Origin of the sequence: Arenimonas composti TR7-09 = DSM 18010 (assembly GCF_000426365.1) — a bacterium.
GTDB lineage: Bacteria > Pseudomonadota > Gammaproteobacteria > Xanthomonadales > Xanthomonadaceae > Arenimonas > Arenimonas composti.
Window position 1 is genome coordinate 224,887 of record NZ_AUFF01000003.1, and the last position, 114,672, is coordinate 339,558.

The following is a 114,672-nucleotide window of genomic DNA, read 5'->3' on the forward strand; positions in this document are numbered from 1 at the left end:
CCGAGCTGCTGCGCGACCGCGGCGCCGCCGGCGCGCAGGCTGGCCATCCGGTACAGCGATCCGACCGCGATGATGCCGACGGTCACCACCGTCGCGGCGACCAGGCCGAGCACCAGCTCGGCCGGCTGCACGTCCTCGCCGAGGGCGCCGAAGGCCAGCAGCAGCACGAGGTCGATCGCGGCGACGATCGCCAGCACCGCGAGCGCGAACAGCAGCACGAGGCGCTTCGACGACCGCCGTGCGTGGTCCTGCCGCTGGAAGAAGTTCATGCGCCGGAGCTGTCGCGGTGACGCCGGTCCGGTCGCCGACCGGACCCGGCCGCGTTCAGAACGCCACCTTCGGCGGTTCGCGCCGGCCCGGCTCGCTGATCTCGAGCAGCGAGGCCGGCTGGAAGCCGAAGGAACCGGCGACCAGGTTGCCGGGGAACATCTCGCGGCGGTTGTTGTAGGCCATCACGCTGTCGTTGTAGGCCTGGCGCGCGAAGGCGATCTTGTTCTCGGTGGAGCTCAGCTCCTCGCTGAGCTGCATCATGTTCTGGTTGCCCTTGAGGTCCGGATAGGCCTCGGCGACCACCATCAGCCGCGACAGCGCGCCGGCGAGGCCGCCCTCGGCGGCACCCAGCTTCGCCATCGCCTCGGCACTGCCGGGCTGCGCCTTCGCGGCGGCGAGGCCGCTGACCGCGGCGGCACGCGCCTGGATCACCGCCTCGAGCGTCTCGCGTTCGTGCTTGAGGTAGGTCTTCGCGACCTCGACCAGGTTCGGGATCAGGTCGTAGCGGCGCGTCAGCTGCACGTCGATCTGGGCGAAGGCGTTGCGGAAGGCGTTCCGCGCGGCGACCAGGCCGTTGTAGATGCCGACGCCCCAGAACACGATCACCGCCGCGATCACGGCCAACACGATCAGCGTCATCATCATCCGCAGTCCTCCCCCGGGAATTCACGGATGCGCCGGACTCGCGGCGCTAGAATCATCTTGTCTCGCCAGCATACGTCGGTCATGTCCGCCAAGAAAGCCGGCCCGTCCCGGGCCGTTCCGCAGTTCCTCCGCACCCTCGCCTGCTGCCTGCTGCTGACGCCGGCGCTGTTGTCCGCGGCGGCGAAGCCGACCGACGACTACCGCGACGAGGCGCGCGAGATGGAGCGGCTCGCCGAACAGGTCGTGCAGAGCGGTCGCCTGCCCGGCCTGGCGATGGCGATCGTCGAGCGCGGCGAGGTGCTGTCGCTGCGCGGCTACGGGGTCGTCGACAGCAAGGGCAGCGACCCCGTCGGTCCCGACACCGTGTTCCGCCTGGCCTCGCTGTCGAAGGCCTTCGCCGGCACGCTGGCGGCGATGCTGGTGCAGGAAGGCGCGATGTCCTGGGAACAGCCGATCACCAACCAGTTGCCCGGCTTCCGCCTGCAGGACATGGACGGCGCCCAGCGCGTCACCCTGCGCGACATCCTCAGCCACCGGATCGGCATCGGCTACAACTTCGGCGACCGCCTGCTCGAGGCCGACGAGCCCTACCCGCTGCTCGCGGAAAAACTCGGCGACGCACCGATGTACTGCGCGCCCGGCGACTGCTACGCCTACCAGAACATCGCCTTCAGCCTGGTCGGCGACCTGGTGTTCGCAGCGACCGGCGACTTCTACGCGCACCAGGTCGAGAAGCGCATCTTCCATCCGCTCGGCATGTTCAACGCGACCTATGGCCGCGAGGGCCTGGAGGCGAGCGCGAGCTGGGCCCGCCCGCACGTGCGCAGCGGCGGCCGCTGGATCTCGGTGCGGCCGAAGGAAACCTATTACCGGGTGCCGCCGGCCGCCGGCGTCAACGCCAGCATCCGCGACATGGCGACCTGGCTGATCGCGCAGATGGGCCACCGCCCCGAAGTGCTGCCTGAATCGATCCTGGAAACGGTGCAGTCACCGCAGGTGGAAACGCCGGGCGAGCTCACCTCGTCGCCGTGGCGGCGCGAACGCCTGCAGGCCGCGCATTACGGGCTCGGCTGGCGCATCTTCGACTACGCCGGCCACACCCTCGTGTACCACGCCGGTGCGGTGCAGGGTTATCGCGGAATGATCGCCTTCCTGCCCGAACGCCAGGTCGGCATCGTGATCCTGTGGAACAGCGAGAGTGCGGTGCCGTCCGGGCTGATGCCGACGGCGATGGACAAGGCGCTGGGCCTGCCGGCACGCGACTGGGTCACCACGCCGGCACCGCAGCCGCGTCGCCGACGCTGAAACGACGAAAGCGCCCGAGGGCGCTTTCCGGAAAGTCTCCCTCCCCGCCTGGGCAACACGGGGAGAGAGTCCATTACTTCTTGAGCGGCCGGATTACAGCGTCGGCACGGCCGGGGCGGCCGGGATCGGCGCCGCCTTCTTGGCGGCCGGCTTGCGCGCAGCCTTCTTGGCGGCCTTCTTGGCCGGCTTCTTCGCAGCCGCCTTCTTCGCGGTCTTCTTCGCCGGCTTCTTCGCAGCGGCCTTCTTGGTCGCCTTGCGCGCGGTCTTCTTCGCGGCCTTCTTGGTCGCCTTCTTGGCTGCCGGACGCTTCGCGGCCTTCTTGGTCGCCTTCTTCGCGGCCTTCTTGGCCGGACGCTTCGCGACCTTCCTGGTCGCCTTCTTCGCCGTCTTCTTGGCGGCCTTCTTGGCGGCCGGGCGCTTGGCGGCGGCCTTCTTCACGGTTTTCTTCGCGGCTTTCTTGGCCGGCTTCTTCGCAGCTTTCTTCGTAGCCATGGTCAACTCCTCGTCAGTTGGCTTTTGGACTGCCCAGTCACAAAGGCACCGCCACGGGGCGATTCCCGTGGCGCACCGCCGCCGCGATCGACGCGACGGACGGATGGGGTCGGCGCTTGCAAACGCCGGAAATGGAAACGCCCGGACCGTGACCGGCCCGGGCGTCGTCGAAGCGGGTGGGGGACTGCGGCATCGATTTCGTGGAGGGATGTTCGCCCTGATCCACCGTTGGGAATTTCCGGGTGGAGTTCGGTGAGCTGACCCGCGCTGTCGAATCGATCCTGATCACTCTCTTCCGCAGTTGACTTCTGCTGGGCGAAAGCTAATCACGCAATTTTGCGATGTCAACAACTTCGACGGCGGAAACGCGCCGGCATCGATGCGTCTTCGTCGCCGAACGTCGCACGTCGCCGTCGCGATGCCATCGGCACGAACGACACGGCGAAGTTGCCGTCGCGAAAAAACATCGGGAAAACGGCTGCGCCCTTCGCGCGTCGCCGGCGACGCGAGGTGTTCGCCGGGGCGTGCGCGATGCCGGCGCGGGGTGGTCGGAGGCGGCGAAAATTTTTCCGCGCGGGTGTCGCCGAACGGCGCATTTGCGCACTGCAAAAAACGCCGACTGCGCGAAACCGCGCGATCGCCGCCGCCGAAAAACAAACCGGCCGCACATCGGCGGCCGGTCGGAAGCGGAAGCGATGCGCCGACTCAGGCTTCGTCTTCGAGCAGCTGGGCGTAGTCGTCCGGCGACAGCAGCTCGGCGAGCTGCTCGGTGTCGGACGGCTCGAGCACGAACAGCCAGCCCTCGCCGTAGGCGTCCTCGTTGATCGTTTCCGGCTTGTCGGCGAGCGCCGCGTTGACCTCGACGATCGTGCCCGACACCGGCGAATAGACATCCGACGCCGCCTTGACCGATTCGACCACGGCGACCGCCGCACCGGCCTCGATGCTGTCGCCGACGTTCGGCAGTTCGACGTAGACCAGGTCGCCGAGCAGGCCCTGGGCGTGGTCGGAGATGCCCACGGTCACGCGGCCGCTGTCCTCGACGCGGGCCCATTCGTGGGACTTGAGGAATTTAAGATCGCCGGGGATCTCGCTCATGACAGGCCTCGCGGTTGGGAATCAGGAGTGGGGGGGATGCCGCGACAGTCTAGCGACCGCCGCGGACGCCGGCATCAGGACAGCACGCCCGGCTGGGCGGCGCCGTCGCGGACGAACGGATACTTCACGACGCGCACCGGCAGGCGCCGGCCGCGGATGTCGACCTCGACCTCGCCGACCACGCCGGCCGGCACCCGCGCCAGCGCGATCGCCTTGCCGAGCGTCGGCGAGAACGTGCCGGAGGTGATTTCGCCCTCGCCGGCGGCGGTGAACACCTTCTGGCCGTGGCGCAGCACACCTTTCTCGTCGAGCACCAGGCCGATCATCTGGCGGGCGGCGCCGCTGGCCTTCTGTTCCTCGAGCCGGGCGCGGCCGTTGAACTCGCGGCCCTCGTCGAGCGCGACCGTCCAGCCGAGACCGGCCTCGAACGGCGTCACCGACTCGTCCATGTCCTGGCCGTACAGCGCCATGCCGGCCTCGAGGCGCAGCGTGTCGCGCGCACCGAGTCCGCAGGGCGCGACGCCGGCGGCGTGCAGGCGGTTCCAGAAATCGACGGCGCGGTCTTCCGGCACCATCACCTCGTAACCGTCCTCGCCGGTGTAGCCGGTGCGGGCGACGAACAGGCCGTCGAGTTCGGCCGCGGCGAACTTGCCGAGCTTGCCGGCAGCCGCGGCCGCGTCGGCGCCGAGCAGCGCCTGCACCTGCGCCCGCGCCTGCGGGCCCTGCACCGCGACGATCGCCAGGTCGCGGCGCTCGCGGATCTGCACGCCGAACGGCGCCGCCTGCGCCTGGATCCAGGCCAGGTCCTTGTCGCGGGTCGCGGCGTTGACGACCAGGCGGAACCAGTCCTCTCGCAGGTAATAGATGATGAGGTCGTCGACGACGCCGCCGTTCGCATCGAGCATGCAGGCGTACAGCGCCTTGCCCTGCACCTTCAGCTTGTCGACCGAGTTGGCGACAAGCTTGCGCAGGAAGGGCCGCACCTGCGCGCCGTCCAGGTCGAGGATCGTCATGTGCGAGACGTCGAACATGCCGGCCGCGCGGCGCACCGCGTGGTGCTCCTCGATCTGCGAACCGTAGCTGATCGGCATGTCCCAGCCGCCGAAGTCGACCATCTTCGCGCCGAGCGCGCGGTGGGTGGCGTTGAGGATCGTCTGCTTGGTCATGGCGGGCTGCGGTGGTCGGAAACGGGCGCCGATTATCGCACTCCAGTTCCCGGTTCGTACGAGGCACGAGGTAGTCGCCGTGCAGCGCCACTACCTCGTACCTCGTACCTCGTACGAACTACGAACTACGAACTAGTCCTGCGCCCGCACGAGCCACCACACCGGCACCAGGCCCACCACCACCAGCCACAGCGCCGGCCAGGCGGCCTGTTCCCACAGGCCTTCGGTGGTGTGCGAATAGACGCGCACCGCGAGCGTGTCCCAGCCGAAGGGACGCAGCATCAGGGTCGCCGGCAGTTCCTTCACCGCCTCGACCAGCACCAGCAGCAGGCCCGCGACCAGACCCGGACGCAGCAACGGCAGAACGACGCGGCGCAACCGCGACAGCGGCGGCACCGCGAGCAGGCGCGCGGACTCCAGCAGCGAAGGACGCAGCGCGAGGAAGGCGGTTTCGGTCGCCTCGTGGCCGACGCGCAGGAAACGCGCCGACAGCGCCAGCAGCACCGCGACCAGGCTCGAGCTCAGCGCCAGCGAGCCCAGCCACGACGACGTCTGTTCGAGCGAAACGAGCAGCCACATCGCCCCGACCGCCAGCACCGTGCCCGGCACCGCGTAGCCCAGGCCGGCGACGAAACCGGCCGCACGCACGCCGCGGTCGCCGCCGCTGCGCCGCGCCAGCACCGAGAAGACCAGGGCCAGCACCAGCACCAGCAGCGCGGTCGCGGCGGCGATCAGCGCCGTGTTGATCGCCGCCTCGCCGACTTCCGGCAGCGCCGCGCGCGCACGCCACGACCACCACAGCAGGCGCGCGAGCGGCAGCACGAAACCGAGCACGAGGGTCAGCGCCGCCGCCGCCGTCACCGCCCAGCCACGCCAGCCGCGCAGGCGGCGCCGCGGCGGCGGCATCAGCTGCGGCCCCGAGCGCGCACCGCGGCCACGGCCCCAGCGCTCCAGCGCGAGCACCAGCCCGACCAGCACGACCATCGAGAACGCCAGCTGCGCCGCCGCCGGCAGCGAGAAGAGCGCGTACCAGGTCTTGTAGACCGAGGTCGTCAGGGTATCGACGCCGAGGATACTGACCGCGCCGAAGTCGGCCAGCGCTTCCAGCAGCACCAGGCTCAGGCCGGCGACCAGCGCCGGCCGCGCCATCGGCAGCACCGCGCGGAAGAACGACCGCAGCGGACCGTGTCCGAGCATGCGCGCGGCATCCATCGCCGCGCTGCCCTGGCGCAGGAAGGCGGCCCGCACCAGCAGGAAGACGTACGGGTACATCACCAGCGCCAGCACGAAGGCCGCACCGGGCACGCTGCGCAGTTCCGGGAAACCCGCGGGTGCGCCACCGAGCGCGCGCCAGGTCGTCTGCAGCACGCTCGCATAGTCGGTCAGGCCGACGTAGACGAAGGCGACGACGTAGCCCGGCAGCGCCAGCGGCAGCACCAGCGCCCAGTCGAAGAAGCGCCGGCCCGGCCATTCGTAGCGCGCACTGGCCCAGGCGAAACCGACGCCGGGCAGCAGCGCGAACACCGCCAGCAGCCCGAGCAGCGCGAGCGTGTTGCGCAGCGCCAGCGGCAGCACTTCCGCGAACAGGTGCGGCCAGACCTCGGGCGCCGGCGTCGCGAAGGCGCTGGCCAGCCACAGCGTCGGCGCCAGCAGCAGCGCCGCCAGCAGCCACGCGCCGCCGCGCGCCGGCCACGGCACCGGCCGCGCCACTGCCGACGCCGGTGTCATCGGATCAGCGCCAGCCGGCGCGGTCCATCAGCCGCACCGCCTCGGCCTGGCGATGGCCGGCGACGGCGATGTTCACCGGGTCGGGCTTGAACTCGCCCCAGGCGGCGACGACCGGGTCGACGTGGGCGCCGGCCAGCACCGGGAACTCGAAGTTGGCGCTGGCGAATTCGCCCTGGGCCTCGGCCGACGCCAGCCACTCGAGGAAGTGCTGCGCCTGCGCCTTGTGCTTCGAGGCGGCGACGACACCGGCGCCGGAGATGTTCACGTGCACGCCGGCGTCGGCCTGGTTCGGCCAGAACACGGTGACCGGCAGCTTCGGGTCGTCGTGCTGCAGGCGCCCGAGGTAATAGGTGTTGATGATGCCGACGTCGCACTGGCCGGCGGCGATCGCGTTCGCCAGCAGGGTGTCGTCGGCGAACGGCGCGGTCGCGAGGTTGGCGACCCAGCCGCGCACGATCTGCTCGGTACGCTCGGCGCCGAGGCGCTCGATCATCGTCGCGACCAGTGACTGGTTGTAGACCTTCTTCGCCGAGCGCAGGCACAGCCGGCCCTTCCACATCGGGTCGGCGAGCTGCTCGTAGGTCGACAGCTGCGATGGCTGCACGCGCTCGGTCGAATAGACGATGGTGCGCGCGCGCTGGCTCAGCGCGAACCAGCGGCCCTGCGGATCGCGCAGGTTCGCCGGCACGTTGGCGCTCAGCACCGGCGACTGCAGCGGCGCCAGCAGGCCGCGTTCGGCCGCCTGCCAGAGGTTGCCGGCATCGACCGACATGAACACGTCGGCGCGGGTGTTGGCGCCTTCGGCCGCCAGCCGCGCGATCAGCACCGGGGCGCCGTCGGACAGGATCCGCACCTGCACGCCGGTCTCGGCGGTGTAACGGTCGAAGATCGGCCGCACCAGCGGTTCCTTGCGCTCGGTATAGACGACCAGCTCGTCCGCGCGCGCCACGGAGGCGGCGACGACGGCGAGCAGCAACACGATCAGCACACGCATGGCGGACTCCGACGGGGGACCGCCAAATGATAACGACTCTCAAGACCGGGAGGTAGCGCCCAAGCTGCCGGGATCAGGTTTTCGACACGGATTCACACGGATGAACGCAGATCAAAGCGGCTGAAGCCATCAACGATGGCGCGATGTCCGGGCGGCGGCCAGGACCCGGCGGTCGCGATGCGCCGAATCCACGACGTGCGGCGGCCACGGACGGCCGACAGCAAAAGAACCGCTTGATCCGCTGTTATCCGCGCTTATCCGAGTGAATCCGTGTCGAAAAATGAACCTCATGGAGGAGGCTACTCCGCCGGGACGACCTGCAGGGCCATGTCGCGGACGCCGGTGATGCGGACGCGGACGCCCTGGGGGAGGTCGGGGCCTTCGGCGATCCAGAAGGCATCGCCGATCTTCAGCCGGCCGCGGCCGTCGACGATCGCCTGTTCGAGCACGTGCACCTGGCCGACCAGCTGCTCGCCGCGGCGATTGAGCAACGGCTGCTCGCTGGGGCGGCCGCGGCCACGCAGGAACTTCAGGTAGACCGGCACCAGCACCGCCGCGAACACGCAGAACACCACCGCCTGCCAGACCAGCGGAAGTCCGGGCACCGCCAGCAGCACCAGGAACACGCCGCCGGCAGCGATGCCGGCCCAGACCAGGAACACGCCGGGCGCGACGGTCTCGCCGGCGATCAGCAGCAGGGCGACCGCGGCCCAGGCGATCTGCGTGCCGGTCATCAGGCCCCCGCGCGCGGCGGCTGCGGCGCTTCGACGCGCCCGGCCAGGCCCTGCTTCGCCAGCTCGGCGATGCCCGCCAGCGAACCGATCACGCCGCTCGCCTCCATCGGCATCAGCACGAACTTCTGGTTCGGCGCCTCGGCCAGCGACTTGAAGGCCTCGATGTACTTCTGCGCGACGAAATAGTTGATCGCCTGCACGTTGCCGGCGGCGATCGCGTCGGAAACCATCTGCGTCGCCTTGGCCTCGGCCTCGGCGAGGCGCTCGCGGGCCTCGGCGTCGCGGAAGGCGGCCTCGCGCTTGCCCTCGGCTTCCAGGATCGCGCCCTGCTTCTCGCCCTCGGCGCGCAGGATTTCCGAGGCACGGTGGCCCTCGGCCTCGAGGATGTTCGCGCGCTTCTCGCGCTCGGCCTTCATCTGCCGCGCCATCGCGTCGACCAGGTCGCGCGGCGGCTGGATGTCCTTGAGCTCGATGCGGTTGACCTTGATGCCCCACGGATGCGTGGCCTGGTCGACGACGCCGAGCAGCTTGGCGTTGATCTCGTCGCGCTTGGACAGCGACTCGTCGAGGTCCATCGAACCGATCGCGGTGCGGATGTTGGTCATGACCAGCGCGATCGTCGCCTGCTCGAGGTTCGAGACCTCGTAGGCCGCCTTCGCGGCGTCGAGCACCTGGAAGAACACCACGCCGTCGACCTTCACCACCGCGTTGTCGCGGGTGATCACGTCCTGCGAGGGGATGTCGAGCACCTGCTCCATCATGTTCACCTTGCGGCCGATGCCCTGGACGATCGGGAACAGCAGGTTCAGGCCCGGGGTCAGCGTGTGCGTGTAGCGGCCGAAGCGCTCGACCGTCCACTCGTAGCCCTGCGGCACCATCCGCACCGCCTTGAACAGGAAGACCAGCGCGGCGAACAGCAGGATGAAGGCGAAGAAGGTGGCGGCGGTCACGGCGGTGCTCCCCTGGAATCCGGACCCAGTCTAGCGGTCCGGCGCGGCGGCCGGCGACTGCCGCCGGCGTGCGGGCGAATCGCGGATAATCGCCGCCATGCTCGTCCACATCCCCGACCTGATCGACGCCGCCACCCTGGCCGGATTCCGCCGCGACCTCGCCGCCGCGTCCTGGGTCGACGGCCGCGGCACCGCCGGCCACCTCGCCGTGCACGCCAAGCTCAACCAGCAGCTGGCGGCCGACGATCCGCTGGCGAAGCGGCTCGGCGACATCGTGCTGCAGGCGCTGTCCGGCAACCGCCTGTTCATGGCCGCGGCACTGCCGTTGCGGGTGCTGCCGCCGAAGTTCAACCGCTATGCCGACGGCGGCACCTACGGCTTCCACGTCGACGGCGCGGTGATGAACGCGCCGGGCCTGCCGCAGCGCGTGCGCACCGACCTGTCGGCGACGCTGTTCCTCAGCGATCCCGACGAATACGAAGGCGGCGAGCTGGTGATCCAGGACGTGTTCGGCGACCGCCGGGTGAAGCTGCCCGCGGGGCATCTCGTTCTCTATCCGGGCACCAGCGTGCACCAGGTGACGCCGGTGACCCGCGGCGCCCGTGTCGCCGCCTTCTTCTGGATCCAGAGCCTGGTCCGCGAGGATGCCCAGCGCGCGCTGCTGCTCGAACTCGACCTGGCGATCCAGAAACTGGCGCTCGACGTTCCCGGCAATCCCGAAATCGCCCGCCTGACCGGCGTCTACCACAACCTGCTGCGGCGCTGGTCGGACACGTGAGCGGCGCCGCGGCGAGCCCGATCCCGGCCGGCGTGCGCTGCGCCGATGACTGGATCACGCATGCCCGCGCCCGCCTGGATCCCGATGTCTACGCCTGGCTCGCCGGCGGCGCTGCCCGTACCTTTCTCGACAACCGCATGGCCTTCGACCGCCGCCGCCTGCTGCCGCGGATGCTCGCGGACGTCGCCGGCGGCGACACCCGCGTCGAGCTGTTCGGCGACCTGCTCGCGCATCCCTTCCTGCTCGCGCCGGTCGGCCACCAGACCCTGCTGCACCCCGAGGGCGAGCTCGCCAGCGCCCGCGGCGCCGCGGCGATGGGTGCCGGCATGGTCGCGGCGACGCTGTCCGGCTTCCGGCTAGAGGACATCGCCGCCTGCGGCGTGGCGCCGCTGTGGTTCCAGCTCTACTGGCAGCCGCGGCGCGAGGACACCCTGGCGCTGGTGCGGCGCGCCGAAGCCGTCGGCTGCCGCGCCCTCGTGCTCACCGTCGACCTGCCGATCGCGCCGCCGCAGCTGAGCGAACGGATCGCCGGCCGCTTGCCGCGGATACCGGCGAACCTCGCCGGCATGGCGCCGTCGCCCTCGTTCACCGCGATGCCCGGCGGCCCCGGCCCACTGCAGAGCCCGCTGCTGGCGGCGGCGCCGCGCTGGGACGACGTCGCCTGGCTGGAGGCGCAGACCCGGCTGCCGCTGCTGCTCAAGGGCGTGCTGCATCCGGACGATGCCCGCCGCGCGCTCGCACTCGGCCTCGACGGCCTGATCGTTTCCAACCACGGCGCCCGCACCGTCGACCGCACGGTCGCCAGCCTCGACGCCCTGCCGGCGGTCGCCGCCGCGGTCGCCGGCAGGGTGCCGGTGCTGTTCGACGGCGGCATCCACGACGGCAGTGAAGCCCTGATCGCCCGCGCCCTCGGCGCCGACGCCGTGCTGATCGGCCGCGCCGCGATGTACGCCCTGGCCGTCGCCGGCGCGCCAGGCGTCGCCCATGTCCTGCATCTGCTGCGGACGGAGCTGGAGATGGCGATGGCGCTGGTGGGGTGTGGGCGGTGGCTCGAGGCCGGGCCCGGCATCCTGTTCAGCGACTGAGAAACGAGGAACGAGGAACGAGAAACGAGTGGTAGGAGCGGCTTCAGCCGCGATCACTCCCCCCTCGCGCAAAGCGCGCGCCGTCACTCGTTCCTCGTTCCTCGTTTCTCGTTTCTCGCTCCTCGCCTCCCAGTGCGACGCTTTCGCCGCCAGGCGCATCCTACCCCCCGTGACCAGCCCTTCCGCCTTCGCGATCGACGTCCCCGAGAGCCTCGTGGCCCGTGCCCGTGGCGGCGAGGCGAGCGCCTTCGAGCAACTGTACCGGCGCTTCGAGCGGCCGGTGTTCACGCTGGCGCTGCGCCTGCTCGGCGACCGCGAGGAAGCGCAGGACGCGCTGCAGGACACGATGCTGAAGCTGTTCGACCGCATCGGTGAATTCCGCGCCGAGTCGCCGTTCTGGGGCTGGCTGCGGCAGATCGCGGTCAACGAGGCGCTGATGCGCCTGCGCAAGCGCAGCCGCCAACCCTTCGCCGACGACGCCGACGAGGTCGAGCTGGAGGCGCACGAAACCCTGCTGCCGCCGGCCGCCGCCGACGCCGCCCTGCTGTCGAAAGCGTTGCAGGCGATGCCCGACGCCACCCGCAGCGTGCTCTGGCTGTACCACGCCGAGGGCTACACCCACGACGAGATCGCCGCCCTGATGGGCCGCACCGCGTCCTTCTCGAAATCGCAGCTCGCGCGCGGCACCCGCCGCCTGCGCGAGCAGCTGCAGATCACCCCGGAGTTGAGCCATGCCTGACGATGTCCTGGTCCGCGAAGAGCGGCCGCCGTTGGAGATCGGCGCCGCGCTGATGGCCCTGCCGCTGGAGACGCCGGACCGCAGCGCCTGGCCGCGGCTGGCCGAACGCATCGCCGCCGCCGAACGCGCGCGGGCGCCGCGCCGGCGCTGGCCGTTCGCGCTCGCCGCCGCCGCGGTGCTGGCGCTGGTTGCGCTGATGCCGCGCTGGCAGGCGGGCACCCTGCCGTCGCCGGCGCCGTCCTCGCCGGTGGCGACCGCGCCGGCTTCCGGCGTCGCCGGCGAAGACGCCAGCCTCGCCGAACTGATGTCCGAGTCGGCGCGCCTGGAACACCTGCTCGCGGCGATGGGCGGCAGCGACGCGCTGTCGGCCAGCGCGACCCTGGTGAGCCTGGAATTCGACGACCGTCTGGCGCGCCTCGACACCGCGCTCGCCGACCCGAGCCTCGACGCCGAGGACCGCCGCCTGCTGTGGCGCCACCGCGTCGCGCTGCTGCGCGACTACGCCGGCCTGCAGGGCACCGCGCAGTGGCTCGCCGCCGAAGGCCGCGGCGGTGACGGCGAACTCGTCGCCGTGTTCTGACCCTCCCCGCACGACCCCCACCGTTACCGAGGTTCCCGATGAAATCCCGCCTGCTTCCCCTCGCCCTCACGGTCGCGCTCGCGGTCCCGGTGGTCGCCGTCGCCGCCGAGCCGGCACCGCGCGCACCGACCGCCGCCGACCGCGCCGCGATCGCCGCCGCCCGCGCCGAACTCGACCGCGCCCGCGCCGAACTCGAGCGTGCCGCCGCGCGCGTCGCCGAACTCGACAGCACCGACCTCGAACGCCTGCGCTTCCAGGTGATCGAGGCCGCCGAAGCCGCCGCCGCCCGCCCCGGCATCGGCATCGTCATGGCATCCAACCCGGAAGGCGGCGTACGCATCGCCGCGGTCACACCCGACGGCCCCGCCGACAAGGCCGGCCTGCGCGCCGGCGACGTGCTGGTCAGCGTCGACGGCCGCCGCATCAGCGGCGGCGGCGGTGCCGGCGACGACAGCGCCATCGCCAGCGCCCGCACGCAGCTGCACGACCTGCGCAAGGGCCAGCAGCTGCGGATCGGCTATCGCCGCGACGGCCGCGACGGCGAGGCGCTGGTGACCGTCGACGACATCTCGCGCGTGATGGTGTTCACGCGCGACGCCGGGAACCACGCGCGCGAGGCCCGCCGGCATGCCGAATTCGCCCGCGGCGAGGCCGCCCGTGCGCTCGAGCTGATCGCCCCCGGTGTACGCGTTGACCTCGAGCGCATCGCCGCCGCCCCCTGCGCCGCCGGCGACGCCGACTGCCGCGTTCCGGTGCTCAGCGAGGCCTTCCGCTGGAACGGCCTGAACCTGGCCGCGCTCGAGCCGAAACTCGGCCGCTACTTCGGCACCGACCGCGGCGTCCTGGTGATCAGCGGCGGCGACACCGTCGGCGGCCTCGAGCCGGGCGACGTGATCCGCCGCATCGGTGGTGAGGCGGTGGCGACGCCGCGCGACGCGATGCGCCTGCTGCGCGACCGCGGCGAAGGCGAGAAGGTGCGCGTCGACGTGCTGCGCGAGCGCGCCGAACGCAGCGTCGAGGTCACCGTGCCGGAAGCGCCGCCGCTGCGCTGGTTCGCGCCGCCGCCGCCGACCCCGCCGACGCCGCCGACGCCGCCGGCACCGCCTGCTGCCCCGACGCCGCCGGCAGCGCCGCGCATCACCGCGCCGGCGCCGCCGGCCCCGCCGGCACCGCCGCGGCCGCCGGAAACCGCCTGGTTCGATGCCGACGGCGAGGTGATCCGCATCGTCCGCGGCGACGTGGCCGTCAGCGACGGCGACGACGGGAAGGCGACGGTCGTGCTCGTGCGCTGAGTGGACCCCCTATCGGCGCCGCGGCTTGCCAGCGCCGCGGCGCCGCTGCTGTACTGGCGCGCCTCTCGCCACCGTTGTGACCGATGCCGCGCCCGCACCGATACGCCATTCCCGTCGGCGTCGCCGCGCTCCTGCTTTCCGCAGCCGCCTGGTGGCTGTCGCCGCCGCAGGCAGCGCCGGCAGTCGATGCCTCGCCGGTTGCGCATCCGGAATCGATCGCGGACCCCGCGACGCCCGTCCCGACCGCCGCCGGTACGGCAGCGCTGCCGGCACTGCCCTCGCCGTCCCTGCCGCTGGCCGAACAGCTCGGCCCGCTGCAGCAACGCGCTGCCGCCGGTGACGGCAAGGCCGCCTGCCGGCTGGCGATGCAACTGCTCCGCTGCGATGTCGCCAACCGCCTCACTGCGGGGATGCATGCGCAGTCGGCGGCACTCGAGCAGGCGCTCGACACGATGCCCGCGGACCAGCTCGAGCAGCTGCAGCTGTTGCTGGAACGTCACGGTGCCGTCGTCGACGACTGCGCCGCCGTGCCCGCGGGCCTCGCGGCGCAGCGCGGCACCCTGCTTCGCCAGGCCGCGCTCGCCGGGGAGATCGACGCGATCCTGCTCTATGCGTACGGCGCTCATCTGGACTTCGGCCATGACGCACCGATCGACGGCGGCCGACCGCGCCCGCGCGATCCGACCGGCCAGCCACGCGACTATTCCTGGCTACGCGACCCGGCGTTCGATGCGTGGAAGCGCGAGGCACCGGCCCTGCTGCACGCCGCCTTCGCTGCCGGCAGCGTCGACGCACTGAGCGCGCTGAGCAGCGGCTACGCGGGATCCGTCGACCAGGCATCGCCGGTACGCGCCTTGCTGCCGCACGACATGGTGATGCACAACGCGCTGCTGATGCTCGCAAGCCGGATCCGCTGGTGGGCCGACGGCAAGCCCCCGCGCTTCCTCACGGCCGAGGGCCGCACCGCAGCGAACGAACTCGTTGACCGCTGGCACCGCGAGTACTTCGCCCGCGCCATCGAACGGCCCGGCCTCCGGGTTCACCCCGGCGCTCCGCCTTACGAGCTGATCAAGCTCGATCCCCATGCGCGTGCGCGCATCGATTGCGCGCATCGGGGAGGCGCCGCGCGATGAATCGCCGCTCGTTGCTCCTGGCGACCGTGCTGCTCGCCGTGGCGGCGGCGACCTGGCTGTGGTCACGCGCCGACACCACTCGCCCGGCGGAGGCCCCGGCCGAAGTCGCCGCACCGGCGCTCCCGCCGCCGTCGCGGCCGCTGCCGACGATCGCGCTGCCGGTCGTGCCGCCGCCGCCGGCGATTCCGACGCGCGAGACCGCCGGCGCGCCGCGCCATGCCGTCGCAGCGTTCTACAAGTCGAACCGGATGCTCGACCGCCTCGACGCGCTGCGGGACCTCGCCGACGCCGGCGAGCCCCGCGCCGCCTGCCGCATCGCCCGTCTGCTGCTGGCCTGCGGGCCGATCCGGAACCACGTGGCGTCCCTGCGTCCGCCGGGTGCTGTCGGCGAAACCCGGGGCGTGTCCACCGCGGCGACGGAACTGCGCGGCCTCGCGATCGAGTGCAGCATGTTCGCGAGCGATGCGCCGACGCTGCTCTCGCACTACCTGCGCCAGGCCGCGCTCGCCGGCGATCCCGAATCGATGCTGCGCTACGCCGATGGGCAACACTGGCCCGAGGACTTCGCGCACGTCTTCGCCGACCCGGTGTTCGACGCCTGGCGCGCCGAAGCACTGCCGATGCTCGAACGCGCGCGCGCCGCCGGCATCGTCGAGGCGGTCGAACTGCTCGAGGCCGCCTATGCCCATGATGCGACGCCGCTCGCCGGCCTCGTCGAGAACGATGCCGAAACCGCGATGTCTTATGCGCTGCTGCGCGCCCGTTTCGGCGGCCCGACGCCCGAGCAGCTTGCCGACGCCGCGGCGCAGCAACGCGCGGCGACCCGCGCCGAGGCGATGTACCGCCGCGATTTCGCCGGTGGCGGCACCCATGTCGACGCGCAGTCGCCGGTACCAGGCGCGCTCGATCCCGACAAGGAATCGGAAGCCTGCGGAGGCTTTCAGTGAAGCGTCGTCAGCTTCGGCGAGGACACCGCGCCGGGCAGCCTCGACGCGGCCAGTCGCGCGCCGATCAACGCCGAGGCGGCGCGCCTGCACGCGCAATGGTTCGACAACCGCGTCCACACCGACGACGAGGCGCGGCGGCGCCTGTCCTGGCCTTCGCCGCTGGACGATTCGCCCACCGCCCGCGCGCCCTGCAGCGACTGATCCGCTACAATCCGCGGGCTTTCCCTGACTTCGGGGAGTAGCCCGGGCCGCCGCCAGGCGGCCACCGCGCGTCAACACACTTGGCAGCAGCCATGGTGCGCGGGCCCTGCCGTCACGGCAGACGTGGGCAAGACCGGAGGCAGGCGGTGCGCGATCCCGGCCGGGGCGTGCGTCGCCGGCCTTCGCGTTTCCCTGTCCCCGGCCCCGGAGTTCCCGCTTGAACGCACTGCTCGTTTCCACCCTCGCCGTGGCGATCGCCGAGATCGGCGACAAGACCCAGCTGCTCGCCCTGTTGCTCGCGGCCCGCTACCGCAAGCCCTGGCCGGTGGTCGCCGGCATCCTGGTCGCGACCCTGCTCAACCATGCGCTGGCCGGCTGGGTCGGCAATCTCGTCGCCGGCTGGATCGACCCGCAGTGGCTGCGCTGGGGCGTCGTCGTGGCCTTCGCCGCGGTCGCCGCCTGGACCCTGGTCCCCGACAAGATGGACGAGGAGGGCGCGCCGAAGCCGCCCCGCTTCGGACCGTTCGTCGCGACCACGATCGCCTTCTTCCTGGTCGAGATGGGCGACAAGACCCAGGTCGCCACCGTCGTGCTCGCGGCGCAGTACGCGCCGCTGTGGCAGGTCGTCGCCGGCACGACGCTAGGGATGCTGCTCGCGAACGCGCCGGTGGTGCTGTTGGGCGCCCGCTTCGCCGACCGGCTGCCGCTGAAAGCCGCGCGCTGGACCGCGGCCGCGCTGTTCGCGGCGCTCGCGGTGTGGGTGGCGTGGAAGGGCGTGCCTGGCGCGCTCTGAGCCCGGCACGGCGCGGCGCGCGCCGCCGCGACCACGTAGTCTTCCCGTATGCGCCTGCGCCCCGCTCTACTCTTCATCGTCGGCATCCTGGTCTTCGCCGCGTGGTTCCTTCACGCGCAGGCGCCGCCGGACCCCGCGCGACCCGACCCGTCCACGACCGTCGACGTCCGGGCACGGTCCGACGTAACGGCGCGGACGTCCCCGGATCAGGTTGCGGGCGCCGCCGCGAAGGCTTTCGGGCCGCTGCCGCCGGTCGACGCGCCGCTATCCGGCTTCGCCGACGCGCTGGAGGAACGGGCCGATGCCGGCGATTCCGCTGCGGCCTGCCGCCTCGGCGCGGAGCTCGCGCGCTGCCGCGCGCTGCTGCAGTTCGCGAGTCCCGAGGGCATCTTTCTGCACGGCCAGGTCCGCATCGCCGAACTCGAGGCGCTCGGCGAGACGGAGGAAGCCGGACGCCTCCGGCCCTGGGCCGATGCGGAAGCCGCCGCCGCGCTCGAATGCGCGAAGCTGCCCGAACCGCTTCGCCGGCGCGGGCCGGAACTGCTGCGGCAGGCCGCGCTCGCCGGTGAACCCGAAGCGATGCTGCGCTATGCGGAAGGTCTCGGCATGTTCGGCGCCACGACCGGCTTCCTGCGTGATCCGGTGTTCGACCACTGGCGGCGCGAGGCGCTGCCCACCCTGCAGCGCGCCCTCGCTTCCGGCATGCCGGAGGCAGCGCTGCTCCTTGCCGCCGGTCATGGCGGCGGCGAGGGCATGGTCGAGGCACTGATCCCCGACGACGCGGTCGACGCCGAGGCCGCGCGCCAGCTGGCGGTGCGACTGCTGGGCGAAGAAGTGACCGTGGCGTGGCTGGGGTCGCGGCAGTACATGCCGACCCCCGCGCCAGAAGACGAGCGCGCCCAGGCGGCGGCGAACGCAGAACGCATGCACGCGGCGTTCTTCGCGGCCCACGATCCCGGCGCGCGCGATCTTCTGGTCCTGCGCCCGCAGGCGTACTACGGGGGCCATGCCGAACCACTCCCGCCGCCGCGCATCGGCACCGGATGCGGGACACTGGAATGAAGGGTCGGCGCGCATGGCTCGCACTTGGGGCCGCCGCCGCGCTGCTGGTGGCCTGGGGCATCCGCACCGCGCTGCCGCCGGATGCGCGCGCGGACGACGCACGGACCGGCCCGCCCATCGCGGCGGAAAGCGCCGGTGGATCCGCCGCGCGCACCGCCCCGGATGAAGCCGGTGCCGCTCCGCCGATGGCGGGCCACGCGATCGGTCTGCCTCCGCAGTCGACCGCCCCGGACGTCGTCGTCGCGCTGCTGCACGACCGCGCCGAAGCCGGCGATGTCCATGCGGCCTGCCGCGTCTGGATCGCACTGCTGGGCTGCCGTGTCGCCGCCGAATACACGAGGGCGCTGGCGACCCGGGAATCCTTCGTACCACCGGACGTCCCGGACGAGTACCTGGAACAACAGGACCGTAGCGAGCTCGCGACGCTCGCCTATCACGAGGCGTGCATGGCGATTCCGCCCGCGATCCACGCGCGCGCCGACGACTACCTGACGCGCGCGGCCCGTGCCGGTGTCACCGAAGCGATGCTGCATTATGTCGACGGACGCCACCTGCACCGGCAGAAGACGTACGACTGGCTGAACCATCCCGGCCTCGACGCGTGGCGACGCGATGCGCCGGCGATGCTGCAGCGCCTGCTGGAATCGGGTACGCCCGAGGCCGTCTTCCTCTATCTCGTCACGAGCGACGGCCCCGATTTCGGCCTGCTGGCCGGCATCATCCCGAACGACCCCGAGCGCGCGCTCGCGTATCGCCTCCTGCTCCGTCGCCTCTCCGGCCGCCGCGACGATCCACCGGGCGTGTCGAACTCACCGCCCGACCGCCTCGTGCGCGCCCGTGCCTTGGCGGCCAGCATGCACGCGCGCCATTTCGGCGATCGCGTCTACTCGCCGGACGAAATCACCACCCGTCTCGCGAGTGGCCTGGTTCCGTGGCCCGACACTGCCGCGACCCGCACCCCCTGCCAGGACGAACCCGTCCCGCTCCCCAGCCGGTAGACTTCGGGCCCGGCTCCCACCCCCCTCCGGATCCCCGCGTGAGCACGCTGCGCGACACCTTCGACGACCTGGCCGCGGCCCTGCGCGAACGCCCCGACGAGATCCTGCTGGAGGTCGGCGCCGGCGGCGAACTGCTGGTCGCGCGGCTGCGCCTGCTGGTCGCGGCGCTGCTGCTGCTCCTGCCGCTGACGAACCTGCTCGGCGGCGGCACCGCGTGGGAGACCGGTGCCGGGCTGGCCGGCACGCTGACGGTGCTCGCGCTCAGCCGCGCGTGGCTGACGCTCGCGCAGCGCAAGCGCCGGCATCGCTGGCTGCCGACCGTGTCGTCGGTGTTCGACGTCAGCGTCGTCACGCTCGTCCTGCTCCTGCTCGGCGTCGACGACCCGGCCGCGGCGCTCAACAGCGTCGTCGTCTGGTGCTGCTACCCGCTCGCGATCTTCGCCACCGCGCTGCGCCACGACCTGCGCGTGACCCTCGTCGCCGGCGGCGCCGCGATGGCGCAGTTCGCGCTGCTGTGGCTCGGCTTCGTGCTCGCGGCCGACGCGCCGCTGGTGTCGGCCGCGTACGGCACGGTCAGCGCGTCGTCGCAGCTGCAGCGCGAAGTGCTGCTGGTCGCGGTGACGCTGGTGACGGCGATCGTCGTGTTCCGCGCCCAGCGCCTCACCCAGCTCAGCGGCACCGACGGGCTCACCGGCCTGCCCAACCGCAGCTACCTCACCCATCGCGTGCCCGGACTCGTCGCCGAGGCGCGCATCGAAGGCCAGACGATGAGCCTGGCGCTGATCGACCTGGACAGCTTCCGGCTGATCAATGCCGAACTCGGCCACCTCGCCGGCGACCGCGCGCTGCGCCACGCGGTGAAGGTGCTGCGCATGGAACTGGGCCGCGAGGAGCCGATGATCCGCGTCGGCGGCGAGGAATTCGTGCTGGTGCTGCGGCTGCCGATCGGCGCCGCGTGGGAGCGCGTCGAAGCCCTGCGTCGCAAGCTCGAATCGCAGCCGTTCCTGCCCGACCCCGACGAGGCGCCGCGCCGCCTGACCCTCAGCGCCGGCCTGTCGAGCTGCCCGCAGGACGCCAACGACCTCTCCGGGCTGATGAAGCGCGCCGACCAGCGCCTGCGCGTGGCGAAGGCGCTGGGGAGGAACCGGGTGGTGGCGCGGGATGATGGCTGAAGCGTAGTTCGTAGTTCGTACGAGGTACGAGGTAGGCGTGGGGGCGGGGAGGTTCGTCGCTGCACCGGTCGTCCACTACCTCCCACTGCCTTCTCGCGCGAAGCGCGGGCCTCGCGACCGGTGACGACCCGCGAAACCGGGGATCTTCGGCGGCCCGCCCGCCGCGTCGCCTACCTCGTACCTCGTACGAACTACGAACTCGGCCCGAATCCTTGCCCCCGCCCGGGCCCAGCCACTACCCTGCCCCATCCTCTCCAAGGCGCCACGCGATGTTCACGTCGATCCTGTTCGGGCTTTTCGGTCTCGCCGTGCTGGTCGGCATCGCGTGGGTGTTCTCGAACAACAAGGCGGCGGTGAACTGGCGGCTGGTCGGCATCGGCGTCAGCCTGCAGATCGCGTTCGCGGCGCTGGTGCTGCTGGTGCCGGGCGGCAAGGACGTCTTCCAGGCGCTCGGCGACGGCTTCGTGCGGATCCTCGAGTTCGTGAACGCGGGCTCGCAGTTCATCTTCGGCAGCCTGATGAACACCGAGACGTACGGGTTCATCTTCGCGTTCCAGGTGCTGCCGACGATCATCTTCTTCGCCGCGCTGATGGGCGTGCTCTACCACCTGGGCGTGATGCAGTGGATCGTGCGCTGGATGGCCTGGGGCATCACCAAGCTGATGCCGGTGTCCGGCGCCGAAACCACCAGCGTCTGCGCCAGCGTCTTCATCGGCCAGACCGAGGCGCCGCTGACGGTGCGCCCCTACATCGCCCGCATGACCGAGTCCGAGCTGATCACGATGATGATCGGCGGCATGGCGCACATCGCCGGCGGCGTGCTCGCAGCCTACGTCGGCATGCTCGGCGCCGGCGATCCGGTGCAGGGCGCCTTCTACGCCAAGCACCTGCTGGCCGCGTCGATCATGGCGGCGCCGGCGACGCTGGTGATCGCCAAGATCCTGATCCCGGAAACCGGCAACCCGCTGACCCGCGGCACCGTGAAGATGGAGGTCGAGAAGACCACCTCGAACGTGATCGACGCCGCCGCCGCCGGCGCCGCCGACGGCCTGCGCCTGGCGCTGAACATCGGCGCGATGCTGCTGGCCTTCATCGCGCTGATCGCGATGATCAACGCGCCGCTGACCTGGCTCGGCGAAGTCAGCGGCCTGTCGGCCTGGCTGGGCAAGCCGACCGACCTCGCGAACCTGTTCGGCTACCTGCTGGCGCCGATCGCCTGGGTGATCGGCGTGCCGTGGCAGGACGCGAACGTCGTCGGTTCGCTGATCGGCCAGAAGGTGGTGATCAACGAATTCGTCGCCTACCTGCAGCTGGCCGACATCGTCAACGGCCGCGTCGAGGGCGTCGAGCTGAGCGAGAAGGGCCGGCTGATCGCCACCTACGCGCTCTGCGGCTTCGCCAACTTCAGCTCGATCGCGATCCAGATCGGCGGCATCGGCGGCCTCGCCCCGGAACGCCGCCAGGACCTCGCCCGCTTCGGCCTGCGCGCCGTCCTCGGCGGCACCATCGCCACGCTGATGACGGCGACGATCGCCGGTGTGCTGACCAGCCTCGGCGGCTGACATGGGCGCGGGACGTCGCCAGGTCGTCGTCGTCGGTTCCTACAACCACGACCACGTCTGGACGACCGACGTGCTGCCGGTGCCGGGCGCGACCCGCCTGGCGACCTACGCCGGCGGCCCCGGCGGCAAGGGCTTCAACCAGGCGGTGGCGGCGGCGCGTGCCGGCGCGCCGACGGTGTTCGTCGCCGCGCTCGGCGCCGACGCGGCGGCGGCGAACGCACGCGTGCTGGCGACCGCCGAGGGCATCGACCTGCGCGACGAAGTGATCGCCGACGTCCCGTCCGGCGCCGCCGGCATCTTCGTCGACGCCGATGGCCGCAACGTGATCGCGATCGCGCCGGGCGCCAACGCCTGCCTGAGTCTGGGCTTCGTCGCCGCCCAACAGGTGCCGCTGGCGGGCGCGGCGGTGGTGCTGGCGCAGCTGGAATCGCCGCCCGACGTGGTGTTCGCCGCGCTCGCGGCCGCCCGCGACGGCGGCGCCCTGACCCTGCTCAACCCGGCGCCGGCGAACGCGCCGACGCGCCGCGAGCTGATCGACGTCGCCGACGTGCTGACGCCCAACGAGACCGAATTCGCCGCTCTGCTCGGCCGGCACGCCCAGCGCGCGGTGTCGCCCGACGACCTGCCGCGCCTGCGCGGGCCGACGCTGCACGGCCTGTGCCGCGAGCTGGCGCCGCGGTCGACGGTCGTGGTGACGCTGGGCGCCGCCGGCTGCTTCGTCTCGCACCCGGAGGCGAGGCGCCGCGGCGATGCCGAGGCCTGCTACGCGGTCGATGCCGACAAGGTCGCCACCGTCGACACCACCGGCGCCGGTGACGCCTTCAGCGGCGCCCTCGCCGCCCGCCTCGCCGCGGACCCGGCGGCGCCATTCGCCGCCGCGGTGCGCTTCGCCGGCCGTTTCGCCGCGTTGTCGACCACCCGCCGCGGCGCGGCGCTGGCGATGCCGCGGGCGGATGAAGTGAGGGGTAGTTCGTAGTTCGTTTGATGTAGTTCGTAGTCGTCGCCCGCGTCGTTTCGACCTCTGGCGACCGGCCGGCGAGAAACGCGTGATCCGGTGTGGCCGCGGACCCACTACCCACTACATCATGAGAACTACCAACTCACGGTCCCGCGGATGAAGCGCCGCACGCTACTGAAGGGAATCGCCACCGGAACCGCCGCCGGGCTCGCCGGCGGAGCGTGGTGGCTGGCGGGCGATCCGGCGGCGGTCGCGGGTATCGCCGACCTCGGCGCGGCGCGGGCCTGGGTGCAGCGGATCGCCGCCTCCCCGGGCGCGCGCTCGCTGACGGCATGGCCGCTGGCGCAGGTGCTCGAGCATTGCGCGCAGAGCATCGAGTTCTCGCTCGACGGCTTCCCCGAGATGAAGCCGGCCTGGTTCCAGGCCAGCGCCGGCACCCTGGCCTTCCGCGCGTTCGCCCGCGCCGGGGCGATGCGGCATGGCACCACCGAACCGATTCCCGGGGCGCCGGCGCTGGCCGCGACCGATGTCACCGCGGCGTCGGACCGGCTGCTGGCGGCGCTCGACCGCTTCGCCGCGCATGCCGGACCGCTGCAGCCGCATTTCGCCTATGGCGCGCTCGACAGGGCGCAGTACACCCGCGCACACCTTCTGCATCTGGCCGAGCACGCCGGCGAGATCGACGGGCTGGCGTGATGGACGCGGAAGGCGGCTCGACGCGCTGGAGTCTCGTGCTTGCCGCTGGCAGCGCCGACGCCGGCGCCGGCGACGCCCTGCAGGCCCTGCTGGCCGCCTATCGGCCGGTGATCCTCGCCTGGTTCCGTCGCCACGCCGGCAGCGACGCCGCCGACGACGCCACCCAGGCCTTCCTGCTGCACTTCGTCGAACACCGGCTGGCGGCGCGCGCCGACCGCGAACGCGGTTCCTTCCGCGCCTTCCTGCACGCGGCGATGCAGAACCACCACCGCCAGGCCTGGCGCGACGCCCATGCGGCACGCCGCGACGCCGGCCTCCCCGCCGGCGAGGCCGCGCTGGCAGCGCTCGCCGACCCGGCCCCGGATGTCGCCGCGGCGTTCGACCGCGACTGGGCCCTGCAGGTCGTCGCCCGCGCCGCCGAACGACTGCGCACGGAAGCCACGCGCGCCGGCAAGGCGCGGCTGTTTGCGGCGCTGCAGCCCTTCCTGGTCGAGCCGCCGGCCGCTGCCGATTACGCGCGCATCGGCGGCGAACTCGGGATGAGCGCGAACCACGTCGCGGTCGCGGTGCGGCGGCTGCGCGAACGCCTGCGCGACCACGTCCGCCGGGAACTCGCCGACACCCTGGCGGCCGGTGCCGACGTCGACGCCGAACTGGCCTGGCTGCGGCGGGCGCTGCGCGGCGACTGACGCGGCTGGGCCCGCGCGGCGACGCATGCGGCGTCGCAGCGAAGGAGGCGCTGGCCCCGGCGCCCGCCGGCTGTCATCGCCGCCGCGGTTCCGCTTAGACGGTGTATCGGAACCGGGGAAACGCGATGCGCGAGAGACGATCCTGCAATCCGCCTGCGGAAGCGCCCGACGCGCCCGCGCGCCGCCGCCGGCTGCTGGAAACCGCGTTCGCCGGCAATCGGCCGGAGGTGCCGGTGACCGCACTGCCGGCGCCGGCCGAGGCCCTGCTCGAGGGCTGGGGGCGCAGCGGCGGCCCGCCGCCGGACCTCGCCGCCATCGCCGCGAGCCTGCGCGGCAACGGCGACCGGGCCGATCTGCCTGCCACTTTCGCCCGCGCGGTGCTCGCGGCGGCGCTGGCCGACGTCGGCCTGGAAGCGACGCGTGCCGGCCACGACGCCGTGTTCGCCGCCCTGCGTCCCTGGATCGATCACGATCCGGACCCGGCCGAGCTCGGCGCATCGGCGAAGCAACTGGGGCTGTCCGCGAGCAGACTGGTCGCCGCCCTGCGCCGCCTGCGCCGACGCTTCCGCCAGCGCATCGACGCGACGCTCGGGCTGTGGGCGCCGACGCCGGAACAGCGGCGGGTGCTGCGGCGGCAACTGCACGAAGCGCTTGCTCGAGAGGACATGCGATGAACCATCCCACGCCCGGCGACGTCACCCGCGCCCTCGCCGACTTCGCCTTCGCCTCGCAGTCGCGACCGGCCGGCGGCTCGCGGCCGCTGGCCTGGCTGTCGGCCGACGAACTGGCGATCGACCTCGACGACCCGGCACAGCGCCGCTTCGGCGACTACGAACTGGTCGCGAAGCTCGGCGCCGGCGGCATGGGCGTGGTCTACCGGGCCCGCCAGCACGGACTGGAGCGCGACGTCGCGATCAAGCTGCTCGCGGCCGGACCGTGGGCGTCGGATGAATTCATCGCCCGCTTCCGCCGCGAGGCGCGCAGCGCCGCCCGCATGCAGCACCCGAACATCGTCGAGATCCACGAGTTCGGTGAGCGCGACGGCCTGCACTGGTTCTCGATGCGCCTGGTCGCCGGCGAATCGCTCGCCGAGCGCCTGCACCGCGACGGCCCGATGCCGCCTCATGAGGCGGCGCGGCTGCTGCGCAAGGTCGCCGAGGCGATCGACTACGCGCACCGGCTGGGCGTGCTGCACCTGGACCTGAAGCCGGCGAACATCCTGCTGACCACGGACGGCGAGCCGCTGGTCGCCGACTTCGGCCTCGCCCGGCGCATCGACGCCGGCCACGACGGCGGCGACGAGATTTCCGGCACGCCGGCCTACATGGCCCCCGAGCAGGCGACCCTGCGGACGCAGCCGCTCGGCGCCGCCACCGACATCCACGGTCTCGGCGCGACGCTGTACCGGATGCTCGCCGGGCGGGCGCCGTTCGCGGGCGAGGACTCGCAGGCGACGCTGCACGCGGTGGTCGCGTTGACGCCGCCGCGGCCGTCGTCGCTGCGCCGCGCCATCCCCGCCGACCTCGACGCGATCTGCCTGCGCTGCCTGGAGAAGGAGCCGGCGCAGCGCTACGCCAGCGCGCGTGAACTCGCCGACGACCTCGGCCGCTTCCTCGACGGCCGCCCGGTCGGCGCGCGCCCGCTGTCGCCGCCGCAGCGCTTCGTGCGTTGGCTGCGTCGCGAGCCGAAGCTCGCGTTCGCATCCTCGGCGGCGTTCGCGGCGCTGGCGATCGGCTTCGCGGTCGCGGCGGTGCAGTGGCGGGAAGCGGAATCCGCGCGGTCGATCTCCGAAGTGCAGCGTCTGCGCGCGGAGATGCATGCGCAGGCGCAGGAAAAGGCGGTCGAACTCGCGGTGCACCTGTTCACCGGCGACATCGCGGGCGAACGCGCCGGTCCGGAGCACCACGGCGACGTCGCCCCGGAAGAGACACGTGCGGAGGACACGGTCGCCTGGCTGCAGGAGGCGACCGCCGGCGACGAAGCCCTGCTCGCCCGCATCCTCGGCGCGTTCACGGCAGCGCTCGCCCGGCAGCGGGGTGCCGAAGGCGCGCAAACGATCCTGGCACCGGTGGTGGAGAACATCGGTGCCCCGTACCGGGCACAGGTCGCCGCGCGCTGGGAAGCCCGCGGCGGCAGCGACGACCTCGTGATCGCGGCACTGTGGTCGCGTCCGGGCAACGCGGACCTGCCCGCCTACTGGCGCGGCGACGGACCGCGGGTGCTGCCGATGGGCGACTTCGCACGGCGCATCGCCGCGGCGCATGCACGCGATCGCGACGCGGTCATGCCCTTGTTCGTCGCCGCGCTCTACTGCGATCCGCGCCAGGCGCCCTGTGCGATCGCCGACGCCGCCCGCAGGCTGACGGCGGTCGACCCGGACAACGCCGCCAGCTGGGCCCTCGCCGCGGCGCGTGATGCCGCGACCGCGGAAGAACGGCGTGCAATGCTCGCGCGCGCCGCCGGTGCGTCACGCTTCGACGACCGTTTCGCCGATCTGTTCGCGCTGTTGCGTCGCGGCCTCGACGACTCCGGAGTGCCTTGGCCGGAAGCACTGCTGCAACCTCTCGCCGCCGCATCGGGCTCGGACCGGCCGGCGATGCTGCCGGTGTACTGGGAGTTCCAGTTGCGGCCGGTCTTCCCGCAGCCGTTCGTCGAACTCTGCAACCCGGTGAACGGCCGAATGGCGGACGACCTGCGCGCCGACTGCATCGCCTATGCCGATCTGTTGTCGGGATCGCGTGGGGGAATGCTGCACAACCATGTCGGCGAGCTGATGTTGCGCCGCCTCCTGCCCGACGGTCCGCGCACCGCCGAACTGGTGGAAGCACGTCGCCGCTATCTGTGGCTGATGTCCACCCCCGCAGTGCTGGCAGTCACCGCCGAAGTCGGCGGCGGCTGGGAGCAATTGATGGACGATGCCGCGCGCGTCGGTGAGCGCGAGGCCTTCTTCCTGCGCATGGAGCGCCTCGGTCATCGCCGGGAGCCGCCGGCCGGCTGGCTTCCGGCGGACCCGGACACCCTGCTGCTGCCCGAACAACGACGCTCCGGTCCCTCGGCTTCCAACTAGAATGCTGCGGTGACTCCGCCCGCCCTGCCCGCCCTCCACCTCGGCCCGCACACGATCGCCCCCGCGCTCGTGCTCGCGCCGATGGCCGGCGTCACCGACAAGCCGTTCCGGATGCTGTGCAAGCAGCTCGGCGCCGGGCTGTGCGTGTCGGAGATGACGACCTCGGACCCGCGCTTCTGGAACACCGCCAAGTCCCTGAACCGCATGGACCACGCCGGCGAGCCGGCGCCGGTCAGCGTGCAGATCGCCGGCACGGTGCCGGAGGTGATGGCGGCGGCGGCGCGCCACAACGTCGAGCACGGCGCCCAGCTCATCGACATCAACATGGGCTGCCCGGCGAAGAAGGTCTGCAATGCCTGGGCCGGCAGCGCGCTGATGCGCGACGAGGCGCTAGTCGCGCGCATCCTGTCGGCCGTCGTGCAGGCCGTCGACGTGCCGGTGACGCTGAAGATCCGCACCGGCTGGGACGCCGCGCACCGCAACGCGCCGGTGATCGCCCGCATCGCCGAGGACTGCGGCATCGCCGCGCTGGCGGTGCACGGGCGCACCCGCGACCAGCACTACACCGGCCACGCCGAGTACGACACGATCGCCGCGGTGAAGCAGGCGCTGTCGATCCCGGTGCTCGCCAACGGCGACATCGATTCACCGCGCAAGGCGGCCTTCGTGCTGCGCCACACCGGCGCCGACGGTCTGCTGATCGGCCGCGCGGCGCAGGGCCGGCCGTGGATCTTCCGCGAGATCGCGTACCACCTCGCCACCGGCGAGACCCTGCCCGAACCCGGGGTCGCCCAGGTGCGCGACATCCTGCTCGCCCACCTGCGCCACCTGCACGCCTTCTACGGCGAAACCAGTGGCGTGCGCATCGCCCGCAAGCACCTCGGCTGGTACGCGAAGGACCGCCCCGAGAACGCCGCCTTCCGGGCGGTGGTGAACCGGGCGGAGTCGGCGGCGGAGCAGCTGGCGCTGACCGCGGACTATTTCGACGGACTCGTGCTGGCCGAAGCGGCTTGAGGCGAGTAACGAGTGGAGAGTAACGAGTAAACGAGTCGCGCCTTCGGCGCGTCGCGCGCAGCCCGAGCTCCCACTCGTTACTCGTTACTCTCCACTCGTTACTCGCTCTATCTGAAGAGCAAGGCCCCGATCGCCGCGACGAAGACCGCGACCACCAGCCACCGACCCGAACCCGGCGCATCGCCCGGCCGGATCGTCTCGTTGAAGTGGCCGCGCGGGGCGCGACGTCCACGCGCGAGCAGCTGCTGGCCGAGGCGCTTGAGGTCGTCGACCGGCACGTTCGCGGCGGCGGCGCGCGCGCCCGCGGTGGCGTTGCCGGCGCCGGCGCCGAGGCGCTGCAGCAGCTGCGGCAGCCCGTTGCCCATGAAATGGGCGCGCATCTCCGGTGACATGCGCGCCATCTGCTGCTCGAGCTTGCCGCGGATCTCCGGCGGCAACTGCGACAGGTCCAGCCGGCTGACGTCGTTCATTCGCCTTCCTCCCCCACCGGCTCGGTCCAGATGCGCGCCCACAGGTCGGGCAGGCGACGGCGCGCTTCCCACGGCCAGGACAGCGCCTCGGGCGGCACCTCGCGCCAGCCGTCGCCGTCGGCGCGCGCGACCACGAAGCGGAAACTGTAATCGGGTTCGGCGCCCATCCGCAGGTCGGTGAGCACGAGCCGGCCGTCGCGCTGCTGCGCCTTCATGAAGCCGTGGTTGAACCACGCCAGCCGGCGCACCGCCGGATACCCGGCGACCGCCGCCAGGTCCGCGGTGTCGGACCGGTAGGCGCGCAGCCGCAGCGGCCCGCGGTCGGCGACCAGCGAACGCTCGCCCTCGAGGAAACCGTCGGGCGTCATCGCCACCACCCGCCAGGCGAAGGTCGTGAACGGCATCGGCACCGTGAAGCGCGGCGCGTCGGCGAGCCCGCGCGCCGCCAGCGCCCGCGCCGCCTCGCGCTCGACGGCCAGCTTGGCGACCGCGGCCCAGCCGAGGTAACCCAGGTTCAGCGCCAGCGCCGCGACCAGCCACGGCCGCGCCTGCCGGCGCATGCCCAGCCATGCCGCGACGGGGACGGCCAGCAACAGCGGAAGCGACAGCAGCGGATCGATGATGAACAGCGTCGCCCACATCGCCGGCGGCACCGGCAGCGGCCACAGCAGCTGGGTGCCGTAGACGGTGCAGGCGTCGAGCAGCGGATGCACCAGCAGGCAGGCCAGGATGATCGCCAGCCAGCGCCCGGGCGCCGCCGCGACCCGGCCGCCGCGCCGGCGCAGCCAGGCCCAGAGCAGGAAGCCGAACGGCACCAGCAACAGCAGCGAATGCGTCGGCCCGCGGTGCCAGGTCATCTCCGCCACCGGGTCGGCGAACAGCAGCGGCAGGACGTCGATGTCCGGCAGCGACTGCAGGCCGGCGCCGGCGAGCATCGCCGCGCGGCGGTGCGCGGGCGGGGCGATGGCGCCGGCGAGGGCGGCGCCGAGGAAGAGGTGGGTGACCGAATCCATCTGCCGATTGTAGGAGCCCGTTGTAGGAGCGGCTTCAGCCGCGATGCCTTTCCCGGAGTGGCGGGGAGGAAAGAGCATCGCGGCTGAGTTGGAGCATCGCGGCAGGAGCATCGCGGCTGAAGCCGCTCCTACAGGAGAGAGAGAAGGAGGCAGGGGGTCTTAACGCGGCGCTACCGCGTTCGCCGGCACACTCCCCCGAAACCAGATGCACCCACCGGGCCCGGGATGTATCATGCGCGCCCGCCCCACCTCATCCCTTCATCGCAATAGAAGGATATAACCTCGATGTCCAGCTACCTCTTCACCTCCGAGTCGGTCTCCGAAGGCCATCCGGACAAGCTCGCCGACCAGATCTCGGATGCCGTGCTCGACGCGATCCTCGCCCAGGACAAGCGCGCGCGCGTGGCCTGCGAGACGCTGGTGAAGACCGGCGCGGCGATCGTCGCCGGCGAGGTCACGACCTCGGCGTGGGTCGACATCGAAGCGCTGGCGCGCAAGGTCATCAACGGCATCGGCTACGACAACAGCCACGTCGGCTTCGACGGCCACACCTGCGCGATCATCAACATGCTCGGCAAGCAGTCGCCGGACATCAACCAGGGCGTCGACCGCAAGAAGCCCGAGGAACAGGGCGCCGGCGACCAGGGCCTGATGTTCGGCTACGCCTGCGACGAGGCCCCGGAATTCATGCCGGCGCCGATCTACTACTCGCACCGCCTGGTCGAGCAGCAGGCCAAGGTTCGCAAGAGCGGCAAGCTCAAGTGGCTGCGCCCGGACGCGAAGTCGCAGGTCACCCTGCGCTACGCCGAGGACGGCAACAGCATCCTCGGCCTCGACGCCGTGGTGCTGTCGACCCAGCACGACCCCGAGGTCAAGCAGAAGGACCTCGTCGAGGCCGTGCGCGAGCAGATCCTGAAGCCGGTGCTGCCGAAGAAGTGGTTCGAGTCGCTGCCGAAGAACAAGGTGCACATCAACCCGACCGGCAAGTTCGTGATCGGCGGCCCGGTCGGCGACTGCGGCCTGACCGGCCGCAAGATCATCGTCGACACCTACGGCGGCATGGCCCGCCACGGTGGCGGCGCGTTCTCCGGCAAGGATCCGTCGAAGGTCGACCGTTCGGCCGCCTACGCCGCGCGCTACGTCGCCAAGAACATCGTCGCCGCGGGCCTGGCGCGCCGCTGCGAGGTGCAGGTCTCGTACGCCATCGGCGTCGCCGACCCGACCTCGATCTCGGTGACCACCTTCGGCACCGGTGCGATCCCGGACGCGCAGATCGAGAAGCTGATCCGCGCCCACTTCGACCTGCGTCCGTACGGCATCACGAAGATGCTCGACCTCGAGCACCCGATCTACCAGGCCACCGCCGCCTATGGTCACTTCGGCCGCAAGCCGAAGGAGATCAGCTACACCGGCGCCGACGGCAAGAAGACCACGGCCACCGCCTTCTCCTGGGAAAAGACCGACCGCGCCGAGGCCCTGAAGAAAGCCGCCAAGAAATAACCCCTCCCCCACCCCGTAGGAGCGCCTTCAGGCGCGATCCCCAAAGGTAGGAGCGCCTTCAGGCGCGATAGACGGGCCGCGAAAGCGGCCCGTCTTCTTTCCAGCCCCCCACCACCGCCGCGGAGCAGCCCCGCCGCCCCCCGAATCTGGCATCGTTCCGCCATGCCCGAAGCCGCCGGAAAGAACCGCCGCCCGCTCGCCAGCCGCGACACCGGCTGGGCGCGCCGCATGGCCGCCGCCCTGGTGCGCGCCAAGGCCAGCCCGGACCTGATCTCCTTCGCCAGCGTGCCGGTGGCCCTGGTCGGCGCCGGCGCCCTGCTCGCGCTCGAGGCCCCCTGGGGCCCACTGCTCTGCGCGGTGATGGTGCAGCTGCGGCTGCTGTGCAACCTGCTCGACGGTATGGTCGCGGTCGAGGGCGGCCGCGGCGGCCCGACCGGCGCGCTGTGGAACGAACTGCCCGACCGCGTCGCCGACAGCGTGCTGGTCATCGCGCTCGGCTACGCCGCGGGTTCGCCGGCACTGGGCTGGGCCGGCGCGCTGTTCGCGGCGCTGACCGCCTACGTACGCGCGACCGGCGGCGCCCTCGGTTTCGAGCAGGACTTCTCCGGCATGTTCGCGAAGCCGCGGCGGATGTTCGTGCTGACCGTCGCCTGCCTCATCGCCAGCTTCCAGCCCTTCTGGCGCGACAGCGTGTTCGCGCTCGACGCCGGCGCCTGGATCATCGCCGTCGGTTCGCTGCTGACCTGCATCGGCCGCACGCAGCGGCTGGCCGCGAAGCTGCGCGCGCGCGCCGACGGCGCGGAAGCGACGGCCGCCACGGAGGCGCCGGCACGGGACATGGCGCCGTGAGCCTCGCCGGTCGCCTGGTCGGTACGCCGCTGGTGCTGGGCCTGCGCGGCCTCGTCGGCGCCTCGCCGCGCTGGCTCGGCTGCGCACCGGCGGCGAGCACACGCATCTACTTCGCCAACCACACCTCGCACCTGGACACCCTGGCGCTGTGGTCGGCCCTGCCCGGCTGGCTGCGGCGCACGACGCGGCCGGTCGCGGCGCGCGATTACTGGGGCAAGCCGGGGCTGCGGAAATGGTTCGGCGCCAGCGTGTTCAACGCGCTGCTGATCGACCGCGAACGCAGCGATCCCGCCGCCGACCCGCTGGCGCCGCTCGCCGAGGCGTTGGCCGGCGGGCAGTCGCTGATCCTGTTCCCCGAAGGCACCCGCGGGCGCGAGCGCGAGCCGGCGCCGTTCAAGTCGGGCCTGTTCCACCTGGCGACGCGCTTCCCGCAGGTCGAACTGGTGCCGGTGTATCTCGAGAACCTCTACCGCTCGATGCCCAAGGGCGCGCACATCCCGGTGCCGCTGACCTGCGCGGTGCGCTTCGGGGCACCGCTGCAGCGCATCGACGGCGAGGACAAGGCGGCCTTCCTGCAGCGCGCCCGCGCCGCGGTGGTCGCGCTGATGAATGCCGGACCGGCGGCGGGCTGAGGAGACGACGATGGGACTGTTCGGATTCGGCGATAAACCCGGCGCGCGCTTCGATCTCGCGGCGATCGGCGAGCAGTGGCGGACGCGCGCACTGTCGGCCGACCGCACCGCCTCGGTGTCGATCCGGGTGATCGACGACGACTTCGACCGCGGGCCGTTCCCGTTCGTGGCGCTGATCCAGCCGCTGGCGGTCGTGCTGCCCGACCAGTTCGACCGCTGGACCGCCGCGACCCATTTCGCGCTCGAACGCGACGGCGATGCGCTGCTGGTGCTCGTGCATCGCGAGCCGCGCCTGATCACCTGGTATGCGCACGCGGCGACGAAGGGGCAGCTCGAGCGCTGCCTGAAGGCGCTGAAGAAGACCAACCCGGTGCGCTGGGGCATCCACCACGACCGCGAGTGGGCCGACTACGACCGCGCCCGCCTGCACGGAGCCGAATAACGGTGTCAGAGACAGTTATTCCCCTGTTTGCTTCGGTGCCCGGCCTCCCTGCGGGAATAGCTGTCTCCGACACCGTTATTCTGTTCGCCGGCGTCGTCGGGCTGCTCGTGCTCGCCTCGCTGATCGGCGGCGTGCTCGCCTGGCGCGCGCGCGGCGCGCCGAACCCGACCGTCAGCAACCTCAACCAGCGCATCGTCGCGTGGTGGTGGATGGTGGCGGTGCTCGGCATCTGCTTCTGGCTCGGCGCCGGCGCGACGGTGCTGCTGTTCGCCTTCGCCTCGCTGATCGCGCTGCGCGAGTTCGTCACTTTGACGCCGACGCGCTGGAGCGACCACTGGGCGCTCGTCGCCGCCTTCTACGTCGTGCTGCCGGTGCAGTACTGGCTGATCTGGAGCGACTGGTACGGGCTGTTCGCGATCTTCATCCCGGTCTACGCGATGCTCGCGCTGCCGGTGCTCGCGGCCTTCCAGGGCGATACCGACCAGTTCCTCGAGCGCACCACCAAGATCCAGTGGGGCGTGCTGATCTGCGTCTACTTCATCAGCTACGCGCCGGCGCTGCTGCTGATCGACCTCGCCGCGCCCGGCGCCGCGACGCCCGGCCACGGCAGCGAGCGCAACCTGATGCTGCTGTTCTACCTGCTGCTCGTCGTGCAGATCAGCGACGTGCTGCAGTACGTCTGCGGCAAGCTGTTCGGGCGCACGAAGCTGGCGCCGAAGGTGAGCCCGAGCAAGACCGTCGAAGGCCTGGTCGGCGGCGGGCTGCTGGCGATCGGCGTCGGCACCGCGCTGCACGGCTTCACCCCGTTCACGCCGCTGCAGGCAGCCGGGATGAGCGCGGTGATCGTGCTCGCCGGCTTCCTCGGCGGGCTGGCGCTGAGCGCGGTGAAACGCAGCCTCGGCGCCAAGGACTGGGGGCAGATGATCGAGGGCCACGGCGGCATGCTCGACCGCCTCGACTCCGTGTGCTTCGCGGCGCCGGTGTTCTTCCACCTCTGCCGCTACTTCTTCTCCGCCCCCGCCGCGGCCGGCCTGTAGGAGCGCCTTCAGGCGCGAAGCCTTTGCCGGGAAACGAGAATCCGCCGCATCGCGAACCAGAACAGGAACGCGGCGACGACGCCGGCGGCCACGCCCCACCACACCTCCGGCATGCCCAGCCGCCGCGACGCGAGCAGCTCGATCGCGCCGTCGCGGGCGCGGTAGCGCACGACGTGGGTCTCGAGGCCGCGCTTGCGTTCGAGCTCCACGATCGGCGCGTCCGCATCGCCGCCGATCCGCCGCCAGAACAGGCGGCCGCCGCCGGGCGCGGCGACATTGCCGCTGGCCGGCACCACCGGCGTCAGCGACGGCCAGCGTTCGAGCGCGGCGGACAGTTCGGCCGCATCGAGCGCGACCGCGGCGCGCGGATCCTCGCGGGCGACGACGGGGACGTGCAGCGGCGTCGCGTGCAGTGCATCGCCGGCGGCGAGGTCACGCGCGCGCAGATGCGACAGCGCGTGCGCGACCAGCAGCATCGACGCGGTGCCGACCACCGGCGCGAAGTAGGGCGAGGCGGCGAGGCGCAGGGGCCAGCGCGGCGGGTGGCGCGGTCTCGGGCTGGCGGCGGGCATGGGTGGACTGTCGAATGCGCGGGGACGGATGTCGAGGGGAACGTTCGCCCCCGTCCGCGACCCGCGCGGAGCCGCGTCGACGAAGTGCCCCTGACCGCAGGCGTCACGCGGCGTCGCGACGGGCGAGGTGGACGATGGCGAGGACCGCGAGGGCGAGGCCGAGCACGAGCCCGACGGTCACCGCGCGCACCGGATCGGCGTTTTCGGGGCTGGCGAGGGCCTGGATCGGCATCGTCCACGGATAGCGCGGCGCCCAGTCGGACGACTGCACGATCAGGAAGCCGCCGACGGTCGCGCTCATGCCGGCCGCGACCGCGATGGTGAAGCTGCGGAAACGCAGCGCGATCCAGCCCTGCAGCGCGAGCATCGGCAGTGAGGCGACGAATCCGATGGCGCCGGTCTTCGCCAGGTAGGCCCACGGCGGCGCGCCGGCCAGGCCGAACACCGGCTTGGCCACCATCAGCACGCCGCCGCCGAGCGCCGTCAGCAGCACCAGCAGCGCGAACGCCGCCGCGGTCATCGCCACCAGCACGAGCCACTTCGCGGCGTAATGCGCCGGGCGCGGCAGCGGCAGCGCGAGCAGGTGCTTCCACTGCTGGTTGCCGTGCTCGAGCCCGGCGAGCAGCGCCGACTGCAGCGTCACGAACAGCGGCAGCATCAGCACGATCCACAGCCCGTAGACGTTCGCGCCGAAGGCCTGCCACACCTGTTCGCCGCTCATCGGCGACGGTTTCAGCTCGCGCGCGACCAGCTGCAGCACCATCATCCCGGCGACCACCGCCGGCGCGATCGCGCACATCCACAGCGCCAGCGTGCGGCGCAGCTTCAGCGCCTCCGCCGACAGCGCGCGTGCGAGCGCGCTCACGCCGCCACCGCCTGCGCGGGTTCGCCGGTGAGGTCGAAGAACAGCGACTCCAGCGAGCGCGCCTCCAGCGCCAGGTGCGACACCGCGAGGCCGGCGCCGACCAGGCGCGTGTTGATCGCTTCCGCCGGCCGGTCGCCGAGCGGCACGACCAGCGCGTCGCCGTCGCGCTCCACCGTCTCGCCGAAGCCTGCCAGCAGCGCCGCCGCCCGCACCGGATCGTCGACGACGATGCGCAGCCGCGGCCGCGACCGCGCCCGCAGCGCGGCGATGTCGCCCTCGAAACGCAGCCGGCCGCCGTGCAGCACGCCGACATGCGTCGCGGTCTGCTCGACCTCGGCCAGCAGATGGCTCGACACGAAGACGGTGACGCCCTCGCCCGCCAGCCCGCGCAGCAGCGCGCGCAGGTCGACGATGCCGGCCGGGTCGAGCCCGTTCGACGGCTCGTCGAGGACCAGCAACCGCGGCTCGCCCAGCAGCGCCAGCGCGATCGCCAGTCGCTGCCGCATGCCGAGCGAGTAGTCGCGCACGCGGCGGTCGGCGGCGTCGGCCAGCCCGGTGCGCGCCAGCACCGCGGCGACGCGCGCGCGCGGCACGTCGAGCAGCCGGCGCGTGACCTCGAGGTTCTCGCGGCCGGTCAGGTGCGGATACAGCGACGGCGATTCGACCAGCGCGCCGACGTGCCGCAGCGGCGCGCGGTGCGCCCGCGTCAGCCGTTCGCCGAAGAGCTCGACGGTGCCGGCGTCGGGCCGCAGCAGGTCGAGCAGCAGCCGCACCGTCGTCGTCTTGCCGGCCCCGTTCGGGCCGAGGAAGCCGTAGATCGCGCCTTCCGGCACGCACAGCGCGAGGTCGTGGACGCCGAAGCCGCCGGCGAAGCGCAGGCTCAGGGCGTGGGTGGCGATGGCGCGGGTCATGGGGGGACTTTGCCCGCGCCGGCATGCAGCCGGGTGGTGCTGGAGGTCACGAAAGGCGTCGCGGCCTCAGTCCGGGTCCGCGACCCGTGCGATGGCGCGCCGCGCCCACTCCCAGCCCACGCGTTCCGGGAAATCCTGCGTGAGGTGAACTTGCACCAGTTCATCCACAAGCCTATTCTCCTCACCATGCGCGAGGAAAAGGCTGCCTCTCTCAAACGCCTTCTGGCGGACTTCCCGCCAGGCGCCCTCCTGCCCACGCGCTGGCTGACCTCCAACGGGTACGCGGACAACCGGCTGCCGCGCTATGTCGCCGGAGGGTGGCTGGCGCGGGCCGGCTACGGGCTCTATCGCCGCACCGGCGCCGAAGCGGACTGGACCGACGCCGTCCACGCACTGCAGAAACTACTCGCCCTGCCGCTGCACGTCGGCGGGCTCTCCGCGCTCGATTGGGGCGGCTTCGCGCACTACCTGCGCCCGGGTCCGAAGACGATCCACCTGTACGGTCCGGCGAAGCCACCCCGCTGGGCGGCGACCGCCATTCCCGGCTACCCGCTGCAGTGGCATTCCGACCGCCTGTTCGCCTTCCCGCCCGGCAGCGGCGACACCGCGCGGGCCCTGGTCGAACTGAGACCGGACGGCGCGCGGCACGTATTGCGCTTCGCCAGCGAGGAGCGCGCCTTCCTTGAACTGCTGGACGAGGTCCCGCAGCGCGCGAGCGCGCACGAAGCCGACGCGATCCTCGCCGGCCTGGTGCGGCTGCGCCCGGCCCGCGTGCAGGCGCTGCTGACCTGTTGCACGAGCTTCAAGGTCAAGCGCCTCTTCCTGGCGCTGGCGCACCGGCACGGGCATCCGTGGCTGAAGCATCTCGATCTGGACGCGGTGGATCTCGGGCGCGGCAAGCGCTCGCTGCAGCCGGGCGGCCGGTTCGACGCGCGCTTCCAGATCAGCCTGCCGGCGGACCTCGATGGCAAGCTTCGATAACGCCTACGCGCGACAGCTCGCGCTGCTCGTCGACGTGCTGCCGATCGTCGCCCGCGAGCGCGACTTCGCGCTCAAGGGCGGCACCGCGATCAACCTGTTCTTCCGCGACTTGCCCCGGCTGTCGGTGGACATCGATCTCGCCTGGCTGCCGCTCGCGGAGCGTGAACCCTCGCTCGCGGGTATCGCCGCCGGATTGGTCCGGATTCGCGCGGCATTGCGCGCGGAGCTGGGATGCCGGGTGCGGGACAGGCAGACAAAAGAGGGCGACCCGGTCGGGTTGCTCATCGAGCGGGAGCGCACTGCGATCAAGATCGACGTGACGCCGGTACTTCGTGGCACGGTGTTCGCTCCGGAGCTGCGTCGGCTGCAGCCGGCCGCGGAAGACCGGTTCGGCCTGATCGAGGTGCAGACACTGGGATTCGCCGACCTGTTCGCCGGCAAAATGGTCGCGGCTCTGGATCGCCAGCATCCGCGCGACCTGTTCGACATCATCCACCTGTTCGCCAACGAAGGCCTGACCGACGAACTGTGGGCGGCCTTCCTCGTCTACCTGGTGGCGGCGACCCGCCCGGCGGCGGAACTGCTCGACCCGCATCGTCTCCCGCTCGACGCCGCTTTCGTCGACGAGTTCGCGGGCATGACCGAAGAGGCGGTCGATGTCGCGGCACTGACGGAGGCGCGCGAGACCCTGGTGGCCGCCATCCATGCCCGGCTCGACGCGAACGCATGTGCTTTCCTGCTTTCGGTCGAAACCGAAACGCCGGAGTGGCATCGTCTCGCGGTGCCGGCGCATGTCCCCGACCTGCCGGCGATCCGCTGGAAGATGTTCAACCTGGGGCGACGCGGCGCCGCGAAACGAGCGGCCGACCATCGGCAACTGGTCGATATGCTCTCGCGGATCCGACAGGCCCTGGTGTAGTTCGACTGCACTCGACAACCGCCGCTCGCGAGTCGTGCAGCTGTGGATGCTGCGGATGCTGGTGCGCTGCACGCCGGCAACGCCGACGACGCGCGCGGCACCGGCTTCGTCATCGACACCCTGTGGTCGGCGATCCACGCCGTCGAGTCGACCGACGGCTACGAGGCCTGCGTGCGGCGGGCGATCGGGTTTGGGCACGACACCGACACGACCGCGTGCGTGGCGGGCGGGATCGCGGGGATGCGGTATGGGGTGCAGGGGATTCCGGGGAGGTGGCGGGAGGGGTTGCGGGGGCGGGAGATGGTCGAGCCGCTGCGGGAACGCCTGCTCGCGCGATATACGGAACGCTGAAGCCGCCGCGGGCTTCGCCCCGCCGGGCGACGCGCCTTGCGCGGGGGCGGCGCCCGGCGAGGCGGGCCCGGTCGCGATGCCTGCGTCAGTCCAGCGCGGCGACGGCGTCACGCAGCCGGCGCGTCGCTTCCAGCAGGTCGACAAGGAACTGGTCGTCGGGATCGATATGCCCCTCGTACTCGGCAAGGTTCCGTCGGTCGTGCGCCGCCGAGAGAATGCGCCAGATTTCAGGTGGCGAAGCGGCCGTGCGCGGCAGCAACTGGAACACCAGATAGCGATGGTCGGAACGGTAGCCTGTCCGGCGCAGCGCATACAACGCGATCGCGTGCGCCGCGTTGCAGGCGAGATCGAACCGGCTGTCGAAGCTGAGGGTCTCGTTCGCGGCGTCGGCCAATCGCGCGTCGGCCGAGCCAAGCAGGCCGGCCTGCTCGCGTGCGGTCGGCGGCTCGCGCTTGAGCTGGCCGTTGCGCACCAGGTTCTCGAGTTCAGCCGAGGTCATCGTCCGAGCCGATCACGAACAGCCTGGGCTGGTCCGCGATGCGGGAGATGAAGTTGTCGGCCTCGTGGCGTCGGTGTTGCCATTCGTCGGGCTTCATCACCTTGGGGTTGACCGGCCGCGCGAGCACGCTTTCGACGCCGGTCAGTGCAGCGTACAGATCGGCGTAGGACACGCCGTCGGAAATCACCATCAGGTCGACGTCGCTTCCGGCGCGCTCGCCGCCCTTCGCGATCGATCCGAATACGAAAGCCGCACGAATGCGGTCGTCGAGCGGCGCGAGTGCCGCCCGCAGTGGCTGCGCGAGGCCGACCGTCTTCGTGATCAATCCGACCAGCTCCGGATAGATCGGTGACTTCTCGTTCGCGCGATAGAACTTCTGGTTGCCGACCCGCTCTACGGCGACGAGCCCGGCACCTTCGAGGCGCATCAGCAGGCGGTGCGCGGCGCCCGTACCTGCGCCTGCGAGGCGGATAAGTTCCGCGCTCTGGAAACGGCGATCGGGCTGGCCGAACACCAGGCCGAGGACGCGCTGCTGGACCGGGGTGAACAGGACGTCCGCGGTGGACAAAGGCGCGGCGTCCGAAGGCACTGGCGTTCCCATATCGGGAATCCTCGTTCCGATTATGGGAACGATCGTACCCGCCGAGGGAACGCGCTGCACCTGCGGCAGCTTCCCGCCTGAGCCGCCGGCCGGCGCGGGATACTGCGGCGAGTCATCGTCAGCGGAGACTTCCTATGCCTTGCTTCAGCAGTGTGCCGGACGAGAACTGGATCGCGGCGCGGGTACGTGCGCTGTACGCCGAACCCTTTCGCACGATGCTCCTCGCGACGATCACCGCGTTGGAGAACCAAGGATTGGTGCCGGCCCCCGTCCTGATGCGGTGGCAATCCGATGCGTCAGCAGCGCAAGCATCGCCACTGCGCGAGCGCGAGGAAATCGACTGGCTCGTCTCGCAGCCCCGTTATCAACGCGGCTACAGCAACGGCAACCTCGCCGCGACGCTGCTTTGCGCATCGCTCTGGCGATTGCTGGAGGCAGGCGGAGCGGTGCCTTCCGTCTGCAGTTCCTGGTGGGACGCGCACCTCGAGCGGGACCGCTTGCTCAATGACGACGAGGAGCCGAAACCCGCCCGCCTGCCGGACGACATCGAAGTGATGTACAGCAGGGAGAAGCAGCTCTTCGAGGAAATCTGGCTGAAACCGAACGGATGACCCCGTTGGTGCCGGAGTCGCCATACGACACATGACGTCCTGACGGTCCGGACACTCGTCTCCACCCACCGGAGACGACCCATGCGCCACCGCCACCGCAGCACCCTCACCACCCGCCTCTCGCCGCTCGTGCGGCTGTGGATGCTGCGGATGCTGGTGCCGCTCGGCGCCCATCGCGCCTTTCTCCGCGACGGCATCGAGGACGAGGCCGTGGCCCTTTCGCTTGGCCTGCTCGAGGCGGGCGAGCGCGAGATCGCGGCCGGCTACGACGACGAGGACGCCGGCTCGCCGCCGAAGCACGTCCTGCTCGCCCGCCTGCGCCGCGCGCACGCCGCCGCCGAGGATGCGGCGGCGCGCGGCAAGGTGCAGCCGCCGGCGACCCTGGCGAAGAACCTGGCGCGGCTGGCGGGGCTGCTGGAACTGGACGACGACGACCGCGCGGTGCTCGGCTTCACCGTGATGCTGCACGAGGAGCCGCTGCTCGAAACGGTCTCGGAGTGGCTGGCGCTGCTGAACACCACGCAGCTGCTGCGGGTGCTGTCGGGGGTGCTGGACATTCCGCAGCGGCGGCTCGCGGCCACCCTCGGCCGCAAAGGCCTGCTCGCCCGTGCCGGGCTCGTGACCCTGGACCGCGGCGGCTACAGCACGCTGCGGCACAAGCTCGACCTGCTGTCGCCGGCCTTCGCCGACCACGTGCTCCGGACGCCGGCCGAACCGCTGGACCTGTTGCGCGGCACCGTCGGCAGTGCGCCGGCGCCGGAACTGGGCTTCGCCGATTACGAACACCTGCAGGACGACCTCGCGGTGCTGCGCCCCTACCTGCGCCATGCGCTCGCCACCGGCCGCACCGGCGTCAACGTGTTCCTGCACGGGCCGCCGGGCACCGGCAAGACCCAGCTGGCGCGGCTGCTGGCGCATGACCTGGGCGCGCCACTGTTCGAGGTGAGCACCGAGGACGACGACGGCGATCCGATCGGCGGCGACAAGCGCCTGCGCGCGTTCAGCTGCGCCCAGACCCTGCTGTCGAAGCGACGCGCGCTGCTGCTGTTCGACGAGGTCGAGGACGTGTTCGCCGAAAGTGGCGAGCGGCGCAGCGCGGCGCAAGCGCGCAAGGGCTGGATGAACCGCACGCTCGAGGGCGGCACCGTGCCGACCCTGTGGCTGGCGAACACGCTGGCCGGTGTCGACCGCGCCTTCCTGCGCCGCTTCGACCTGGTCCTGGAACTGCCGATTCCGCCGCAGCGGCAGCGCCGACGCATCGCCGAACACGCCTGCGGCGACCTCGCGGGCGAAACGAGCCTGGCGCGCCTCGCCGCCGCAGAGGCCCTGTCGCCGGCGACTCTGGTGCGCGCGGCCTCGGTGGTACGCGCGGTGGCCGGCGAACTTCCGGATCCGGACGCCGCCCTGCAGCGGGTGGTCGGTCGCGCCCTCGAAGCGATCGACGCGCAGTTGCCGGACGCCGACCCGCTGCTGGCGCCGGGCGCCTACGACCTGGCCTTCCTCAACACGGAAGTCGACATGGCGGCGCTGGCGCAGGGCCTGGAACGCCGGCGTGCCGGCCGCCTCTGCCTGTACGGCCCGCCGGGCACCGGCAAGACCGCGTTCGCGCGCTGGCTGGCCGACCGCCTCGGCATGCCGCTGCACGTCAAGCGCGGCTCCGACCTGCTGGGATGTTTCGTAGGCGAAACCGAGAAGGCCATCGCCGCCGCCTTCCGCGAGGCGGAGGCCGAGGGCGCCCTGCTGCTGATCGACGAGGTCGACGGCTTCCTGCGCGACCGCCGCGGCGCGCACCGCTCCTGGGAGGTGACGCTGGTGAACGAGATGCTGACCCGGATGGAGCGCTTCCCCGGCCTGTTCATCGCCTCCACCAACCTGGTCGACGGGCTGGACCAGGCGGCGCTGCGCCGCTTCGACGCCAAGCTGCACTTCGACTTCCTGCGCCCCGACCAGACCGTCGTCATGCTGCGCCGGCATTGTGCCGCGCTGGAACTGGCGCCGCCGCGGCCCGCCGACGAGGCAGCGGCCGCGCGGATGGACGCGCTGACCCCGGGAGACTTCGCGGCGGTGCTGCGGCATCATCGGATCGCTCCGCTCGCGGACGCCGCCGACCTGGTCGCGCGGCTGCAGGCCGACTGCGGATTGAAGGAGCAGGGGAAACGGCGGATCGGCTTCGTGCACTGAAGCCGGCACAGGGGCGCCCGGGGGACCATGCGAGGCAAGCGGGAAGGAACGCAGGAAACGGCGCGGCTCGTGCTCGAGCTGCTCAAGCGCATCCCGCGGACGGGCTGGACGAGCGCGCCCGAGCTGCGGAAACATCTCGAGGCCGCCGGCATGAAGCGCGACGTGCGCTCGATCCAGCGCACCCTCGACCAGCTGCAGGATCTGCTCCAGCTGGAGCGCGACACCCGCAGCCGGCCCCACGGCTACCGCTTCAAGCGCGATGCCGACTTCTTCGCCGCGCCCAAGCTAGGCGCGCAGGAATCCCTGCTGCTGCACCTGGCCTGGCGGCAGCTGCATCCGCTGCTGCCGCCGTCGCTGAAGGACTCGCTGTCCGCATTGTTCGAGCAGGCGCGCATCAACCTGGGCGCGAAGCCCGGTTCGCGCGAACGCGAGTGGCTCAGCAAGGTGCGCGTCGTAAGCCGCGCCCAGCACCTGCTGCCGCCGCCGGTCGACCCGGAGGTGTTCGAAGCGGTCTGCCATGCGCTCTACGACAACAAACTGCTCGAGGTCGACTACCGCAACGCCGTCGGCGAGCAGTGGCAGGCGCAGGTGATGCCGCTCGGTCTGGTCCAGCTCGAGCCGGCGCTTTACCTGGTCTGCCGGTTCGACGGCCACGATGACGAACGCCTCCTCGCACTGCACCGGATGCGCGTGGCACGCCCTACCACGCTTGGCTTCCAGCGGCCGGCCGGATTCGATCTCGATCGCTGCCACGACGAGGGCCTGTTCGCCTTCGGCCGCGGACGGATGGTTCGGCTTTCCTTCACCATCGACAAGGAGGCCGGGGCGCATCTGCTGGAGATGCGACTGTCGGACGATCAGACGGTCAAAGATCTTGGGGATTCGTACCGGATCGCGGCGACGGTGGTAGATACCTGGGTACTGCAGTGGTGGTTGCATGGGTTCGGCAAGCGAATAACGTCCGTCATTCGCCGGCCGATCAGCAAAGTCATCGACGAGTCCGATAGTCCATGACGAACCCGTAGTTCTGGACGAGCCCTGCGCAATTTTTCTGCAGCCACTCTTCTGCGCGGGCCGGGCGGTCGTGGTAAAGCAGCCGAGTCAGAACCATTAGGTCGAAGGCGCTTCCCTCCACGAAATCAGGGCTTTTGGTGTAGCCACTCACCGATCGCGCCTTTGAGACTACTCGGAGTTCCGCCAACTCTTCTTTAGTCACCTTAAGAGTTTGACAGCACGAGAGCAGGATGTGGCGACCTTCGCATTTCCCGGAAAGCAGGTCGGCCAATTCATTCAGCGACACGACGTCCCTGCCTAGCTCAATTTTACCCTTGGTTCCGTGGAAGGTGAGAAAGCCGATGTCGTAGTGCGTCGTCTCCAACCACCTACCCAAGTACCATATAAATGCGTCGGCACTGGCCGCCCGACGGTATATCGCAGGACGCAGATCGTCCCCAGCAGTTAGAAACTCCACGAGTGGGCGCACAGAATCTTGGTGACTGAAACTCTTGGACCACTCGCCCTCGATGCAAAACACGCCCTTCTTTGCCATGTTTCAACCCCCCAGATTCGTCGTGCCGTTATCGGTCGTCTGCCTGCCGGAGCGTATCAAGGCGTTCTTCCGGCGCCAATTCCTTCAATGTCTTTCCCTATCGAGCCACTGCGTCCCTTCTTCATCGCCGCCGAGATTAAGGGTTCTATCGGGGCGACAACTATCCTGTTGACCTGCCCCCGTTCTTAGGGCCAGTCCTTACTTCGTAGAGTCCTGGATTGCGAGCTTACCGCCCGCGGGTTTGTTGACAAGGATGCCGTCCTGTCGCAGCGCGGCAGAGAACTCGGCAGGTGTGCGATTCCCGATTGCGCTGTGTGGCCGCTCCTCGTTGTAATCCCGGCGCCAAGCCGAGATCGAAGCTTTTGGCATGGTCGATCGAAGTGAACCAGGTTTCGTTGAGGTGTTAGCGCCGATGGAAAACTGACCCACCCCGCCGATCGAAAACTGACCCACTCCGGGCGAGGATGGCGGCCTTCTGGAGGCCGCCTGGATGTTGACCTAGGAGGAAGCGGTGGAGATCAAGGTTCTGGCCCGGCAGGGCAAGGGTGTGCGGGAGATCGCAAGGGAGCTGGGGCTGTCGCGCAACACGGTGCGGCGCTACCTGCGCGGGGCGGAGTCGCGTTATCCCGAACGGGCGAAGGGCACGACGAAGCTGTCGCCGCATGAGGACTACGTGCGCTCGCGTCTGGCGGCCGCCAGCCCGGACGTCATTCCTGCGACGGTGCTGTTGCGTGAGCTCGCCAAGCGCGGTTACGACGGCGGCATCAGCCAGTTGAAGGCGTTCATGGCGCCGCTGCGGCGCGGGCCCGCGGAGCCGGTGCTCCGCTTCGAGACGGCACCGGGCGAACAGATGCAGGCGGACTTCACGACGATCCGGCGCGGACGCGACCGGCTCGTGGCCTTCGTCGCGACGCTCGGCTTCAGCCGCTCGACGTTCGTGCGCTTCGGCGACGACGAAAGCTATCCGGCCTGGGAGGCGGGGCTGGTCGGCGCCTTCGACAACTTCGGCGGCGTGCCGCGGAACGTGCTGTTCGACAACGCCAAGCCGGTCCTGCTGGAGCGTGACGTGTACGGCCCGGGACGGCACCGCTGGAACCCGCAGATGGTGCAGCTGGCGGAACGCTGGGCTTTCGTTCCGCGGGTCTGCCGGCCGTACCGGGCACGCACCAAGGGCAAGGTCGAACGCTTCAACGGCTACCTGAAAGGCAGCTTCGTGGTACCGCTGTCGGCGACGCTGCGTAGTGGCGGCCTGGTGCTCGACATCCAGACCGCCAATCGCGAGGTCCGTCGCTGGCTCGACGACGTCGCGAACGAACGGATCCACGCCGGAACCCGCGAACGTCCGCGCGATCGGCTGCTGCTCGAGCGGCAACACCTGCAGCCGCTGCCGGTGTTGAAGCCGGACCCGCAAGCGGCCGCCCCTTGCCCGATCGCGTACCGCCATTCGTGTCGCTGCAGCACCCGCTGTCGGTGTACGGCGAGCTGCTGGGAGCCCACGCATGAACCTGCACCACGAGCGGGTGCAGGCGCTGTGCGAGCAACTGCGACTGCCGGCGATCGCGAGCCAGTGGCCGGCCTTGGCGCAGCGGGCCGTCGCGACGGAAACGAGTTACGGCGAGTTCCTGGAACAGGTCCTGCAGGCCGAGGCGGCCGCGCGTGTCGAGCGCACACGCCAGACCCTGCAGAAGCTGGCGACACTGCCGGCGCCGAAGACGGTGGAAGCGTTCGACTTCGGTTCGCGGCGGGCGTCTCCAAGCCGCAGATCACCGAACTGGCATCGCTGGCGTTCATCGAACGGGCCGAGAACGTCGTGCTGCTCGGCCCGTCGGGTGTAGGCAAGACGCACCTGGCCATCGCCCTGGCGATGCGCGCGATCCAGGCCGGCATCAAGGTCCGCTTCCTGTCTGCCGCGGATCTGATGCTGCAACTGGCATCGGCGCACGGACAGGGCCGTCTGCGCGATTACTTCAACCGCGCCGTGATCGGTCCGCGGCTACTGGTGATCGACGAACTGGGCTACTTGCCGTTCGGGCGCGAGCAGGCCAGCCTGTTCTTCAACGTCGTCGCCAAACGCTACGAGCGCGGAAGCATGATCCTGACCAGCAACCTGCCGTTCCCGCAGTGGGCAACCGCGCTGGCGGACGACGCGACGCTGACGGCCGCACTGCTGGACCGCCTTCTGCACCACGCCCACATCGTGCAGATCACCGGCGACAGCTATCGGCTCAAGGACAAGCGCAAGGCGGGGACGGTGCGAGCGGCAAACGGAGCATGAGCGCCGGGGTGGGTCAGATTTGAATCGGTGGCAGCGGGGCTAAGTGGGTCAGATTTGGATCGGCGTTGACACCGGTCGACGAACCCATTAGCAAAAGCGCGAAATCCAGGCAACTAACAAACCCGGAGCTCGAATGGATCAGCCAGCCCAATCCAGGTTAAGCGGCTCGTACACGGCCAACCTCCTTGGCAACATCCGAAGCCACCTCGCCGGGCTGCAGGGCTACGACGTGATGGCGCTGGAGCTCATCCAGAATGCGGATGACGCGAAAGCCGAGGAAATCGTATTCGACATCACGGACAGTGGTTTGCTGGTGCGCAACAGCGGCCAGTTCACTTACTGCGGCGACTTGGACAAGCCGTGCGCATTTCTCTCCGAGGGCAACTACAAGTGCGACTACCACCGCATCACGGATGTCGGCAGCGGCGGGAAGCTATCGCGCGGCGAGAATATCGGTCGCTTTGGTATCGGCTTCGTGTCCACCTATCAGGTGACGGACCATCCTGAGATCCGCTCTTCCGGCATCAAGCTGGCGCTTTACCCCGAGCGGGGGCAATGGTTCATCGAGGCATTCGAAGAGCCAGATGGAACGTCTTTCTTTCTGCCCTGGGCGAGCGATCCCAACACTGAGGCGCGCCTCGCGCTTGGAATCTCCCACGTCAGCCCCACCCACATCGATCAGCTGGCCGAGGATTTCCAGACCGTTCTTCGCAAGAGCCTGCTGTTTCTTCGCCACGTTCGGAAGGCTGAGATACGCCGGAATGGCCAACTCCTGCTGGCCTGCGATCTGGACAGAAGCGAAGGCTCGGACCTCATAGTCAGTTTCAGGCCCAGTGGTGACATTGAGCAATGGCACATTCTTCGCGCCGACGCAGCGGAGGCTGCCCAGCGCCTCTATGCGACACACCCTCGGCTGGAGACGCTTCATCGAAGCACCAATATCAGCATTGGTCTGCGAATTGATCCCGAACCACTGACAGAGGGGCTGCTCTACGCGTTCTTACCCACCGAACAGTCCACCGGGCTTCCTCTACACCTCAACGCGGACTTTTTCCCCGAGTCTGATCGCAAAGCGGTGATCTTTGCCGGGCATCAACACGAGCAGGCGTGGAATGAGATGCTCATCGACGCCGCCGCCACCGAGCTGGCCAGGGACCCCGAAGGCCTCCTGCAAATGCTCGGTCCCGTCCAGTTGTGGCAGATCCTCGGTCGAGCATACGACCTCTCCTCCAAGCCGGTGGGACACCCCGCTTGCTTCAAGCGGTTCTGGGAGCGCCTGAAGGTAACTGCGACACAAGCACAGATTGCGGAGGCACAGGACGGCAGCCTTCAGCAACCCAGCAGCGTATTTATTCCCCGCACTAACCTGAATGAACATCAGGCTAAGGCATTGCTCGAGGTGGGCGGCAGGCTCGTTGCTGAGGAGCTGCGCCCATTCCAAACGGCGATGAACCAGTTAGGCGCGCCGATTCTGACGCTTGAACGGCTCGTTGTGCTGATGGAATCAGCAATGGCAAAACAGGTGGCGGGAGCAACGGAAGTCGACCAGGAAAGACTGGAACATTTTCACCGCCCTCTCTGGAGCATCATCAACGACCTTCTTCCAGATGCGGGAGCGAGCAACCCCAGCACGAATCCAGCGGTGCAACGACTGTTGGCATTGCCCTTTGTCGTCACCGAGGATCTTTTCGCGGTAACAATCAACCAGTCCTACACGGCGCCTGCCGGGCTGGACGCAGGTCGTATTGCGGCATTGCTGCCGAGACTCGCGATTGCCTCCAGCCTTCTCGAAGGATTTCCGAGAATCACCCGACTGATAAAGCAGCTCCATCTCGGCGCAGTGGCTTCTCACATCAGCGAGATGTGCAAAACCGAACCAGTTGAAGATGTCATCGCCATTGCCCCGAAGGAGCTGCGCGAGCTCTACTCGTTGTTTGCTGCTTTGGACCACCAAAGCGCCGTCGAGAAGACAGTTTATGAGCAACTGCGCGACCTCCCCATATGGCACTCAAGCCGCGGCCTCGTCAAAGCCACCCAAGCGCTTTTGCCGGGCAACTTCACAGATCCCACCGGTCAGGCCGACTTGCTCGACGACTCTGTCCTTACAGAATCAGCCAGAGTTCTCCTGACGAGCAAACTGGGCGTGCAGACACAAACGATCCAGGCGTTTGTACAGACCGTGTTGCCAACGTTTTTTGATAACGACGGCCCTCTGGATGCAAGCAAGTACAAACGGCTGATTAGCGAGCTCGCCAATCACCCGCATTTGGTGGACGAGGATGACATACGTCGGTTGCTGGGATCGCTTCCGATCGTGCCTACGCAGGATGGAGGCTGGTCGCGCCCAGTCAACACGTACCGCCGCACTGAAGAGCTCGTCAGGGTTCTCGGAGACGCGCCCCAGCACTGGCTGGATGCCGGCCGCATTCCGAATACGCGATCAGTGCATACATTCATCGACAGCCTTGGCATCCGACGATCACCGATTGCCAGACACCTGGTCGATCGGATGCTGTTCATCGCCGAGAAATACCTGCCAAGCGAAGATACGAAGCGTGCAAGCAGCGAGGCCTTTTACGTCCTCTGCGACAACTACGATGAGTGGAAAGAGAGAAGAGCCTTTCAGGATGCCCTGGATGACCTTCGAGAGGCGGCGTGTTTCCCTGCCGACGGGGACACGGAAGAGTGGCACTCAGCCGACTCCTTGTACGCACCTTACCGTGCCGACGCATTCCGCTCACAGGCCAATATTCTGGACTTCAGGAACACGGTACGCCTGAAAACAGAGCTACTGGAAGAACTGGGTATTTCCATCAACCCGGAAACTCGGCTGGTCATCGACCATTTGCAGCATTGCATCGCATCGGGCGTGCAGCCCCATGTCTCGACGTATCAGGTGTTGAACGAGCGCGCACAACGATCAGATCCGCTCATTGCGACTCTCGCTGGCTCGCGATGCATTTATGTCGAAAGCCAGAAGGCATTCGTCCGTCCCAACCAGCTGTACTGGGTGCCACAGCAACTTGGGCGCTACGCGTACACCATTCCGGGCAACTACGAGTCGTTTAGGCCGCTTTTTGATGCCATTGGAGTGAAGAATGCGCCGGAAGGTCGGGATTTCGTCGACATTCTGCTCGATATCGTTGGCGAATACTTCGAGCAGTCCAAGCCGCTGACAGGTCCAGACCGCGCGGTCTATGACGTCTGCCTGACCAGCGTTGCTACCGCCCATGAAAATGAGGAGCTGACACCATCGGACCTGCAGCGTCTGCAGCAGGCTCCAGCGATCTTGAACCTACGGGCCCAGCTCACTCATCCGGACGAAGTCCTGCTCCAGGATAGCGAGTGGCATGCCGGATTCTTTGGCGGGGAACTCGACCAAGCCTTGTGCAAGCCCGTTCCTGAACTTTGGCCATTCGTGGAAGAAGTCGGTGTCAGAAGGCTGAGTGAGAGTGCGCAGGTTGCACTTGAATTCGTCGATGGCCCGCAGGTCGACGAAACCCAGCTCGCCGAAAAGCTGATGGACAGGATGGACATCCTCGCCCGTTTGCTTCATGACAAACCGACAACTGTTAGAAAGAAGATTCGGAGCGCTCTTTCGACGTTGACGGCCGTCAGCCACGACATTGTCCGTATCCATGCGTCTGTCCATGTTGGAGGGGATCAGGCATTCGCGCCTCCAACACCGGCGCAGGCGTTCTACGACATCGAGAATGGGCGCTTGATTCTCGCCCGCCCAGTGGGCGATCGGAGTTGGGCACACGTCCTCAATGCGTTGTTCCACCAACTGATGCCAGAGGAATCAGGCAGCGAAATCTCAAAGCTGACGCTAAGCGTTCGTCCTCTCATGGGGATGGCGGTGGAATACGCTCATCGCGAATTGAGTGATGCTGGTATTCCCTATTTAGATGTAGAGACTGGGAACGGGAACACGGAAGACCTGACGTCGCCGGACCTCGATGAGATGGGCGGCACAGCGGAGCCAGACGACCACGAGGAAACCGGGGCAGCATCTACCTCCGTCGACGATTCTGGCGAACAGACCGACGGCGCTCCTGGCACTCCCCATGGAAAGCTGCAACGCGATACGTCAGAGCCCTCAACGGGAGGAGAGGCAACAGAGCAACCTGGGCGTGAGGGGGAATCTGGCGGCCCACGCCGTGGTGTTACTGGACGCGATGGCTCGGAAACTGGCGGCGGCAGCAACAAGGGCTCCGGTGCAGGCGAGCGACGCGCGAAGAAACCCCGCCCCAAGCACAAGGAACAATGGGACCGACGCCTGCTTTCCTATGTTCGGCAAAGGCAAGAGGAGTCTTCGGACACTTGCGATCAGGACGACCCCTCCGCGCACAACTTGGCGGTCGAGGTTGTGGCTCGCGAGGCGGTATGTGCCTATGAAAAGGAGCGCGGTCGCGTGCCGGAACAGATGGCGCAAACCCACCCTGGATACGACATCATCAGCCGCAACCCCGTTACTGGCGAAGACCGGTTTATCGAAGTGAAGGGCGTCAATGGAGAGTGGAACCAAACCGGGGTCGGTCTATCACGGCTCCAGTTCAGCAATGCTCAAGACTACGGAGACCGCTACTGGTTGTATGTCGTCGAATTCGTTTCTGACCCAGAGCACATTCGCGTGCATCCCATTCGAAGCCCGGCAACCCAAGTTACTGCCTTCATGTTCGACGGCAACTGGCGGGACGCGGTAACAGAAGAGCGAGCAGACCCTTCTGCACTATTCATCCCCGGCGCACGGATACAGCATCAGGACATGGGATGTGGAGAAATTCGAGATGTGGTCACTCGTGGCAATACCAAGTTGCTTACGATCCTGTTTGATGGTAAGTCGCAGGCGACCCCACATGTGACTTTGAACTTGCACCGCATGCGTATTCTGGAAGATCTCAATGTCGACAATGATTCCTGAGCTTTCTGAAGCGCAGCTCAATGAGCTGCCATCACAGGCCGAGGCGAAGGTATATCGGGCTCTGAGGAACAAGCTTCCACAGGATTACGTCGTCTTTTTTCAGGTCGGGTGGATACTGCGACGAGAGGAAGAGCAAGCGAAGGATGGGGAAACGGACTTCTTGGTTTGCCATCCCGACCACGGCTATCTCTGCATTGAAGTAAAAGGCGGCGGCGTCGGATTTGATGCGAGCACCGGTGATTGGTTTTCTGTAGACCGCCATCAGCAGAAGCACCCCATTAACAACCCGATTAGCCAGGCGCTAAAGGCCAAGTACTCGATTCGCTCAAAGCTGAACGAGCACCCACGGTGGCGGGACCTTGGTCTCGGGAATGTGCTTCGAGGCCACACAGTCTTCTTCCCCGACGTGGGCGACACCAATGCACTGAGTCGACCGGACATGCCCGGAGCCTTGATTGGCTCTGCCAGGTCTCTTCAAGACCCGAAGTCGTGGATCGATCGAGTCTTTGACTACTGGGGTAGCGACGCCGGAAGCTTTACACCGATAGGACGCCGTGGAATCGACGTAGTCCGCGAAGTGTTTGCGAGATCCTTTGTCGTCGCTCCGCTGGTCGCGTCGCGGCTTGCCGATCAGGAGGCGCGCAGACTGGTGCTCACGAAAGACCAGATGCGAGTTCTTGACTTCTTGCGCTCACATCGAAGAGCCGCAGTCAGCGGTGGTGCGGGTACAGGCAAGACCGTCTTGGCGCTTGAGAAGGCCCGCCGCCTCGCCTCAGAGGGTTTCAAGACATTGCTCACTTGCTACAACAGGCAGTTGGCCGATCACTTGTCGAGCACGTGCGCTGGTACGAGCAACCTGGACGTAATGAGCTTCCATCAGCTTTGCTATGGACAGGTCGAAAAGGCCAATCACGTCTCGGGCCGAGATCTTGTTGCAGAGGCGAAGGTGACGTACCCCGGCAAGGGTCTCTACGACGTACAGCTTCCCAACGCATTTGCGTATTCTCTGGAGGTCCTTCCCGATCGTTATGACGCAATCGTTTGTGACGAGGGCCAGGATTTCCGTGAAGAGTTCTGGGTCCCGCTTGAACTCATGCTGTCGGACTACGAAAGCGCGCCGCTATACGTCTTCTACGATGACAACCAGAATGTTTACGCGCGCGCTGGCACCTTCCCGATACGCGAAGAGCCGTTCACGCTGACAAACAACTGCAGGAATACCGCGCCGATTCATGTGGCTGCGTACAAGCACTACAAGGGGTTACCAGTCAGCCCTCCTGATATCGAAGGGGACGAATTGCAGTTCGACGCGTCGCCCGGGCGTGATGCCCAGGCCGCTAAGATCAATGCACGGATCATTGACCTCGTCGCTCGCCAAGGAGTTTCTGCAGGAGATATCACTGTATTGATTGCCGATGCGCTGCGCAAAGCCGATTACTACGCAGCCTTGAGGCGGCTACCCCTACCGAAGCCCGCGACTTGGCTGGAGGAAGGCATTCGCACCAACAACACCGTCCTGATCGACACGATTCAGCGCTTCAAAGGACTCGAGTCTCCGATTGTGATTCTTTGGGGTCTGGACACCATCGATTTGACGCATAGCGAGGAGCTGCTCTATGTCGGCATGAGCAGGGCGAAATCACTCTTGATCGTTGTCGGGACAGCCGTAACCTGCGCGGGCTTTGAGGTTTCGGAGCACTGAGCACTTTGATGTCGCCGGCCTGACAGGGGCGCGCAGAGCACGCTTCACCTGGTGTGGACCGCAATGCTTGCAACTCGTCCAAGCAGCGTGCCTGCGGGTTCCGCAGCCGGGAGCGCTTCCGCAACGCGATTCTTTTCCACCCCGGCGGGCTGGACTTATATCCGCGACCGGCTCAAGTTCCGGTCCGGTGACCCACCAGATCCGGTGAAGCCCCGTAAATTAACCGGCAACCCCAGACGAATTTCAAGAGAGCCGCAAGTGTGGTTCCGTGACCGTCGGCGAGAGGTCTTCCAGTAGCTTACCGATCGCGGTGCGATGCAGGCAAAGGTGGTACGACCACGTACCAAATCGCCCGTCGTTATTTACGCCCCGGCACCAGCGCTCAGCCGCAGCTTTCTTTAGATGCGCCTCGCCAAGCTGGCCCTTGATTTCGATGATCAACAGTCTGCCGTCGACCAATCGGACGATGAAATCCGGAATGTACCTCCGGGCGCCACCTTGGTTATCCCGGTAGGGAATCGAAAGTCCTAGCCTGACGTTTTTCACCCAAGCCTCGACTCCCTCGTGCGCGTCGAGAAGCAACGCGGCCTCTCTCTCCCACTCGGAGTCGAAAACTGAAGCGTTCGTGTGCGACTTGGTGGCTTCGTGAAGCTCTTTGCCGGTGTAGAAGTTGATATGCGCAGTGCTTCGGATGCCCGCAGCCCCACTTGGAATGATCGCGCGCTCCTTGCTCTGCCCGGACTCATCAACGATATCCATGGCGTGCGTCAGCATGGTGAGCGCTTTGCCGAAATAGGGGTTAATTGCGAGATCCTGTAGTTTGCGACTACCTACCGGCGTGACGTGCTCCTCCATGAAGCGTTGCGACACAGCCAGCATCTGCGGGAAGAGTCGATGAGCTGGAATTGCGGGACCTCTGTCTTCCATCCACCGATGGACAAGTGCGCTGGCCAGCTCGAACGCGACCTGCTGCGGCCTGACGTTGGCTCGCCAAGCTTCGAGACTGACCAGCACCGGGCTTCCTGGGCCAAAGGCCAACAAGCGGCCGTCAGCCGTCGTCAGCCCCATGAGGAGCGTCGCATCCGGAACCTGTTCCGGATCCATGACGAGTTCTCCCACGTGGTTCCAGTCGACGCCGACCTTGAAGATTCCCGGGTCCTGATAGCCATCGACGACCGGAAATTCGATCTCGTACTCGGACTTGGCCGAGTCCGCGTACACGTGATTGGCAGGCGGCGTGGGCGGCGCGGGCTTACCACCTTCGACCTTGAACGGAATCAGCTCGAAGGGAACGCCGAAGATCTGCGCCGTCTCCTCGGTAAACAGTTTCGTTTCCTGATCCACAGTGTATGACGTTCGCCGCAATGCACGGCCAACGACCTGCTCGCAAAGCAGCTGCGATCCGAAGGGGCGCAATCCGACAACGTGCGTAACCGTCGTGGCATCCCAACCTTCGGAAAGCATTGACACGGAAATGATGCACCGGATCCTGCGTCCCGGCGGAACCATCGGATCGATGCGCTCGGCTGACCGATCTTCCTCTTCGAGCTTCCGATTGACCTTCTCGATCAGCGCTGCGTATTCGTCCGGCACGTGGCCACCCGGCCATTCAACGCGCCCCACGGTTTCCAACACGAAGCGCAGTCGGCGCGTCTCGTCTTCGCTCCCGCCAGCTGCGATGTCTTCTCCGACCTTGCTGTCGATGCGGACCGTGTACTCGCGGCCCGGCCGGTTGCGGAACTCCGGTACGCCCGCGCCGTACTGCGGGTCACCGTCGGCCAGCCAGGCATGCATGGCTTTGGCGATCGTCGTGTCCTTGCAGACGATGATGAAAACCGGCGGCACGTCATGGCGGCGGTTGCCGTCTTTGAACCGCTGATTCCAGATCGCCTCGGTCTCGCGCCAGTTCTGCGCCAAGGTCATGATCGGCTGTGCGGCCCAACGCATCACCTCGGTGACGGTCACGGGCCCGATCAGGCCTTCCCCGCGCGCCTTCTGCTCCACCCAGCGCCAGATGTTGAAGTAGGGCGGCACCTCGGTTCCGCCAGACTCGTCGGTCGGCAGTTGCGGCACCTTGACCAGCCCGGCCTCGATGGCTTCCAGCAAGCTGAAGTCGGACACGATCCAGGGGAAGGGCTTGCCGACCTCGTTGCCGCTACCCTGGATGTAGAACGGTGTGGCGGACAGGTCTACGCAGAGGCGGATGCCGTTGCTTCGGCCGCCGAGCGCCTTGTTGATTCGGTCAAGGCCCTCGATCCAGACCGTCGCCTCGCGTGCATTGGCCTTGGACTCCTCATCGTCGTCCCCAGTCGCAGGGGCCGCGCCGCGCCGGTAGGCGTGGTGCGCTTCGTCGTTCATTACCAAGACGGCGGAGCTCCGCCCCTTACGGCCGCCGAGGATGCGCCGAAGGAAAGCAGCATCGCTCTCGAAGTATCGTGTCTCGCGGACGGTGTAAGCCCTGGGCCTTTCTTGGCGGTCACGGTCGATGCGCAGGATCGTGAACTTCCCCACCGTCGCCTGTTGCTCGATGTCCGCCACGGACAGCTTGGGGCCTGGCTTGATGACCCGATCTGATTCGACCGGGACACCGCGCTTCACCACCTTGGCCGACTGCCCGTTCACGTCGGTCAGTTCGCGCCGCTCGAGGTTGTGCCAGTTGGTGATGAAGACCTCGCCGCGCCGCAGGTCCGGCATCAGGTGCACGGGCACCAGTTCCCGGGTGCGGTAGAGCGACAGGTCGTCGCGTTCGGGCTTGAGTTCCTGCAGACGGTCCCGGATGGTGATGTTGGGACAGATGATCAGGACCGTGTCCGAGTACGCCGCCGCCTGTGGGTCGGCGACCTTGTTCAGGATCGACCACGCGGCGAGCATCCCCATCACCGTGGTCTTGCCGCTGCCCGTGGCCATCTTCAGCGCGTAACGCTGGAAGGCGCGATAGCCTTGGCTGCGTGAATCCTCGCCGGGCTCGTCCATCGGGACATGGACGCCCTGCCGCAGATCCGCCGGTCCCTCGACGAGGAAAATCGCGGTTTCCACCGCCTCTAGCTGGGCGAAGAACAGCGGGTGCACGCGGTCGGGGTGACGCCAGGTGTCGATCAGCTCGCGGGTCACGCGGGTGGCGCCGGCGTAACCGCGGTCCCTCCATTCCTGCACGCGCTGCCGCAGCAGATTGGCGAGGTCGAGCAGGTACTCCTGGCCCTTGAGGTCCTCCTCGAAGAAGTCCCGCACACCCTCGGCCCGTCGCCCACGCGCTGCGGACTCGGGAACGCGCAGGAAGTAACTGGCAAGGCGCCGTCCAGAACGCTTCTCCGGCGGCTTACCCTCGGCGATGTGCCAGTGATGAGCTGGCGCCGCGTAGGGCGAGTTGATGATCGGGTTGGCAACTGTGTTGATCCGGCTCATGTCGGCTTTCTCACCTTCAGAACCAAACAGGGTTCCGACAGCAGGGTTATGTCGTCAGACAGCCCGGTTTCCAGCAGGTGGAGCCCGGCGAGGGAAAAGGCGTCTTCGCGCGCGAAGTCCCCCATCGGCACTGATCCGTCGGCGATGGCGGCCGCAAACGCCATCGCCCCGCACAGCGCGTCGCGTTCGTGGGGCGACAGGCCATCCGCATCGCCTAGTTGCACGCAGATGCCGGCCCGCCGGGTGATGAACGCCTCCCAGCAGAAGAGGTTTGCGCTTCCTTGGACCAGCTCGGCCCATCGGGTCGTGCCGCGGACAGTTGGCACGCGCTCCGCGATACGCGCGAGGCACCAGTTCACTTGGGCCAATCCTATGGCCAGCACCGAGGCGCCGGGTCCGCCACACCAGTTCACACGCTCCTCCCCGGCACGCCGGCGGGACATGGCGAACATGTCCGCTCGTTTCGGCACGTAGAGTGGGCATTCGAATCCGACGGCTACGCGTTGGCCGGCGGCCAGCAGGTCCACGACGTGCCCGACGAAGACGCTCAGATCACCGCCAGCCCGCCGCCGATCGTCGCTGAGAACCGCCCAGCCGACATTGCCCTTGGCGGGTGATCCGACATCGAGACAGGCCACAGCGTCGACTGCGAGCACACGCACCATCACGCTGACACGTCCAGTACGCGTAGCAGCTCATTGCCGCGCTCGTCGATCACCTTGACAGCGATGCGGCGGCGCTTGCCGAGCAGGAAGGGTTCGCTGGTGGTGCCGGCCAAGTGTTCCCAGACCGAGGGGTCGAACTCCGCGCGCAGGGAGCGCTGCAGGTTGTCCCAAGCGGCGGTCTTGGGGAAGAAGACCTGGCTGGCACGGAAGCAAAGGCCGTCGTAGTCGGTGTCGAGCATCCAGCAGGGCACGTCGGCGCCGTCGATGGATTCGGTCTGCCTGGTGGACGGGTCGAAGAGGTCGAGGCCCTTGAGTTTCACTTCGTGGAGCACCTCACCGGCCGGACCCTTTCGGCGGGCCGGGCGAGCCACGACATCCGGCAGGCCGGTGATGGAGAAGATTTCGGACGCGCGGGTAGTCTTGAGCAGGTCGGACATCGCGACGTCCGGGGTGACGGCGACGTAGGCGGCCGGCAGGCGCAGCTTTTTCTCGTCCTCGATCAGGGTGCGGGCGCCGGGTTCGATGGCGAAGCCGAAGAAGTAGAGGCGGTCGTACTTCAGGTAGTGCGCCTCGCGTCCGGCTTCGTAGACCAGCGAACTGGAGATCGCGCCATCAGCGGGACCGAAGACCACGGCCGCGCGGTGGCCGCCGTCAGTGGCTTCGGCGTGCAGGTACTCGGCGTCCGCGGTGCGACGGATGCTGGACAGCACCAGTTCGCGATTGCCGGGCAGACGCAAGGTCTTGGACTGGCGCAGGACTTCGGTCATGCGGTCGATGTGCGAGGCGGACTCCTGGCCAGAGGCCGGCCCCTCACCGTCCTCTGCGTCAATCATCTGCGCGGGGGCGATCGTTGCCTCGACGACGAAGGGGCCCGCGACGCGCGTCACGCCGCTGATCTCCTCCGGCCGATCGACCAGCACCTCCATGGCCGGGGGCTCGTCGTTCGCAGTCGACTTCAGGGTGATGTGGGGCACGAGCCCACCGACCTCCGCACCCTTCCGGTTCTGCTTGCGCTTGTAAACGAAGCCACCTGATGGTCCCGCGCTGGGAGACTTAAGCTCGTAGTATGGGAAGGTCGCTGTCAGAAGACGCTGTCTAGCCAAGGCCAGCGGAACCCTAGAGGCATCAACTGTAATCCAGCGACGAGCCCAACGCTCCGCTACGTATGCGGTCGTTCCACTCCCACACGTTGGATCAAGAACAAGGTCGCCGGGGTCGGTACACATCAACATGCACCGTTCGATAACGGCCGCGGTGGTTTGCACCACGTATAAGCGACCCGTGTTCTCGATGGTATCCGCCCACTGATTTGTTCTAGAAGTGAACCCAAAATCTCGAAGATAGAGCTTGTAGTAGAGTCGCCCACCAAGAGCAAACAGCCTGTTCTTGGCCTTAAGGCGATTCACTCCATCTCGGGTAGTCCGCCAGCTCTTTCCGCCGGACGTTTCGAATGTGCCCCCGTCGAAATCGATCGGAAAAATACAGGACTTTGTGTAGCCGGAAGACGTAAGGTCGGAGCGCTTAAAAACAGCATTGTTTGCTGCAGTTTCGTCAAAGTCATCGACTTCTTCGCGCGTCAATCGCCGATACGTTCCATCCGGATTGTCAGCAAAAACGAATTCAGACCCCGCCCCAACCTTCTTTTCGACGTAAAGATTGCGGTATTTCATCCTCGTCTTGTCACGAGCGTACCAGCAGATGTAATCGACGACCGATTCAATGCGCCCCGACTCCAAAGGCATCATCGTCTTGTAGTTAATGCAAGCAACGAAGTTCTGCGGACCGAAGATTTCGTCCAAGATCGCCCGAACATAGTGAAGATTGGCGTCAGAAATTTGTACGAAAATGCTTCCTGTGTCAGCCACAAGGTTGCGGGCAAGCAAAACGCGGTCACGCAGAAAAGCAAGATAGGAGTGTAGTCCGAGCTCCCATGTATCGCGATACGCTTTGACCATCTCGGGTTCGCGTGTTAGGTCTTGATCGTCGGCGGCGCTCACCTTTCTGTTTCTTACGAAAGGCTGGAAATTGGACCCATACTGAACTCCATAGGGCGGATCGATGTACACCATCTGCACCTGCCCCCCCATGCCCTCGAACTCCAGCAGGGAGTTCATGACTTGCAGGCTGTCGCCGAGGATCATGCGGTTCTGCCACGGCCCCTTGTGCTCGTACGCCTCGAGCTTTTCGTGGATCTCCATGCCGCCGCCGCCGAACAGGTCGAAGGTCTGGCCCTGCGCCTTGCGGTGACGGATGCCGTCGAGAATGGCCTTCGTGGAATGCCGTTCGTGCACGAAGAGCGGCACGGTGGGGACGCGGATTTCCTGCCGTTCGGCCTTGCCGGCCCAGTTCAGGAAGGGCTGAGACAGGGACTGCAGCCGCTGCGCGGCTTCGGCCAGTGAGGCGACGCGCACGCCGCCGCCCTTCCATTCCTGCGGCTCGGCGAACACGGTCTTCTCGCCTTCGGTGCCCGTGCGGGCGATCAGGCCGATCAGCCATTCGCTGAGTTCGCGCACGGGCTGTTCGTCCCACGACAGGGCCGGGTCCAGCGAGCTGTCATAGCGGTAGGTCTTCGGCGGCCTGCGGGTCTGGAACTGGTCCTGAAGCCCGGCTTCGGGACGCTGCACGGCCTCGACGAGGTGGACGTACTGGGCGGAGCCTTCGCCAATGGCAGCTGGTTGCGTGCGGGACGGCTCCTCCTGGACTCCATACGATCTCCGCGATTTGGCTGCGCGGGCTTTGTCCGATGTGTCGTCTTCAGTGACGTGATCCGGGTTAAGCAGCCGATTAATGAGTGCTTTCTTGCGCCCCGTTGGGTCCACGCCCACCAGCTCAGCCACTTCCTTGACCTGAGTTTCGCTAAGGATGTCGATCAAGGCCTTCGGCTTGGCGCGCTTGGCTTTGGCGAGCGCTTCGCCCATCGATTCGACGGACCTCATATCGGCCCCATCGATATCCAGTGCATCGCAGGCCCTCTTCATCTCGTCTCTGCCCATGACCTGCAGGATGGCGGCTTTCAGCTTCATGATTGGCTTCTGTGTCGAGTTCAGGATTCGGGATGGGCCGCGCTGCACAGGCGGCGGTAGTCGCATGCGCCGCAGTTGCGGGCGTGCGGCTTGGCGGGTAGGTCATTGCTGCGCAGGGATCCGGCAGCATGCCGGACGTCGCGCTGCACGTCGGCGATGAAGTCTGCGTCCACCGAACGGCGCTTCTGGCGCTGCTCGTCCAGTTCGTAGATCTCCACGTAGTCCGCGTCGCGGCCGGTGAGTTCGTGGTAGCCGAGCGCATAGATGTGGAGCTGGGTTTCGGTGACGGCCTCGGCCTGGGCGCGATCGGTGGACTTGAGATCGACGATGGTGACCTCGCCGGTGTCGAGCCGCCGCACCAGGTCGATGCGCCCGGCCACCGAGATGCCGTCACCCAGCGCAATCTCGATTGCTTTCTCGGAGAACTCGAGGTTGCGGAAGGCGGCGGCGTTGCGGACGAGGTAGGCGCCGATCACTTTGCGTGCCGCACCGGCCAGCTGCTCGCGCAGTGCCGGATAGGCGTACGGTGCGCGAAGGTGGCGGTCGACCAGCGCATCGGCCTCGGACGGGTCAATCGTATCGCCGCGCAGGGCGCGCGCGTGGACCTCGGCCAAGGCGTCGTGCAGCGACTTGCCGTAGCCGAGCGCTTCATCCAGCGGGGCGTTGAACCCGTAGAGGATGCGGAGCTTGAACTGGTAGGGACATTCGAAGAAGTACTTGAGGTCGGAAAACGACAGCGTGACGTTGGCCACCGCGCTGCGTGGCTGTGGCGGCAGGCGCGGGCGGGCCGAGTAGTCCGGCGCGCGGCGCTTGACGTACTTCGAGGCCAGAACGTCATTGAAGAAGTCTGACGGGTTCTTGGTCAACTGGTTGCCGGGCGTCGGTGCCCAGGTCAGGTGCAGGAACTTCTGCGCCCGGGTCATCGCCACATAGAAAAGCCGCGATTCGTCATCGCGTCCGCCCTTGTAGCGTGCGGCGTTGCCGAAGGCGCGTTCCGGGATCAGGTGCCAGGGCGTGCGGCCGCCCGCGCCCTTGGACGGGAACCGGTTGCGGACCAACTGGGGGATGAAGACCACCGGCCACTGCAGGCCCTTGGCCTGGTGCACGGTCATGATGCGGACCGCGTCGGGCGAGGCGTAGGCGCTGTCCTGCCAACCTTCCGGATAGACCTTGTCAGCGTGGTGGCGCAGGAAACCGGCGAATGAGCTGTACTTCTCGACCGGGTCGGATCGGAAGTGGATGCTCTCGAAGTCGGAGATCGCCTGGCTGAACTTCCCGAGATTGTAGAACACCACCTCACCACGACCGCCCGGAACGGTTTCCTCTCGCAGTTCGATGCGCTCGAGGAAACCCATGAACTGCCGCTGCAGGTTGTAGACCTTGAACTGGCCGATATCGGCGCGCTGCATGTCGTCGCGGGCTCGGGCCGCGGCGATGAGCGCGGCGTCGAGCGCAGCAGGCCGGATGCCGAGGTCCGCCGCGCGCCACGCGTCACGGACCGATTCCACCGTGACCCCGTCCTCGCGGGCGAGGAAATAGAACAACTGACGGGCGGCTTCGACCTCCTCCTTCTCGAAGAGGTTGTCCATGCCGGTGATGATGTAGGGGATGCCGGCGTCACTTAGAGCCGCTTGGATCGCGGCACCGTCGCGGCGAACCGAACGCAGCAGGATCGCCATGTCGGACCAGGCGATGCCGCGCTCGCGGCCGTCGTCCCGCACGGCCACCCCGTGCAGGGCCCTGCAGCTGCGGGCGATATGGGCCGCCTCGTCGGCCGGATGGTCGAACGACAGCGCGACGATGTCACCGGGCTCGTACGCCTGGGCATCGGCCGGTTTCATCGCCTTGGGCAGACGATCGACCACCGTGCCGATGAAATCGCGGGCGACGGCGATCACGCCGTCGCTGGAGCGGAAATTCTCCTCGAGGCGGATCGAGCGGACGCCCGGGTAGCGTTTGGCGAACTGCAGAATGTTTTGAACGTCACTGCCGCGCCACTGGTAGATGGTCTGGTCGTCGTCGCCGACCACGCAGATCGCGGCGCCGAGGTCATGGAAGACCCGGACCACGGCCTCCTGCACAGGGTTCACATCCTGATACTCATCGACAATGACATGGCGCACGCGGGCGGCGAGTCGGGCCCGCAAGCCCTCGTTTCCGCGGAGCTGGTCGACGGCGGCCTTGAGGATGCCGGAGAAGTCGAGGTAGCCGCGTTGGTGCAGGAGGTCTTCGTACTTGGGCAGGGCGGCGGCGACCGAATTGCCCTCGAGTTCGCGCGGGCGGTCGGGCATGTCCTCGCGCAGGATGGCCTGCGCGGCGGTGTAGTTGCGGGTATCGATGAACCGCCTGAGCGGGGTGCCGTCAAGGGTGGTGCTCTCGGTCAGCCCGGATGCCTTCGAGTGACGGTCGACGAACAGGACCTGCTGGACCTCGTTCAGGACCTCGTACTTCATGTACTCCGGCACTTCAGTCTTGAGCAGGTCGAGGCAGAAGCCGTGAATGGTGCCGACGTACATCTCGGCCAGGCCGGTCACGGTGCCAAGCTGCTCGCCGCAGCGGGTGTGGATGCGTTCCTTGAGCTCGGCGGCGGCCTTCTCGGTGAAGGTAAAGGCGATGATGTTAGAAGGAGCACAGTCGCCCCCTCCGGCTTCGCGCGGCCGCAATAAATTGACGACGCGCTGCGCGACCACCTCGGTCTTGCCCGAGCCGGCGCAGGCAATCAGTTGGAGATTACCTTCGCGATGGCGGATCGCCTCCGCCTGTGTCTCTGTGAAATTCATGCTCCGTCCCCTGTCACGGTGCACTTATGCCCCCGCGCCCGCTGAACTCGAGCCGTTCAGCGGCGCCGTCAGGAAGAATGACCGTTCACAGTGGCTCGGGGCAAGGCAATAGGTTTGTGCCTAATCGGAGGTCATCGGTTCCTAGCCTGATTATTCGTATAATTCGGCCCGGCCCCACGCGGGCCACCCCCCCGAGGGGCGCTGCAAGCCCGGCCCGCGCAACGCGGACCCGCCGGGATCAGGCTCGGGGCCGGGTTCCTGAACAACCGCGCCCGTTGACCGCGACCCCCGAGGCCCCTGCCCGGCCGGCGTCGCCCTGACGGAGCTCCACATGAACGCACAGATCAAACCCACCCACGACTTCAAGGTCGCCGACCTCTCCCTGGCCGACTGGGGCCGCAAGGAAATCGACATCGCCGAGCACGAGATGCCGGGCCTGATGTCGATCCGCCGCAAGTACGCCGCCGCCCAGCCGCTGAAGGGCGTGCGCGTCACCGGCTCGCTGCACATGACGATCCAGACCGCGGTGCTGATCGAGACCCTGAAGGACCTCGGTGCCGACGTGCGCTGGGCGTCCTGCAACATCTTCTCGACCCAGGACCACGCGGCCGCGGCGATCGCCGCCAGCGGCACGCCGGTGTTCGCCTGGAAGGGCGAGACGCTGGAGGAGTACTGGGACTGCACGCTGGACGCGCTGTCGTTCCCGGGCGGCAAGGGCCCCGAGCTGGTCGTCGACGACGGCGGCGACGTCACCCTGCTGATCCACAAGGGCTACGAGCTCGAGCAGGGCGACGACAGCTGGGTGAATTCGGCCTCGGGCTCGCACGAGGAGCAGGTGATCAAGAACCTGCTCAAGCGCGTCGCGAAGGAGCGCCCGGGCTTCTGGACCGGCGTGGTCAAGGAGTGGAAGGGCGTCTCCGAGGAGACCACCACCGGCGTGCACCGCCTCTACCAGCTGGCCGAGGCCGGCAAGCTGCGGGTGCCGGCGATCAACGTCAACGACTCGGTCACGAAGTCGAAGTTCGACAACCTCTACGGCTGCCGCGAGTCGCTGGCCGACGGCCTGAAGCGGGCGATGGACGTGATGCTGGCCGGCAAGGTGGCGGTGGTCTGCGGCTACGGCGACGTCGGCAAGGGTTCGGCGCATTCGCTGCGCGCTTACGGCGCACGCGTCGTGGTCACCGAGATCGACCCGATCAACGCGCTGCAGGCGGCGATGGAGGGCTTCGAGGTCAACACGGTCGAGAGCACCCTCGGCCGCGGCGACATCTACGTCACCACCACCGGCAACAAGGACGTGATCACGCTGGCGCACATGCAGGCGATGAAGGACCAGGCGATCGTCTGCAACATCGGCCACTTCGACAACGAGATCCAGGTCGATGCGCTGTACGCGTCCGGCGCGGTGAAGACCAACATCAAGCCGCAGGTCGACAAGTTCACCTTCCCGAACGGCAACTCGATCTTCCTGCTGGCCGAGGGCCGCCTGGTGAACCTGGGCTGCGCCACCGGCCACCCGAGCTTCGTGATGTCGAACTCGTTCTCGAACCAGACCCTGGCGCAGATCGACCTGTGGGCCAACAAGGACACCTACGAGCCGAAGGTCTACATCCTGCCGAAGAAGCTCGACGAGGAAGTGGCGCGGCTGCACCTGGAGAAGATCGGCGTGAAGCTGACCGTGCTGACCGACGAGCAGGCCGCGTACCTGGGCGTGCCGAAGGAAGGCCCCTACAAGCCCGAGCACTACCGCTACTGACCCACCCCGCGCCCCCCTGTAGGAGCGGCTTCAGCCGCGATGCTTTTAGCCTTTCCCGAGACTTTCGGGAAAGGCATCGCGCCTGAAGGCGCTCCTACGGGGGGCGGGCGCGGGAGCATTGCCGCGATCGCGTTCCACAGCGCGCCGCCGCGGGTCTCGGCGGCAATCGCCGCGACCGGGCTCCAGTGCTGGACGAAACCCCCGCCCTTCTTCGCCTTCAGCGGCCACAGGTCGATCGCGTCGCTCGCCAGCGTGACGGCGACACCGGCCTGCCAGTCGCCGGGCGGCGCGGTCAACGCACCGGCCTGAAAATCGCGGCGTTCGCGCGCCTGCCCGGGCAGCGCCGCCGCCTGCGCCCGGGTGATCGCCGAGGCCAGCGCAGTCACGATGTCGTCGACAGCCGCCGAGCCGGCGATCGCGACACCCTCGAGCGGCACGTACTTGCGCCCGTCGATCGCCTCGACTTCGAAGCCGATGCCGGATGCGCCGCGCCAGGCGACGATCCGCGGCGGCAGTTGCCGGCCCGGCCAGGTCGTGCCGCGCGCGTAGCCTCGGTGGTTCAGCAGGTCGAGGTCGCGCTGGCGCTGCGCCGACGCCAACAGCCCCGGCAGCATCGCGCGCGGCGCGACCAGTCCCAGCGGGCCGGACAGCGCGACCAGGTCCGCCACCGGCGAGAATGCCGCGCTGCCGATGCTCAGTGGCCAGGTGATCACACCGTCCGGCAGCCCGATCTGCACGCCGCCTTCGTCCACCGCCGCCGACCACGCGCCGCCGTCGTGGGCGAAGCCGGCCCGCGCCCGTGTCGCCGCGCCGCAGGCGAAGCGTTGCTTCGGCGCAAGGGTTCGCGCGTCGACGACCTCGAGCACGTAAGCGTCGCGCCCGGCACCGGCGGGGCGATGGTGCAGCAGCAGTTCGCCGCGCGCCGGCAGGTACGCGGTGTCGAGGTGGTCCCAGGCGCCGGGCAGGCGCTGCGGCGCGTTCACCGCGAACGGCGGATCCCAGCGCCACAGCCCGCTCCGATAGCGGCCGTCTCCGTCCATCACCGCCCGCTGCGCGATCAGCGCGTAACCGGCGTCGGCGAGCCAGTGCACCGCCCCGTCGCATCCCTCGGGGTCGAGCACGTGCCCGGCGATCGTGCGACCGCTGGTCGCGTCGATCGCCAGCACCCGGCCGAACGCGGCCAGCTGCAGCAGCTGCGCCGCGTCCGGGCCGAGACAGGGCAGGCCGTCGAGGCGCAGCGGCTCTTTCGCCCGGAACTTCGCGACCAGTTCGCCCGATGGCATCGCCAGTCGCGCGAACTGCGCGCCGCCGCGGACCAGCAACTCGCGGCCGTCGGCGCTGAAGGCGAACTCGTCCGGGTTGGACGGCACCGCCAGCTTCAGCCGCTTCGTGCCGGTGGCGACGTCCCACAGGAAGGTGCCGTTCGCGGTCGGCACGACGAGGTGGGCGCCGTCGGGCGAGAACCGCATCGGCGACACGCTGCCGACCGCGAATGCCGGCAGCGCGAGCTCGAGCTTCGGCGGGACCGGCAGGTCGGTGCCGTAGCGCAGCGCGAGCGGCAGGATCGGGTCGGGGCGGGCTGGCATCATCGGGCTCGAAGGGCGAGTGCCGACTATGCCCAGCGGCGGCCAGGTCGTCACGATCGCCACCGGGCCCGCTTCGGGAAACTGTCTCTGACACCGTTTTGACCGGCGGTGGGGGATGGTGGCGGCAGCCCGTCCCGGAGCCCGCCATGTACATCGCCCGCCAGCACGACCGCTTCGGCGACAAGTCGCTCAACGTCGTCGCCCTCGAGGCGCCGCAGGGCTGGTTCTACGTCGCCGAGGTGGTCGATCCCCTCGATGGCAGCGAGCTGCGCCTGCGCGCGACACACCACGCCGCCTTCCCGAGCGCCGTTGCCGCCCTCGCCCAGGGCATGGCCTGCGCGGTGTGCCTGGCAGAGGACCCGCTGGCGCCGGTCGACGAGGACGTCGAGGTCGCGGCGGTGGTCAGGACGCTGGCGGACTAGGCCCCGCCGATTCCCGCCGCCGATTCCCGCCGGCGATTCGCGCCGGCCGATTCCCGCCCGCCTCCCGCCCCCTCGTCTCCTACCTTTCGTCGACCACCCCCGAAACCGGGTTGACCCCTCCCCGGGGCATGAAGAAGATGTGACCGCCTGCACGGAAGCATGACTTTCGGCAGGGTCTCCATCCCCTTCGGCCCCGGCGCGAATGATCCATACGCTTCCCGACCTGATCACGCCCGACGAGCTCGCGCAGCTCCGCCAGCTGGTCGCGACCGCCGGTTTCGCCGACGGGCGGCAGACCGCCGGCGAGCGCCTGGCCGAGGCCAAGCGCAACCAGCAGATCCCGTGGAACCACCCGCTGATGCCGCGGATCTCGGCGATCGTGATGGCCGCGCTCGGCCGCTCCGACACCTTCATGGCCGCGGCACAGCCGCGCCGGCTGGCGGCGATGCTGGTCAGCCGCTACCAGCCGGGCATGGCGTACGGGCTGCACGTCGACGCGCCGCTGATGAACGAGCCGAACCACGTCCGCAGCGACGTCTCGTTCACCCTGTTCCTCAGTTCGCCGAACGACTATGACGGCGGCGAGCTGGCCTTCGACACCGGCGCCGGCGAGGCGGCCTTCAAGCTGTCGGCGCGGTCGGCCATCTGCTACCCGACCGGGCAGCTGCACCGCGTGCGGCCGGTGCTGCGCGGCGAGCGCCTGGCGGTGGTCGGCTGGGTGCAGAGCCTGGTGCGCGAAGTCGCCGTGCGCGAGTTCCTGCACGACCTTTCCGAAGCCCGCGAACTGATCGCCGAAAACGCGCCGCCGCGGGCGCTCGACCTGGTCAACAAGACCTACTTCAACCTGCTGCGCCGCTACGCCGAACCCTGAGCCGCCGGGGCCTAACAACCGGGGTTAACAACTGGGGTCAGATTCCTGCGTTAAGTCGCAGGCAGCGGCTCGGTCACTCCGGCCGCACGGGCGACTTAACGCAGGAATCTGACCCCAGTTGTTAAGCGCTCAGCGCCAGTTGGCGTGAGTGGACCAGAACGCGACGCTGCGCGCATACGCCGCGCGGTCGATCGGCACCCCGCTGCCGCCCTCGCCGACACCCAGCGCATTGCGGAGCATCGTGATCGGCACCATCGGAATCTCTTCCGGTTCCAACGTGTACAGGCAGCCGACGATGCCCCACTCGGCGGCGATCGGCGTGCCTTCCTTCGCCATCTGCTCGCGGCTGTAGAGGATCGGGATCAGCCAGTTGGCGACCGGCGGCTGTAGGCCCTCGAACCAGCGCACGAGCACCGGCAGTTCGGCCGGCGTGCGCGCCTCGTAGGCCGAGCGCAGCAGGTGGCGGTTCTCGGCGGTGATCGGGATCACCGAGCACTTCGTCGACGTCCAGTTGCGGTGCACGTGCAGGCGGCAGAACGGCGCGTAGCCGGGCAGCACCGCGTGCGGCGGCTCGGCATTGAGGCGGGCGGTGAATTCCCCGGCGGTGCAGTCCTGGATCGCGGTGGCGCGGCCGTCGCCCGGGAACAGGCGACGGCGCGCGAAGTCGGTCATCTCGATGAGCATCGTTGGAATTAACAACTGGGGTCGGATTCCTACGTTAAGCCGGCCGCACTGATCCGGCCAGCCGACTTCCGGCGTCGGCTTAACGTAGGAATCCGACCCCAGTTGTTAAGCGGCTTCGATGCGGTTGCGGCCGCCGTTCTTGGCGCGGTACAGGGCTTCGTCGGCGGCCGCGTAGAGGGCATCGCCGTCGCGGTGGCGGCCGGGCGCGAAGCGGGCCAGGCCGACGCTCACCGTGACCTCGAAGCGGGTGCCGTCCGGCAGTTCGATCGGCGCGTGTTGCAGGCGCTCGCGGAAGGCTTCGGCGCGGGCGGCGATGCCGGCGGCGGCGACCCCGCTGACCAGTACGCCGAACTCCTCGCCACCCAGGCGCGCGACCAGCACGCGCTCGCCGTCGGCATCGGCACCCAGCGGGGCCGCAGCTCCGGCGTCGCCGGCCTCGCCGAAGGATTCCCGCAGCAGCGCCGCGACCTCGCGCAGGCAGCGGTCGCCGGCGGCGTGGCCGAAGCGGTCGTTGATCGACTTGAAGTGGTCGAGGTCGGCGATCAGGAACGCCAGCGCGAGCTCGCTGCCGTCGGCCCGCGCGGCAGCGATGCGGTCCTCCAGCCCCTGCTGGAAATGCCGCCGGTTCGCCAACCCCGTCAGCGCATCGGTGCGGCTGGCGGCGGCGAAACGGTCGCGTTGCTCGCGCAGTTCGACGTCGAGCGCCAGCCGGCCCTCGTATTCGCGATTGCCGCGCCCGATCACCGCGACCATGTAGGCGAGATTGAGCACCAGCACGATCGCGATGCCGGGGTCCGCGAGGCGCGCCAGCACGATCGCCAGCATCGGCAGGAAGATCATCGCGGTGCCGACCAGCGCCAGCCGGCGCGCGATCGCGAAGATCTGCGCGAAGGCCATCGCCAGCGCGCAGGTCGCCAGCAGGGTCAGCGTGTAGGCGGGTGCGAAGCCGCGGTCCCACAGCGCCCAGGCCGACACCGCGCCCCACAGCGCCGCGGTGACCAGCAGCACCGCCCACTGGATGCGCATGCTGGTGACGGCGCGCGCCGGATCGGCCAGGTACCAGCGCCGCACCAGCAGGCGCGCGACCCCGAGCACGACGAGCAATCCGCAGATCGTCCCGCTCAGGCGCGGATGGCGGTCCCAGGCGCCGCCGTAGCCGGCGACCAGCAACCAGGACAGCAGGTAGAAGACGCCGCCGATCAGCGCGCGTTCGTGCAGGTCCTCGGCGCGCTGCCGCGCCGTGGACCCGGATGGAACGCCGTCGGCAGTCCCCGAGCTCATTGCCGTCAGCATGGCTGAGCAGCAAGCCCCTTAACAACCGGGGTCGGATTCCTGCGTTAAGGCCTGCGGCATCGGCCTTAACGCAGGAATCCGACCCCGGTTGTTAAGTCCATCGCTTCATCCAGAAGAAGCGATATATTCCCGGGAACCCCGCGCCCCGGACCCGCCATGCCGCACCTGAGCTTCGAGTTCTTCCCGCCCAAGACCGACGACCAGATCGCCCAGCTCGACCGCACCGCCCGCCGCCTGAAGGCGCATTCGCCCGACTTCGTGTCGGTGACCTTCGGCGCCGGCGGCTCCACGCTTTCCTACACCGCCGACACCGTCCGCCGCCTGCGCACCGACGTCGGCCTCGACGCCGTGCCGCACCTGAGCTGCGTCGGCGGCACCCGCGACGAGATCCGCGCCCTCCTCGCCGACTACCGCGCACTCGGCTGCAACCGCCTCGTCGCCCTCCGCGGCGACCTGCCCTCGGGCATGGCCCGCCCCGGCGACCTGCACTACGCCAGCGACCTGGTGCGCTTCATCCGCGCCGAACACGGCGACCACTTCCGCATCGCCGTCGCCGGCTATCCGGAAGTGCATCCGCAGGCCGACGACGCGCTCGCCGACCTGCGCCATTTCCGCGCCAAGGTCGAGGCCGGCGCCGACCGCGCGATCACCCAGTACTTCTTCAACGCCGACGCCTATTTCCGCTTCGTCGACGACTGCCGCGCCGCCGGCATCACGATCCCGATCGTCCCCGGGGTCATGCCGATCTCGAACTTCACCCAGCTGCGCCGCTTCTCGGATGCCTGCGGCGCCGAGATCCCGCGCTGGATCGACAAGCGCATGGCCGCGTATGGCGACGACGTCGACGCTATCCGCGAGTTCGGCGCCGACCTGGTCGCGGCGATGTGCCGGCGCTTGATCGAAGGCGGCGTCGAGGAACTGCACTTCTTCACGCTCAATCTGGCGAAGCCGACCGAAGCGGTGCTGGCGCGACTGCGCTGAACCGATACCGACCCCTCACGCGGCGTTCGCGAAAAACCCGGCGGACTTGACGCTCCCTCACGCCGTGGCGCATAGGCTGCGCGGATGTCGCGTGAGCTGCCTGTTCGTCGCTTCGCCTCCGCCGCTCCGGTGATCGCCGGCCGCGCGCTCGTCGTCGGTGCGTGCGCGCTGGCGGCGCTCGCTGGTGCGCCCGGGTCGGCCGCCAGCCCCGGCGCGATCCAGCGCTGCCTCGGCCCCGACGGCACGACGATCTTCACCGACCGGTCCTGCGACTCGCTCGGGGCGACCCCGGCCGGCAGCTTCCACCCGACCCCGGAGCGCAATGCCGGGGCGCCGGCGACGATCGGCCTGCACGGCGCCGTCGGCGGTTTCGCGACCCGCGGCTGCGCAACGAGTCCCGATGCGCTGCTCGAAGGCGTGCGCAGCGCGGTGATGGCGGGCGACGTCAACCGGCTCGCGAACTACTACCACTGGGCCGGCACCGGCTCGCGCGCGGCGTTCGCGCTGATGGAGCGGCTCGAAGGCATCGTCGGCCGGCCGCTCGCCGGCGTCGAACTCGACTACCCGGCGCAGCCCGGCGGGTATGCGCCCGATCCGCGCGACTTCCCGGCCTCGGCGCGCAGCCCGGCGGGTGGCGCGATGGCGCGGACCGATGCGCCGCCGCGTTTCGCGACCGAGGTTCCCGAGCCCGACGCGCGCTCGCAACCCGGGCCGGCCTTCCTCGCCAGCCTGCGTCGTCGCGCGCCATCGCCGCCGCCCCGGCCGGCGGATGTGCCACCACCGGTCGCGATCGTCCCGCTCGAGCGTGGCGCCGATGCCGTTGCGGCGGGCGCGCCGCCGCCGTCACCCCGCGCGAGCACGCCCCGCCCGACCGGCCTGCGCATCCTGCAGGCCAGCAGCAGCACCGATCCGGGCTCGGCGACCGCGCGCTTCGGCCTGCGCCGCAACGCCGGCTGCTGGTGGATCGAGTTCTAGAAAAAAAACGGTGTCAGAGACAGTTATTGCCCGAGGCATCGCGATTCGGGAAGGTGCGCCGGCAATAACTGTCTCTGACACCGTTTTTTCCCCACGCACTAGAATGGCCGCCCGACCCCGGAGGCCCAGCGGCATGAGCAACGCCTACCCCGACCACATCTGGCACAACGGCCGCATCAAGCCGTGGGCCGAAGCGACGGTGCACGTGATGGCGCATGGCCTGCATTACGGCTCGTCGGTGTTCGAGGGCATCCGCAGCTATCCGACGCCGGACGGACAGGCGATCTTCCGCCTCACCGACCATCTGCGCCGCCTGTACACGTCGGCGAAGATCTACGACATGGCGATGCCCTTCGACCTGCCGACGCTGGCGCAGGCCTGCCGCGACGTGATCACCGCGAACGGTCTGGAGCGCGCCTACCTGCGGCCGATCGCCTACCGCGGCCTCGGCGGTTTCGGGCTCAGCGCCGAGACGCCGACCGATGTCGCCGTCGCCGCCTGGTTCATGGGCCCCTACCTCGGCCCGGGCGTGCTCGAGACCGGCATCGACGCCTGCGTGTCGAGCTGGCAGCGCTTCGCGCCGAACACGATCCCGGCCGGCGCCAAGGCCGGCGGCAATTACCTGTCCGGCCAGCTGATCGCCCGCGAGGCGCGCCGGCTCGGCTTCGGCGAAGGCATCGCGCTGGCCTCGACCGGCCTGCTCAGCGAAGGCGCCGGCGAAAATCTGTTCCTGGTCTTCGACGGCGCCCTGCACACGACGCCGGTCAGCGCCGCGCTGCTCGACGGCATCACCCGCAACACGATCATCACCCTCGCCCGCGACGCCGGCATCCCGGTGGTCGAGCGCGACATGCCGCGCGAATACCTCTACCTCTGCGACGAGCTCTTCATGTGCGGCACCGCCGCCGAGATCACCCCGATCCGCAGCGTCGACGGCCGCCCCGTCGGCGCCGGCAAGCCCGGCCCGCTGACGCGCCGCATCCAGGACCTGTTCTTCGGCCTCTTCGACGGCCGCACCCCGGACACCCGCGGCTGGCTCGAGTATGTTTGAAGGTGATTCGACTCAATCGACTTCCAGCCGTTCCGGTGGCTGGAAGGTGCCACGCTGGTCGATACGCGAACTGACGGTGTCGTTCGTGTAGGGGGAATTCGACAGCATTCGGTTGAGGTTCTCGATCCTCACGCGGTGCTGTTCGATCCGGTCCACAGGCGCGGAAAGCAGGCCGTTCACCTCGCGGTAGTAGAGCGCCGAAATCCGCAGTAGCTCATAGCGACGCCAGGCATCCGTCAACCAGGCGGAAAGCTCCGTCAATCTGCGCTTCCTGCCGGTCCCTGACGGCCCCGTCTCGACGGCAGCCAAACGCTCTCTCGCTTCGGCCAGCATCGCAAGGGAATCCCGCAGGCCCACGAATTCGGTCTCCATCAATCCGTCAGCCGAGTCGGTGTTCGGCTCGGGGATCGCCTGGATGCCCCCGTCGAGGAACCGCGAGGCGAAGGTCTCGACCTGCCCAGGCGTCCACACGCGACCGTTGTGATGCTGCCTGAAGAGCAGATCCCACAGCGACCTTCGCAAGATCATCTCCCGCGCATTGCCTGTGGCCTTGTCCGAAAGTGCGTAGATGTCGCGCATCTCCCGCCAGTTGTCGTTTCCGTAGCGACGCTTGAAGTAATCGGTCGTCCATTCATTGACCTGCTTGCGGAGCTGCGGGACATCACCCAGCCAGCTGATGCGCGCCATCAACCAGTTGGTCAGCTTGCGTGGCCCCGGGTGGTGTACGGGGTGCATGTAGGCGTAGATTTCGGCGCCGTCTCCCATCTGAGCGCGGAAGTCGTCCATGAGCGACTGGTGATCGCTGATCGGCAATCCCCCGTAGCTCGAGTTGTTGAAGTATTCGACGACGCCATGCCGGAGCGGCGCGATCGCTTTCCAGTCCGCGAGCGACTGCAGGTAGAGAGAATCCGTGGGCCGTCCGTCGGGTTCCGCCAGCGAGCCGGTGAACGAGCGGGTCGGTTCGTAATAGAGGTGCAGGTAGTCGGCTTCCCGCAGTTCGTCGACCAGATCGGGGCGGCTGGGCAGTACCCATGTGAGGTTGTAGCTCATGCCCGTGACGGTCACCGGCCTTTCCAGGCGACCCGACTGATACGCGTCCCGAAGATGTCCCGCCAGTCGGATATAGAAGAGATTGATGTTGTCGACGTTGTTCCCGACGGAGCGCGCTTCCGCGCTGTCGTCCCAACCCCGGTTGGTTCCGTCCGAGGACCAGACGGCGAGGAAATCGGCGTCCTCCAGGTCCCCTCCCTGGAGTCTCTCGACGATCCGGTCGGCGACATGCGCCGCCATCTCGGGGTTCTCGAACGCCGGGTTGTGATAGCTGCCCGTGCTCGCGTCTATCCGCTGCCGCTTGCCGTTGACGAAACCGAACCACTCCGGGTGAGCCTCGAACAAGCCCGGCTCGGAGAGAATCTCCTGGAGAACCCGGTGCCCGCCCTGCCAGGAGTGGATACCGAGTTTCCGACGTACATGTAGAGGCAGGGTTCCCGACAGGTTCAATCGATTGCGCGCCATCCAGATCGCGAACGATTCCGGGACGGTGATCCCGCTGTCCATCGGAATCCAGAACCCACGTAGCTGGACGGATGGGCGCTCGTACCAGGCTTCCCAGTCGATCTCGGTGACGGCGAGTTTCGCGGGTACGACCACATCGTCTTCGGAATACCATCGAACGCCGAGCCGCTCGATGACGGCGTAAACGCCATAGAGCACGCCGATCCGTGTGTTTCCTTCGATCAGGACCTGATCTGGGGAAACGGAAACGCGAAAACCCTGATCGCCAAGGCGGCCATCCCGGGCGTCAGGTGCCAGCACCCGAAGAGCGAAATGCCGTTCACCGCTCGGCTCGCCACGGATCTCCGCCGGGATTCCACCTGCGGCCAGCACCGCCTGGAGTTCGAGCGCCGCCCAGGCGAGGGTCACCGCATCCGAACGCGGGCCGTCAACGAGCCACTCGACGTTCGCCGAATCCGCGTTCGCGGTGGCCGCATCCTCGTACGGACCGACGTCGACCACGATGACATCGGGTGGCGTGGCAGCCGTGGTCGTTGCAGGGGCGAGAACCAGCCAGGCCGCGACCAGTACTCGGCCGGCAAGGATTGCGAACTTGACCATCGGGATCCCCCGATCCACCTTCCCTTGGCCGTCGACTCTACTCTCATCGCTTTCGGACGGACGCACTGGTCGTCCCTTGGAGCCTGGCTCTCAGAACGCGAACCGGAGGGTGGCAACAGCGCCGCGCTCCGCGCCCGGCGCGATCGAAACTTCCCAGCCGTAGAGCTCGCAGAGGCGCCGCACGATCGACAGGCCGATGCCGCCGCCGACGGTGCCGCCGGCGCCGGAGCCGCGGTAGCCGCGTTCGAACAGGCGGGCGGCGTCCTCGGCGCTGAGGCCGGGGCCGGTGTCCTCGATGCGCACGTGGTCGGCGGCGACGAGGATGCGGACGTGGCCTTCGGCGGTGTACTTGCAGGCGTTGCCGATCAGGTTGCCGAGCGCCACCGCCAGCACCGCTTCCGGCGCTTCGGCGGTCGCCTCGGCGTCGCCTTCGACCCGCACCTGCACCGGCTTGCCGCCGAGCTGGGTGCGGGCGGCGTCGGCGAGCTGCTGCGCGAGCTTCAGCAGGTGGGTGTGGCCGGTGCCGCGCTCGTTGCGCGACAGCATCAGCAGCGCCGTGGTCAGGTCGGTGCACTGCTGCGCCGCGCGGTCGATGCGCAGCAGGCGCTGGCGCATCTTTTCCGGCAGGTCCGGGTTGGCCAGCATCAGCTCGGTGGCGCCGCGGATCACCGCCAGCGGCGTGCGCAGTTCGTGGCTGACGTCGGAATTGAACTCGCGGTCGCGCTTGACCAGCTTGGTCATGCGCTCGGCGTAGTCGTCGAGTGCGGCCGCCAGCTGGCCGACCTCGTCCTCGGCGAAATGCGCGGCCAGCGGCGTCGGCCTGTCGCTGCCGGCGAGGGTCTCGACCCGGCGCGCGAGGTCGGTCACCGGGCTGATCACCCGCGCGCTCGACCACACGCCGACCACCAGCGACAGGAACGAGAACGCCACCACCGCGCCGAACAGCGCATAGGTCAGCTGCTGCTGGGTCGCGCGTTCCTGGGCGATGTCGTAGCTGAGGAAGAACCAGTAGTCCGCGTCCTTCTTCACCGCCAGCTTGTAGGTGCGGGGGCGGCCGCGTTCGTCGGTTTCGCTGATCTCGTGCACGCCGTCGGGCAGGTCGCGCCAGTTGAAGGGCACGTTGCCGAAGCGGCGCTGGCTGAAGGTGTAGCCGCGGATCTTCTCGAACGCGAACAGCGCGTTCTCGGGATCGCGGTAGAACCCGGACGAATAGTCCTCGAGGTTCTGGACCAGGGCCTCGCCGATCAGGTCGTCCTCGACGCGTTCGCGCAGCACCATCGTCGCGAACGCGAACAGCGTCGTCAGCCCGAAACCGAGCAGCAGGAAAGACAGGATGATGCGACTGCGCAGCCGCCGCCGGTAGCGCACGGATCAGCTCGCGTCGGGGTCGACGATCCGGTAACCGATGCCGTGCCGGGTCTGGATCAGCGCCTTCTCGAACGGCTTGTCGACGGCGGCGCGCAGGCCGTGGATGTGCACGCGGAGCGAGTCGCTGTCGGGCAGTTCCTCGCCCCAGACGCGGGTCTCGAGTTCCTGCCGGGTGACCACCGCCGGCGAGGCTTCCATCAGCGCCTGCAGGATCTTCAGCGCGGTCGGGTTGAGCTGCAGCAGCTTGCCCTGGCGGTGCACTTCCAGGGTGTCGAGATTACAGATGAGGTCGGCGACCTCGAGGATGCGCGGCTGCGCCGCCTTGCCGCGGCGCGCCAGCACCGCCAGCCGCGCCTCGACTTCCTGCAGCGCGAAGGGCTTGACCAGGTAGTCGTCGGCGCCGGACTCGAAGCCCTCGAGCTTGTTCTCGAGCGAATCGCGGGCGGTGAGCATCAGCACCGGCGTCTGCTTGCGCCCTTCCTGGCGCAGCTTGCGGCAGACCTCCAGGCCGTCCATGCCCGGCAGGTTCAGGTCGAGCACGATCGCGTCGAACTCGTTGACGACCGCCAGGTGCAGGCCGGTGACGCCGTCGGCGGCGTAATCGACCGTGTGGCCGCGATCCTCGAGGTAGTCCCCGAGGTTCGCGGCGATGTCGCGGTTGTCTTCGACGACGAGGATGCGCACGGTCAGTTGTTGGCCGGGCCGAGACCGTTCTGGGTGCGGCGCAGGTCGGCCTGGTCCGATTCCATGCGGCGGCGGCGCTCGGCGACGGTGAAGCAGGTCGTCTTCTTGAAGCGCGAGCCGGTCGGCGCTTCCTGGCGGCAGACCAGACGGCTGTCGGCGGCGGCCTGGGTCAGGATCTGGTTGACCTGCTCCTGCTCGTTGAACAGCTGCGCCTTCTGGTCGGCGCTCATCGCGTCGACGGAGCCGGCGTTCTCGAGGCGGCCGGCGATGCGGTCGAGCAGCTCGCGCACGGTGCGGCGGTCCATGCTGGAGATCTCGGCATAGGTCTCGCCATCGGCGAGGTCGGCCTCGATCTGCTGGCGCTGGGCGGCGAAATCTTCGCTTTCGATCGAAAGCACGGAGGCCTCCTGCTTGCCGAAGGCCAGGCCGGAAGCCACGAGAAGGGAGACGAAAACGACGGGACGGAACATGGGTCGGACCCCTGATTTGGTGGATAGCATTTCGATGATGCCAGAGGCAAAGCCGTTTTCGGCAATGCCGGGCACAGAAAATGGCCCGGGTGGCGCCACTACGACGCCGGACCCGGGCCGAAGGTTGCTACTGCCCCGATTGCCGTATTCCGTGGATGAAGCCCTGACGAGGAGTCGACCAGCGGTCTGACGGCCCGGCAAGCCTAGGCCGGCCGGGATTAAAGACCCGTTAAAGCCCGCCCGGTCGGGCTCTCAGCCCCGACCCCGCCGGCGGGACTGCGCCCGGGGCGCCGCCCGGCCCGGTTTCCCGTCGGTGGCGGCGACCTTGCGCGGGGCCCGGGTGGCGGCCGGGCCGGCCTTGCGGGAACCGCGCCGGCCGGCCTTGGCCAGGCCGGGGCGGGAAGCCAGCAGGTCGATGATCGCCCCGGCCACGTCGACCCCGGTCGCCGCCTCGATGCCTTCCAGGCCGGGGCTGGAGTTGACCTCCAGCACCAGCGGGCCGCGGCGCGAGCGCAGCAGGTCGACGCCGGCCACGCCCAGGCCCATCACCCGGGCGGCGCGCAGTGCGGTCTCGGTCTCTTCCGGGCTCAGCTCGACCGCGCTGGCGCGGCCGCCGCGGTGCAGGTTCGAGCGGAAGTCGCCGGCCGCCGCCTGCCGGCGCATCGCCGCCACGACCCGGTCGCCGACCACGAAGCAGCGCAGGTCCGCGCCCTTGGCCTCGGCGATGAACTCCTGCACGACGAAGTTCGCGTACAGGCCGCGGAAGGCCTCGATGACGCTGCGCGAGGCGCCGGGGTTCTCGGCCAGGATCACCCCGTTGCCTTGGGTGCCCTCGTTGAGCTTGATCACGTGCGGCGGCTTGCCGAGCAGGCCGAGCAGGTCCTCGGTGTCGTCCGGGTTGTCGCCGAACACGGTCAGCGGCAGGCCGAGGCCGTCGCCGGCCAGCATCTGGTGGCAGCGCAGCTTGTCGCGGGCGCGCAGGATCGCGTCCGAGGTATTCGGGCTCCAGGCGCCCATCAGCTCGAACTGGCGCAGCACCGCGGTGCCGTAGAAGGTGACCGAGGCGCCGATGCGCGGGATCACCGCGTCGATGCCGGCGAGCTCGCGGCCCTTGTAGCGCAGGCGGAAGCCGCCCGGCGCGATCGCCATGTAGCAGCGCAGCGGGTCGAGCACACGCACGGTGTGGCCGCGGGCACGGGCGGCGTCGACCAGGCGCTGGGTCGAGTACAGCTTGGCGTTGCGCGACAGGATCGCGATCTTCACGACGTCCCCTCTCCGAACAGGAAGCTCCCGGCCGGGTCGACCACGAATCGCCCCGCGAGCGCCGTCCGGCCGAGCAGCATCGGGAAGAGCATGTTGCGGCGGCGTGCAAGGTTCACTTCCGCGACGAAGGCCTGCCCGGCGAGCTGCAGGCGCGTGCGGATGAAGGTGCGCTCGGTGCGGTGGCCGCCGGAGTCGGTCACGACGCGGCGGTCGAGCACCTCGGCCTCGGCCAGCAGCGGGGTGGCGCCGGCGCGCGGCTCGACGCTGAAGCGGACGAACTCGCGGCCATCGCGGCGGAAGAACGCCTCGTCGAGCACGTGCAGCGCCGAGGAACGCGCGCCGGTGTCGACCTTGACCCGCAGCCCGGGGATCCCGAGGTCCGGAAGCGCGAGCCACTCGCGCCAGCCGAGGCGGACGAGCTGCGACATCGCGACCACCTCCGGCCTGCCGGCGGGGCCGGCGAATGGAAACGGCGGCCTGGGGCCGCCGTCGAATCTGGAGCGGGTGATGGGAATCGAACCCACGTTAGCAGCTTGGGAAGCTGCAGTTCTACCATTGAACTACACCCGCAATCGGCGGCGATCATGCCACCGCGCCGGCGCCGGCGGCAACGCTCCGGCGTCCGTTCGCTGGGGTTCGCGGGACGGGCCGCCGGCACGTTGCGCCGGGGAGCGCGGGTGCCACGCCCCCCGGGGTCCTCCCGATCCGACGTGCCCTTTTCCGGACGCCGCCGGGATGTTGCGGGGCCGCGGTGCGTCGGCGTTTTCCGGACCATCGCCGACAGGGACGTCGGCGATGAGCCCCCATGGACGGGTTCACGGCGTGTCCGGAAAACGCCGACGCACCGCGGCCACCCGCGTCCCCGACCCGGCGTCCGGAAAAGAGCGGGTAGGATTGGGGGTATGGAGATCAGGTTGAATGGTGAGGGGCGCGAGGTCGCCGAAGGGACGACGGTCGCGGACTTGCTGGAAGAGGCCGGGTACGCCGGCCGCAAGGTCGCCGTCGAGGTGAACCGCGAAGTGGTGCCGCGCAGCCGGCATGGCAGCCAGGTGCTGGCCGCGGGGGACCAGGTGGAGGTCATCCACGCGATCGGGGGCGGCTGAGGCGGGGTCGGCGCGAGTCCGCCGCAGGCGACCGCGCGCAGCGCGGGCTGGCACTCGTTACTCGTTATTCTCCACTCGTTACTCGCCCAGGGGATCGCGGCTGAAGCCGCTCCTACAGTGGTTCGACGCGGCACGCACACGCGGCCATAATCTGCGCCATGAACCACCCCACCCCCCCGCACGCTGCCGATCCGCTGGTGATCGCCGGCAAGGCTTACCGTTCCCGCCTGCTGACCGGTACCGGCAAGTTCAGGGATCTCGAGGAAACCCGCCTGGCCACCGAGGCCGCCGGCGCCGAGATCGTCACCGTCGCCATCCGCCGCAGCAACATCGGCCAGAACCCGGACGAGCCGAACCTGCTCGACGTGCTGCCGCCGGACCGCTACACCATCCTGCCCAACACCGCCGGCTGCTATACCGCCGACGACGCCGTGCGCACCTGCCGGCTGGCGCGCGAGCTGCTCGACGGCCACCGCCTGGTCAAGCTCGAGGTGCTCGGCGACCAGAAGACCCTCTACCCCGACGTCGTGCAGACCCTGAAGGCCGCCGAGATCCTGGTCGCCGAGGGCTTCGAGGTCATGGTTTACACCAGCGACGACCCGATTCTGGCCAAGCGGCTCGAGGAGATCGGCTGCGTCGCGGTGATGCCGCTGGCGGCGCCGATCGGCAGCGGCCTCGGCGTGCAGAACCGCTGGTCGATCCTGGAGATCGTCGAGAACGCGAAGGTGCCGGTGCTGGTCGATGCCGGCGTCGGCACCGCCAGCGACGCCGCGATCGCGATGGAACTCGGTTGCGACGGCGTGCTGATGAACACCGCGATCGCCGGCGCCAGGAACCCGGTGCTGATGGCCAGCGCGATGCGCAAGGCGGTCGAGGCCGGCCGCGAGGCCTTCCTCGCCGGCCGCATCCCGAAGAAGCGCAATGCCAGCGCGTCCTCGCCGCTCGACGGGCACTTCATCTGATGGCGGAACAGCAACCGACCGCCGACGACGTCGCCGGGGAGCCGCGGCCGCACCGGCCGATCCGCAGTTTCGTGTTGCGCCAGGGCCGGCAGACGCCGGCGCAGAAGCGTGCGTTCGACCTGCACTGGCCGCGCTACGGGCTCGAGTACGGCGCCACGCCGCGTGATTTCGACGCGGTGTTCGGGCGCGCCGCGCCGCGTATCGTCGAGATCGGCTTCGGCAATGGCGAGCAGCTGCTGTTCGCGGCGCAGAACGAGCCGCGGCACGACTTCATCGGCATCGAGGTGCACGGCCCCGGCGTCGGCCGGCTGCTGAACGCCGCGGCCGAAGCGGGGGTTCACAACCTGCGCCTGTACCAGCACGACGCCGTCGAGGTGCTGCGCGAGGAGATCGCGCCGGCCTCGCTGGCGCAGGTGCGCATCTATTTCCCCGATCCCTGGCACAAGAAACGCCACCACAAGCGGCGGCTGGTGCAGCCGGAGTTCGTCGGCCTGCTCTGCGCGCGGCTGGCGCCCGGCGGCCTGCTGCACCTGGCCACCGACTGGGAGAACTACGCCGAACACATGTTCGACGTGCTCGATGCCGAACCGCGCCTGCGCAACCGCGCCGGCCCGCGCACGCCACTGCCGCGGCCGGAATGGCGGCGGCAGACGCACTTCGAGCAGCGCGGCCTGAAGCTCGGCCACGGCGTCTGGGACCTGCTCTACGACCGCCTGCCGGACGATCCCTAAGCCGCCGAATGGACGCCGGACTGACCCTCACCAGCGACATGGTCATCGTGCTGGGGCTGGTCGTCTTCACGATGGCGATGTTCGCAGTGGAACGCATCCGCGCCGATGCGACCGCGCTGGTGGTGATGGTCGCGCTCGGACTCACCGGCCTGGTGCCGGCGAGCCAGCTGTTCGACGGTTTCTCCGGCAATGCGGTGATGGCGATGATCGCGACGATGGTGCTCGGTGCCGGCCTCGACCGCACCGGTGCGCTGAACCGCCTCGCGGTGTGGCTGCTGCGCGTCTCCAAGGGCATGGAGGAGCGGCTGATCCTGCTGACCTCGGCGGTCGCCGGCCTGATCTCCGGCTTCATGCAGAACGCGTCGGTGATGGCGCTGTTCCTGCCGGTCACCGCGCGCGTCTCCGGCCGCACCGGCATCGGCCTCGGCCGCCTGCTGCTGCCGATCGGCAGCGCGATCGTGATGGGCGGCGGCCTGACGATGGTCGGCAATTCGCCGCTGATGCTGCTCAACGACCTTCTGGTCGCCGCCAACCGCAACCTGCCGCCGGGCGTCGCCACGCTCGAGCCGCTGCCGATGTTCGCGCCGCTGCCGGTCGGCCTGTTGCTGCTGCTGATCTGCCTGGCCTGGTACCAGCGCTTCGGCGGCCGCCTGCTGGCGCGTATCGGCGGCGGCGACAAGGGCGTGGCGCCGAGCCGCACGGCGAGTTATTTCGCGAAGGCCTACGGCATCGACGGCGACGTCTTCGAACTGACCGTCACCGCCGAAAGCCCGCTGGTCGGCATGAGCGTCGGCGAGGCCGAGGCGCAGCGTGACGCGCCGCTGCTGCTGGCGCTGCTGACCGGCAACGAGTCGCGGGTGAGCCCGCCGGCCGACCAGATGATCTGGGTCGGCAGCGTGCTCGGGGTGATGGGCAGGCGCGAGGCGATCCAGGATTACGCGCAGAAGAACCTGCTGCGCATGAGCGCCCGCCTGCGCCACTTCGCCGACCTGTTCAATCCGAGCCGGTCGGGCATTTCCGAGGCGGTGATCCCGCCGACCTCGTCGTTCATCGGCAAGACCCAGCACGACCTGCGCCTGCGCAAGCGCTTCGGCATCAGCCTGCTGGCGGTCAACCGCGACAACCAGGTGCTGCGCGAGAACATCCGCAGGATGCCGCTGAAGGCCGGCGACATGCTGGTCTTCCACAGCATCTGGACCGACCTGGCGCACGCCGGCGAGAGCCGCGATTTCGTCGTCGTCACCGACTACCCGAAGGGCGAGCACCGGCCGCACAAGCTGTGGTGGGCGATCGGTGTGTTCGTCGCGGCGATGGCGCTGGCGCTGACGACCCTGGTACCGGTGCCGATCGCGCTGATGGCCGGCGCCGCGGCGATGATGGTCGCCGGCGTGCTGAACATGGACGAGGCCTACGCGGCGATCAGCTGGAAGACGGTGTTCCTGATGGCCTGCCTGATCCCGCTCGGCTGGGCGATGGACTCCACCGGCGCCGCGGCCTGGCTGGCGCAGGGCATGCTGGAACGGCTGCCGGCCGGCGTGCCGGTGTGGGTGCTGCAGCTGGTCATCGCATCGCTGGCGACGGCGTTCGCGCTGGTGATCGGCAATGTCGGCGCGACCGTGGTGATGGTGCCGATGGGCATCAACGTCGCGGTCGCGGCGGGCGGCAGTCCGCTCGCCTTCGCGCTGATCGTCGCCCTGTCGGCCTCGAACAACTTCCTCAGCGTGACCAATCCGGTGCTGGCGATGATCAGCGGCCCCGCCGGCTACACGGGCCGCGACCTCTGGCGGACCGGCGCGCCGCTGACGCTGATCTACCTCGTGATCACCCTGCTGGTCGTCAACGTGATCTTCTGACCCCCACTCCCTACTCGTTACTCTCCACTCGTTACTCAGCTCTTCAGCGCGACGTCGACCCGAACCAGCGACTGCCCCCGACAAGGCCCGGCCACACACAGACCGTTCTCCATCTCGAAGCTGGCGCCATGCGCCGCGCAGACCAGCTGGCCCTTGTCGACGAGGAAGCGGCCGGGCGCCCAGTCGAGGCGGCGGCCGGCATGCGGGCAGATGTTCAGCCAGGCGCGGACCCGGTCGCCGTCGCGGCGGACCACCAGCGACTGGATTTCGCCGTCGACCTCGCCTTCGGTCTCGCTGAGGCCCTGGGGGGTGTCGGCGGGCAGCAGGATTAACGAAACACTTGCACTTTCCACACCGCACCTCGCCGATACTGGTGTCCGCATTATCCCACGCCTTCCGTACATGCCCTTCTTCTTCCACCGCGTGTTCAGCTACCGACCGGCCAAGCCGCGCAATCCGCTGGCGAAGCTGCTGCTCGGCCTGGTCGGCCTCGTCCTGCTGGGCGCGCTGCTGGTGTTCGGGCTGGTAGCGGGGCTCGGCATGCTGCTGTTCGCCGGCATCCGCCGCGCCCTGAACGCGCAGGCCGCGAGCGCCACCGCGCGCCGCGCGCAGGCCGACGTGATCGAAGGCGAGTTCCGCGTCGTGAACGACGTGCGCGAGCGCATTTCCGCCCCGCGCGCCTGATCCACCCTCCCTGTATGAGCGCCTTCAGGCGCGATGCTCCTTCTCCACGTCTGTCGACTTCCGGTCTTCCGCGCATTCGCGCGATGATCGGCAGCGGTTCGTGATCGCGGCTGAAGCCGCTCCTACAGAAGTCTATGGAATACGCCTTTCCGCCTCGCCCCGTCCCTACCCTGCCGATCGCCGGTAGCGATTTGCGCTTCCCGGTGCGCCGGATTTTCTGCATCGGCCGCAACTTCGCCGAGCATGCGAAGGAGATGGGCGCCAGCGTCGACCGCGGCAATCCGGTGTTCTTCAGCAAGCCGGCCGACGCCGTCGTCGCCGATGGCGGCGCGGTGGCGTATCCGCCGGCGACCCGCGACCTGCACCACGAGGTGGAACTGGTCGCCGCGCTCGGCCGCGACGCCGACGGCGTGGTCGCCGCCGAGGACGCCGCGGCGCTGGTGTTCGGCTACGCGGTCGGGCTCGACCTGACCCGGCGCGACCTGCAGTCCGCGGCGAAGGCCAAGGGCCTGCCCTGGGATACCGGCAAGGGCTTCGACGCGTCGGCGCCGGTCGGCGCACTGCTTCCGGCCGCGGACTTCGGTGCGCCGGGCGCGCGCCGCATCGCGCTGGAAGTGAACGGCGAGCTTCGCCAGCAGGCCACGCTCGACACGATGGTCTTCAGCGTCGCCGAAGTGCTGCACGAACTGTCGAAGCTGTACGCGCTGAAGGCCGGCGACCTCGTGTTCATGGGCACGCCGGCCGGCGTCGCGGCCCTGCAGCGTGGCGACCGTTTCGAAGCGCGCATCGACGACCTGCCGCCGCTGTGTGGACTCATCGCCTGATTCCCCGGAACCGGCCTCGCGCCGCGGTGGCGGCCTGCGCTAGATTGGCCGTCCCGCAACACGGAGCACGACGATGGGCATGATCTCGGAATTCCGCGAATTCGCGATGCGCGGCAACGTCGTCGACCTCGCGGTCGGCGTGGTGATCGGCGCCGCGTTCGGCAAGATCGTCAGCGCCCTCGTCGACGGGGTGATCATGCCGGTGATCGGCCTGCTGGTCGGCGGCATCGATTTCGGCGACCTCGCGATCGAACTGAAGGCCGCGACGGTCGACGCCGCCGGCGCCGAGGTCCCGGCGGTGCTGCTGAAGTACGGCCTGTTCATCCAGAGCATCGTCGACTTCCTGATCATCGCGTTCGCGATCTTCATGGCGATCAAGGCGATCAACCGCCTGTCGCGCCGGCAGAAGGCCGAGGAAGCCGCGGCGCCGCCGGCGCCGAGCGAGGAGGTCCGCCTGCTCACCGAGATCCGCGACGCCCTCAAGGCGCGCTGATCGCGCCCCTCCCCGACGCCGGCAGCGATGCCGGCGTCGTCGTTTCCGGCCCCGCAACACCGCCTGGAGTCCGTATGTCCCGCACGTTCCGCCGCCTGCCGCTCGCCCTCGCCTTCGCCGCCGTGCTCGCCGCCGGCCTGCCCGTCGCCGCCAGTGACGCCGTCGCGCCGGCCAGCGCGGTGAACGCGACCGCCGGCAGCGCTGTCGACGCTGCGGGCCTCGACGCCGCCGCGCTCGCCGCCGCCGCGCAGTTGCGCGACACCGCGATGGCCGGCAGCGGCGCGTTCGCGGTCGTCGAATCGCTGACCACCGAAGTCGGTCCGCGCCTGGCCGGCACCGAGGCCGATGCGCGCGCGGTCGCGTGGGCCGAGGCGAAGTTCCGCGAACTCGGCTTCGACGAGGTGTACCTCGAGCCGGTGACGTTCAACGTTTGGTGGCGCGGGCACGAGCGCGCGGCGGTGGTCGGCGCGTTCGCGCAGCCGCTGGTGCTGACCGCCCTCGGCGGCAGCATCGGCACCGACGGGCCGCTGCAGGCCGAAGTCGTCGCCTTCCCGAGCCTGGAAGCGCTGCAGGCGGCGCCGGAGGGCAGCCTCGCCGGCAAGATCGCCTTCGTGAACTACCGCATGGAGCGTTTCCGCGACGGCCACGGTTATTCGCCGGCCTCGCGCATCCGCGGCGCCGGCGCTTCCGAGGCGGCGAAGAAGGGCGCGGTCGCGCTGCTGATCCGCTCGGTCGGCACCGACCGCGACCGCCTGCCGCATACCGGTGTGATGCGCTATGCCGACGGCGTCGCGCGCATCCCGGCCGCGGCGCTGTCCAATCCCGATGCCGACCAGCTGCAGCGCCTGGTCGACCGCGGCGCCCCGGTGCGGGTCGAACTCGACATCGCCGCCGAAACCCGCGGCGAATACACCTCGCACAACGTGATCGGCGAGATCCGCGGGCGCGAGCTGCCGGACGAGGTCGTCGTGATCGGCGGCCACCTCGACTCCTGGGACCTCGGCACCGGCGCGATCGACGACGCCTCCGGCGTCGGCATCACGATGGCGGCCGGACGCCTGATCGGCCAGCTGCCGCAGCGGCCGCGCCGCACCGTGCGCGTGATCGCCTTCGCGAACGAGGAAAGTGGCCTGTTCGGCGGCAAGGCCTACGCCGCCGCGCGCGCGGCCGAGGACCGCATCGGCGACCACCAGCTGGTCGCCGAGAGCGACTTCGGCGCCGGCCGCGTCTATGCGCTGCGCGGCGGCACCGAGCCGGCGGCGAGGCCGGTGCTCGAACGGATCGGCGCGGTGCTGGCGCCGATCGGCGTCGCCTACGAAAGCGAAGGCGGCGGCCCCGGCCCGGACGTGTCGCCGATCGCCGCACTCGGCGCGCCCTGGGGCCAGCTCGCCCAGGACGGCACCGACTACTTCGACTGGCACCACACCGCCAACGACACCCTCGACAAGGTCGAGCCCGCGGCGCTCGACCAGCAGGTGGCGGCGTATGCGGTCATGGCCTTCCTGGCGGCGGAAACCACCGTCGACTTCGGCACGATCCCGGTCACTCCACCCGCACCGTCCGCTCCTGTGAAGGCGAATTAGCTCGCGGATTTCGCAGATGAGGGCGGATCAGGATCGGTTCGCGGGGTAGGCATCGCGGCTGAAGCCGCTCCTACAGGGGGCTGGTCGGGCTAGCGGTGGGCGACGAGGGTCCAGAGGCCGAAGATCGCCTCGCGGGGGTCGAAGGCGCGCTGCCACGCGGCGTGGCGGAAGCCGGTGGCGCGCAGCGTGTCGAGCAGGTCCCAGCCGAAGTGGTACCAGCACAGCACGCCGTCGCCGAGCGGGTCGGCGTGCAGTTCCGGCGGATCCAGCAAGTGTTCGATGCCGCCGTCGGCGCGCCGCCGCGCGAGCACTTCGGTGGCCTGGGTGTCGTCGAGGAAGGGCGCGGTCAGCACCAGCCGGCCGCCGGGGCGCAGCACGCGGGCGAATTCGTGCAGCGCGGCGGCGTAGTCGGGCACGTGCTCGAGCACATCGAAGCTGCCGATCGCATCGAGCGAGGCATCGGCGAACGCGAGCGCGGTGACGTCGCGTTCGACCAGCGCGCCGTGGCCGCCGATCGCTTCGTAGTAGCGCTGCATGCGCGCACGCACGTCCGGCGCCAGCCCGTACTCGCTGCCCTCGGCGCGCGGCAAGCGGGCGCGCAGCCAGACGTAGGCCGGCGAGGCCTGCTCGGTCAGGTACACCCGCGCCTGCCGCGACTGCCCGGCCAGCAGCGCCGACAGCGCTGCGCGGTGTCGGGCATTGAGGCCGCAATGCGCGCATTCGAGCTGTTCGCGCAGGTCGCCGGCCGTGCTGCCGGCGCGCAGGGCGAAGTGCGCCGGCCGCCGGCACAGGCCACACCAGCCGGGCCAGGCACGGCCGCCGGCGACGGTCGGCACGGCGCTGAGGATGCAGTGCTGGGCGGCGGCGAGTTCGCCGTCGTCGCGCAGCCAGGCCTGCCACTCGGCGAGCGCGCCGAAGTCGCGCGCCGCCGGCGGTTCCGGCGCCGGCGGCGGGCGCCGCAGCAGCTGCTTCAGCCGGTGCAGGCGCATCAGTTCAGCAACGGCGTCGCCAGCACCTGCGACGGCTTGCCGGCGAGCTTCTCGAACTGCTCGCGCAGATCCTCGCGCGAGACCTCGCGCAGCGGGATCAGCGCCCGCACGATGTCGTCCAGGTCGTGGTCGCCGTCGCTGGCGGCGCGCAGTTCGGCGTCGAGCTCGCGCAGCAGCTGCACGCCGCGGGCGGTACGTTCGCCCTGCGAGCGGTCGCTGGTCAGGCTGCGGATGCTGCGGCCGTGGCGGACCATCCACGACTGCGCCCGGTCGGCGCGGTCGTCGCTGAGCAGGTTGGCGCGGCGCAGCAGCTCGATCGAGTAGTACTCGGCCAGCGATTCGGCGATCCAGTCGTCGCCGTCGGCGCCGCGGATGCGGGTGACGACGTGGAAGATCTCGTGCGTCAGCGTGCTGGTGCCGTTCTCGCTGATCAGCGGGCGGTCGGCGTGCAGGAACAGCGAGCGCGGACCCGACAGGCCGCCGCGCCACATCGGGTCGCCGGCGCTGACGATCAGCAGCTTCGGCGGCAGGTCGCCGAAGGCGTTCTCGAAGGCCGGTACGAGGCCGTTGAAGAAGGCCAGCATGTCGTTGCGGCGGATCACGTCGCCCTTCGGGCCGGCGACGCTGATCTCGGTGCCGTCGATCACCTCGCGGCGGGTGCCGACGGCGCCGGCGATGATCCAGCCGACCGGGCGGTCGAAGTTGCGCTCGGGGTTCACGATCACGAAGGACTTGCGGTCGCGACTGTGCTTGAACGGGGTGTCGACATTGGTCCAGCCCTCCGGCAGCACGAAGCGCAGGCGTGCGCGCGAGTCGGCGCCGACGGTCGCGCGCACGCTGGCCGAGGGCACGAGGTCGTCGCCGCGGACGATCACCCAGTCGGCGGTGATGCGGGCGTCGTAGCCGCCGCTCTGGCGCTGGTGGTCGATGCGGTAGCGGTAGCGCAGGCGGGCGCGGCCCTCGCGCGGCGGCACCCAGGTGACGTGGTCGCCGGCGCGCGTGACCTCGCCGTCGCCGGTCACCGCGGTGTAGCGGTCGGCCGGCATCTTCAGGCGCAGCGAGCGCACGGCGCCGTCGCCGGGTTTCAGCGCGATGCTGACCCGCGCCTGGCCGTCCTCGGGCAGGAATTCGACGGTGTAGTCGAGGTCGTAACTGGTGCGGGCGGCGGTGGCCGGCCCGGCGGAGACGAGCAGCGCGACCAGCAGCGCCGCCAGCCATGCGGCGGCGCGGCCGCGGCCGGCCGAGGGGAAAGGCATCCGGAACATGCCGGGATTATGCCCGGCTCAGCCGTGACGCTGCCGCCACCACTCCCCGACCAGCACGGCCGTCGCTGCGGCGACGTTCAGGCTCTCCACCGCGCCGGTGCCCGGGATGCCGAGCCGCAGCGCCGTCGCCGCCGCCAGCGCCGGATCGACGCCGGTCTGCTCGGCGCCGAGCACCAGCAGCAGCCGCTGCGGCAGCGCGGTGCCGTACAGCGGCGTGCCGCCGCGCACCACCGTCGCCGCGGCGACGAAGCCGGCGGACGTCAGCTGCGCGAGCGCGTTGTCGGGGCGTCCCAGGCGCACCATCGGCACCCGCTCGGCGCCGCCTTCGGCCACCCGCGCGGCGGCGCCCGACAGCGCCAGCGGCGCGTGCTTCGGCAGCAGCACGCCGGCGACGCCGAAATGCGCCGCCGATCGCAGGATCGCCCCGAGGTTGTGCGGGTTGCCGACCCCGTCCAGCCACAGCGCGAGCTGCGGTCCGGTGGGGAGATCGCGCAGCCAGGCCGACAGCCCGAGCTCCGGTGCCGGCGCGACCGCCATCACCACGCCCTCGTGGTGCTCGCTGCCCGACAGCCGGCGCAGGTCCTCGTCGGCGACCACCGTGTAGCCGAGCCGGTGCTTCACGCAGAACGCGACGACCTCGCGCAGCACCGTCAGCCGCGATTCCAGCAGCCACAGCTTGCGCAGGTCCTGCGGGCGGCGTTCGAACAGCGCCAGGCAGGCGTTGAGGCCGTACCAGCGCTGTTCGCGCTCGCGCGGTTCACGGGCGGCATCGACGGCGGGCGACGGCGCCGGCGCGGCCGGTCGCGGACGGCGGCGCTCCTCGCCCGCCTGTCCCACATGGCGACGCTCCTGCCCCGTGCGCGGCGAACCGCGCCTGTCCAGCTCGCGCTGGCGCTTGTCGCGCTTCTCGCCTGGGCCCTTGTACAGGCCGCTGCCTTCCCGCCGCTCGGTCACGTCGATGCTCCTGGACACGGTGGCAAGTCTAACGCCCCACTACCCATGCCGCCTCGCACAGCAACCGGCACCGGGTATGGGTGATGCGATCGGAGTTCGCCGAGGGCGTGGCCGCTGCTGGCTGGATCGAGGAGGAGCCGTGACCATCGGCCCAGGCTCCATCGGCACATGCCGCTCATCGCCTGGCTCCGAAGAATTCCGGCTTTCCGAAAACGACGCTCCCGCCATGTCCCGGCTCGCCGATATCTTCAGCTATTCCGCCACCTTCGCCGCGATCGCATTCGCGCTGTTCCTGCTCGCGCGCTTCCGCGATGCACGCCTGTCGATTCCGCTCGGGTTCGCCTTCGCGCTCTACCTGGGCATCGATGATCTGCTCACCGCGCTCGGCGGCCAGGCCGGTCTGGCCTTCGTCGGCGGGAACTGGAACTGGTCGGGCAAGCTCTACAGCCTGGCGCTGGCGATCGCGGTGCTGCTGGCCTTCCGCATTCCGCGCGAGGCGGCGGGGCTGGTGTGGCCGCGGCGCAATGCCGGGTCATCGCTCGTCGCGACCTGCCTGCTGATCGCGCTGAGCGCGACGCTCGGCGCGGTCTTCCGCCCCGACGCACCAGATGCCGAAACCCTCGCCTTCCAGCTGACGATGCCGGGCATCGTCGAGGAACTGGTGTATCGCGGTGTCGCGCCGGCGCTGTTTCTCGGCCTGGTCGCCGGCCGGCGGGAGCCCGGCGCTTCGCCGTGGCCGGCGATCCTCGCGACCGCGGTGATGTTCAGCCTCTGGCACGGCCTCGGCCTGCGCGGCGGCGAGTTCGGCTTCGAATGGATTCCGGCGGCCTACACGCTCGTCGGCGGGCTCGCCTACGGCTGGCTGCGTTTCCACAGCGGCAGCCTGCTGTGGCCGGTGATCGCCCACGCCGGCGGCAATGTCATCTTCCTGCTCGTACCGATGGTGATCTGAGCCGGTCGCCCCGGCTCAGGCATGCCCGCCCACCGACGGCGTCTCCGCTTCCAGCTTCTCCAGCGTCCGCGCCACCGCGTCCGGTGAACGCGTGTACGGGGCGAGCAGCATGTAGAAGGCCGGCACCACGAACAGCGACAGCAGGGTCGAGAAGGCGACGCCGGCGATGACGACGATGCCGATCGTGCCGCGGCTGGCCGAACCGGGGCCGCCGGCGAGCACCAGCGGTACCGCGCCCATGATCGTCGCGATCGAGGTCATCAGGATCGGGCGCATGCGCACGGTCGCCGATTCGACGATCGCCTGCGCGATCTCGCGGCCCTCGTCGCGCAGCTGGTTGGCGAACTCGACGATCAGGATGCCGTTCTTCGCCGCGAGGCCGATCAGCATCACGATGCCGACCTGGCTGAACAGGTTCAGCGAGCTGCCGGCCAGCCACAGGCCGATCAGCGCGCCGAGCACCGCCAGCGGCACCGTCAGCATGATCACCAGCGGGTGCAGGAAGCTCTCGAACTGCGCCGCCAGCACCAGGTAGACGATCAGCAGGGCCATGCCGAAGGTGAACAGCGCGGCGCCGCCGGCGCGCTGGTATTCGCGCGACTCGCCCTTGTAGTCGATCTGCGCGCGCTCCGGCAGTTCCTCGGCGGCGACCTGGCGGATCCAGTCCAGCGCCTCGCCGAGGGTGTAGCCCGGTGCCAGGCCGGCGCTGATCGTGATCGCGCGCAGGCGGTTGAAGCGGTTGAACTGGCCCGGCTCGGCGAGTTCGGTCAGGGTCACGAGGTTCGACAGCGGCACCAGCGCGCCGGTGGTCGTCGAGCGCACGTAGAGGTTGGCGAGGTCGGCCGGCGAGCCGCGGTTCTCCTGCCGGGCCTGCAGGATCACGTCGTATTCCTCGCCGTCGTCGACGTAGGTGGTGACGCGGCGCGAGCCCATCATCGTCTCGAGGGTGCGGCCGATCTCGGTGACCGACACGCCGAGGTCGGCGGCGCGGGCACGGTCGATCTCGACGCGCAGCTGCGGCCGCGTTTCCTTGTAGTCGGAATCGGCGGCGAACAGCCGCGGGTTGGCCTCCATGCGCGCGAGCATGCGGTCGCGCCACTCGGCGAGTTCCTCGTAATCCGGGCCGCCGAGCACCACCGCCAGCGGCTGGCCACCGCTGCGCACCAGGCCGGTGCGCACCTGCGGACGGGCGGTGATGCCGGGCAGTTCGGCGAGTTCGGCGCGCAGCTGCTCGACGAGGTCGCCGGTGGCGACGTCGCGGGCGTTCCAGGGCTTCAGCAGCACGATCGCCTGGCCGGTATGCATGTCGCCGGCCGGGCCGAAGCCGCCGGGCACGCGCGAGTTCACGCGGTCGATCGGGCCGTCCTCGCCCGCGTAGGGAAGCAGCACGCGTTCGACGGCATGCATCTGCTCGACGGTGTAGTCGTAGCCGGCGCCTTCCGGCCCGGAAATCGTCACGAAGAAGGCGCCGCGGTCCTCCGGCGGCGCCAGCTCGCGCGGCACCACCGCGCCGAGCAGCACGGTGACGCCGACGCCGGCGAGGATCGCGACGCCGGTGCCGGTGGCGAAGGTCTTCGGGCGCGCGACGAAGCGGCGCAGGGTCCGCCCGTAGGCCTCGCCGAGCCCGGCGATGTGGCCCTGCACCCAGGCATTGAAGCCGCGCGGTTGCTCGTGCCTGCGGATCAGCAGCGAGCACATCATCGGCGTCAGCGTCAGCGCCACGAAGGCCGAGATCGACACCGCCGCCGCCATCGCCACGCTGAGCTCGCGGAACAGGCGGCCGGTATTGCCCTCCATGAAGCCGATCGGCAGGAACACCGCCGCCAGCACCGCGGTAGTCGCGATCACCGCGAACGCCACCTGCGCGGTGCCGCGCTTCGCCGCGACCAGCGGCGGCTCGCCGAGGTCGGCGCGGCGCTGCACGTTCTCGAGCACGACGATGGCGTCGTCGACCACCAGGCCGATGCACAGCACCAGCGCCAGCAGGGTCAGCAGGTTGATCGTGAAGCCGAACGCCCACAGCGCGATGAACACCGTGACCAGGCAGACCGGCACCGTCACCGCCGGGATCAGCGCCGCGCGCACGCTGCCGAGGAACAGGAAGATCACCACCAGCACCAGCGCGATCGCCTCGCCGAGCGTCCAGTAGACGCGGTCGACGGCGGCGTCGATGAAGATCGTGCTGTCGAAGGCGACGAAGATGCGGGTGCCTTCGGGCAGCGTGTCCTGGATCGCCGGCAGCGATTCCTTGATCAGGCGGGCGACGTCGAGGCTGTTGGCGGTCGAGGTCTTGACGATGCCGAGGCCGATGTTCGGCTGGCCGTTGCCGCGGAAGTAGGCGCGGCGCTCGGCCGAGGCGCGCTCGACGGTGGCGACGTCGCCGAGCCGCACGAGGTAGCCGTCGGCGCCGCGTGCCAGCGTGAGCTGGGCGAAGTCCTCGGGCTGCAGGTAGCCGCGCATCACGCGCAGGGTGAAGTCGCGGTCCTGCGATTCCAGGCTGCCGGCCGGCAGCTCGACGTTCTCGCGGCGCAGCGCGCTCTCGACGTCGTTGACGGTCAGGCCGCGCGCGGCCAGCGCCTCACGGTCGAGCCAGATGCGCATCGCGTAGCGCTGCTGGCCACCGACGCGCACCTGGGCGACGCCGTCGATGCTCGACAGCCGGTCGACGACGTAACGTTCGGCGTAGTCGCTGAGCTCGAGCGTGTCCATGCGCTCGGAACTCATGTTCAGCCACAGGATGACCTCGGCGTCGGACTCGACCTTGGCGACTTCCGGCGGGTCTGCCTCTTCCGGCATGCGGTCCATGACCCGGCTGACGGCGTCGCGCACGTCGTTGGCGGCGGCTTCGATGTCGCGATTGAGCGAGAACTCGATCGTCACCGCGGCCTGGCCGGTGCGGCTGCGCGACTCGACGGTCTCGATGCCCTCGATGCCGGCGACGGCGTCCTCGAGGATCTGGGTGATGCGGGTCTCGACCACCGCCGCCGAGGCGCCCGGATAGCTGACCTGCACCGAGACGATCGGCGGGTCGATGTTCGGCAGTTCCCGCAGGGTCAGGCGGGTGAAGGCGATCGTGCCCATCACCAGCAGCAGCAGGCTCATCACCGTCGCGAAGACGGGGCGCTTGATCGAGAGATCGGAGAGCTTCATCGCCGCCCTGCCCGCCTCAGTTGCCGCCGGCCGCGGCGTCGGCCGCCGGCGGTTCCGCGGTGGCGGCGGCGGTCACGTCGCGGATCGTCATGCCGGCGCGCAGCTTGCCGCTGCCGTCGACGACGATGCGGTCACCCGGCTGCAGGCCGGACAGCACTTCGACCTCGCCTTCGCGGCGGGCGCCGAGGCTGACGCCGACCTGCTCGACGCTGTCCCCGGCGCCGACGCGGAACACGTGCGCGTCGCGGGCGACCTGGATCACCGAGATCTCCGGCACGACCAGCGCCTGCCGCTCCGGCTGGAACACGCGCAGGGTCAGCAGCATGCCGGGGCGCAGGGCGCGGTCGGCGTTGGGGATTTCCGCGCGCACGGTGACGGCGCGGGTCACCGGGTCGACACGCGAGTCGATCGTGCGCACGGTGCCGGTGAACTCGCGGCCCGGGAAGGCAGCGCTGCGGGCGGTGACGGCCTGGCCCGGCGCCAGCGCCGACAGGAAGGTCTCGGGGACCGCGAAATCGAGCTTCATCACCGAGATGTCGTCGAGGCTGGCGATCGTCGTGCCCGGCGTCACCAGGGTGCCGGGGCTGACCTGGCGGAAGCCGAGCACGCCGGCGAACGGGGCGGTGATCACCCGGTCCTGCAGGCGTGCGCGCACCGCGTCGAGGCGGGCACGGGCGGCGTCCATCGTGCCGCGCTGGGTGTCGAGCTGGCTCGCCGGGATCAGCTGGCGCGCGGCGAGGTCCTGCATACGCCGGTACTGCTGCTCGCTCTCACGGAAGGCGGCGGCGGCCTCGGCGAGGCCGGCGACTTCGGCGCGGCCGGACAGGTCGACCAGCACGTGGCCGGCCTCGACCAGGTCGCCGTCCTCGAAGTTCACCCGCACCACGGTCTCGGTGACCTTGGCGGTGACCAGCACGGATTCATTGGCGCGGGTGGTGCCGAGCGCCTCGATCGCGTCGCTCCAGGGCCGCGCCTGCACCACCGTCGTCGTGACCGTCGCCGCCGGCGCGCCGCCGCGCGCGGCAGGGCCGTCGGCGCTGCAGCCGGCCAGGAGCGTGACGAACGCGGCGAGCAGGAGGGGACGGATCGATGGGGTCATGCAGGGTCGTCCTTGAAGCGGCAACGTGGTGGAAACTGGACGCCGCGGGAATACGGGCCGATTGTACGGGCCAGTCGCCATGGGCGGGTGCAGGCACAGGCCCGCCGCTGCCCCGGAGCAGGGGTCGCGGACCATGACGCAGGAAAACCAACGCACGGTCGCTGGAAACGTTGACGCGGGCCTGCTGCTCGCCGATGCCGCAATCACGCGCGACAGCGCATCCTCGGCGCGCTGATGCGCTGAACACCGCGGTCGACCTGCTGATGCAGGCGCTGGAGCGCCGCTGGCTACGGCTGTCGGTGGCGGGCTGAGGTCCGGGACCCGCGAATGAAAACGCCGGCACGAGGCCGGCGTTTCCGGGGAGCGGGCGATCCCCGCGCTTATTTCCAGCGGCCGAGCGCCGCCATGCCGTTGTCCTTCGCGCGGGCGTAGACGGTCTTCTGCGCTTCGCCGACGTTGGCCGCCATGTCCTTCGCCCACAGCTTCAGGGCGGCGGACTGCATCGCGCGGCCGTAGCTGAAGCTCAGCGGCCACGGCTTGGCGCCGAGCTTGTTCATCGCGTCGAGGTGGGCGGTGGCCTGCTCGTCGCTCTGGCCGCCGGACAGGAACACGATGCCCGGCAGGGTCGCCGGCACGGTGGCCTTCAGGCAGCGCAGGGTCATCTCGGCGACTTCCTCGACACTGGCCTGCTCCGGGCAGTCCTTGCCGGGGACGACCATGCTGGCCTTCAGGATCGTGCCCTCGAGCATCACGTTGTGCTCGTACAGGGCGCCGAACAGCGAGCGCAGGGTGACCTCGGTGATCTCGTAGCAGGTCTCGATGTCGTGCTCGCCGTCCATCAGCACCTCGGGCTCGACCATCGGCACCAGGCCCTGCTCCTGGCAGAGCGCGGCGTAGCGGGCCAGCGCGTGGCTGTTGGCCTCGATGCAGGTACCCGACGGCATGTCCTCGCCGATCGTGATCACCGCGCGCCACTTGGCGAAGCGGGCGCCGAGCTTGGCGTATTCCTTCAGGCGGTCGCGCAGGCCGTCCAGGCCCTCGGTGACCAGCTCGCCCGGGAAGCCGGCGAGCGGCATTGCGCCCTTGTCGACCTTGATGCCCGGGATCACGCCGGCGTCGGTCATGACCTTCGTGAAGGGCACGCCGGCCTTGGTGCTCTGGCGCAGGGTCTCGTCGTACAGGATCGCGCCGGAGATATGGTCGCCCAGCTTCGGCGTCGTCAGCAGCATCTCGCGGTAGGCGCGGCGGTTCTCTTCCGTGCACTCGATGCCGACACCGTCGAAGCGCTTCTTGATGGTGTTGGTCGACTCGTCGATCGCGATGATGCCCTTGCCCGGGGCCACCATGGCCTGGGCGATTTCGGCGAGCTGGTCGATACTCATGGCGGGTGGACTCCGGGGCTTGGGTGAAGGGCCGGCATTATAGCGGCTCGCCCGCTGGAAAGCCCTTGCGGAGCAAGGACTAATGAGTAACGAGTGGAGAGTAACGAGTAACGAGTGGAAGCCCGCGCTTCGCGCGAGGGGCGAGTGATATGGCCGGGCGTTGCCGGCCTGGTGGGACCGTGCGAAGCACGCCCGCGCCATGGGCGCGGGCAGTCACTCGTTACTCGTTACTCTCCACTCGTTACTCGCTTCAGAGCTCCCCCAGCCCCTCCGCCCGCCCCCCCGGCCCGACCTGCAGCAGCCGCAGCGTATTCGTCGCGCCGTGGTGCTCCATGTGGTCGCCGCTGGTGATGATCACGCGGTCGCCCTCGGCGAGCAGGCCGAGTTCGAACAGGTGGGCGACGGCGCCGCGTGCGGCCTCCCGCGTGCCCTTGCCCTGGCTGTCGTAGTGGATCGGGAAGACGTCGCGGATCAGGGCCATGCGCCGGCGCGCGGCGGCGTGCCGGGACAGGCCGAAGATCGGTGCCGCCGAGCGGAAGCGCGACAGGTAGCGGGCGGTGCCGCCGGACTCGGTCAGGGCGATGATCGCGCGCACATTGATGTGCTCGGCGAGGAACATGCTCGCCATCGCGATCGCCTGGTCGACGCGCTGCAGGTTGCGTTCGGCCTTCTCGAAATCGGTGTCGTGGTCGAACTGGCGCTCGGCACCGAGGCAGATGCGCACCATCGCCTGCACCGCCTTCACCGGGTGGCTGCCCGACGCGGTCTCGGCCGACAGCATCACCGCGTCGGTGCCGTCGATCACCGAGTTGGCGACGTCGAGCACCTCGGCGCGGGTCGGGATCGGGTTGTCGACCATCGACTGCAGCATCTGTGTCGCGGTGATCACGACGCGGTTGTGCTCGACGGCGGTGCGGATGATCTTCTTCTGCAGGCCCGGCAGCTCGGCGTCGCCGATCTCCACGCCGAGGTCGCCGCGGGCGACCATCACGACCTCGCTGGCCTGGGTGATCTCGACGAGGTTGGTGATCGCCTCGGCACGCTCGATCTTCGCGACCATCCAGGCGTCGCTGCCGGCGGCGCGGGCGAGCGCCCTCGCCTCCTCGATGTCGGCGGCCGAGCGGCAGAACGACACCGCGATGAAGTCGACGCCGAGCTCGGCGGCGATGCGGATGTGTTCGCGGTCCTGGTCGGTCAGCGCGCCCAGCGACAGGCCGCCGCCGAGCCGGTTCAGGCCCTTGCGGTTGGACAGGAAGCCGTCGGTGAGGACCTCGGTGTGGATCTGGTCGCCGGCGACCGCGACCACCTTCACCGCCATCAGGCCGTCGTCGAGCAGCAATACGTCGCCGGGGGCGACGTCGCCGACCAGACCGAGATAGCTGACGCCGACCCGGTTGCGGTCGCCCGGCGGTGCGTCGGCGCGGCAGTCGAGGCTGAAGCGGTCGCCGGAGCGCAGCGCGACCTTGCCCTCGGCGAACTTCTCGATGCGGATCTTCGGGCCCTGCAGGTCGACGAGGATGCCGACCTCGCGCCCCTGGGCGGCGGCGGTCGCGCGCACCGCGGCGACGCGGGCGGCGTGCTGGTCGGGCGTGCCGTGCGAGAAGTTCATGCGCACGACGTTGACGCCGGCGCGGATCAGGTCGTCGAGCACGCCGGGCGCGTCGGTCGCCGGGCCGAGCGTGGCGAGGATGCGGGTGCGGCGCAGTTGGTCGGTCATGGCTTCTGTCCCTTGTTGACGCCACGGTAGCGCAGCGCGTCTTCGCCGTCGGCGGGGGCGACGCCGCGCTCGCGTTCGGCGCGGGCGGCGGTGGCGGCGGCCTCGTCGGCCGCGCGCTGGGCGGCGACCGCTTCCGGTGTCTCGAGCCAGGCGCGGCCGTCGCGGTAATGGGCGAGGCGTTCGCGCATCGCCGGCAGCGAGGGGTCGTCGGCGTCACTCGCGGCGATCGCGTCGACGACGCGCTGCTGCAGTGCGCTCGCACGCGCGAACTCGCCGACCGCGGCGTGGCAGGCGGCGACGGTGTCGAGGTAGCCGAGCGGCATCGCGTCGGCGCCGACGGCCTCCGGGTCGCCGATGCGGCGCGCGGCCTCGAGGCCCTCGCGGCGCACGGTGGCGTCCAGGCCCGCCGTCGTGCACATCAGCCACGCGGCGTTGTTGAAGAGCATCGCTTCCGGCCGCTTCGCCAGCGCCTCGCGGTAGAGCGCGACCGCGCGCTCGCGGCCGTCGGCCTCGCCGCTCTCGTAGGCCAGATACATCGCCCAGGCATCGACGGTGACCGGGTGGAACTCGGCGAGGCCGTCGCGCAGCCAGCGCTGCGCTTCGTCGGCGTCGGGCGCGCCGAACCGGCCCTCGAGCAGGCTCCTCGCGAGCGTCGCCTGCGAACTGCGGTCGCCGCGGGCGGCGTCGGCCTCGAGCAGCGCGCGGGCTTTCGCGGGGTCGCGCGGCACCCGTTCACCCTCGAGGTGGAGCATCGCCAGCATCCGGCGTGCCTCCGGGGAGTCGGCCTCGGCGAGCTGGTTCACCGCCCGCCGTGCGGCGTCGGCGCTGGCATCGGTCTGCAGCAGCAGCCGGGCATAGGCGACCCGCCCGGCCGGCAGGGCGTACACCGCCGCGCCGGAATACCACTGCAGGGCGTCGGCGGTGCGGCCCTCGCCCTCGTCCTGCCAGCCGAGCAGCAGCATCGCGAGCGCGTCGCCGCCCTGCGCCGACTGCTCGCGCAGGCGGCGCACCTCGGCGGCATCACCGCCGCCGCGTTCGAGCAGGTTGGCGAGCACGCGCTGCGCGTACGGCGAGCCGAGCGCGGCGGCACGGCGCAGCCACGGCAGCGCGTCGTCCGTGCGCTCGCGACGCAGCCGGTCGGCCGCGAGCTCGTCGAGGGCCGCGACCGAGCCGGCCTCGGCGTGCCGGCGCAGCGCCGCTTCCTGCGCCTCGGTGAGCCGCCGCTCCGCGTCCGCGGTGTCGCGCCAGCCGTCCTCCAGCAGCACGACCTCGGCCTGCGCATTGCCGGCGGCGGCCGCGGCCACGAGCCGCTCGCGCAGCGCCGGCGTCGGCGTCACATCGACCTCCTGCAGCAGCCGCGCGTACTGCAGCACCGCGGCCCCGCCGGGCAGGCGGGCGTTGGCGCGGTCGAGCAGCTGCATCGCCGCGTCCTCGTCGCGGGTGACGCCGACGCCGGCCGCGTAAGCGGCGGCGACGTGCACCAGCGCGAACGCGTGCCCGGCCTCGGCGCGCGGCAGCAGCACGTCGAGCAGTTCCTCGCCACACTGCGGATGCGGCATGCGCACGCAGGTGTGGAACCACACCGAGCTCGCGAGGATGCCGCCGTCGTTCGCGACCTCGCGCAGCGCCGCGACCCGGGCCGGACCCTCGGCCTCGCGCCCGGCGGCGATCGCCGCCAGCCAGTCGCGGCCGATCAGCATCCGTGCGTTCGCGAGGTCGCGCGCCAGCGCCTGGCGCGCCTCGATGCGCGGGACCGGGAAGCGCACCTCGCCCGGGCGGCCGCGCAGCACCAGCAGCGGCTCGAGGTAGTCGAAGCGCAGCAGGCGCTCGATCTGCTTCTCCGGATCCCAGGCGGCGACCAGCACGACGAGGTGGCGGCCCTGCGGAAACGGCTCGAAGCGCTCGTAGCGCCACTCGAGGCCGCTGGCGCGCAGGATCGTGTAGATGTCGCGACCGGCGAGCACGCGGATCGGCGGCGCCTCGCGGTCGGGGTTCGACATCGCCAGCGCATGCCGGGCGACCGCGGCGAAACGGGCGGCGTGGCGCTCGGCCGCATCCTCGTCGCCGCGTGCCTCGGCGCAGCGGTAGGCGGTATGCACGACGAAGGCCGACAGCGCGGCGTCGCGCGCCGCCTGTTCGAGCGCGTCGGCCTGCTCGCGGCAGGCCGCTTCGACGACCTGTTCCTGCTCGTCGAGCACGTCGATCGCGACCGAGAAGGCCGAATACACCTTCGGGTCGTTGCCGCCGGCGAGCAGCGCCTGCCACTCCGCGGCGATGTCGGGTGCGGACTCGGCGGCGGCGACCACGCCGGGCAGCGCGAACAGGCAGGCGGCGGCCAGCACGGCCGCGCGCGGGAAGGAACGCAGGGGCATCAGCGGGCTCCGGTCGGGGCGTCGAGTTCGCCGCGCAGCAGGTCGCGCAGGCGGCGGTCGCGTTCGCTGTCGCGCAGCGCGGACGGCAGCGCGAAGGCGAGGCGCATGCCGGCGGCCGCCTTCGCCTCGCGCAGGCCGGCGACGTAGTCGCGCATCTGCGTGGCGTCGACGTATTCGCGGTCGTTCTTCAGCTCGTGCGTCATCTCGACGACGCCGTCGGCCTGGCGCAGCACGCGCCGGTATGCGATAGGGCCGCCGGCGGCGCTGACGGTGCCGGGCTCGCTCGACAGCTTCCAGCCCTCGGGCAGTTCGACGCGGATCTCGTGGCGCAGGGTTTCCGGGCGTTCCAGCCGCAGCGGCTCCTCACGGCTGACGCGGCCCGGCAGGTCGAGGCTGCCGGACAGCGCGTCGGGCCAGGTGTCGAGCAGCGCGGTGCCGCCGTGCCGCTGCCAGGGATCGGCGAGCGTGTAGTGCTCGACGATCTTCATGACGTTCGCTTCCTCATCCTCGTCGACGCTGGCCGGGGTGGCGATCGCGAGTTCGCCGTAGCGCTTGCGGTAGTAGTCGGCCCAGTGTTCGGTCATCACCGCGAACGACTGCCCGTTGAGCTGACGGCGGATCGTTTCGGCGCGTTCGCCGCGGTAGGTCGTCTCGATGCGCAGGTCGACGCTGCGGCCGTCCGCCGCCGGGGCGAAGCGCTCGACGATGGTCAGCGCGTTGTGGATCCGCTCCGGCGGGTTCACGACCACCGGCGCGGTGACGCCGGCGGCGACCGGCAGCGCGACGCCGTAGTCGATCAGGTCGAGCTGGCGGATGTCGCCGCGCTGCGCGCTCAGCGTCGGGTCGAGCCAGTAGTCGCGGCCGTCGATGCGCAGGCGCACGATCACATGGTTGAAGGCGGACGCCGCCGGGGCGCCGTCGGCGATCGCCTTGCCCCAGCTCGTGGACACCAGCGCCGGCACCGCGTCCAGGCCGAGCCGGCGCAGCAGCAGCGCGGTCAGCAGCGCCTTGTCCTTGCAGTCGCCGTAGCGGCGCGACCACACCAGCGCCGGCGGGTTCGGGCGATGGGTGTTGTCGGCGATCTCGATGCCGAAATAACGCACTTCCTCCTGCACCAGGCGCAGCACCGCGCCGGCGATGCGGTAGGGGTCGCCCAGTGCGCGCCATTCCGGCAGCCTGGCCTCGAGTTCGGCCGGCAGTTCGTCGCCGACCGTGTAGAGCGGCAGCGCCCAGGCGACGATGTCGGCCCACGATTCGTCGCGGGCGATCTCGACGCTCGGGTAACGGCGGTACCAGTTCGGATAGTCGTCGGTGTCACGGATGGCGGCGGCACCTGCGCTGGTGAACGAGAACTCCAGGCCGTCGCGGGTCTCGCGGCGGCGCACCTGCAAATCGCTGCCGAAGACGCGCGCGCGGGCCGCGGTGGCCGCGTCGAACAGCACCCGCCCGTGCCGGTACAGCAGCGGCGCGCCGGCGGCGAGCCAGAACGAGTTGGCGACGTGGCCGTCCATGATCGGATTGCTGCCCTCGATCGTGAAGGCGATGCGCACGACGTCGCCGACGCGGACGTCGTCGATCACGATCAGCGCGCTGACCTCGCCGTCGGCGAGGTCGTTCTCGAAACCGGACTCGCGGCGCGCGAGCGACACCGCGTCGGCGTCGAGGCGGTCGATCCACTCGCCGTCGCGGCGCACCTGCAGCGCGTGCAGGGTCAGGGTCTGGTATTCGGGGCTGAACGACACCGAATACTTGCCGGCATCGCCGAGCAGGCGCTGCGAACCGGCCTGCCACGCGGCCGCGTGATAGAAGACGTGGCGGCCGTCGCGACGGTCGACCTGCTGGTCGAGCAGCCAGTGCCGCCACGGTTCCGCCGGATCCTTGCCGGCATCGGCGGTCCAGGTATCCGGGACCGCCTGTTCGACCACGAAGTCCGGCGCCGGCCCGACGGCGAAGCGGAACTCGCCGCGCTCATGGACCACCGGGGCCGCCGCCGGCGCGAGCGCCGGCAGCAGGGCGAGAAGCAGGAGCAGGGCGCCACGCAGGATCATCGTGGTTCCGTTCTTCAGGCGCGGGCGCGCAGGGCGGTCACCGCCGGCAGTTCCTTGCCCTCGCAGAACTCGAGGAAGGCGCCGCCGCCGGTGGAGATGTAGCTGATGCCGGCTTCGACGCCGTACTTGTCGACCGCGGCGAGGGTGTCGCCGCCACCGGCGATCGAGAACGCCTTCGAGGCGGCGATCGCTTTCGCCAGCACCTCGGTGCCCTTGCCGAAGGCGTCGAACTCGAACACGCCGACCGGGCCGTTCCAGACCACGCTGCCGGCCTTCGCGACCAGTTCGGCGTAGCGCGCGGCGGTGTCCGGGCCGATGTCGAGGATCATGTCGCCTTCGGCGACGTCTTCCACCCGCTTCACCGTCGCCGGTGCATCGGCGGCGAATTCCGGCGCGACCACGACATCGGTCGGCAGCGGGATCTCGGCGCCGCGCGCCTTGGCGTCGGCCATGATCGCGCGCGCGGTGTCGAGCAGGTCGGCCTCGTGCAGGGACTTGCCGACCGGATGCCCGAGCGCGGCGAGGAAGGTGTTGGCGATGCCGCCACCGACGATCAGCTGGTCGACCTTGCCGACCAGGCTCGACAGCAGCTCGAGCTTGGTGCTGACCTTGCTGCCGGCGACGATCGCCAGCAGCGGCCGCGCCGGGTTCTCCAGCGCCTTCGCCAGCGCGTCGAGCTCGGCCATCAGCAGCGGGCCACCGCAGGCGAGCTTCGCGTAGCGGATCGCGCCATGCGTCGAGGCCTGGGCGCGGTGGGCGGTGCCGAAGGCGTCCATCACGTAGACGTCGCAGAGCGTGGCGAGCTTGCGGCTCAGCGCCTCGTCGTCGGCCTTCTCACCGACGTTCATGCGGCAGTTCTCGAGCAGCACGATCTGCCCGGGCAACACGTCGACGCCGTCGACCCAGTCCCTGAGCAGCGGCACGTCCCGGCCGAGCAGTTCCGACAGGCGCGCGGCGACCGGCGCCAGCGAATCCTCCTGCGTCCACACGCCTTCCTTCGGCCGGCCCAGGTGCGAGGTGACCATCACCGCGGCGCCCTTCTCCAGCGCCATGCGGATCGTCGGCAGCGCGGCGGTGATGCGCTGTTCCGACGTGATGCGGCCGTCCTTTACCGGGACGTTGAGGTCTTCGCGGATCAGCACGCGTTTGCCGGCCAGATCCAGGTCGGCCATGCGCAGGATGGACATCGTTCACTCCGTCTGCAGGAAGGCCGGCATTTTCCCCCGCGCCGACGCCGCCCCGCAAACGCGGCGGGGCGTGGCAGGATGCGGCATGGAGCGCGTCACGCCGCCCGTCACGCCGCCCGCCACGCCTACCGCGGTGCCGGCGCCGGCTGCCCCGGACCGTGCCCTTCACCTGCGCCCGGCGAAGCTGGCGCTGGCCTGGGCGCTGGCCCTGACCCTGCTGCTGCACTTCCTGCCGATGCTGCTGCCGGACTGGGGCCTGCGCTGGCTGCAGTGGCCGCTGCTGATCCTGTCGACGCTGGTGCACGAACTCGGGCACGGGCTGAGCGCGGCCGCGGTCGGCGGCGAGTTCCAGGCGCTGCGGCTGTGGGCCGACGGCTCCGGGGTCGCGCTGGCCAACGGCAACTTCAGCGCGCCCGACCGCGCCGCGGTCGCCGCCGGCGGCCTGCTCGGGGCGCCGCTGATGGCGCTGATGCTGCTGATGTCGAGTCGGCACCCGCGCGGCGCCCATGTCGCGCTCGGCGCGTGCGCGGCCGGCCTGCTGCTCGTGGTGCTGCTGTGGGCGGCGAACCCGTTCGCGGTCGGCTTCTGCATCGCGCTGGGAGTGCCGCTGGCGCTGCTGGCCTGGCGCGGGCCACCGGCGGCGAGCCAGGTGATCTGCGTGTTCCTGGCGATGCAGCTCGGCCTGGCCTCGTTCTCGCGGGCCGACTACCTGTTCATGGCGACCGCGCACACCGGCGACGGCGCGATGCCTTCCGACGTCGCCCAGATCGCCGCGGCGCTGTGGCTGCCGTACTGGTTCTGGGGCGGGCTGATCGTGCTCGTGACGATGGCGATGCTCGGCTTCGGCGCCTGGTGGTTCCTGCGCGGATTGCGCTGAGCAAGCGCCGGGGCGGCTCCGGTAGCATGCGCGCATGCAGAATCCCGAACTCGACGACGAGATCGCGGCGGCGGTCGCGGCGCTGCGCCGCGGCGAGGCGATCGGCCTGCCGACCGAGACCGTCTACGGCCTCGCCGCGGACGCCGCGCAGCCGGACGCGGTGCGGCGCATCTTCGCGCTGAAGGGCCGGCCGGCCGACCACCCGCTGATCGTGCACATCGCCGGCGCCGACCAGATCGATGCCTGGGCGTGCCACGTGCCGGACGCGGCGCGGGCGCTGGCCGCGGCGTTCTGGCCCGGGCCGCTGACCCTGATCCTGGCGCGCGCGGCGACGGTGGCCGATGTCGTGACCGGTGGCCAGGACAGCGTCGGCCTGCGCGCGCCGGCGCATCCGCTGGCGCAGCGGCTGCTGCGCGCGTTCGGCGGCGGCGTCGCGGCGCCGTCGGCGAACCGCTTCGGCCGCATCAGCCCGACCCGCGCCGCGCACGTGCGCAGCGAATTCGGCGACGCGGTGCCGGTGGTGCTCGACGGCGGCGACTGCGCCGTCGGCATCGAGAGCACGATCGTCGACCTCAGCGGGGACACCCCGCGCATCCTGCGTCCCGGCGTGATTTCGCGGGCCCAGGTCGAGGCGGTGATCGGCCCGGTGGCGGTCGGCGCGGCGGCGAGCAGCCCACGCGCCTCCGGCACCCTCGCCGCCCATTACGCCCCGCGCACGCCGCTGCGCCTGCTGCCGCGCGCCGAGTTGGTGGCGGCGTTGCCGGCGACGGCGGACGCGCTGGTGCTCGCCCTCGACGCGCTACCCGTCGGCAGCGAAGGCCTGAGCCTGCCCGCCGATCCCGCCGCATATGCGCACGGCCTCTATGCCGCGCTGCGCGAACTCGACGCCCGCGGCGCCGCGATGCTGCTGGTCGAGCGGCCGCCGGCCGGCGAGGCCTGGCGGGCCGTGCATGACCGGCTGGGGAGAGCGGCGGCGGGGGCGGGCGTGGGCGTGGGCGTGGGCGAGGATGCGCCGTGAGCTGGAGGAAGGCGAAAGGCCGGAGGCAGAAGGCAAGTAGTGGATAGGAAATAGGAAGTAGTCGTCGTTCCCGCTGCCCGGCGACCTTTCACCAGCGACGACTACTTCCTGTTTCCTATCCACTACTTGCCTTTTGATCGGGGGAAAAGAGAAAGGCCCGCTTGCGCGGGCCTTCTCATCCATATCCAAAGCCGCCGCTTACTTCGCCGCCATCAGCGCCAGCGTCGTGTCCAGCATGCGGTTCGAGAAGCCCCACTCGTTGTCGTACCACGAGCAGACCTTGACCAGGGTGCCGCCCATGACCTGGGTCAGGGTGCTGTCGTAGACCGAGCTGCGCGGGTCGTGGTTGAAGTCGACCGAGACCAGCGGCTGGTCATTGAAGCCGATCACGCCCTTCAGCGCGCCCTCGGAGGCTTCGCGCACGATGGCGTCGATCTCTTCCTTGCTGGTCTCGCGCTGGGCGACGAACGACAGGTCGACGACCGAGACGTTGATCGTCGGCACGCGCATCGAGAAGCCGGTCAGCTTGCCGTTGAGTTCCGGCAGCACCAGGCCGACCGCGGCGGCGGCGCCGGTCTTGGTCGGGATCTGCGACATCGTCGCCGAGCGGGCGCGGCGCAGGTCCTTGTGGAAGACGTCGGTCAGCACCTGGTCGTTGGTGTAGGCGTGGATGGTCGTCATCAGGCCGTGCACGATCCCGATCTTCTCGTGCAGCACCTTGGCCAGCGGCGCCAGGCAGTTGGTGGTGCAGGAGGCGTTGGAGATGACGGTGTCGGAGGCCTTCAGGGTGTCGTGGTTGACGCCGAAGACGACGGTGTTGTCGACGTCCTTCTCGCCCGGGGCCGAGATCACGACCTTCTTCGCACCGGCGGTGAGGTGCGCGCCGGCCTTGGCCTTCGAGGTGAACAGGCCGGTGCACTCGAACACGACGTCGACGCGCAGCTCGCCCCAGGGCAGCTTGGCCGGGTCGCGTTCGGCGCAGACGCGGATGCGGTCGCCGTTGACCACCATGTGATCGCCGTCGACGACGACTTCGGCGTTGAAGCGGCCGTGCGCGGTGTCGAAGCGGGTCAGGTGGGCATTGGTCTGCGCATCGCCCAGGTCGTTGATCGCGACGATCCGGATCTCGTTGGTGCGACCGCTCTCGTAGAGCGCGCGCAGGATGTTGCGACCGATGCGGCCGTAACCGTTGATGGCGACCTTGATGGACATGACGTCTCCTGGGGAACCGCCGCGAACCGGGCGGGAGGGTTGGAAACCCCGGATTTTAGCAACCCCCGGGGGCTCGCCGCAGCATCGGGCGGATTTGACCTGCCTCAAGGCGGAGCCCAGGGGCGGCCCCGGAAAATTTCTCCGTCCCATCCCCAACGGAGAGTTCCGATGCACGTTTCCAAGCTCCTCGCCCCGCTCGCCTGCGCCGCCGCGCTGGCTTTCGCGGCCCCCGCCCACGCCCAGGACGCCGGCGACTGGACCTTCTCGGTCGGTGCCGGCCTGGTCGCGCCGAAGTCCGGCAACGGCAGCCTGGCCGGTGGCGCCCTCGCCGCCGACGTCGGCGACGACTGGCGCCCGACAGTCACCGCCGAGTACTGGTTCAGCCGCAACTGGGGCCTGGAAATCCTGGCTGCGACGCCGTTCGAGCACGACATCCGCCTCAACGGCGCCCTCGCCGGCGCCACGAAGCACCTGCCGCCGACCGTCAGCCTGCAGTACCACTTCGACGGCGAGAAGGTGCGGCCCTTCATCGGCCTCGGCCTGAACTACACGGTGTTCTTCGACGAGGACACCCGCGGCCCGCTCAACGGCGCCGAACTCGAGCTCGACGCCTCGTTCGGCCTGGCGGCGCACGCCGGCCTGGACTTCGCGGTGGGTGAGGACAAGTGGGTGCGCGTCGACGCGCGCTGGATCGACATCCACACCGACGTGTCCGTGAACGGCGCCGACGTCGGCAGCGTCACGATCGATCCGATGGTCTACGGCGTGTCCTTCGTCTGGGCGTTCTGAGCCCCGGCGTTCCGTAGCCGACTTCGGGCTTCATGGCCGCCGGCGTAGAATCGGCGGCCATGAAGACCCGCATCGCCTGTCTTTCCCTGCTGCTGGCGGCGCTGCTGCCGGCAACGTCCCAGGCCTGGAGCCGCGAAGGCCACCAGCTCGTCGGTGAACTGGCGCAGCGCCAGCTGTCCGACGAGGCCGCCGCCGAAGTCACCCGCCTGCTGACCGCCGACGGCCAGCCCGAGCCGACGCTCGCCGCGATCGCCGCGTGGGCCGACGAACTGCGTGCCGAGAACCGCGAACACGGCAACGAACTCGGCAAGCTCAGCGAGCGTTGGCACTACGTCAATTTCGCCCGCGATGCCGATTGCGCCTTCGTGCCGGAGACCGTGTGCCCGTCCGGCAACTGCGTCGCCGATGCGATCGCCGCGCAGCAGGCGATCCTCGCCGACCGCAGCCGTTCCGACGCCGAGCGTGCACAGGCGCTGAAGTTCGTCGTGCATTTCGTCGGCGACGCCCACCAGCCGATGCACGCCGGCTACGGCGACGACCGCGGCGGCAACAATTTCCAGCTGCAGCTGCGCACGCGCACCGCCCGCGATGGTGTCGAGGGTTCCAACCTGCACCGGGTCTGGGATTACCACCTGCTGGCCAGTGCCGGCCTCGGCCGCGATGCCTATGCCGAAACGCTGCTGCGTGGCCCGACGCCGGTCATCGCGCCGCTGGCGCCGATGCCCGACGCCGCGCGCGCGTGGTCGGTGGAGTCGTGCCGGCTGATCGTCGAGCACGCGGTGTATCCGTGGCCGCCGAACGACCCCCCGCGCGGCCGCGTGCTGCGCGACGACTACCTCGATCGTCACCGCCCGCTGGCCGAAGAGCGCCTGCGCCAGGCCGCCGCGCGACTCGCCGCGCTGCTGGAAGAAGCGCTGGCACCGGCGCGCTGACGCCGCCGGCCGGCCGACTTTCCGGATGATGGCCGCGCCGCTCCACCTCGATTCGCTCGACACCACCGTCGACCGGCTGCTCGCACACGCCGGCCCGCATCTGGTGCTGGCGGCGCCGCTGGGCCTGGGCAAGCCGCATCGGCTGCTCAACGCGATCACCCGCCGCATCGCCGCGGAGCCCGAGCGTTCGCTGCAGCTGCTGACCGCGCTGTCGCTGACCCCGCCTTCCGCCGGCAGCGGCCTGCAGGCGCGGTTCCTGCGCCCGTTCCTGGAACGCCACTTCGGCGCCGACTTCCCGGTGCTGGACTACGCGCTGGCGATGCGCGCCGGCCGCCTGCCGGAGAACATCCGCGTCGAGGAGTTCTACCTGCAGTCCGGGGCGATGCTGCGCTCGGACCAGGCGCAGCGGCAGTACGTGAGCCTGAACTACACCCACGTCGCCCGCGCGGTGGCCGAACGCGGCGCGAATGCCCTCGTGCAGAAGGTCGCGCGCGAACCCGGCGGCAGCCGCCTGAGCCTGAGCTGCAATCCGGACCTGAGCTTCGACCTGCTCGACGAGCTCACGCGCCTGGGCAAGCCGCGGCCGCTGCTGGTCGCGGAAGTGGACCCGCAACTGCCCTGGCTGGACGGCCCCTGCGCGGTCGACGCGGACTTCTTCGACATCGTGCTCGAGCTGCCCGGCCCGGCGCCGCAGCTGTTCGCGCTGCCGCGCGAGCCGGTGAACGACGCCGACTACGCGATCGGCCTGTACGCCAGCACGCTGGTACGCGACGGCGGCACGCTGCAGATCGGCATCGGCTCGCTGTCGGACGCGCTCTGCCACGCGCTGGTGCTGCGGCACACCCGCAACGCGGACTACCTGGCGGTGCTCGAGGCGCTGGCGCCCGGGCTGGCGCAGTCGCCGCTGGTATGCGCCGTCGGCGGCACGTCGCCGTTCACGTCGGGCCTGTACGGCGCCAGCGAGATGGTCAACGACGGCTTCCGTCGGCTGGCCGAGGCCGGCGTGCTGGTGCGCCGCGTCGTCGACGACGTCGATGCGATGGCGCGCCTCAACCGCGGCACGCCGACGCCGGACGACCTGGCCCTGCGCGAGGCCGAAGGCCGCTGGCTCGACGGCGCCTTCTACCTGGGCTCGAAGGACCTGTACCGCTGGCTGCGCGAACTGCCGCCGGAACAGGCGCGCGGCATCGGCATGACCCGCGTGTCCCACATCAACGAGCTGTACGGCAACAACGAGGCGCTGGAACGCGAGCAGCGCCGCGATGCGCGCTTCTTCAACACCTGCATGATGATGACCGCGCTCGGCGCGGCGGTGTCGGATGCGCTGGACGATGGTCGCGTCGTTTCCGGCGTCGGCGGCCAGTACAACTTCGTGGCGATGGCGCATGCCCTGCACGACGCACGTTCGGTGCTGATGCTGCGCGCGACCCGCGGCCGCGGCGACGGCAACATCCGCTGGAATTACGGCCACACCACCATTCCGCGCCACCTGCGCGACCTGGTGATCAGCGAATACGGCATCGCCGACCTGCGCGGTCGCAGCGACGAGGACTGCGTGCGCGCGATGCTGGCGATCACCGATGCCGCGCACCAGCCGGCGCTGGCGAAGCAGGCCGTGGCGGCCGGGAAGCTCGCGCCCGCGCACGCGAACGTCGCCGGAGACAACCAGCCGGAAGCGCTGGCGGCGCGACTGCGTCGGTTCCGTCGCAGTGGCGTGCTGCCCGACTACCCGATGGGCAGCGACTTCACCGAGGTCGAGCAGCGGCTGGCGCGTGCGCTGGCCCGGCTGCGCGCGCGCACCGCGACCAGGCGCGGGCGCCTGCGGGCCATCGCAGCGGCCCTGTTCGCCCCCACGCCGGACGACGCCGAGGCGCTGGCACGCATGGGCCTGGACCGGCCTTCCAGCGTCGGCGAGCGGATCGAGGCCCGCCTGCTGCGCTGGGCCCTCGCCGGCGAGCGGATCGACGACCGCCCGCGGCGCTGAGTCAGCGCAGCGACTTCGCCGCGTCGACCACGGCCTCGACGGTGATGCCGAAGTGTTTGTACAGCTGGTCGGCCGGCGCCGAAGCACCGAAGGTATCGATGCCGATCACCGCGCCGTCGAGACCGACGTACTTGCGCCAGTAATCGGTGACGCCGGCTTCCACCGCGACACGCTTGCGGCACCACGACGGCAGCACGCCCTCGCGCCATTCGAGCGGCTGGCGGTCGAACACGTCGGTGCTCGGCATCGACACGACGCGGGCCTTGATGCCCTCGCCGGCCAGGCGGCGCATCGCCTCCATCGCCAGTTCCACCTCCGAGCCGGTGGCCAGCAGGATCAGGTCGAAGCTCGCGTCCGCGGGATCCGAGAGCACGTAGCCGCCGCGGGCGATGTCGGCGAGCTGTTCATCGCTGCGCGGCTGGTGGGCGAGGTTCTGCCGGCTGAAGACCAGGCAGCTCGGACCGCCGCGGCGCTCGATCGCCGCCTGCCAGCTGACCGCCGACTCGACCGCGTCGCAGGGACGCCAGACGTCGTTGTTCGGGATGTAGCGCAGCGAGGCCAGGTGCTCCACCGGCTGGTGGGTCGGGCCGTCCTCGCCGAGACCGATCGAATCGTGGGTGAACACGTGGATCGCGCGGGTCGGGATCAGCGCCGACATGCGCAGCGCATTGCGCGCGTAGTCGGAGAACACCAGGAAGGTGGCGTCGTAGGGAATGAAGCCGCCGTGCAGCGCGATGCCGTTGCTGATCGCGCTCATGCCGAACTCGCGCACGCCGTAGTGCACGTAATTCGCGGCTGCGTCGTCGCTGGTGACGGACCTGCTGCCCTTCCACAGCGTGAGGTTGGAATGCGCGAGGTCGGCGGAGCCGCCGATCAGTTCCGGCAGCAGCGGGCCGAAGGCCTCGAGCGCCATCTGCGAAGCCTTGCGCGAGGCGACCACCGGGCCGTCCTGCTGCAGTTTCGCGGCATAGGCCTGCGCCGCTTCGGCGAAGTTCGCCGGCAGCTCGCCGGCGATGCGGCGGCGCAGCTCGGCGGCGGCTTCCGGGTGGGCGCCGGCATAGTTGTCGAACAGGGCGTTCCAGCGGCGTTCGCGTTCCGCACCCGCGGTGCGGGCGTCCCAGCCGGTGGCGACTGCGGCCGGAATCGTGAAAGCCTCGTGCGGCCAGCCCATCGCCTCGCGGGTCGCGGCGATCTCGTCCTTGCCCAGCGGGGCGCCGTGGCAGCTTTCCTTGCCGCACTTGGTCGGGGCGCCGTAGCCGATCACGGTGCGGCAGCAGATCAGGGTCGGCTTGCCGGTCTCGGCCTTGGCGGTGCGGATCGCCTGCAGCAGTTCCTGCGGGTCATGGCCGTCGACCTTGCGGATGACCTGCCAGCCGTAGGCCTCGAAGCGGGCGGCGGTGTCGTCGGTGAACCAGCCGGCGGTATCGCCGTCGATCGAGATGCGGTTGTCGTCCCAGAAGGCGATCAGCTTGCCGAGGCCCCAGGTGCCGGCCAGCGAGGCGACTTCGTGCGAAATGCCTTCCATCAGGCAGCCGTCGCCCATGAACACCCACGTGTTGTGGTCGACGACGTCGAAACCCGGGCGGTTGAAGCGCTGCGCCAGGATCTTCTCCGCCAGCGCCATGCCGACCGCATTCGCGAAGCCCTGGCCGAGCGGCCCGGTGGTGGTCTCGACGCCGGGGGTGTGGCCGTACTCGGGGTGGCCGGCGGTTTTCGAATGCAGCTGGCGGAAGCGCTTGAGCTGCTCGATCGGCAGGTCGTAGCCGCTCAGGTGCAGCAGCGCGTAGATCAGCATCGAACCGTGGCCGTTCGACAACACGAAACGGTCGCGGTTGAACCAGTGCGGATTGCCCGGGTTGTGGCTCAGGAAGTCGTTCCAGAGCACCTCGGCGATGTCGGCCATGCCCATCGGCATGCCCGGGTGGCCGGACTTGGCCGCCTCGACGGCGTCCATGGCGAGGAAACGGATGGCGTTCGCGAGGTCGCGACGGGTCGGGGTCGTCATGTCTGGGATCGGGCAGCCGGCGGGGGCCGGTATTGTCCCATCCCTCCGGCGGCCTGTCTTGCGCCAGGCCGCCTTGCGTGGTTCGTAGTACGTACGAGGTACGAGGTAGTGACAGCGGGCTCCGGCTACCTTCCGGCCGCCTCCCTATCTCGTACCTCGTACGAACTACGAACTCGGCTCAGCCCGATGTGCCTCGCCGCGCGAGACGATCGTCGCGATCGCCAGGTCGCCGGTGACGTTCACCGTGGTGCGGCACATGTCGAGGAAGTGGTTCACGCCGAGGATCAGGCCGATGCCGTGCGGCGGCACCCCGACCATCGCGCAGATCAGCGCCACCACCGGCAGCGAACCGGACGGCACGCCGGCGGTGCCGATGCCGCCGAGGATGCAGACCAGCATCACCAGGACCTGGTCGCCCAGGCTGAGATCGACGCCGAAGAACTGCGCCAGGAAGATCACCGTGACGCCCTCGAACAACGCGGTGCCGTTCTGGTTCGCGGTCGCGCCGATGGTCAGCACGAAGCGGGACACGTGCGACGGCAGGCCCAGCCGCGTGTCGGCGACCCGTAGGGCGGCGGGCAGCGTCGCGTTGCTGGAGGCGGTGCTGAAGGCCACCAGCATCGGGCCCTGCACGCCGCGGAAGAACCGCGCCGGCGAGTAGCGGCCGAGCGCCTTGATCGCCAGCGGGTAGACGACGAACAGGTGGATCGCCAGCGCCCCGACCACCACCGCGACGTAGGACGCCAGCCGCACGAGCAGGTCCCAGCCGAACAGCACGGCAAGATTGAACATGAAGCAGAACACCGCCAGCGGGGCCAGGCGGATCACCAGTCCGATCAGGGTCATCGAGACTTCGAACAGGCCTTCGATGCCGCGCTTCAGCGTCGCCACCGCGGGCTTGTCGGCGCTGAGCACGATGCCGACGCCGAACATCAGCGAGAAGAACATCAGCGACAGGATCGTGCCGTTGTCGGACGCGGCCTTGATCACGTTCGTGGGCACGATCGACAGCAGCATGGCCATGCCGCTGGCCTGGCTGCGGCTGTCGTCGACGATCGCCGCGGCGCGGTCGCCCTGCTCGGCCAGCAGCTGCTGTGCGAGCGCGGGATCGACGCCGGCGCCGGGCTTGAATACGCCCACCAGCACCAGGCCGATCAGCACCGCGATGCCCGAGAACAAGACCGTGCAGGCCAGCGTGCGCCAGCCGATCCGCCCCAGCGAGGCGACGTCGCCCATTTCCGACACGCCGACCACGAGCGCCGAGAACAGCAGCGGCACGATCAGCATGAAGATCAGGTTGAGGAACAGGGTCGAGAACGGCTGCGTCGCCCAGGCGATCAGCTTGCGCACCCCGTCGACCTCGGGCCCGATGCCGTAGTGGACCGCCAGGCCGGCGATCAGGCCCACCACGAAGCCGATCGCGATCTTCCAGTGCAGGGGCATCGTCTTCGTCGTGCTCATCAGGCTCCCTCGGCCGCAGTCGTGGATCGCGGCGGACGCCCGATCGCTTCCGGGCCGCGCAGGCCCACCACGGATTAGAACACGGGCGCCCGGCTCAGGCCGACGCCAGCCACTCGCCGAGCGCGCGCGGCCGGCCGATCAGATAGCCCTGCGCGTAGCGGCAGCCGATCCGGCGCAGCTCGGCGAGCTGTTCGCCCGTTTCCACGCCTTCGACGACGATGTCGGTTCGCAGCGCCCTTCCGAGCTCGGCCAGATGTTCGATGATCGCCATCGCGCGCGGATCGGCGAGCATCGCGTGCGCGAACGAGCGATCGAGCTTCACGGTGTCGAAGTGCAGCCGGTGCAGCTGGCCGAAATGCGAGTAGCCGGTGCCGAAGTCGTCCAGCGCGACGCGGATGCCGTGGCGCTGGCACAGTTCGATGACGCGCGCGACGAGCTCGATGTCGAGCGCGCGGCTTTCGGTGATCTCCAGCTTCAGGCTGCCCGCCGGCAGGCCGGCGTGATGGACGCGCGCGAGGATGCGTTCGACCAGTCCCGGATGCACGAGCTGGCGCGCGGACACGTTCACCGCCACGAACGGCACCGGGTCGACGCCGGCCCGCGCGAAGCGCGAGACGGCGGCGCA

General features: G+C 69.7%; 97 protein-coding genes, 1 tRNA gene, 3 pseudogenes and 1 riboswitch (2 of these 102 cut by a window edge). Of the genes and pseudogenes, 54 read left to right on the forward strand and 47 right to left on the reverse strand.

What is annotated here, in order from left to right:
• Both K311_RS0107870 and K311_RS0107875 read right to left on the reverse strand, forming a co-directional pair.
• Positions 1–269, reverse strand: the 5' portion of a protein-coding gene (locus K311_RS0107870; RefSeq protein ID WP_026816847.1) for a M48 family metallopeptidase. 1,654 nt of this gene lie to the left of the window's left edge; 269 of the gene's 1,923 nt are visible here — the first part of the coding sequence; the start codon lies at positions 267–269; its stop codon lies beyond the left edge, outside the window.
• 55 nt (positions 270–324) lie between these two features.
• Positions 325–912 carry a LemA family protein gene (locus K311_RS0107875; protein ID WP_425476577.1) on the reverse strand — a complete coding sequence of 196 codons (588 nt, stop codon included), beginning with the start codon at positions 910–912 and terminating at the stop codon, positions 325–327.
• Positions 913–996: 84 nt separating this feature from the next.
• Between K311_RS0107875 and K311_RS16040 the strand changes: the two genes are divergently transcribed.
• Positions 997–2,220, forward strand: a complete 1,224-nt coding sequence (locus K311_RS16040) for a serine hydrolase domain-containing protein (RefSeq protein WP_051239752.1) — start codon at positions 997–999, stop codon at positions 2,218–2,220.
• A gap of 93 nt (positions 2,221–2,313) precedes the next feature.
• On the opposite strand, the gene K311_RS0107885 is transcribed toward K311_RS16040, so the two are convergent.
• The 7 genes from K311_RS0107885 to K311_RS0107915 form a co-directional block, all read right to left on the reverse strand.
• Entirely contained in the window at positions 2,314–2,712 is a 399-nt protein-coding gene (locus K311_RS0107885) for a hypothetical protein (protein ID WP_026816849.1), read from the reverse strand.
• 705 nt (positions 2,713–3,417) lie between these two features.
• Positions 3,418–3,810 carry a glycine cleavage system protein GcvH gene (gene gcvH, locus K311_RS0107890; protein WP_026816850.1) on the reverse strand — a complete coding sequence of 131 codons (393 nt, stop codon included), beginning with the start codon at positions 3,808–3,810 and terminating at the stop codon, positions 3,418–3,420.
• A 74-nt stretch (positions 3,811–3,884) separates the two neighbouring features.
• Positions 3,885–4,976 carry a glycine cleavage system aminomethyltransferase GcvT gene (gene gcvT, locus K311_RS0107895; protein ID WP_026816851.1) on the reverse strand — a complete coding sequence of 364 codons (1,092 nt, stop codon included), beginning with the start codon at positions 4,974–4,976 and terminating at the stop codon, positions 3,885–3,887.
• A 132-nt stretch (positions 4,977–5,108) separates the two neighbouring features.
• Positions 5,109–6,704, reverse strand: coding sequence for an ABC transporter permease (locus K311_RS0107900; protein ID WP_081683351.1), 1,596 nt, complete (start codon positions 6,702–6,704; stop codon positions 5,109–5,111).
• 4 nt (positions 6,705–6,708) lie between these two features.
• Positions 6,709–7,698, reverse strand: a complete 990-nt coding sequence (locus K311_RS0107905) for an extracellular solute-binding protein (protein WP_026816853.1) — start codon at positions 7,696–7,698, stop codon at positions 6,709–6,711.
• Positions 7,699–7,997: 299 nt separating this feature from the next.
• Entirely contained in the window at positions 7,998–8,432 is a 435-nt protein-coding gene (locus tag K311_RS0107910; protein WP_026816854.1) for an NfeD family protein, read from the reverse strand.
• Positions 8,432–9,382 (reverse strand): SPFH domain-containing protein, encoded by a 951-nt coding sequence (locus K311_RS0107915; protein ID WP_026816855.1) that lies wholly within the window; start codon positions 9,380–9,382, stop codon positions 8,432–8,434. The genes K311_RS0107910 and K311_RS0107915 overlap by 1 nt, the downstream gene beginning before the upstream one ends.
• A gap of 97 nt (positions 9,383–9,479) precedes the next feature.
• Between K311_RS0107915 and K311_RS0107920 the strand changes: the two genes are divergently transcribed.
• The 18 genes from K311_RS0107920 to dusB all read left to right on the forward strand — a co-directional run bounded on the left by K311_RS0107920 (position 9,480) and on the right by dusB (position 28,148).
• Positions 9,480–10,160, forward strand: coding sequence for a Fe2+-dependent dioxygenase (locus tag K311_RS0107920; protein ID WP_026816856.1), 681 nt, complete (start codon positions 9,480–9,482; stop codon positions 10,158–10,160).
• The gene (locus K311_RS0107925) at positions 10,157–11,245 is read left to right on the forward strand and encodes an alpha-hydroxy acid oxidase (protein WP_043797162.1); all 1,089 of its coding nucleotides are present in this window, start codon (positions 10,157–10,159) and stop codon (positions 11,243–11,245) included. The genes K311_RS0107920 and K311_RS0107925 overlap by 4 nt, the downstream gene beginning before the upstream one ends.
• 169 nt (positions 11,246–11,414) lie before the next feature.
• On the forward strand, positions 11,415–11,984 hold the full coding sequence (locus K311_RS16045; RefSeq protein WP_245570639.1) for an RNA polymerase sigma factor: 570 nt from the start codon (positions 11,415–11,417) through the stop codon (positions 11,982–11,984).
• Positions 11,977–12,564 carry a hypothetical protein gene (locus K311_RS0107935; RefSeq protein WP_154659490.1) on the forward strand — a complete coding sequence of 196 codons (588 nt, stop codon included), beginning with the start codon at positions 11,977–11,979 and terminating at the stop codon, positions 12,562–12,564. Before K311_RS16045 ends, K311_RS0107935 begins: the two co-directional genes overlap by 8 nt.
• 38 nt (positions 12,565–12,602) lie before the next feature.
• On the forward strand, positions 12,603–13,856 hold the full coding sequence (locus K311_RS0107940) for a PDZ domain-containing protein (protein ID WP_026816859.1): 1,254 nt from the start codon (positions 12,603–12,605) through the stop codon (positions 13,854–13,856).
• Positions 13,857–13,939: 83 nt separating this feature from the next.
• Positions 13,940–14,989 (forward strand): hypothetical protein, encoded by a 1,050-nt coding sequence (locus K311_RS0107945; RefSeq protein ID WP_026816860.1) that lies wholly within the window; start codon positions 13,940–13,942, stop codon positions 14,987–14,989.
• On the forward strand, positions 14,986–15,936 hold the full coding sequence (locus K311_RS0107950) for a hypothetical protein (RefSeq protein ID WP_026816861.1): 951 nt from the start codon (positions 14,986–14,988) through the stop codon (positions 15,934–15,936). Before K311_RS0107945 ends, K311_RS0107950 begins: the two co-directional genes overlap by 4 nt.
• Before the next feature lie 418 nt (positions 15,937–16,354).
• Positions 16,355–16,930 (forward strand): TMEM165/GDT1 family protein, encoded by a 576-nt coding sequence (locus K311_RS0107955; protein WP_026816862.1) that lies wholly within the window; start codon positions 16,355–16,357, stop codon positions 16,928–16,930.
• A gap of 48 nt (positions 16,931–16,978) precedes the next feature.
• On the forward strand, positions 16,979–17,992 hold the full coding sequence (locus tag K311_RS0107960; protein WP_026816863.1) for a hypothetical protein: 1,014 nt from the start codon (positions 16,979–16,981) through the stop codon (positions 17,990–17,992).
• A complete protein-coding gene (locus K311_RS0107965; RefSeq protein ID WP_026816864.1) occupies positions 17,989–18,990 on the forward strand; it encodes a hypothetical protein in 1,002 nt (333 codons plus the stop codon). The genes K311_RS0107960 and K311_RS0107965 overlap by 4 nt, the downstream gene beginning before the upstream one ends.
• Positions 18,991–19,028: 38 nt before the next feature.
• Positions 19,029–20,162: a GGDEF domain-containing protein gene (locus K311_RS17660; RefSeq protein ID WP_051239756.1), complete on the forward strand. Its 1,134-nt coding sequence runs from the start codon at positions 19,029–19,031 to the stop codon at positions 20,160–20,162.
• Positions 20,163–20,431: 269 nt separating this feature from the next.
• Positions 20,432–21,724 carry a NupC/NupG family nucleoside CNT transporter gene (locus K311_RS0107975; RefSeq protein WP_026816865.1) on the forward strand — a complete coding sequence of 431 codons (1,293 nt, stop codon included), beginning with the start codon at positions 20,432–20,434 and terminating at the stop codon, positions 21,722–21,724.
• A gap of 1 nt (position 21,725) precedes the next feature.
• Positions 21,726–22,700 (forward strand): PfkB family carbohydrate kinase, encoded by a 975-nt coding sequence (locus K311_RS0107980; protein ID WP_026816866.1) that lies wholly within the window; start codon positions 21,726–21,728, stop codon positions 22,698–22,700.
• Positions 22,701–22,838: 138 nt separating this feature from the next.
• A complete protein-coding gene (locus K311_RS0107985; RefSeq protein WP_026816867.1) occupies positions 22,839–23,378 on the forward strand; it encodes a DUF1569 domain-containing protein in 540 nt (179 codons plus the stop codon).
• Positions 23,378–24,067, forward strand: coding sequence for an RNA polymerase sigma factor (locus K311_RS0107990; RefSeq protein WP_026816868.1), 690 nt, complete (start codon positions 23,378–23,380; stop codon positions 24,065–24,067). The genes K311_RS0107985 and K311_RS0107990 overlap by 1 nt, the downstream gene beginning before the upstream one ends.
• A gap of 125 nt (positions 24,068–24,192) precedes the next feature.
• Positions 24,193–24,741: a hypothetical protein gene (locus K311_RS18625; RefSeq protein WP_026816869.1), complete on the forward strand. Its 549-nt coding sequence runs from the start codon at positions 24,193–24,195 to the stop codon at positions 24,739–24,741.
• A complete protein-coding gene (locus tag K311_RS17665) occupies positions 24,738–27,134 on the forward strand; it encodes a serine/threonine-protein kinase (RefSeq protein WP_051239758.1) in 2,397 nt (798 codons plus the stop codon). Before K311_RS18625 ends, K311_RS17665 begins: the two co-directional genes overlap by 4 nt.
• 24 nt (positions 27,135–27,158) lie before the next feature.
• Positions 27,159–28,148, forward strand: coding sequence for a tRNA dihydrouridine synthase DusB (gene dusB, locus K311_RS0108005; protein ID WP_043797212.1), 990 nt, complete (start codon positions 27,159–27,161; stop codon positions 28,146–28,148).
• A gap of 107 nt (positions 28,149–28,255) precedes the next feature.
• On the opposite strand, the gene K311_RS0108010 is transcribed toward dusB, so the two are convergent.
• Positions 28,256–28,618 (reverse strand): hypothetical protein, encoded by a 363-nt coding sequence (locus K311_RS0108010; protein WP_026816871.1) that lies wholly within the window; start codon positions 28,616–28,618, stop codon positions 28,256–28,258.
• On the reverse strand, positions 28,615–29,631 hold the full coding sequence (locus K311_RS0108015; RefSeq protein ID WP_026816872.1) for a metal-dependent hydrolase: 1,017 nt from the start codon (positions 29,629–29,631) through the stop codon (positions 28,615–28,617). Before K311_RS0108015 ends, K311_RS0108010 begins: the two co-directional genes overlap by 4 nt.
• 285 nt (positions 29,632–29,916) lie before the next feature.
• Here K311_RS0108015 and metK point away from each other — a divergent pair, with 285 nt between their 5' ends.
• The 5 genes from metK to K311_RS0108040 all read left to right on the forward strand — a co-directional run bounded on the left by metK (position 29,917) and on the right by K311_RS0108040 (position 34,091).
• Positions 29,917–31,131 (forward strand): methionine adenosyltransferase, encoded by a 1,215-nt coding sequence (gene metK / locus K311_RS0108020; protein WP_026816873.1) that lies wholly within the window; start codon positions 29,917–29,919, stop codon positions 31,129–31,131.
• A 162-nt stretch (positions 31,132–31,293) separates the two neighbouring features.
• Positions 31,294–31,980 (forward strand): CDP-alcohol phosphatidyltransferase family protein, encoded by a 687-nt coding sequence (locus K311_RS16060; protein ID WP_051239759.1) that lies wholly within the window; start codon positions 31,294–31,296, stop codon positions 31,978–31,980.
• Complete coding sequence (locus K311_RS0108030; protein WP_245570640.1) at positions 31,977–32,612, forward strand: lysophospholipid acyltransferase family protein; 636 nt, start codon at positions 31,977–31,979, stop codon at positions 32,610–32,612. The genes K311_RS16060 and K311_RS0108030 overlap by 4 nt, the downstream gene beginning before the upstream one ends.
• 10 nt (positions 32,613–32,622) lie before the next feature.
• Positions 32,623–33,054, forward strand: a complete 432-nt coding sequence (locus K311_RS0108035) for a hypothetical protein (protein WP_026816875.1) — start codon at positions 32,623–32,625, stop codon at positions 33,052–33,054.
• Positions 33,055–33,089: 35 nt separating this feature from the next.
• On the forward strand, positions 33,090–34,091 hold the full coding sequence (locus tag K311_RS0108040) for a phosphatidate cytidylyltransferase (RefSeq protein ID WP_245570641.1): 1,002 nt from the start codon (positions 33,090–33,092) through the stop codon (positions 34,089–34,091).
• Positions 34,092–34,099: 8 nt separating this feature from the next.
• Here the strand turns inward: K311_RS0108040 and K311_RS0108045 are convergent, their stop codons facing one another.
• The 3 genes from K311_RS0108045 to K311_RS0108055 all read right to left on the reverse strand — a co-directional run bounded on the left by K311_RS0108045 (position 34,100) and on the right by K311_RS0108055 (position 36,439).
• Positions 34,100–34,663, reverse strand: a complete 564-nt coding sequence (locus K311_RS0108045; RefSeq protein ID WP_026816877.1) for a hypothetical protein — start codon at positions 34,661–34,663, stop codon at positions 34,100–34,102.
• Positions 34,664–34,766: 103 nt separating this feature from the next.
• Complete coding sequence (locus K311_RS0108050; RefSeq protein WP_026816878.1) at positions 34,767–35,528, reverse strand: ABC transporter permease; 762 nt, start codon at positions 35,526–35,528, stop codon at positions 34,767–34,769.
• Positions 35,525–36,439: an ATP-binding cassette domain-containing protein gene (locus K311_RS0108055; RefSeq protein WP_026816879.1), complete on the reverse strand. Its 915-nt coding sequence runs from the start codon at positions 36,437–36,439 to the stop codon at positions 35,525–35,527. Before K311_RS0108055 ends, K311_RS0108050 begins: the two co-directional genes overlap by 4 nt.
• Positions 36,440–36,589: 150 nt before the next feature.
• Between K311_RS0108055 and K311_RS0108065 the strand changes: the two genes are divergently transcribed.
• From K311_RS0108065 to K311_RS0108075, 3 genes are read left to right on the forward strand one after another with little or no spacing between them, the layout of a single operon-like run.
• On the forward strand, positions 36,590–37,420 hold the full coding sequence (locus K311_RS0108065; protein ID WP_154659491.1) for a type IV toxin-antitoxin system AbiEi family antitoxin domain-containing protein: 831 nt from the start codon (positions 36,590–36,592) through the stop codon (positions 37,418–37,420).
• Positions 37,404–38,339 (forward strand): nucleotidyl transferase AbiEii/AbiGii toxin family protein, encoded by a 936-nt coding sequence (locus tag K311_RS0108070; protein WP_026816881.1) that lies wholly within the window; start codon positions 37,404–37,406, stop codon positions 38,337–38,339. The genes K311_RS0108065 and K311_RS0108070 overlap by 17 nt, the downstream gene beginning before the upstream one ends.
• A gap of 42 nt (positions 38,340–38,381) precedes the next feature.
• Positions 38,382–38,690, forward strand: coding sequence for an ADP-ribosylglycohydrolase family protein (locus K311_RS0108075; RefSeq protein WP_026816882.1), 309 nt, complete (start codon positions 38,382–38,384; stop codon positions 38,688–38,690).
• Between the two features lie 85 nt (positions 38,691–38,775).
• Here the strand turns inward: K311_RS0108075 and K311_RS0108080 are convergent, their stop codons facing one another.
• Entirely contained in the window at positions 38,776–39,189 is a 414-nt protein-coding gene (locus K311_RS0108080; protein ID WP_026816883.1) for a hypothetical protein, read from the reverse strand.
• Complete coding sequence (locus tag K311_RS0108085; protein ID WP_051239760.1) at positions 39,176–39,790, reverse strand: nucleotidyltransferase domain-containing protein; 615 nt, start codon at positions 39,788–39,790, stop codon at positions 39,176–39,178. Before K311_RS0108085 ends, K311_RS0108080 begins: the two co-directional genes overlap by 14 nt.
• A gap of 134 nt (positions 39,791–39,924) precedes the next feature.
• Here K311_RS0108085 and K311_RS0108090 point away from each other — a divergent pair, with 134 nt between their 5' ends.
• The 3 genes from K311_RS0108090 (at position 39,925) to K311_RS0108100 (ending at position 43,596) form a co-directional block, all read left to right on the forward strand.
• Entirely contained in the window at positions 39,925–40,401 is a 477-nt protein-coding gene (locus tag K311_RS0108090; protein WP_026816885.1) for a hypothetical protein, read from the forward strand.
• Between the two features lie 81 nt (positions 40,402–40,482).
• The gene (locus K311_RS0108095) at positions 40,483–42,582 is read left to right on the forward strand and encodes an AAA family ATPase (protein WP_026816886.1); all 2,100 of its coding nucleotides are present in this window, start codon (positions 40,483–40,485) and stop codon (positions 42,580–42,582) included.
• Positions 42,583–42,651: 69 nt separating this feature from the next.
• Positions 42,652–43,596 (forward strand): helix-turn-helix transcriptional regulator, encoded by a 945-nt coding sequence (locus K311_RS0108100; protein ID WP_245570642.1) that lies wholly within the window; start codon positions 42,652–42,654, stop codon positions 43,594–43,596.
• Here K311_RS0108100 and K311_RS18380 read toward each other — a convergent pair.
• A complete protein-coding gene (locus K311_RS18380) occupies positions 43,571–44,131 on the reverse strand; it encodes a DUF6642 family protein (protein ID WP_154659492.1) in 561 nt (186 codons plus the stop codon). The two genes, K311_RS0108100 and K311_RS18380, sit on opposite strands and share 26 nt — an antisense overlap.
• A 198-nt stretch (positions 44,132–44,329) precedes the next feature.
• A pseudogene (locus K311_RS18125) lies at positions 44,330–44,531 on the reverse strand (integrase core domain-containing protein); the annotation flags it as partial.
• A gap of 111 nt (positions 44,532–44,642) precedes the next feature.
• Here K311_RS18125 and istA point away from each other — a divergent pair.
• The 4 genes and pseudogenes from istA to K311_RS0108120 all read left to right on the forward strand — a co-directional run bounded on the left by istA (position 44,643) and on the right by K311_RS0108120 (position 53,032).
• A pseudogene (gene istA, locus K311_RS16065) lies at positions 44,643–45,634 on the forward strand (IS21 family transposase).
• Positions 45,631–46,406 (forward strand): annotated as a pseudogene (istB, locus tag K311_RS18130) (IS21-like element helper ATPase IstB). The pseudogenes istA and istB overlap by 4 nt, the downstream one beginning before the upstream one ends.
• Positions 46,407–46,539: 133 nt before the next feature.
• A complete protein-coding gene (locus tag K311_RS18135; RefSeq protein WP_081683355.1) occupies positions 46,540–51,330 on the forward strand; it encodes a protein NO VEIN domain-containing protein in 4,791 nt (1,596 codons plus the stop codon).
• Complete coding sequence (locus K311_RS0108120; RefSeq protein WP_026816890.1) at positions 51,311–53,032, forward strand: DEAD/DEAH box helicase; 1,722 nt, start codon at positions 51,311–51,313, stop codon at positions 53,030–53,032. The genes K311_RS18135 and K311_RS0108120 overlap by 20 nt, the downstream gene beginning before the upstream one ends.
• A 243-nt stretch (positions 53,033–53,275) precedes the next feature.
• Here K311_RS0108120 and K311_RS0108125 read toward each other — a convergent pair whose 3' ends face one another.
• From K311_RS0108125 to K311_RS0108140, 4 genes are read right to left on the reverse strand one after another with little or no spacing between them, the layout of a single operon-like run.
• Positions 53,276–56,434: a BPTD_3080 family restriction endonuclease gene (locus K311_RS0108125; protein ID WP_026816891.1), complete on the reverse strand. Its 3,159-nt coding sequence runs from the start codon at positions 56,432–56,434 to the stop codon at positions 53,276–53,278.
• Positions 56,431–57,099: a hypothetical protein gene (locus K311_RS0108130; RefSeq protein ID WP_026816892.1), complete on the reverse strand. Its 669-nt coding sequence runs from the start codon at positions 57,097–57,099 to the stop codon at positions 56,431–56,433. Before K311_RS0108130 ends, K311_RS0108125 begins: the two co-directional genes overlap by 4 nt.
• Positions 57,099–60,122, reverse strand: a complete 3,024-nt coding sequence (locus K311_RS0108135; RefSeq protein WP_211223638.1) for a site-specific DNA-methyltransferase — start codon at positions 60,120–60,122, stop codon at positions 57,099–57,101. Before K311_RS0108135 ends, K311_RS0108130 begins: the two co-directional genes overlap by 1 nt.
• Before the next feature lie 20 nt (positions 60,123–60,142).
• A complete protein-coding gene (locus K311_RS0108140) occupies positions 60,143–62,902 on the reverse strand; it encodes an ATP-dependent helicase (RefSeq protein ID WP_026816894.1) in 2,760 nt (919 codons plus the stop codon).
• Between the two features lie 187 nt (positions 62,903–63,089).
• Positions 63,090–63,183, forward strand: a riboswitch (S-adenosyl-L-homocysteine riboswitch).
• 50 nt (positions 63,184–63,233) lie between these two features.
• Between K311_RS0108140 and ahcY the strand changes: the two genes are divergently transcribed.
• On the forward strand, positions 63,234–64,658 hold the full coding sequence (ahcY, locus tag K311_RS0108145; RefSeq protein ID WP_026816895.1) for an adenosylhomocysteinase: 1,425 nt from the start codon (positions 63,234–63,236) through the stop codon (positions 64,656–64,658).
• Here the strand turns inward: ahcY and K311_RS0108150 are convergent.
• Positions 64,652–66,244, reverse strand: coding sequence for a hypothetical protein (locus K311_RS0108150; protein WP_154659494.1), 1,593 nt, complete (start codon positions 66,242–66,244; stop codon positions 64,652–64,654). The two genes, ahcY and K311_RS0108150, sit on opposite strands and share 7 nt — an antisense overlap.
• Before the next feature lie 146 nt (positions 66,245–66,390).
• Between K311_RS0108150 and K311_RS0108155 the strand changes: the two genes are divergently transcribed.
• Both K311_RS0108155 and K311_RS0108160 read left to right on the forward strand, forming a co-directional pair.
• Positions 66,391–66,666 carry a hypothetical protein gene (locus K311_RS0108155; RefSeq protein ID WP_026816897.1) on the forward strand — a complete coding sequence of 92 codons (276 nt, stop codon included), beginning with the start codon at positions 66,391–66,393 and terminating at the stop codon, positions 66,664–66,666.
• Between the two features lie 202 nt (positions 66,667–66,868).
• Complete coding sequence (locus tag K311_RS0108160) at positions 66,869–67,537, forward strand: Fe2+-dependent dioxygenase (protein ID WP_026816898.1); 669 nt, start codon at positions 66,869–66,871, stop codon at positions 67,535–67,537.
• Between the two features lie 129 nt (positions 67,538–67,666).
• Here K311_RS0108160 and K311_RS0108165 read toward each other — a convergent pair whose 3' ends face one another.
• Complete coding sequence (locus tag K311_RS0108165) at positions 67,667–68,221, reverse strand: DUF3228 family protein (protein ID WP_026816899.1); 555 nt, start codon at positions 68,219–68,221, stop codon at positions 67,667–67,669.
• Between the two features lie 105 nt (positions 68,222–68,326).
• Entirely contained in the window at positions 68,327–69,502 is a 1,176-nt protein-coding gene (locus K311_RS0108170) for a GGDEF domain-containing protein (RefSeq protein WP_026816900.1), read from the reverse strand.
• A 168-nt stretch (positions 69,503–69,670) separates the two neighbouring features.
• Between K311_RS0108170 and metF the strand changes: the two genes are divergently transcribed.
• The 3 genes from metF (at position 69,671) to K311_RS0108185 (ending at position 72,521) form a co-directional block, all read left to right on the forward strand.
• On the forward strand, positions 69,671–70,495 hold the full coding sequence (gene metF, locus K311_RS0108175) for a methylenetetrahydrofolate reductase [NAD(P)H] (RefSeq protein WP_026816901.1): 825 nt from the start codon (positions 69,671–69,673) through the stop codon (positions 70,493–70,495).
• 84 nt (positions 70,496–70,579) lie between these two features.
• Complete coding sequence (locus K311_RS17670; RefSeq protein ID WP_026816902.1) at positions 70,580–71,470, forward strand: hypothetical protein; 891 nt, start codon at positions 70,580–70,582, stop codon at positions 71,468–71,470.
• Positions 71,471–71,603: 133 nt separating this feature from the next.
• Positions 71,604–72,521, forward strand: coding sequence for a branched-chain amino acid transaminase (locus tag K311_RS0108185; RefSeq protein WP_026816903.1), 918 nt, complete (start codon positions 71,604–71,606; stop codon positions 72,519–72,521).
• Between the two features lie 12 nt (positions 72,522–72,533).
• On the opposite strand, the gene K311_RS0108190 is transcribed toward K311_RS0108185, so the two are convergent.
• The 7 genes from K311_RS0108190 to K311_RS0108220 all read right to left on the reverse strand — a co-directional run bounded on the left by K311_RS0108190 (position 72,534) and on the right by K311_RS0108220 (position 78,991).
• A complete protein-coding gene (locus K311_RS0108190) occupies positions 72,534–74,636 on the reverse strand; it encodes a beta-N-acetylhexosaminidase (protein WP_026816904.1) in 2,103 nt (700 codons plus the stop codon).
• 90 nt (positions 74,637–74,726) lie between these two features.
• Complete coding sequence (locus K311_RS0108195; protein WP_026816905.1) at positions 74,727–76,004, reverse strand: sensor histidine kinase; 1,278 nt, start codon at positions 76,002–76,004, stop codon at positions 74,727–74,729.
• A 3-nt stretch (positions 76,005–76,007) separates the two neighbouring features.
• The gene (locus K311_RS0108200; protein ID WP_026816906.1) at positions 76,008–76,688 is read right to left on the reverse strand and encodes a response regulator transcription factor; all 681 of its coding nucleotides are present in this window, start codon (positions 76,686–76,688) and stop codon (positions 76,008–76,010) included.
• A 2-nt stretch (positions 76,689–76,690) separates the two neighbouring features.
• Positions 76,691–77,158 carry a hypothetical protein gene (locus tag K311_RS0108205; protein ID WP_026816907.1) on the reverse strand — a complete coding sequence of 156 codons (468 nt, stop codon included), beginning with the start codon at positions 77,156–77,158 and terminating at the stop codon, positions 76,691–76,693.
• 252 nt (positions 77,159–77,410) lie between these two features.
• Positions 77,411–78,421 (reverse strand): 30S ribosomal protein S6--L-glutamate ligase, encoded by a 1,011-nt coding sequence (rimK, locus tag K311_RS16075; RefSeq protein WP_081683357.1) that lies wholly within the window; start codon positions 78,419–78,421, stop codon positions 77,411–77,413.
• Entirely contained in the window at positions 78,418–78,849 is a 432-nt protein-coding gene (locus tag K311_RS0108215; protein WP_026816908.1) for an ATP-dependent zinc protease family protein, read from the reverse strand. The genes rimK and K311_RS0108215 overlap by 4 nt, the downstream gene beginning before the upstream one ends.
• A 68-nt stretch (positions 78,850–78,917) precedes the next feature.
• A tRNA-Gly gene (locus K311_RS0108220) sits at positions 78,918–78,991 on the reverse strand.
• Between the two features lie 332 nt (positions 78,992–79,323).
• Here K311_RS0108220 and thiS point away from each other — a divergent pair.
• The 4 genes from thiS to K311_RS0108240 all read left to right on the forward strand — a co-directional run bounded on the left by thiS (position 79,324) and on the right by K311_RS0108240 (position 83,070).
• The gene (thiS, locus tag K311_RS0108225; RefSeq protein WP_026816909.1) at positions 79,324–79,524 is read left to right on the forward strand and encodes a sulfur carrier protein ThiS; all 201 of its coding nucleotides are present in this window, start codon (positions 79,324–79,326) and stop codon (positions 79,522–79,524) included.
• A gap of 158 nt (positions 79,525–79,682) precedes the next feature.
• Positions 79,683–80,486 carry a thiazole synthase gene (locus K311_RS0108230; RefSeq protein ID WP_026816910.1) on the forward strand — a complete coding sequence of 268 codons (804 nt, stop codon included), beginning with the start codon at positions 79,683–79,685 and terminating at the stop codon, positions 80,484–80,486.
• The gene (gene trmB / locus K311_RS0108235) at positions 80,486–81,217 is read left to right on the forward strand and encodes a tRNA (guanosine(46)-N7)-methyltransferase TrmB (RefSeq protein WP_026816911.1); all 732 of its coding nucleotides are present in this window, start codon (positions 80,486–80,488) and stop codon (positions 81,215–81,217) included. The genes K311_RS0108230 and trmB overlap by 1 nt, the downstream gene beginning before the upstream one ends.
• A gap of 8 nt (positions 81,218–81,225) precedes the next feature.
• Positions 81,226–83,070 (forward strand): SLC13 family permease, encoded by a 1,845-nt coding sequence (locus K311_RS0108240; protein WP_026816912.1) that lies wholly within the window; start codon positions 81,226–81,228, stop codon positions 83,068–83,070.
• A gap of 35 nt (positions 83,071–83,105) precedes the next feature.
• Here K311_RS0108240 and K311_RS0108245 read toward each other — a convergent pair whose 3' ends face one another.
• Complete coding sequence (locus K311_RS0108245) at positions 83,106–83,423, reverse strand: Rieske (2Fe-2S) protein (protein WP_425476578.1); 318 nt, start codon at positions 83,421–83,423, stop codon at positions 83,106–83,108.
• 49 nt (positions 83,424–83,472) lie between these two features.
• Here K311_RS0108245 and K311_RS16080 point away from each other — a divergent pair, with 49 nt between their 5' ends.
• The 4 genes from K311_RS16080 (at position 83,473) to K311_RS16085 (ending at position 86,654) form a co-directional block, all read left to right on the forward strand.
• On the forward strand, positions 83,473–83,754 hold the full coding sequence (locus K311_RS16080; protein ID WP_051239762.1) for a hypothetical protein: 282 nt from the start codon (positions 83,473–83,475) through the stop codon (positions 83,752–83,754).
• Between the two features lie 134 nt (positions 83,755–83,888).
• On the forward strand, positions 83,889–84,578 hold the full coding sequence (locus K311_RS0108255; RefSeq protein WP_026816914.1) for a fumarylacetoacetate hydrolase family protein: 690 nt from the start codon (positions 83,889–83,891) through the stop codon (positions 84,576–84,578).
• A gap of 73 nt (positions 84,579–84,651) precedes the next feature.
• The gene (mscL, locus tag K311_RS0108260; RefSeq protein ID WP_026816915.1) at positions 84,652–85,071 is read left to right on the forward strand and encodes a large-conductance mechanosensitive channel protein MscL; all 420 of its coding nucleotides are present in this window, start codon (positions 84,652–84,654) and stop codon (positions 85,069–85,071) included.
• A 74-nt stretch (positions 85,072–85,145) separates the two neighbouring features.
• The gene (locus tag K311_RS16085) at positions 85,146–86,654 is read left to right on the forward strand and encodes a M28 family peptidase (protein ID WP_051239764.1); all 1,509 of its coding nucleotides are present in this window, start codon (positions 85,146–85,148) and stop codon (positions 86,652–86,654) included.
• An 89-nt stretch (positions 86,655–86,743) separates the two neighbouring features.
• Here the strand turns inward: K311_RS16085 and K311_RS18760 are convergent, their stop codons facing one another.
• From K311_RS18760 to K311_RS16095, 3 genes are read right to left on the reverse strand one after another with little or no spacing between them, the layout of a single operon-like run.
• Positions 86,744–87,643 (reverse strand): class I SAM-dependent methyltransferase, encoded by a 900-nt coding sequence (locus tag K311_RS18760; protein WP_026816916.1) that lies wholly within the window; start codon positions 87,641–87,643, stop codon positions 86,744–86,746.
• Complete coding sequence (locus tag K311_RS0108275) at positions 87,643–88,908, reverse strand: M61 metallopeptidase family protein (protein ID WP_051239766.1); 1,266 nt, start codon at positions 88,906–88,908, stop codon at positions 87,643–87,645. The genes K311_RS18760 and K311_RS0108275 overlap by 1 nt, the downstream gene beginning before the upstream one ends.
• Positions 88,909–88,926: 18 nt before the next feature.
• The gene (locus K311_RS16095; protein WP_245570643.1) at positions 88,927–89,880 is read right to left on the reverse strand and encodes a TrmH family RNA methyltransferase; all 954 of its coding nucleotides are present in this window, start codon (positions 89,878–89,880) and stop codon (positions 88,927–88,929) included.
• 208 nt (positions 89,881–90,088) lie between these two features.
• Here K311_RS16095 and K311_RS16100 point away from each other — a divergent pair, with 208 nt between their 5' ends.
• Positions 90,089–90,814 (forward strand): CPBP family intramembrane glutamic endopeptidase, encoded by a 726-nt coding sequence (locus K311_RS16100; protein WP_051239768.1) that lies wholly within the window; start codon positions 90,089–90,091, stop codon positions 90,812–90,814.
• Positions 90,815–90,829: 15 nt separating this feature from the next.
• Here the strand turns inward: K311_RS16100 and K311_RS0108290 are convergent, their stop codons facing one another.
• From K311_RS0108290 to K311_RS0108325, 7 genes are all read right to left on the reverse strand, one after another.
• A complete protein-coding gene (locus K311_RS0108290) occupies positions 90,830–93,964 on the reverse strand; it encodes an efflux RND transporter permease subunit (RefSeq protein ID WP_026816918.1) in 3,135 nt (1,044 codons plus the stop codon).
• 16 nt (positions 93,965–93,980) lie between these two features.
• On the reverse strand, positions 93,981–95,063 hold the full coding sequence (locus K311_RS0108295) for an efflux RND transporter periplasmic adaptor subunit (protein ID WP_051239770.1): 1,083 nt from the start codon (positions 95,061–95,063) through the stop codon (positions 93,981–93,983).
• Positions 95,064–95,443: 380 nt separating this feature from the next.
• Positions 95,444–96,445 carry a class I fructose-bisphosphate aldolase gene (locus K311_RS0108305; protein ID WP_026816920.1) on the reverse strand — a complete coding sequence of 334 codons (1,002 nt, stop codon included), beginning with the start codon at positions 96,443–96,445 and terminating at the stop codon, positions 95,444–95,446.
• Between the two features lie 250 nt (positions 96,446–96,695).
• Entirely contained in the window at positions 96,696–98,162 is a 1,467-nt protein-coding gene (gene pyk, locus K311_RS0108310; protein WP_026816921.1) for a pyruvate kinase, read from the reverse strand.
• Complete coding sequence (locus K311_RS16105) at positions 98,159–100,534, reverse strand: SEL1-like repeat protein (protein WP_043797823.1); 2,376 nt, start codon at positions 100,532–100,534, stop codon at positions 98,159–98,161. Before K311_RS16105 ends, pyk begins: the two co-directional genes overlap by 4 nt.
• Positions 100,534–102,582, reverse strand: coding sequence for a DUF3857 domain-containing protein (locus K311_RS0108320; RefSeq protein ID WP_026816922.1), 2,049 nt, complete (start codon positions 102,580–102,582; stop codon positions 100,534–100,536). Before K311_RS0108320 ends, K311_RS16105 begins: the two co-directional genes overlap by 1 nt.
• Positions 102,583–102,596: 14 nt before the next feature.
• Complete coding sequence (locus K311_RS0108325) at positions 102,597–103,769, reverse strand: phosphoglycerate kinase (protein ID WP_026816923.1); 1,173 nt, start codon at positions 103,767–103,769, stop codon at positions 102,597–102,599.
• A gap of 85 nt (positions 103,770–103,854) precedes the next feature.
• On the opposite strand from K311_RS0108325, the gene K311_RS0108330 reads away from it, so the two are divergent.
• The gene (locus K311_RS0108330) at positions 103,855–104,646 is read left to right on the forward strand and encodes a M50 family metallopeptidase (RefSeq protein ID WP_026816924.1); all 792 of its coding nucleotides are present in this window, start codon (positions 103,855–103,857) and stop codon (positions 104,644–104,646) included.
• A 34-nt stretch (positions 104,647–104,680) separates the two neighbouring features.
• Entirely contained in the window at positions 104,681–105,664 is a 984-nt protein-coding gene (locus K311_RS0108335; protein ID WP_026816925.1) for an L-threonylcarbamoyladenylate synthase, read from the forward strand.
• A gap of 198 nt (positions 105,665–105,862) precedes the next feature.
• On the opposite strand, the gene gap is transcribed toward K311_RS0108335, so the two are convergent.
• Positions 105,863–106,876, reverse strand: a complete 1,014-nt coding sequence (gene gap / locus K311_RS0108340; RefSeq protein ID WP_026816926.1) for a type I glyceraldehyde-3-phosphate dehydrogenase — start codon at positions 106,874–106,876, stop codon at positions 105,863–105,865.
• A gap of 168 nt (positions 106,877–107,044) precedes the next feature.
• Here gap and K311_RS0108345 point away from each other — a divergent pair, with 168 nt between their 5' ends.
• From K311_RS0108345 to K311_RS0108355, 3 genes are read left to right on the forward strand one after another with little or no spacing between them, the layout of a single operon-like run.
• Positions 107,045–107,665 carry an OmpW/AlkL family protein gene (locus tag K311_RS0108345; RefSeq protein WP_026816927.1) on the forward strand — a complete coding sequence of 207 codons (621 nt, stop codon included), beginning with the start codon at positions 107,045–107,047 and terminating at the stop codon, positions 107,663–107,665.
• 59 nt (positions 107,666–107,724) lie between these two features.
• Positions 107,725–108,597, forward strand: a complete 873-nt coding sequence (locus K311_RS0108350; protein WP_043797825.1) for a S1/P1 nuclease — start codon at positions 107,725–107,727, stop codon at positions 108,595–108,597.
• A gap of 28 nt (positions 108,598–108,625) precedes the next feature.
• Positions 108,626–110,581: an acetyl-CoA hydrolase/transferase C-terminal domain-containing protein gene (locus tag K311_RS0108355; protein WP_026816929.1), complete on the forward strand. Its 1,956-nt coding sequence runs from the start codon at positions 108,626–108,628 to the stop codon at positions 110,579–110,581.
• 1 nt (position 110,582) lies between these two features.
• On the opposite strand, the gene tkt is transcribed toward K311_RS0108355, so the two are convergent.
• From tkt to K311_RS0108370, 3 genes are all read right to left on the reverse strand, one after another.
• On the reverse strand, positions 110,583–112,586 hold the full coding sequence (gene tkt / locus K311_RS0108360) for a transketolase (protein ID WP_026816930.1): 2,004 nt from the start codon (positions 112,584–112,586) through the stop codon (positions 110,583–110,585).
• A 165-nt stretch (positions 112,587–112,751) separates the two neighbouring features.
• Positions 112,752–114,047 (reverse strand): dicarboxylate/amino acid:cation symporter, encoded by a 1,296-nt coding sequence (locus tag K311_RS0108365; RefSeq protein WP_026816931.1) that lies wholly within the window; start codon positions 114,045–114,047, stop codon positions 112,752–112,754.
• Positions 114,048–114,141: 94 nt separating this feature from the next.
• Positions 114,142–114,672, reverse strand: the 3' end of a protein-coding gene (locus K311_RS0108370) for an EAL domain-containing protein (protein ID WP_154659496.1). The gene runs 621 nt beyond the window's last position; the window shows 531 of its 1,152 coding nt (coding positions 622–1,152); the start codon falls outside the window, past its right edge; its stop codon occupies positions 114,142–114,144.

Coding starts and splice junctions, on each gene's coding strand:
- K311_RS0108215 (WP_026816908.1), bottom strand. CDS start 78,849: ATGTCGCAGCTCGTCCGCCTCGGCTGGCGCGAGTGGCTCGCGCTTCCG.
- K311_RS0108240 (WP_026816912.1), top strand. CDS start 81,226: ATGGACGCCGGACTGACCCTCACCAGCGACATGGTCATCGTGCTGGGG.
- K311_RS0108255 (WP_026816914.1), top strand. CDS start 83,889: ATGGAATACGCCTTTCCGCCTCGCCCCGTCCCTACCCTGCCGATCGCC.
- K311_RS0108305 (WP_026816920.1), bottom strand. CDS start 96,445: ATGAGTATCGACCAGCTCGCCGAAATCGCCCAGGCCATGGTGGCCCCG.
- gap (WP_026816926.1), bottom strand. CDS start 106,876: ATGTCCATCAAGGTCGCCATCAACGGTTACGGCCGCATCGGTCGCAAC.
- ahcY (WP_026816895.1), top strand. CDS start 63,234: ATGAACGCACAGATCAAACCCACCCACGACTTCAAGGTCGCCGACCTC.
- gcvT (WP_026816851.1), bottom strand. CDS start 4,976: ATGACCAAGCAGACGATCCTCAACGCCACCCACCGCGCGCTCGGCGCG.
- tkt (WP_026816930.1), bottom strand. CDS start 112,586: ATGACGACCCCGACCCGTCGCGACCTCGCGAACGCCATCCGTTTCCTC.
- K311_RS0107975 (WP_026816865.1), top strand. CDS start 20,432: ATGTTCACGTCGATCCTGTTCGGGCTTTTCGGTCTCGCCGTGCTGGTC.
- K311_RS17670 (WP_026816902.1), top strand. CDS start 70,580: ATGTCGCGTGAGCTGCCTGTTCGTCGCTTCGCCTCCGCCGCTCCGGTG.
- K311_RS0107900 (WP_081683351.1), bottom strand. CDS start 6,704: ATGACACCGGCGTCGGCAGTGGCGCGGCCGGTGCCGTGGCCGGCGCGC.
- K311_RS0108055 (WP_026816879.1), bottom strand. CDS start 36,439: ATGACCCGCGCCATCGCCACCCACGCCCTGAGCCTGCGCTTCGCCGGC.
- K311_RS0108275 (WP_051239766.1), bottom strand. CDS start 88,908: ATGTTCCGGATGCCTTTCCCCTCGGCCGGCCGCGGCCGCGCCGCCGCA.
- K311_RS16105 (WP_043797823.1), bottom strand. CDS start 100,534: ATGCCCCTGCGTTCCTTCCCGCGCGCGGCCGTGCTGGCCGCCGCCTGC.
- K311_RS0107960 (WP_026816863.1), top strand. CDS start 16,979: ATGCGCCTGCGCCCCGCTCTACTCTTCATCGTCGGCATCCTGGTCTTC.
- K311_RS0107910 (WP_026816854.1), bottom strand. CDS start 8,432: ATGACCGGCACGCAGATCGCCTGGGCCGCGGTCGCCCTGCTGCTGATC.
- K311_RS0108170 (WP_026816900.1), bottom strand. CDS start 69,502: ATGAGCTCGGGGACTGCCGACGGCGTTCCATCCGGGTCCACGGCGCGG.
- K311_RS17665 (WP_051239758.1), top strand. CDS start 24,738: ATGAACCATCCCACGCCCGGCGACGTCACCCGCGCCCTCGCCGACTTC.
- K311_RS0108185 (WP_026816903.1), top strand. CDS start 71,604: ATGAGCAACGCCTACCCCGACCACATCTGGCACAACGGCCGCATCAAG.
- K311_RS0108320 (WP_026816922.1), bottom strand. CDS start 102,582: ATGATCCTGCGTGGCGCCCTGCTCCTGCTTCTCGCCCTGCTGCCGGCG.
- K311_RS0108205 (WP_026816907.1), bottom strand. CDS start 77,158: ATGTTCCGTCCCGTCGTTTTCGTCTCCCTTCTCGTGGCTTCCGGCCTG.
- trmB (WP_026816911.1), top strand. CDS start 80,486: ATGGCGGAACAGCAACCGACCGCCGACGACGTCGCCGGGGAGCCGCGG.
- thiS (WP_026816909.1), top strand. CDS start 79,324: ATGGAGATCAGGTTGAATGGTGAGGGGCGCGAGGTCGCCGAAGGGACG.
- K311_RS0108230 (WP_026816910.1), top strand. CDS start 79,683: ATGAACCACCCCACCCCCCCGCACGCTGCCGATCCGCTGGTGATCGCC.
- K311_RS0108160 (WP_026816898.1), top strand. CDS start 66,869: ATGATCCATACGCTTCCCGACCTGATCACGCCCGACGAGCTCGCGCAG.
- K311_RS0108095 (WP_026816886.1), top strand. CDS start 40,483: ATGCGCCACCGCCACCGCAGCACCCTCACCACCCGCCTCTCGCCGCTC.
- K311_RS16060 (WP_051239759.1), top strand. CDS start 31,294: ATGCCCGAAGCCGCCGGAAAGAACCGCCGCCCGCTCGCCAGCCGCGAC.
- K311_RS0107980 (WP_026816866.1), top strand. CDS start 21,726: ATGGGCGCGGGACGTCGCCAGGTCGTCGTCGTCGGTTCCTACAACCAC.
- K311_RS0107965 (WP_026816864.1), top strand. CDS start 17,989: ATGAAGGGTCGGCGCGCATGGCTCGCACTTGGGGCCGCCGCCGCGCTG.
- K311_RS0108010 (WP_026816871.1), bottom strand. CDS start 28,618: ATGAACGACGTCAGCCGGCTGGACCTGTCGCAGTTGCCGCCGGAGATC.
- metF (WP_026816901.1), top strand. CDS start 69,671: ATGCCGCACCTGAGCTTCGAGTTCTTCCCGCCCAAGACCGACGACCAG.
- K311_RS18380 (WP_154659492.1), bottom strand. CDS start 44,131: ATGGCAAAGAAGGGCGTGTTTTGCATCGAGGGCGAGTGGTCCAAGAGT.
- K311_RS0108070 (WP_026816881.1), top strand. CDS start 37,404: ATGGCAAGCTTCGATAACGCCTACGCGCGACAGCTCGCGCTGCTCGTC.
- K311_RS0108150 (WP_154659494.1), bottom strand. CDS start 66,244: ATGCCAGCCCGCCCCGACCCGATCCTGCCGCTCGCGCTGCGCTACGGC.
- K311_RS0107985 (WP_026816867.1), top strand. CDS start 22,839: ATGAAGCGCCGCACGCTACTGAAGGGAATCGCCACCGGAACCGCCGCC.
- K311_RS0108125 (WP_026816891.1), bottom strand. CDS start 56,434: ATGAGCCGGATCAACACAGTTGCCAACCCGATCATCAACTCGCCCTAC.
- metK (WP_026816873.1), top strand. CDS start 29,917: ATGTCCAGCTACCTCTTCACCTCCGAGTCGGTCTCCGAAGGCCATCCG.
- K311_RS0108325 (WP_026816923.1), bottom strand. CDS start 103,769: ATGTCCATCCTGCGCATGGCCGACCTGGATCTGGCCGGCAAACGCGTG.
- K311_RS0108140 (WP_026816894.1), bottom strand. CDS start 62,902: ATGAATTTCACAGAGACACAGGCGGAGGCGATCCGCCATCGCGAAGGT.
- K311_RS0107950 (WP_026816861.1), top strand. CDS start 14,986: ATGAATCGCCGCTCGTTGCTCCTGGCGACCGTGCTGCTCGCCGTGGCG.
- gcvH (WP_026816850.1), bottom strand. CDS start 3,810: ATGAGCGAGATCCCCGGCGATCTTAAATTCCTCAAGTCCCACGAATGG.
- K311_RS16080 (WP_051239762.1), top strand. CDS start 83,473: ATGCCCTTCTTCTTCCACCGCGTGTTCAGCTACCGACCGGCCAAGCCG.
- mscL (WP_026816915.1), top strand. CDS start 84,652: ATGGGCATGATCTCGGAATTCCGCGAATTCGCGATGCGCGGCAACGTC.
- K311_RS0108120 (WP_026816890.1), top strand. CDS start 51,311: ATGTCGACAATGATTCCTGAGCTTTCTGAAGCGCAGCTCAATGAGCTG.
- K311_RS0108085 (WP_051239760.1), bottom strand. CDS start 39,790: ATGGGAACGCCAGTGCCTTCGGACGCCGCGCCTTTGTCCACCGCGGAC.
- K311_RS0108090 (WP_026816885.1), top strand. CDS start 39,925: ATGCCTTGCTTCAGCAGTGTGCCGGACGAGAACTGGATCGCGGCGCGG.
- K311_RS0108295 (WP_051239770.1), bottom strand. CDS start 95,063: ATGACCCCATCGATCCGTCCCCTCCTGCTCGCCGCGTTCGTCACGCTC.
- K311_RS0107940 (WP_026816859.1), top strand. CDS start 12,603: ATGAAATCCCGCCTGCTTCCCCTCGCCCTCACGGTCGCGCTCGCGGTC.
- K311_RS0107990 (WP_026816868.1), top strand. CDS start 23,378: ATGGACGCGGAAGGCGGCTCGACGCGCTGGAGTCTCGTGCTTGCCGCT.
- K311_RS0107945 (WP_026816860.1), top strand. CDS start 13,940: ATGCCGCGCCCGCACCGATACGCCATTCCCGTCGGCGTCGCCGCGCTC.
- K311_RS0107875 (WP_425476577.1), bottom strand. CDS start 912: ATGATGACGCTGATCGTGTTGGCCGTGATCGCGGCGGTGATCGTGTTC.
- K311_RS0108135 (WP_211223638.1), bottom strand. CDS start 60,122: ATGAAGCTGAAAGCCGCCATCCTGCAGGTCATGGGCAGAGACGAGATG.
- pyk (WP_026816921.1), bottom strand. CDS start 98,162: ATGACCGACCAACTGCGCCGCACCCGCATCCTCGCCACGCTCGGCCCG.
- K311_RS0108335 (WP_026816925.1), top strand. CDS start 104,681: ATGCAGAATCCCGAACTCGACGACGAGATCGCGGCGGCGGTCGCGGCG.
- K311_RS0108165 (WP_026816899.1), bottom strand. CDS start 68,221: ATGCTCATCGAGATGACCGACTTCGCGCGCCGTCGCCTGTTCCCGGGC.
- K311_RS0108035 (WP_026816875.1), top strand. CDS start 32,623: ATGGGACTGTTCGGATTCGGCGATAAACCCGGCGCGCGCTTCGATCTC.
- K311_RS0107920 (WP_026816856.1), top strand. CDS start 9,480: ATGCTCGTCCACATCCCCGACCTGATCGACGCCGCCACCCTGGCCGGA.
- K311_RS0108045 (WP_026816877.1), bottom strand. CDS start 34,663: ATGCCCGCCGCCAGCCCGAGACCGCGCCACCCGCCGCGCTGGCCCCTG.
- K311_RS0108350 (WP_043797825.1), top strand. CDS start 107,725: ATGAAGACCCGCATCGCCTGTCTTTCCCTGCTGCTGGCGGCGCTGCTG.
- K311_RS0108155 (WP_026816897.1), top strand. CDS start 66,391: ATGTACATCGCCCGCCAGCACGACCGCTTCGGCGACAAGTCGCTCAAC.
- K311_RS18135 (WP_081683355.1), top strand. CDS start 46,540: ATGGATCAGCCAGCCCAATCCAGGTTAAGCGGCTCGTACACGGCCAAC.
- K311_RS18625 (WP_026816869.1), top strand. CDS start 24,193: ATGCGCGAGAGACGATCCTGCAATCCGCCTGCGGAAGCGCCCGACGCG.
- K311_RS0107935 (WP_154659490.1), top strand. CDS start 11,977: ATGCCTGACGATGTCCTGGTCCGCGAAGAGCGGCCGCCGTTGGAGATC.
- K311_RS16040 (WP_051239752.1), top strand. CDS start 997: ATGTCCGCCAAGAAAGCCGGCCCGTCCCGGGCCGTTCCGCAGTTCCTC.
- K311_RS16100 (WP_051239768.1), top strand. CDS start 90,089: ATGTCCCGGCTCGCCGATATCTTCAGCTATTCCGCCACCTTCGCCGCG.
- K311_RS0108365 (WP_026816931.1), bottom strand. CDS start 114,047: ATGAGCACGACGAAGACGATGCCCCTGCACTGGAAGATCGCGATCGGC.
- K311_RS0108290 (WP_026816918.1), bottom strand. CDS start 93,964: ATGAAGCTCTCCGATCTCTCGATCAAGCGCCCCGTCTTCGCGACGGTG.
- K311_RS0108190 (WP_026816904.1), bottom strand. CDS start 74,636: ATGGTCAAGTTCGCAATCCTTGCCGGCCGAGTACTGGTCGCGGCCTGG.
- K311_RS0108130 (WP_026816892.1), bottom strand. CDS start 57,099: ATGGTGCGTGTGCTCGCAGTCGACGCTGTGGCCTGTCTCGATGTCGGA.
- K311_RS0108355 (WP_026816929.1), top strand. CDS start 108,626: ATGGCCGCGCCGCTCCACCTCGATTCGCTCGACACCACCGTCGACCGG.
- K311_RS18760 (WP_026816916.1), bottom strand. CDS start 87,643: ATGCGCCTGCACCGGCTGAAGCAGCTGCTGCGGCGCCCGCCGCCGGCG.
- K311_RS0108080 (WP_026816883.1), bottom strand. CDS start 39,189: ATGACCTCGGCTGAACTCGAGAACCTGGTGCGCAACGGCCAGCTCAAG.
- K311_RS0108345 (WP_026816927.1), top strand. CDS start 107,045: ATGCACGTTTCCAAGCTCCTCGCCCCGCTCGCCTGCGCCGCCGCGCTG.
- K311_RS0107905 (WP_026816853.1), bottom strand. CDS start 7,698: ATGCGTGTGCTGATCGTGTTGCTGCTCGCCGTCGTCGCCGCCTCCGTG.
- K311_RS0108015 (WP_026816872.1), bottom strand. CDS start 29,631: ATGGATTCGGTCACCCACCTCTTCCTCGGCGCCGCCCTCGCCGGCGCC.
- K311_RS16085 (WP_051239764.1), top strand. CDS start 85,146: ATGTCCCGCACGTTCCGCCGCCTGCCGCTCGCCCTCGCCTTCGCCGCC.
- K311_RS0107885 (WP_026816849.1), bottom strand. CDS start 2,712: ATGGCTACGAAGAAAGCTGCGAAGAAGCCGGCCAAGAAAGCCGCGAAG.
- K311_RS0108330 (WP_026816924.1), top strand. CDS start 103,855: ATGGAGCGCGTCACGCCGCCCGTCACGCCGCCCGCCACGCCTACCGCG.